General features: G+C 65.6%; 91 protein-coding genes, 1 tRNA gene and 1 pseudogene (2 of these 93 only partly in view). 62 read left to right on the top strand and 31 right to left on the bottom strand.

Features of this window, described 5'->3' with window-relative positions; genetic code table 11:
* The 4 genes from JOD97_RS22600 to JOD97_RS22585 form a co-directional block, all read left to right on the top strand.
* Positions 1 to 1625: the 3' portion of an FAD/NAD(P)-binding protein gene (locus JOD97_RS22600; protein WP_209723650.1), read on the top strand. Its footprint begins 346 nt before the window's first position; 1625 of the gene's 1971 nt are visible here — the last part of the coding sequence; the start codon falls outside the window, past its left edge; it ends in the stop codon at positions 1623 to 1625.
* Between the two features lie 169 nt (positions 1626 to 1794).
* Positions 1795 to 2688, top strand: coding sequence for a hypothetical protein (locus tag JOD97_RS22595; protein WP_209723647.1), 894 nt, complete (start codon positions 1795 to 1797; stop codon positions 2686 to 2688).
* A gap of 257 nt (positions 2689 to 2945) precedes the next feature.
* Positions 2946 to 3848 carry an ABC transporter ATP-binding protein gene (locus JOD97_RS22590; protein ID WP_209723644.1) on the top strand — a complete coding sequence of 301 codons (903 nt, stop codon included), beginning with the start codon at positions 2946 to 2948 and terminating at the stop codon, positions 3846 to 3848.
* Between the two features lie 9 nt (positions 3849 to 3857).
* A complete protein-coding gene (locus JOD97_RS22585; RefSeq protein ID WP_209723641.1) occupies positions 3858 to 7439 on the top strand; it encodes a M1 family aminopeptidase in 3582 nt (1193 codons plus the stop codon).
* A 41-nt stretch (positions 7440 to 7480) separates the two neighbouring features.
* Here the strand turns inward: JOD97_RS22585 and JOD97_RS22580 are convergent, their stop codons facing one another.
* Positions 7481 to 8413, bottom strand: coding sequence for a LysR family transcriptional regulator (locus tag JOD97_RS22580; protein WP_209723638.1), 933 nt, complete (start codon positions 8411 to 8413; stop codon positions 7481 to 7483).
* Between the two features lie 135 nt (positions 8414 to 8548).
* Here JOD97_RS22580 and JOD97_RS22575 point away from each other — a divergent pair, with 135 nt between their 5' ends.
* A complete protein-coding gene (locus JOD97_RS22575; RefSeq protein WP_209723636.1) occupies positions 8549 to 8950 on the top strand; it encodes a RidA family protein in 402 nt (133 codons plus the stop codon).
* 100 nt (positions 8951 to 9050) lie between these two features.
* Here the strand turns inward: JOD97_RS22575 and JOD97_RS22570 are convergent, their stop codons facing one another.
* Positions 9051 to 9734: a sigma-70 family RNA polymerase sigma factor gene (locus tag JOD97_RS22570; protein WP_209723633.1), complete on the bottom strand. Its 684-nt coding sequence runs from the start codon at positions 9732 to 9734 to the stop codon at positions 9051 to 9053.
* A 161-nt stretch (positions 9735 to 9895) separates the two neighbouring features.
* Between JOD97_RS22570 and clpP the strand changes: the two genes are divergently transcribed.
* The 6 genes from clpP to JOD97_RS22540 all read left to right on the top strand — a co-directional run bounded on the left by clpP (position 9896) and on the right by JOD97_RS22540 (position 16594).
* Positions 9896 to 10510, top strand: coding sequence for an ATP-dependent Clp endopeptidase proteolytic subunit ClpP (gene clpP, locus JOD97_RS22565; protein WP_209723630.1), 615 nt, complete (start codon positions 9896 to 9898; stop codon positions 10508 to 10510).
* Between the two features lie 88 nt (positions 10511 to 10598).
* Positions 10599 to 11306: an ABC transporter ATP-binding protein gene (locus tag JOD97_RS22560; protein ID WP_229264639.1), complete on the top strand. Its 708-nt coding sequence runs from the start codon at positions 10599 to 10601 to the stop codon at positions 11304 to 11306.
* Positions 11303 to 13300, top strand: a complete 1998-nt coding sequence (locus JOD97_RS22555; protein ID WP_209723627.1) for an HlyD family efflux transporter periplasmic adaptor subunit — start codon at positions 11303 to 11305, stop codon at positions 13298 to 13300. The genes JOD97_RS22560 and JOD97_RS22555 overlap by 4 nt, the downstream gene beginning before the upstream one ends.
* On the top strand, positions 13297 to 14547 hold the full coding sequence (locus tag JOD97_RS22550) for an efflux RND transporter periplasmic adaptor subunit (protein ID WP_229264638.1): 1251 nt from the start codon (positions 13297 to 13299) through the stop codon (positions 14545 to 14547). The genes JOD97_RS22555 and JOD97_RS22550 overlap by 4 nt, the downstream gene beginning before the upstream one ends.
* Positions 14544 to 15779 (top strand): ABC transporter permease, encoded by a 1236-nt coding sequence (locus JOD97_RS22545; protein ID WP_209723624.1) that lies wholly within the window; start codon positions 14544 to 14546, stop codon positions 15777 to 15779. Before JOD97_RS22550 ends, JOD97_RS22545 begins: the two co-directional genes overlap by 4 nt.
* Positions 15780 to 15820: 41 nt before the next feature.
* The gene (locus JOD97_RS22540; protein ID WP_209723621.1) at positions 15821 to 16594 is read left to right on the top strand and encodes a hypothetical protein; all 774 of its coding nucleotides are present in this window, start codon (positions 15821 to 15823) and stop codon (positions 16592 to 16594) included.
* A gap of 53 nt (positions 16595 to 16647) precedes the next feature.
* On the opposite strand, the gene JOD97_RS22535 is transcribed toward JOD97_RS22540, so the two are convergent.
* Positions 16648 to 17922, bottom strand: a complete 1275-nt coding sequence (locus JOD97_RS22535; RefSeq protein ID WP_209723618.1) for a cytochrome-c peroxidase — start codon at positions 17920 to 17922, stop codon at positions 16648 to 16650.
* 145 nt (positions 17923 to 18067) lie between these two features.
* On the opposite strand from JOD97_RS22535, the gene acpA reads away from it, so the two are divergent.
* Positions 18068 to 20206: an acid phosphatase gene (gene acpA, locus JOD97_RS22530; protein ID WP_209723615.1), complete on the top strand. Its 2139-nt coding sequence runs from the start codon at positions 18068 to 18070 to the stop codon at positions 20204 to 20206.
* Between the two features lie 71 nt (positions 20207 to 20277).
* Here acpA and JOD97_RS22525 read toward each other — a convergent pair whose 3' ends face one another.
* Both JOD97_RS22525 and JOD97_RS22520 read right to left on the bottom strand, forming a co-directional pair.
* A complete protein-coding gene (locus JOD97_RS22525) occupies positions 20278 to 20778 on the bottom strand; it encodes a hypothetical protein (protein WP_209723612.1) in 501 nt (166 codons plus the stop codon).
* Positions 20779 to 20793: 15 nt separating this feature from the next.
* Positions 20794 to 21105 carry an NIPSNAP family protein gene (locus tag JOD97_RS22520; RefSeq protein ID WP_209723610.1) on the bottom strand — a complete coding sequence of 104 codons (312 nt, stop codon included), beginning with the start codon at positions 21103 to 21105 and terminating at the stop codon, positions 20794 to 20796.
* A 116-nt stretch (positions 21106 to 21221) separates the two neighbouring features.
* Here JOD97_RS22520 and JOD97_RS22515 point away from each other — a divergent pair, with 116 nt between their 5' ends.
* Positions 21222 to 21722, top strand: a complete 501-nt coding sequence (locus JOD97_RS22515) for an Lrp/AsnC family transcriptional regulator (RefSeq protein WP_209723607.1) — start codon at positions 21222 to 21224, stop codon at positions 21720 to 21722.
* A gap of 44 nt (positions 21723 to 21766) precedes the next feature.
* Here the strand turns inward: JOD97_RS22515 and JOD97_RS22510 are convergent, their stop codons facing one another.
* The 4 genes from JOD97_RS22510 to yihA form a co-directional block, all read right to left on the bottom strand.
* Entirely contained in the window at positions 21767 to 22357 is a 591-nt protein-coding gene (locus JOD97_RS22510; RefSeq protein ID WP_209723604.1) for a DUF308 domain-containing protein, read from the bottom strand.
* 90 nt (positions 22358 to 22447) lie between these two features.
* A complete protein-coding gene (locus JOD97_RS22505; RefSeq protein WP_209723601.1) occupies positions 22448 to 23032 on the bottom strand; it encodes a TetR/AcrR family transcriptional regulator in 585 nt (194 codons plus the stop codon).
* Positions 23033 to 23141: 109 nt separating this feature from the next.
* Complete coding sequence (gene hemB, locus JOD97_RS22500; protein ID WP_209723598.1) at positions 23142 to 24158, bottom strand: porphobilinogen synthase; 1017 nt, start codon at positions 24156 to 24158, stop codon at positions 23142 to 23144.
* 30 nt (positions 24159 to 24188) lie between these two features.
* Positions 24189 to 24956 (bottom strand): ribosome biogenesis GTP-binding protein YihA/YsxC, encoded by a 768-nt coding sequence (yihA, locus tag JOD97_RS22495; RefSeq protein ID WP_209723595.1) that lies wholly within the window; start codon positions 24954 to 24956, stop codon positions 24189 to 24191.
* A 147-nt stretch (positions 24957 to 25103) separates the two neighbouring features.
* On the opposite strand from yihA, the gene JOD97_RS22490 reads away from it, so the two are divergent.
* From JOD97_RS22490 to JOD97_RS22465, 6 genes are all read left to right on the top strand, one after another.
* Complete coding sequence (locus JOD97_RS22490) at positions 25104 to 25769, top strand: cytochrome c (protein WP_209723592.1); 666 nt, start codon at positions 25104 to 25106, stop codon at positions 25767 to 25769.
* A gap of 126 nt (positions 25770 to 25895) precedes the next feature.
* Positions 25896 to 27983, top strand: a complete 2088-nt coding sequence (locus JOD97_RS22485; RefSeq protein ID WP_209723590.1) for a cytochrome c biogenesis protein ResB — start codon at positions 25896 to 25898, stop codon at positions 27981 to 27983.
* Between the two features lie 114 nt (positions 27984 to 28097).
* Positions 28098 to 29252, top strand: coding sequence for a c-type cytochrome biogenesis protein CcsB (gene ccsB, locus JOD97_RS22480; RefSeq protein WP_209723587.1), 1155 nt, complete (start codon positions 28098 to 28100; stop codon positions 29250 to 29252).
* A 178-nt stretch (positions 29253 to 29430) separates the two neighbouring features.
* Positions 29431 to 30408, top strand: a complete 978-nt coding sequence (gene msrP, locus JOD97_RS22475) for a protein-methionine-sulfoxide reductase catalytic subunit MsrP (RefSeq protein ID WP_209723584.1) — start codon at positions 29431 to 29433, stop codon at positions 30406 to 30408.
* 2 nt (positions 30409 to 30410) lie between these two features.
* Positions 30411 to 31028 (top strand): sulfite oxidase heme-binding subunit YedZ, encoded by a 618-nt coding sequence (locus JOD97_RS22470; RefSeq protein ID WP_209723581.1) that lies wholly within the window; start codon positions 30411 to 30413, stop codon positions 31026 to 31028.
* 242 nt (positions 31029 to 31270) lie between these two features.
* Positions 31271 to 31801 (top strand): hypothetical protein, encoded by a 531-nt coding sequence (locus tag JOD97_RS22465; protein ID WP_209723578.1) that lies wholly within the window; start codon positions 31271 to 31273, stop codon positions 31799 to 31801.
* A gap of 37 nt (positions 31802 to 31838) precedes the next feature.
* Here the strand turns inward: JOD97_RS22465 and JOD97_RS22460 are convergent, their stop codons facing one another.
* The 5 genes from JOD97_RS22460 to JOD97_RS22440 form a co-directional block, all read right to left on the bottom strand.
* Positions 31839 to 33461, bottom strand: coding sequence for a family 43 glycosylhydrolase (locus tag JOD97_RS22460; RefSeq protein WP_209723575.1), 1623 nt, complete (start codon positions 33459 to 33461; stop codon positions 31839 to 31841).
* Between the two features lie 95 nt (positions 33462 to 33556).
* Positions 33557 to 35125, bottom strand: a complete 1569-nt coding sequence (locus JOD97_RS22455; RefSeq protein ID WP_209723572.1) for a glycoside hydrolase — start codon at positions 35123 to 35125, stop codon at positions 33557 to 33559.
* Between the two features lie 175 nt (positions 35126 to 35300).
* Entirely contained in the window at positions 35301 to 36455 is a 1155-nt protein-coding gene (locus JOD97_RS22450; protein ID WP_229264637.1) for an AraC family transcriptional regulator, read from the bottom strand.
* Between the two features lie 66 nt (positions 36456 to 36521).
* Entirely contained in the window at positions 36522 to 37799 is a 1278-nt protein-coding gene (lysA, locus tag JOD97_RS22445) for a diaminopimelate decarboxylase (protein WP_209723569.1), read from the bottom strand.
* Between the two features lie 5 nt (positions 37800 to 37804).
* Positions 37805 to 38065 (bottom strand): lipoprotein, encoded by a 261-nt coding sequence (locus JOD97_RS22440; RefSeq protein ID WP_209723566.1) that lies wholly within the window; start codon positions 38063 to 38065, stop codon positions 37805 to 37807.
* A gap of 39 nt (positions 38066 to 38104) precedes the next feature.
* Here JOD97_RS22440 and cyaY point away from each other — a divergent pair, with 39 nt between their 5' ends.
* Entirely contained in the window at positions 38105 to 38443 is a 339-nt protein-coding gene (gene cyaY, locus JOD97_RS22435; RefSeq protein WP_209723563.1) for an iron donor protein CyaY, read from the top strand.
* Between the two features lie 91 nt (positions 38444 to 38534).
* Here the strand turns inward: cyaY and JOD97_RS22430 are convergent, their stop codons facing one another.
* Positions 38535 to 40910, bottom strand: coding sequence for a penicillin-binding protein 1A (locus JOD97_RS22430; protein ID WP_209723559.1), 2376 nt, complete (start codon positions 40908 to 40910; stop codon positions 38535 to 38537).
* Between the two features lie 308 nt (positions 40911 to 41218).
* Here JOD97_RS22430 and JOD97_RS22425 point away from each other — a divergent pair, with 308 nt between their 5' ends.
* The 10 genes from JOD97_RS22425 (at position 41219) to JOD97_RS22380 (ending at position 52231) form a co-directional block, all read left to right on the top strand.
* A complete protein-coding gene (locus tag JOD97_RS22425) occupies positions 41219 to 42295 on the top strand; it encodes a pilus assembly protein PilM (protein ID WP_209723556.1) in 1077 nt (358 codons plus the stop codon).
* Positions 42295 to 43011: a PilN domain-containing protein gene (locus tag JOD97_RS22420; protein ID WP_209723553.1), complete on the top strand. Its 717-nt coding sequence runs from the start codon at positions 42295 to 42297 to the stop codon at positions 43009 to 43011. Before JOD97_RS22425 ends, JOD97_RS22420 begins: the two co-directional genes overlap by 1 nt.
* 11 nt (positions 43012 to 43022) lie before the next feature.
* Positions 43023 to 43694 (top strand): type 4a pilus biogenesis protein PilO, encoded by a 672-nt coding sequence (locus JOD97_RS22415; protein ID WP_209723550.1) that lies wholly within the window; start codon positions 43023 to 43025, stop codon positions 43692 to 43694.
* On the top strand, positions 43691 to 44236 hold the full coding sequence (locus JOD97_RS22410) for a pilus assembly protein PilP (RefSeq protein WP_209723545.1): 546 nt from the start codon (positions 43691 to 43693) through the stop codon (positions 44234 to 44236). Before JOD97_RS22415 ends, JOD97_RS22410 begins: the two co-directional genes overlap by 4 nt.
* On the top strand, positions 44233 to 46428 hold the full coding sequence (gene pilQ, locus JOD97_RS22405; RefSeq protein ID WP_209723542.1) for a type IV pilus secretin PilQ: 2196 nt from the start codon (positions 44233 to 44235) through the stop codon (positions 46426 to 46428). The genes JOD97_RS22410 and pilQ overlap by 4 nt, the downstream gene beginning before the upstream one ends.
* Before the next feature lie 50 nt (positions 46429 to 46478).
* A complete protein-coding gene (locus JOD97_RS22400) occupies positions 46479 to 48659 on the top strand; it encodes an Ig-like domain-containing protein (protein WP_209723538.1) in 2181 nt (726 codons plus the stop codon).
* A gap of 70 nt (positions 48660 to 48729) precedes the next feature.
* Entirely contained in the window at positions 48730 to 50373 is a 1644-nt protein-coding gene (gene aroKB, locus JOD97_RS22395) for a bifunctional shikimate kinase/3-dehydroquinate synthase AroKB (RefSeq protein WP_209723536.1), read from the top strand.
* 12 nt (positions 50374 to 50385) lie between these two features.
* On the top strand, positions 50386 to 51522 hold the full coding sequence (locus JOD97_RS22390; RefSeq protein ID WP_209723533.1) for a deoxyguanosinetriphosphate triphosphohydrolase: 1137 nt from the start codon (positions 50386 to 50388) through the stop codon (positions 51520 to 51522).
* A gap of 54 nt (positions 51523 to 51576) precedes the next feature.
* Positions 51577 to 51921: a hypothetical protein gene (locus tag JOD97_RS22385; protein WP_209723530.1), complete on the top strand. Its 345-nt coding sequence runs from the start codon at positions 51577 to 51579 to the stop codon at positions 51919 to 51921.
* Between the two features lie 7 nt (positions 51922 to 51928).
* Positions 51929 to 52231, top strand: a complete 303-nt coding sequence (locus tag JOD97_RS22380; protein ID WP_209723527.1) for a hypothetical protein — start codon at positions 51929 to 51931, stop codon at positions 52229 to 52231.
* Here JOD97_RS22380 and mutY read toward each other — a convergent pair.
* The 3 genes from mutY to mutM all read right to left on the bottom strand — a co-directional run bounded on the left by mutY (position 52228) and on the right by mutM (position 56274).
* Positions 52228 to 53358 carry an A/G-specific adenine glycosylase gene (gene mutY / locus JOD97_RS22375; protein ID WP_209723524.1) on the bottom strand — a complete coding sequence of 377 codons (1131 nt, stop codon included), beginning with the start codon at positions 53356 to 53358 and terminating at the stop codon, positions 52228 to 52230. The genes JOD97_RS22380 and mutY overlap by 4 nt on opposite strands.
* A 115-nt stretch (positions 53359 to 53473) precedes the next feature.
* A complete protein-coding gene (locus tag JOD97_RS22370; RefSeq protein WP_209723811.1) occupies positions 53474 to 55402 on the bottom strand; it encodes a dynamin family protein in 1929 nt (642 codons plus the stop codon).
* 38 nt (positions 55403 to 55440) lie between these two features.
* Positions 55441 to 56274 (bottom strand): bifunctional DNA-formamidopyrimidine glycosylase/DNA-(apurinic or apyrimidinic site) lyase, encoded by an 834-nt coding sequence (mutM, locus tag JOD97_RS22365; RefSeq protein ID WP_209723521.1) that lies wholly within the window; start codon positions 56272 to 56274, stop codon positions 55441 to 55443.
* Positions 56275 to 56581: 307 nt separating this feature from the next.
* On the opposite strand from mutM, the gene JOD97_RS22360 reads away from it, so the two are divergent.
* The 8 genes from JOD97_RS22360 to JOD97_RS22325 all read left to right on the top strand — a co-directional run bounded on the left by JOD97_RS22360 (position 56582) and on the right by JOD97_RS22325 (position 64089).
* Positions 56582 to 58363, top strand: a complete 1782-nt coding sequence (locus JOD97_RS22360) for a tetratricopeptide repeat protein (protein WP_209723518.1) — start codon at positions 56582 to 56584, stop codon at positions 58361 to 58363.
* Positions 58364 to 58379: 16 nt separating this feature from the next.
* Positions 58380 to 59000, top strand: a complete 621-nt coding sequence (locus JOD97_RS22355) for an outer membrane lipoprotein LolB (RefSeq protein ID WP_209723515.1) — start codon at positions 58380 to 58382, stop codon at positions 58998 to 59000.
* A 97-nt stretch (positions 59001 to 59097) separates the two neighbouring features.
* Complete coding sequence (gene ispE, locus JOD97_RS22350; RefSeq protein ID WP_209723808.1) at positions 59098 to 59976, top strand: 4-(cytidine 5'-diphospho)-2-C-methyl-D-erythritol kinase; 879 nt, start codon at positions 59098 to 59100, stop codon at positions 59974 to 59976.
* Between the two features lie 79 nt (positions 59977 to 60055).
* Positions 60056 to 60132: transfer RNA gene (locus JOD97_RS22345), tRNA-Gln, on the top strand.
* 149 nt (positions 60133 to 60281) lie between these two features.
* Positions 60282 to 61232 (top strand): ribose-phosphate pyrophosphokinase, encoded by a 951-nt coding sequence (locus JOD97_RS22340; protein WP_209723512.1) that lies wholly within the window; start codon positions 60282 to 60284, stop codon positions 61230 to 61232.
* Between the two features lie 175 nt (positions 61233 to 61407).
* A complete protein-coding gene (locus JOD97_RS22335; protein WP_209723510.1) occupies positions 61408 to 62040 on the top strand; it encodes a 50S ribosomal protein L25/general stress protein Ctc in 633 nt (210 codons plus the stop codon).
* Positions 62041 to 62150: 110 nt separating this feature from the next.
* Entirely contained in the window at positions 62151 to 62732 is a 582-nt protein-coding gene (gene pth, locus JOD97_RS22330; protein WP_209723507.1) for an aminoacyl-tRNA hydrolase, read from the top strand.
* Positions 62733 to 62787: 55 nt separating this feature from the next.
* Positions 62788 to 64089: an amidohydrolase gene (locus JOD97_RS22325; protein ID WP_209723504.1), complete on the top strand. Its 1302-nt coding sequence runs from the start codon at positions 62788 to 62790 to the stop codon at positions 64087 to 64089.
* A 33-nt stretch (positions 64090 to 64122) separates the two neighbouring features.
* Here the strand turns inward: JOD97_RS22325 and JOD97_RS22320 are convergent, their stop codons facing one another.
* Together JOD97_RS22320 and JOD97_RS22315 are read right to left on the bottom strand one after the other, a co-directional pair.
* A complete protein-coding gene (locus JOD97_RS22320; RefSeq protein ID WP_209723501.1) occupies positions 64123 to 65952 on the bottom strand; it encodes a DUF885 family protein in 1830 nt (609 codons plus the stop codon).
* 127 nt (positions 65953 to 66079) lie between these two features.
* A complete protein-coding gene (locus JOD97_RS22315) occupies positions 66080 to 66694 on the bottom strand; it encodes a glycine zipper 2TM domain-containing protein (protein ID WP_209723497.1) in 615 nt (204 codons plus the stop codon).
* Positions 66695 to 66970: 276 nt separating this feature from the next.
* On the opposite strand from JOD97_RS22315, the gene ychF reads away from it, so the two are divergent.
* Positions 66971 to 68062 carry a redox-regulated ATPase YchF gene (gene ychF / locus JOD97_RS22310; RefSeq protein WP_209723493.1) on the top strand — a complete coding sequence of 364 codons (1092 nt, stop codon included), beginning with the start codon at positions 66971 to 66973 and terminating at the stop codon, positions 68060 to 68062.
* 210 nt (positions 68063 to 68272) lie between these two features.
* On the opposite strand, the gene JOD97_RS22305 is transcribed toward ychF, so the two are convergent.
* Both JOD97_RS22305 and JOD97_RS32785 read right to left on the bottom strand, forming a co-directional pair.
* Entirely contained in the window at positions 68273 to 68773 is a 501-nt protein-coding gene (locus JOD97_RS22305) for a Fic/DOC family N-terminal domain-containing protein (protein WP_209723477.1), read from the bottom strand.
* A gap of 116 nt (positions 68774 to 68889) precedes the next feature.
* Positions 68890 to 69171, bottom strand: a complete 282-nt coding sequence (locus JOD97_RS32785; protein ID WP_373999915.1) for a LysR substrate-binding domain-containing protein — start codon at positions 69169 to 69171, stop codon at positions 68890 to 68892.
* Positions 69172 to 69188: 17 nt separating this feature from the next.
* Here JOD97_RS32785 and JOD97_RS32780 point away from each other — a divergent pair.
* Both JOD97_RS32780 and JOD97_RS32775 read left to right on the top strand, forming a co-directional pair.
* Positions 69189 to 69449: pseudogene (locus JOD97_RS32780) on the top strand (aldo/keto reductase); the annotation flags it as partial.
* 151 nt (positions 69450 to 69600) lie between these two features.
* On the top strand, positions 69601 to 80349 hold the full coding sequence (locus JOD97_RS32775; RefSeq protein ID WP_373999914.1) for a DUF4347 domain-containing protein: 10749 nt from the start codon (positions 69601 to 69603) through the stop codon (positions 80347 to 80349).
* On the opposite strand, the gene JOD97_RS22180 is transcribed toward JOD97_RS32775, so the two are convergent.
* Positions 80339 to 81580 (bottom strand): glycosyltransferase, encoded by a 1242-nt coding sequence (locus JOD97_RS22180; protein WP_229264636.1) that lies wholly within the window; start codon positions 81578 to 81580, stop codon positions 80339 to 80341. The two genes, JOD97_RS32775 and JOD97_RS22180, sit on opposite strands and share 11 nt — an antisense overlap.
* A gap of 164 nt (positions 81581 to 81744) precedes the next feature.
* On the opposite strand from JOD97_RS22180, the gene JOD97_RS22175 reads away from it, so the two are divergent.
* The 4 genes from JOD97_RS22175 (at position 81745) to JOD97_RS22160 (ending at position 87686) form a co-directional block, all read left to right on the top strand.
* Entirely contained in the window at positions 81745 to 83355 is a 1611-nt protein-coding gene (locus JOD97_RS22175) for an NYN domain-containing protein (RefSeq protein WP_209723474.1), read from the top strand.
* A 98-nt stretch (positions 83356 to 83453) separates the two neighbouring features.
* Positions 83454 to 84305 carry an MOSC domain-containing protein gene (locus tag JOD97_RS22170; protein ID WP_209723471.1) on the top strand — a complete coding sequence of 284 codons (852 nt, stop codon included), beginning with the start codon at positions 83454 to 83456 and terminating at the stop codon, positions 84303 to 84305.
* A gap of 90 nt (positions 84306 to 84395) precedes the next feature.
* Positions 84396 to 85574 (top strand): diguanylate cyclase, encoded by a 1179-nt coding sequence (locus JOD97_RS22165; RefSeq protein WP_209723468.1) that lies wholly within the window; start codon positions 84396 to 84398, stop codon positions 85572 to 85574.
* A gap of 231 nt (positions 85575 to 85805) precedes the next feature.
* Positions 85806 to 87686 (top strand): DUF6055 domain-containing protein, encoded by a 1881-nt coding sequence (locus JOD97_RS22160; RefSeq protein WP_209723465.1) that lies wholly within the window; start codon positions 85806 to 85808, stop codon positions 87684 to 87686.
* A gap of 34 nt (positions 87687 to 87720) precedes the next feature.
* Here the strand turns inward: JOD97_RS22160 and JOD97_RS22155 are convergent, their stop codons facing one another.
* Positions 87721 to 89703, bottom strand: coding sequence for a monovalent cation:proton antiporter family protein (locus tag JOD97_RS22155; RefSeq protein WP_209723461.1), 1983 nt, complete (start codon positions 89701 to 89703; stop codon positions 87721 to 87723).
* Positions 89704 to 89831: 128 nt separating this feature from the next.
* On the opposite strand from JOD97_RS22155, the gene JOD97_RS22150 reads away from it, so the two are divergent.
* The 8 genes from JOD97_RS22150 (at position 89832) to JOD97_RS22115 (ending at position 96624) form a co-directional block, all read left to right on the top strand.
* Positions 89832 to 90830: an SIS domain-containing protein gene (locus tag JOD97_RS22150; protein ID WP_209723459.1), complete on the top strand. Its 999-nt coding sequence runs from the start codon at positions 89832 to 89834 to the stop codon at positions 90828 to 90830.
* On the top strand, positions 90830 to 91360 hold the full coding sequence (locus tag JOD97_RS22145; protein WP_209723456.1) for an HAD family hydrolase: 531 nt from the start codon (positions 90830 to 90832) through the stop codon (positions 91358 to 91360). Before JOD97_RS22150 ends, JOD97_RS22145 begins: the two co-directional genes overlap by 1 nt.
* An 11-nt stretch (positions 91361 to 91371) precedes the next feature.
* Positions 91372 to 91965 carry an LPS export ABC transporter periplasmic protein LptC gene (gene lptC / locus JOD97_RS22140; protein ID WP_209723452.1) on the top strand — a complete coding sequence of 198 codons (594 nt, stop codon included), beginning with the start codon at positions 91372 to 91374 and terminating at the stop codon, positions 91963 to 91965.
* Between the two features lie 26 nt (positions 91966 to 91991).
* The gene (gene lptA, locus JOD97_RS22135; RefSeq protein WP_209723449.1) at positions 91992 to 92570 is read left to right on the top strand and encodes a lipopolysaccharide transport periplasmic protein LptA; all 579 of its coding nucleotides are present in this window, start codon (positions 91992 to 91994) and stop codon (positions 92568 to 92570) included.
* Between the two features lie 2 nt (positions 92571 to 92572).
* A complete protein-coding gene (gene lptB, locus JOD97_RS22130) occupies positions 92573 to 93325 on the top strand; it encodes an LPS export ABC transporter ATP-binding protein (RefSeq protein WP_209723446.1) in 753 nt (250 codons plus the stop codon).
* An 8-nt stretch (positions 93326 to 93333) separates the two neighbouring features.
* A complete protein-coding gene (locus tag JOD97_RS22125; RefSeq protein WP_209723443.1) occupies positions 93334 to 94815 on the top strand; it encodes an RNA polymerase factor sigma-54 in 1482 nt (493 codons plus the stop codon).
* 75 nt (positions 94816 to 94890) lie between these two features.
* Positions 94891 to 95250, top strand: coding sequence for a ribosome hibernation-promoting factor, HPF/YfiA family (hpf, locus tag JOD97_RS22120; protein ID WP_209723440.1), 360 nt, complete (start codon positions 94891 to 94893; stop codon positions 95248 to 95250).
* A 246-nt stretch (positions 95251 to 95496) separates the two neighbouring features.
* Positions 95497 to 96624: an enoyl-CoA hydratase/isomerase family protein gene (locus tag JOD97_RS22115; protein ID WP_209723438.1), complete on the top strand. Its 1128-nt coding sequence runs from the start codon at positions 95497 to 95499 to the stop codon at positions 96622 to 96624.
* 114 nt (positions 96625 to 96738) lie between these two features.
* Here the strand turns inward: JOD97_RS22115 and rapZ are convergent, their stop codons facing one another.
* The 5 genes from rapZ to ilvA all read right to left on the bottom strand — a co-directional run bounded on the left by rapZ (position 96739) and on the right by ilvA (position 101998).
* Positions 96739 to 97599, bottom strand: a complete 861-nt coding sequence (rapZ, locus tag JOD97_RS22110; protein WP_209723435.1) for an RNase adapter RapZ — start codon at positions 97597 to 97599, stop codon at positions 96739 to 96741.
* Between the two features lies 1 nt (position 97600).
* Positions 97601 to 98536, bottom strand: coding sequence for an HPr(Ser) kinase/phosphatase (gene hprK, locus JOD97_RS22105; RefSeq protein WP_090326229.1), 936 nt, complete (start codon positions 98534 to 98536; stop codon positions 97601 to 97603).
* 100 nt (positions 98537 to 98636) lie between these two features.
* Positions 98637 to 99119 (bottom strand): PTS sugar transporter subunit IIA, encoded by a 483-nt coding sequence (locus JOD97_RS22100; protein WP_090326235.1) that lies wholly within the window; start codon positions 99117 to 99119, stop codon positions 98637 to 98639.
* 307 nt (positions 99120 to 99426) lie between these two features.
* Positions 99427 to 100260, bottom strand: coding sequence for an NADPH-dependent 7-cyano-7-deazaguanine reductase QueF (queF, locus tag JOD97_RS22095; protein WP_209723432.1), 834 nt, complete (start codon positions 100258 to 100260; stop codon positions 99427 to 99429).
* A 202-nt stretch (positions 100261 to 100462) separates the two neighbouring features.
* Positions 100463 to 101998: a threonine ammonia-lyase, biosynthetic gene (gene ilvA, locus JOD97_RS22090; protein ID WP_209723801.1), complete on the bottom strand. Its 1536-nt coding sequence runs from the start codon at positions 101996 to 101998 to the stop codon at positions 100463 to 100465.
* Positions 101999 to 102273: 275 nt separating this feature from the next.
* On the opposite strand from ilvA, the gene JOD97_RS22085 reads away from it, so the two are divergent.
* The 6 genes from JOD97_RS22085 to JOD97_RS22060 all read left to right on the top strand — a co-directional run bounded on the left by JOD97_RS22085 (position 102274) and on the right by JOD97_RS22060 (position 108558).
* Positions 102274 to 102765, top strand: coding sequence for a YqaA family protein (locus tag JOD97_RS22085; RefSeq protein ID WP_209723413.1), 492 nt, complete (start codon positions 102274 to 102276; stop codon positions 102763 to 102765).
* A 224-nt stretch (positions 102766 to 102989) separates the two neighbouring features.
* Positions 102990 to 107003 (top strand): FAD/FMN-binding oxidoreductase, encoded by a 4014-nt coding sequence (locus JOD97_RS22080; RefSeq protein WP_209723409.1) that lies wholly within the window; start codon positions 102990 to 102992, stop codon positions 107001 to 107003.
* Positions 107000 to 107437 carry an HIT family protein gene (locus JOD97_RS22075; protein WP_209723404.1) on the top strand — a complete coding sequence of 146 codons (438 nt, stop codon included), beginning with the start codon at positions 107000 to 107002 and terminating at the stop codon, positions 107435 to 107437. The genes JOD97_RS22080 and JOD97_RS22075 overlap by 4 nt, the downstream gene beginning before the upstream one ends.
* Position 107438: 1 nt before the next feature.
* Complete coding sequence (locus JOD97_RS22070) at positions 107439 to 107867, top strand: gamma-butyrobetaine hydroxylase-like domain-containing protein (protein WP_209723399.1); 429 nt, start codon at positions 107439 to 107441, stop codon at positions 107865 to 107867.
* Between the two features lie 64 nt (positions 107868 to 107931).
* On the top strand, positions 107932 to 108147 hold the full coding sequence (locus tag JOD97_RS22065) for an AbrB/MazE/SpoVT family DNA-binding domain-containing protein (protein WP_209723394.1): 216 nt from the start codon (positions 107932 to 107934) through the stop codon (positions 108145 to 108147).
* Positions 108148 to 108150: 3 nt separating this feature from the next.
* A complete protein-coding gene (locus JOD97_RS22060) occupies positions 108151 to 108558 on the top strand; it encodes a PIN domain-containing protein (protein WP_209723388.1) in 408 nt (135 codons plus the stop codon).
* Here the strand turns inward: JOD97_RS22060 and JOD97_RS22055 are convergent.
* Positions 108551 to 109480 (bottom strand): sulfonate ABC transporter substrate-binding protein, encoded by a 930-nt coding sequence (locus JOD97_RS22055; protein WP_209723385.1) that lies wholly within the window; start codon positions 109478 to 109480, stop codon positions 108551 to 108553. The two genes, JOD97_RS22060 and JOD97_RS22055, sit on opposite strands and share 8 nt — an antisense overlap.
* Before the next feature lie 9 nt (positions 109481 to 109489).
* Complete coding sequence (locus tag JOD97_RS22050; protein WP_209723382.1) at positions 109490 to 110545, bottom strand: LacI family DNA-binding transcriptional regulator; 1056 nt, start codon at positions 110543 to 110545, stop codon at positions 109490 to 109492.
* A gap of 285 nt (positions 110546 to 110830) precedes the next feature.
* Here JOD97_RS22050 and JOD97_RS22045 point away from each other — a divergent pair, with 285 nt between their 5' ends.
* From JOD97_RS22045 to JOD97_RS22035, 3 genes are all read left to right on the top strand, one after another.
* Positions 110831 to 112999, top strand: coding sequence for a TonB-dependent receptor (locus JOD97_RS22045; RefSeq protein ID WP_373999913.1), 2169 nt, complete (start codon positions 110831 to 110833; stop codon positions 112997 to 112999).
* Positions 112999 to 114288: an LLM class flavin-dependent oxidoreductase gene (locus JOD97_RS22040; protein WP_209723375.1), complete on the top strand. Its 1290-nt coding sequence runs from the start codon at positions 112999 to 113001 to the stop codon at positions 114286 to 114288. The genes JOD97_RS22045 and JOD97_RS22040 overlap by 1 nt, the downstream gene beginning before the upstream one ends.
* Positions 114289 to 114420: 132 nt before the next feature.
* Positions 114421 to 115343: the 5' portion of an alpha/beta fold hydrolase gene (locus JOD97_RS22035; RefSeq protein WP_209723372.1), read on the top strand. 361 nt of this gene lie beyond the right edge of the window; 923 of the gene's 1284 nt are visible here — the first part of the coding sequence; the start codon lies at positions 114421 to 114423; its stop codon lies beyond the right edge, outside the window.

Raw genomic sequence — 115343 nt, 5'->3', positions numbered from 1 at the left:
TGCCGCGCAGCATGCTCGGCGAATACCTGGCCTGGGCCTACCAGCAGGTGGCCGCCGCGTTGCCGGCCGGCGTCACGCTCACGCACCACCGCCTGCGCGCCACCGACCTGTGGCCGCAGCAGGGCGGGCGCACCGCGATCGAACTTGAAAGCGGTTTCATCTTCCATACCGATTTCGTCTTCCTGACCACCGGCCACGGCCGCAACCTGCCCAGCGACCTGGACGCCTCGCTGGCCCGGTTCGCGCGCGACCACGCGCGCTACAACAGCCGCCTGGCGTTCGTGCGCCACGTCTACCCGCTCGACCAGCTGGACCGCCTCGGCCCCGAGGCGCGCGTGGCGATCCAGGGCCTGGGCCTGAGCGCGCACGACGTCATCGCCGAACTCACGGTGGGGCGCGGCGGCAGCTTCGTGCGGCTGCCGGGCGGGCAGGGCCTGCCGGGTTTACGTTATCAACGCTCCGGGCGCGAGCCTAAGCTGACCTTGTGCTCGCGCAACTGCCTGCCCTACGCCGCGCGCGGCATCAACCAGAAGGGCCTGGACGGCCGCCACCACCCGCATTACTTCACGCCCGACGCGGTCGAGGCGCTGCGGCGCATGGCGCTGGCCACGCGCGGCAGCCGCCAGCTCGATTTCGACCGCGACCTGCTGCCGCTGCTCAAACGCGAAATGGCCTGGGTCTACCGCAACACGCTGGCGCGCACCGGCGCGCTGCCGGCCAACGCCCGTCCGGCCGAGCACGCCGCGTCGGCGGCCGCCCTGGTGCCGGACCCGCTCACCTTCGTGCCGGACGCCGACGACGAGGCGCTGATCGACAGCCTGCTGTTTCCGCTGCAAGAGCGCCAGTTCGCCAACCTCGACGCGTTCCGCGGCTTTTTCGTCGACTGGCTGCGCGCCGACCTGCAAGAGGCCCGGCTGGGCAATGTCGACAGCGCGACCAAGGCCGCCACCGACGTGCTGCGCGACGTGCGCGCCACCTTGCAGGCGGCCATCGAGCACGGCGGCCTGACGCCGGCCTCGCACCGCAAATTCCTCAACGTCTACCACCCGGCCATCAACCGCGTCGCCTTCGGCCCGCCGCTGCGCCGCAACGAGGAGTTGCTGGCGCTGCTGGACGCCGGCGTCATCGAACTCGTCTCCGGCCCCAATTGCGTGGTCGAGACCGACGAGAACGACGCCACCTATGTGCTCAGCACGAAATTCGCCGACGGCACCGAGCGCCGGCCGGTCGACGTGCTGGTCGTGGCCCGGCTGGACGGCTTTTTCCCCGAAACGGACGAATCCTTACTGATTCGTAATGTGTTAAAACGCGGCCTGGTGCGACCGTATTACAACGGCGTGTTCCACCCCGGCGGCATCGAGATCGACGACGCCAGCCAGCCGCTCAACCTGCAGGGCGAACCGGCGCGCAACATCTGGGCGCTCGGCTATCCGGTCGAGGGCTGCCACTACTACACCCACGCGTTGCCGCGTCCGCTGCTGCGCTCGCGCCAGGTGCTGGACGCCGACCGTTGCGTGACCGCCATGTTCGCGCAGATGGCCGATTATCCCCGCCGCAACCCCGGGCGGGCGGCCGCGACCGCGCTGGCGCCGGCGGTGAACGATGCCACGCATGTTATTTTGTAAAGCCTTGGATACATACGGTAACACCCGTGAAGACGTGAAAATTGTAAAGTGGCTACTTGGGATACGCGCACCGATTTGACGGGCGCGGTATGATGGTCCTGAACAGATGTTTCCAAACCACCGGGACTCTGGCACTATGGCCGCATTTTCACGCACAAGGTTTGGTATCTTGCACCACGACTCCCATATACTTTCCGCAACCGGATATTGCGAAACCTGCGGCCAGCCCCTGCCGCAGGCCGGGGAAGGGTATGCCACGTGGGACCGCAAGCCCAAGTCCAACCGGATAGGCATCGGCATCTCGATCGGCCTGCACCTGCTGGCGGTGTTGTATTATTTCATCGCCCCGGCGCCGGAAAAGACCCGGACCTCGTCGCCGCCCAAGCGCGGCGAGATGGTCTACATCCAGCCGCTGCCGATCACGCCGACCAAGCCCCAGCCCAAGCCGCAGCCCAAGACCGAGGTGGCCAAGGCCAGCAAGCCGCCGCCGCCGCGCAAGCAGAGCGCCTCGCGCGACACGCCGTCGGCCGTCAAGCCGAAGCTGGAAACCTATGTGCCGCCGGTGCAGGCGACGATGACGCCGCCGCCGGAAGCGGACATGTCGGAAATGATCGCCAAGCGGCGCGCCGCGCGCGAAGCCAACAATCCGCAGCCGGCGCCGCCGGCGCCGGAGGAGAGCGCCAACGACCGCGCGCTGCGCATCGCCAAGGCCAACATCGCCGGCGCCCAGGGCCGCTCCAGCGGCGTCGACCGCGACGACACGGGCGGCGTGTTCTCGGTCGACAAGCGTTCCAACAGCGCCGACGTCAAGTTCCGTGGCTGGAACACCAACTTCAAGCGCAACTGGTTGCAGCAGATCCACGTCGACCAGGGCGGCGAGAAGGACATCGAAACGGCCGTGGTCAAGGAAATGATCAAGATCATCCGCAAGGAAAAGCCGGGCGACTTCGAGTGGGAATCGCGCCGCCTGGGCAAGACCGTGCACATGAGCGCGCGCAAGGAGGACGAGAAGGAATTGATGGCGTTCCTGTTGAAAGAGATGTTCCCCGAATACCGGCCGTAGATCGGCCTGGCGTCACGACAACCCCGGTCCCCTTTCGCCACGCCACCCGCCGCGCCGCTTAAGGGGACGTACCCCCGAGGGTACGTCCCCGCCTGGCCGTGCGGGTTGGGCGGGGGGGCCCGACACCGCCCAGCGCCGAAATCCCGCCGTCCATCCCCGAAACTTGCCGCCAATCGCAAACCCCTGCTAAGTTTGCAACTTTACCTTATAGTAAGGTTGCCGCGGACCTGGTCCGCCTTATCAGGAGAACTCGTTTCATGCTATCGATCAAACAGCTGAGCAAGACCTACGCCAACGGGGTCAAAGCGATCAACGACGTCAGCCTGGACATCCCCAACGGCATGTTCGGCCTGCTCGGCCCGAACGGCGCCGGCAAATCCTCGTTGATGCGCACCATCGCCACGCTGCAAGATCCCGATAGCGGCAGCATCGACTTCGACGGCCTCGACGTGCTGGCCCGGCCGGAGGCGCTGCGCCGCCAGCTCGGCTACCTGCCGCAGGACTTCGGCGTCTACCCGAAAGTCAGCGCCGAAACCCTGCTCAACCACTTCGCCGTGCTCAAGGGCCTGACCGCGCGCGGCGAGCGCAAGGAGGCGGTCGAGGCGCTGCTGCAGCAAACCAACCTGTGGGAGGCGCGCAAGCGCAACCTGGGCACCTACTCGGGCGGCATGCGCCAGCGCTTCGGCATCGCCCAGGCGCTGCTCGGCTCGCCCCGGCTGGTGATCGTCGACGAGCCGACCGCCGGCCTCGACCCGGACGAGCGCAACCGCTTCCTCAACCTGCTGGCCAAGATCGGCGAGCAGGTGGTGGTGATCCTGTCGACCCACATCGTGGCCGACGTCACCGACCTGTGCCCGCGCATGGCCATCATCGTCAAGGGCGAGGTGCTGAGCCAGGGCGAGCCGCTGGCCGCGATCGACACGCTGCGCAGCAAGGTCTGGCGCCGCAGCGTCAGCGCCGAGGCGCTGGCCGACTACCAGCAGCGCTTCAACGTGCTGCACACGCGCCTGGTGGGCGGCAAGCCGCAGATCAACGTCTACGCCGACAGCCAGCCCGACGACGGCTTCATCGCCGTCGAGCCGGACCTGGAGGACGTCTACTTCCTGCACGTGCGCAACGCCGCGCGCGCCGCGCCGGCCGCCGCGCCGGTCGCAGCCTGAGGAGGCGCCATGTTGCTTGAATTTTTCAAATTCGACCTGCGCTACCAGCTGCGCCAGCCGCTGCTGTGGGTCAGCGGCCTGATCCTCGGCTTGATGGCGTTCGGCGCCACCACCAGCGACGCCATCCAGGTCGGCGGCGCGATCGGCAACGTGCACCGCAACGCGCCGACCGTCGTGGCGCAGATCCTGGGCACGTTCACCGTCATCTCGATGTTCATCGTCACCATCTTCATCGCCGGCACCGTGCTGCGCGACAGCGAGGTCGGCATCTCCGACATGCTGTTCGCCACGCCGATGCGCAAGTACCAATACCTGCTCGGCCGCTTCAGCGCCGGCCTGGTGGCCTGCCTGGCGATCTTCGTGCTGGTCGCCGTCGGCATGCTGCTCGGCCCGCTGATGCCGTGGGTGGACACGGCCCGCGTCGGCCCGCTGCCGGGCGCGGCCTACCTGTGGAGCTTCGCCTTCTTCGTCATCCCCAACCTGCTGTTCGTCGGCGCGCTGTTGATGCTGCTGGCGGCCACCACCCGCTCGATGATGCTGGTCTACGTCGGCGTGCTGGGCTTTTTCGTGTTGTGGGCCGTCGCCGGCGCCTTCACGCGCGACATCAACAACGAATGGATCGCCGTGCTGGTCGATCCGTTCGGCGTGCGCGCCTTCAGCCGCGCCACCCGCTACTTCTCGGCGGCCGAGGCCAACGCCGGCCTGCCGCCGTTCACCGGCTACCTGCTGGCCAACCGCGTGCTGTGGCTGGGCGTGGCGGCGCTGTTCTTCATCGCCACCTTGATCCTGTTCAAGCCGCAGCGCGTCGGCACCGGCCGCCGCCTGTTCGGCAAGGCCAAGGCCGCCGCCGCCGTCGCGCCGGTGCCGCCGGCTGCCGCGCTGCCGCGCATTTTGCCGCGCTTCGGCGGCGCCACCGGCTGGATCCAGTGCTGGCACATCCTTGCCTTCGACGCCAGGGCGGTGTTCAAGAGCGTGCCCTTCCTGGTGATGCTGCTGTTCGGCGTGCTCAACTTCCTGGGCGCGGCCAGCCAGGCCAACAGCATCTTCGGCACCGCCGTCTACCCGGTCACGCACCTGATGCTGCAAACGCTGAACGGCACCTTCAACTTCATGCTGATCATCGTGCTGACCTTCTACGCGGGCGAACTGATCTTCAAGGAACGCCAGGTCAAGATCGCCGACGTCGGCGACGCCATGCCGGTGCCGGACTGGGCGCCGCTGCTGGCCAAGTGCGTCGCGCTGGTCGGCGTCATCTTCGGCTTCCTGCTGACCGGCGCGGTGGCGGCGGCCGGCTTCCAGCTGGTCAGGGGCGGCGCGCCGATCGAGGTCGGCCTGTACGTCAAGGGCCTGCTGCTGGACTCGGCCTTCTTCGTTTTGATGGGCTTGTTCGCCGTGGCGCTGCAGGTGCTCACCAATAACAAGTTCATCGGCTATTTGCTGGTGATCCTGCTGATGGTGTCGCAGATCGTGCTGGGCGTGATGCACTTCGACCACAACCTGTACAACTTCGGCGCGATGCCCGGCCTGCGCTATTCGGACATGAACGGCTACGGCCACTTCCTCAAGGGCTGGTCGTGGTACGCGCTGTACTGGAGCTTGTTCACGGTGTCGGCGCTGATGCTGGCGCAGGCGTTCTGGGTGCGCGGGCTGGCGCGGCCATGGCGCGCCCGCGCGGGCCTGGCCGGCGCGCGCCTGAAGGGCGGCGCCGGCGTGGCGCTGGCGCTGAGCGTGGCCGGCTGCATCGCCACCGGCGCCTGGATCTTCTACAACACCAACGTGCTCAACGAGTACGTGCCGTCGGACGTCGCCATGGACCGGCAGGCCGACTACGAGAAGCGCTACCGCAAGTACAAGGACTTGCCGCAGCCGCGCATCACCGGCGTGCGCGCCGATGTCGACATCTATCCGGCCGAGCGCCGGGTGGCGATCCGCGGCCACTACCTGCTGGAAAACAAGACCGGCGCGCCGCTGTCCGAACTGCGGCTGCAGTTCAATCCGGACGTCGACATGCGCTTCGACAACCTGCCGCCGCACCAGGTCGTGCTCGACGACAAGATCGCCGGCTTCCGCGTCATAAAGTTGGCGCAGCCGATGGCGCCGGGCGCGCGGGTCGACCTGGCGTTCACCGTCGACGTCCACCACCAGGGCTTCACCAACAGCGGCGCGGCCGACAGCGTCAACCTGAACGGCACCTTCTTCAACAACGGCGAGTTCTTCCCGCACTTCGGCTACCAGAGCGCGCGCGAGCTGACCGACCGCAACGAACGCCGCAAGCGCGGCCTGGGCGAGCCGCAGCGCATGGCCAAGCTGGAGGACGAGAAGGCGCGCGCCAATGGCGTCTTCGGCGGCGAAGCGGACTGGATCGATTTCGACACCACCGTCTCGACCAGCGCCGACCAGATCGCCATCGCCCCCGGCTACCTGCAAAAGAGCTGGGAGCAGGGCGGGCGCCGCTATTTCCACTACAAGATGGACCGGCCGATGGTCGGCTTCTTCGCCTACCTGTCGGCGCGCTGGAACGTCAGGAAGGGCGAATGGCGCGGCGTGCCGATCGAGGTCTACTACGACAGCAAGCACGCCTACAACGTCGACCGCATGATCGCCTCGACGCAAAAGTCGCTCGACTATTTCGACGCCCACTACACGCCGTACCAGCACAAGCAGGCGCGTATTTTGGAGTTCCCGAACTACCAGGGCTTCGCGCAATCGTTCGCCAACACGATCCCGTATTCGGAATCGCTGGGCTTCATCGCCGACCTGCGCGACAAGGAGGACATCGACTATGTGTTCTACGTCACCGCGCACGAGATGGCGCACCAGTGGTGGGGGCACCAGGTGTTCGGCGCCAACGTGCAGGGCTCGACGATGCTGATCGAATCGCTGGCGCAATACTCGGCGCTGATGGTGATGGAAAAGGAATACGGGCGTAGCAAGCTGCGCCGCTTCCTGCGCTTCGAGCTCGACAGCTACCTGCGCGACCGTGGTGGCGAGCTGATCGAGGAACAGCCGTTGTTCCGGGTCGAGAACCAGCAATACATCCACTACCGCAAGGGCAGCCTGGTGTTCTACCGCCTGCGCGACGAGATCGGCGAGGACGCGCTCAACCGCGCGCTCAAGCGCTTCCTGCAAGACAACGCGTATCACGGCGCGCCGTACCCCACCAGCCGCGACTTGCTGGCCTACATCCGGGCCGAAGCGCCGAAAGACAAGCAGGCGCTGATCACCGACCTGTTCGAGAAGATCGTGTTCTACGACAACCGCGTGACTGAAGCGAAGGCGAAGCAGCGCGCCGACGGACGATGGGACGTGACGATGACGCTGCACCTTGCCAAGATGGAAGCGGACGGCAAGGGCAAGGAAACGCCGCGCGCCTACGACGAGCCGGTCGAGATCGCCGTGTTCGCGCGCGCGGCGGGGGCCAAGGAAAGCGAGGAGCGGGTGTTGTTCACCGACAAGCGGCTGCTGGTGGGCGGCGACCCGGTGGTCACGGTCACGGTCAAGGAGCGGCCGTTCGACGTCGGCGTCGACCCGTACAACAAGATGATCGACCGCGTCTCGCGCGACAACCGCAAGGAAGTGACGATCGACTGAACTCCGAACTCCGGGGTCAGGTCCACCATTTCTACACGAGCTCATGCATCGTGGTGGACCTGACCCCGGATTGGCGCGTGCTCGGCCATCAGTTCCACGATCCAATCGATAAACACGCGCAGCTTCTTGCTCACATGCCGGTTCGGCGGATACGCGATATACATTGGCATGACATCGCTATGCCAGCCGTCGAACAGCGGCACCAGCGCGCCGCTGCCGACATGCGGTCCGGCCATGTAGTCGGGCAGCCACAACACGCCCAAGCCGGCCAGGCCGGCGGCCAGATACGCGTTGCCGTCGTCGATCGCCAGGATGTGGCGGCCGCGCAGTGCCACCGTTTCGGCGCCGCTGCGCATGACGTAAGGCAGGCCATCACCGCCGCGCGCGCCTTGATACCGGATCAGGCGGTGATGGGTATCTTCCAGCTCCGCAGGGTGCGCGGGCGTGCCCGAGCGCGCCAGATAACCGGGCGCCGCGTACACGCGCATTTGCAATTCGCCCACGCGCCGGGCCACCAGCGACTGGTCGGTGATCTCGCCGCCCCGCACGACACAATCGACGTTTTCGCCGATCAGATCGACCTTGCGGTCGCTGGCGCCCAGGTCGAACTCGATATCCGGAAACCTGGCGTGGAATCGCGGCAGCGCCGGCACCAGAATCATCGTGGCGAACGGACTCGGCACGTCGACGCGCAGCTGTCCCCGGGGCGCCGTCAGCGCGCCGGGAAGGCTGGTTTCCAGGTCCTCCAGCTCGCCGAGCAGGCGCACCACGCGCTCGTAATAGACGGCGCCGTCCTCGGTGACGTTGACCTTGCGCGTGGTGCGGTTGAGCAACTTCACGCGCAGGCCGGCCTCGAGTTGCTGCATCAATAACGTGATGCTGGCCCGGTTCATGCCCAGCGTTTGCGCCGCCTTCGTGAAGCTGCCCGCCTCGACAATCCGGACGAACGCGCGCATGGCATCGAATTTGTCCACATCCACCTCCCAGTAATTGTTTGGATTATACAAACAGTCCTGATCGGGCTTGCCCGTTTATCGATCCAATGCGCGGCGTTACAGTGCATCGATGCCAAGCCCGAGCCGGGCGCGGAACTTTAAGGAGATAAGTCGATGACAGTTCGTGACGTGGTGTTTCCCCCGGGGCGGCAAGCCCTGTATGAAAAAAACCGCTACTCGCCGGCGGTGCGCGCCGACGGCTTGCTGTTCGTGTCGGGGCAGGTGGGCAGCCGCGAGGACGGCTCGCCGGAGCCGGAGCTGACCGCGCAGGTGCGGCTGGCGTTCGACAACCTCAACGCCGTATTGCGCGCCGCAGGCTGCACGTTTGACGACGTGGTGGACGTGACGATATTCATGGTCGATCCGGAATCGCGGTTTGAACTGATCTGGAGCGCGGCGCAGGAATACTGGGGCGAGGCGCCCTATCCGAACGTCACCGCGGTGGGTGTCACGTGGCTGTATGGCTTTCAGTTCGAGATCAAGGCCATCGCCAAAATTCCCGCTAAGTTAGGCTGACATCGGAATCACGTAGGGCGGATTAGCGCAGCGTAATCGGCCATGCATGCGCCGCCGGCGGCGCATGCATGGCCGATTACGGCGTTCCGCCTAATCCGCCCTACGCCGCCAAGGCGGGGCTGTATGAGGCGTCGTTGGCGGCACCCAGCCGGGCCGGTGGCGCGATGCTGACGGACACCGGCTGGTCGGCGCCGAGCAGTGTCACCATCCCCGCCACGTCCACGCCGTTGATCGCGGCCTGGAAGCGGCGTACCAGCTCGCGGCACAGCTTCTCGCTGGCCGGCGCCTCGCCCGCGACATCACGCAGCCGGCGCCGCGCGCGCGCCAGGTGCTGGCGCGCGTTCACCGCTTTCGTGCCCAGCGCGGCGGCAATGTCGGCATGTTCGCATTCAAACACCTCGTGCAGCACCAGCGCCACCCGCTCCGACGGCGACAGGCGCGCCAGCAGCCGGGCCAGCGCCTCGCCCAGTTCGGCGCGCCGCAGCAGGCCGTCCTCCGCCGGCGCCGGCGCCACCTCCGGCGTCAGCTCCATGGCGTTGCGCGCCGCCGCCATGTCCCGGGCGCGCCGGCGCAGACGGTCGATCGACTGGTGCCGTACCACGGTGGTCAGCCAGGCCGCCGGTGTCGCCAGCGCCGCCTGTTCGGCCCCTTGCCATTTGAGAAAACAATCCTGGACGACGTCCTCGGCGTCCGCCTCGCTGCCGACGATGCGGCGGCTGATCGCTTGCAGGCGCGGCCGCAGTTGTTCGAACAGCGCGCCGTCGGTATCGGTGGTGGGTGGCATCGGCAATCTCCTGTGATGGGGCGGGTGCCACATGACGCCCGGCAGGGCCCGGATGTGACAAGCCAACTATATATTTTTTTGCCGTCACACGGCGCGGGCCGGCATACGTCAAGCGCGAAATCATCAACCTGGTGATTCAACGCTACCGCGAAAGGACGATCATGACCGCCAATTTCCCCCGAGGCCTCGGCCTGGTTCCCACCGTCGTCGAACAGACGGGACGCGGCGAACGCGCCTTCGACATCTACTCGCGCCTGCTGAAAGAGCGCGTCGTCTTCCTGGTCGGCGAGGTGACCGAGCAGTCGGCCAACCTGATCCTCGCGCAGCTGCTGTTCCTGGAGTCGGAAGACCCGCACAAGGATATCTCGCTGTACATCAATTCGCCGGGCGGTTCGGTGTACGCGGGCCTGGCGGTCTACGACACGATGCAGTTCATCCAGCCGGACGTGTCGACCCTGTGCACCGGCTTCGCCGCCAGCATGGGCTCCTTCCTGCTGGCGGCGGGCGCCATCGGTAAGCGCTACGCCTTGCCCAACGCCCGCATCATGATCCACCAGCCGCACGGCGGCTCCCAGGGCGTGGCGTCCGACATCGAGATCCAGGCGCGCGAAGTGTTGTACCTGCGCCAGCGCCTCAACGCCATCTATGCCGAACGCACCGGGCAAACGCCGGCGCGGATCGACAAGGACTCGGACCGCGACCATTACATGTCGGCCGCGGAGTCGGCCGAATACGGCCTGATCGACCGTGTGCTGGCCACGCGCGAGGCCGGCTGAAACCCGCGCCGCCGGCGCCATACGGCCGGGCCCGTGTAGAAATGGTGGACCTGACCCCGGAGCTTACAAATTATGACAAGTTAAGGAATTGACAAAAGATGGCGGCGCCGGGATACTTCCCGGCATGATCGAGCTCAGCAATATACGCAAGACCTACCGCCAGGGCGGTAACGAGATCCACGCGTTGGATGGCATCGACTTGCGCGTGGCGCCGGGCGAGTTCGTCGCCATCATGGGGCCGTCCGGTTCCGGCAAGTCGACCTTGCTCAACGTGCTCGGCGCGCTCGATCGTCCGGACACCGGCCGCTATCGCCTGGCCCAGGACGAGATCAGCGCCCTCGACGACGACGCCGCCTCCGATGTGCGCAACCGCCGCATCGGCTTCGTGTTCCAGTCGTTCCATTTGCTGCCGCGCCTGACCGTGCTCGAGAACGTGCTGCTGCCGCAGCGCTACGCCCGCCACGCCGACGCCGGCGCCGCCGAACGCGCCGTCGCCTTGCTCGAGCGCATCGGCCTGGGCCAGCGCATCGGCCACCTGCCGGGCCAGCTGTCCGGCGGCCAGCTGCAGCGCGCCGCCATCGCCCGCGCCCTGCTCAACCAGCCGGCGTTGTTGCTGGCCGACGAGCCCACCGGCAACCTCGACTCGCGCAGCGCGGCCGACGTGCTCGAACTGCTGCGCGAATTGCACGCCGGCGGCCAGACCTTGGTGCTGGTCACCCACGATCCGGCCATCGCCGCCGGGGCGCAGCGCACCATCCATTTGCGCGACGGCCGCATCGCCGAAGGCGGGGCGTGAGGCGCGCCACGCTGGCGCTGTCGGGCGTGGCACTGCTGGCGCTGGCCGGCGCCGCCGCGCTGGGCCTGGGGGCGATGGGCGCCGGCAAGGCGTCCGCTTCCGCCCCGGGCGACGCCGGCGCGGCCCAACACGCCGCCGACGCCACCGTGGCGCCGACGCCCCGTCCGGTGCTGCTGACCGGCGAGGTCGAGGCGCTGGACTCGCAAACCATCGTGGTGCCGCCGTCGAACTCGTCGCCGCTGACCTTGCGCAATTTCGTCGCCGAGGGCAGCCACGTCAAAGCCGGCGACGTGGTGCTGCGCATCGAGACCGGCGGCGCCGCCAACATCGACCGCCTCAAAACCGACCTGGAGCAGGCACGCGCGCGCGCCGAAAAGGAAACCGCCACGCTCGAAGTGGCCGCCGTCGAGACCGAGAAGGCGCTGGTCAGCGCCCAGGCCGCGCTGGACAAGGCCAAGGTCGACGCGGCGCTGCCCAAGCGGCAGATCTCGGCGCTGGACTACGACCGCCATCAGGGCGAACTCGAGCGCGCCACGCGCGACCTGGCCATCAAGCGCGACGCCGATGCCAGCGCACGCGCGGCGATCGGCCGCCGCCGCGAGGACGGCGCGCTCGAGGCCAGGAAGCTGCAGATCAACCTGGCCTTCCAGATGGCCCAGCTGGCGCAGTCCGAAGTGCGCGCCCAGCGCGACGGCGTGGTCGTGCACGGCTACAGCCCGTGGCAGGGCCAGCGTTTCGAGGAGGGTTCCTCGGCCTGGCCGGGCAACGCCGCCGGCGTGGTGCTGGGCAACGGCGAGATGGCCGTCACCGCCTGGGCGCTGGAGGCGGACCGGCCCTACCTGTCCGAAGGGGCGCCGGTCAGCCTGCGCTTCGACGCCCTGCCGGGCGCCGCCGCCGTCACCGGCAAGATCAAGTCCATCACCAGCGCGCCGGAAGCGCGCGCCAGTTGGGGCCTGGGCCGCTACTTCCGCGTCAAGGTCGCGCTGCCGGCCGGGCATGGCCTGCCGCTGGTGGCGGGCATGAGCGTGCTGGTCGAACCGGGCGCGGCGCCGGCGCCCGCAGCGGCGCAGGCGCGCGCGGACGACGCCCTCGCCATCGAGGGTGAGATCGCCTCGCGCGGCGCCTTGCCGGTGGCGCCGCCGACCATCGCCTACGTGTGGCAATACAAGCTGGCGCAGCTGGCGCCGGAAGGCATGATGATCGAGGCCGGACAAGCGATCGCGCAGTTCGAATCGTCCGAGGTCACCACCCAGTTGATGGCGCAGCAGGGCGCGCTGAACGAGAAACAGCGCGCGCTCGACAAGCTGCGCATCGACCAGACCGAGGCCGACCGCGCCGGCGAACTGGCCGTGGCCGAGGCGCGCAGCAACGCCGACAAGGCCGACCGCAAGGCCACCATGCCGAAGGAACTGATACGCCGCGTCGACTACGACAAGCTGGTGATCGACCGCATCGAGAAAAACCAGCTGGCCAAGCTGGCCGCGACGCAACACCAGGCGCAGATACGCGCCCGCCACGCCGAGCGCGCCGGCCTGGAGGCCGAGATCGCCCAGCTGCAAACGCAGATCGCCGCGCTGGCCAAGGGCCAGGCGGCGCTGAAGGTGGTGGCGCCGCGCAAGGGGCTGGTGGTCTACCGCACCAGCTTCAACGGCGAAAAATTCAGCGCCGGCAGCCAGGTGTGGATGGGCTTGTCGGTGGCGACGCTGGCCGATCCCGACCAGCTGTACATCGCCGCCAGCGTGCCCGAGGCGCAGTCGTCGCGGGTGCGCGTGGGGCAGCTGGCGCGCGTGACGGTACCGGGCAGCAACCAGACGCTCGGCGCGCGCGTGGTCGCGCTGGGCCGCGCCTTCCATGGCAAATCGAGCGCGCAGCCGGCGATCGTGCGCGATGTCGAATTGCAGTTCGACGGCGGCACCAGCGGACTCAAACCGGGCGCCGCGGTGCAGGCCGAGCTGGTCGCCGACGCCGCCCGTCCAGCGGAGAAAAAACGATGACGAACGCGCCCCGGAAAACGGCCGCGCGGATGCCGGCGTGGGGCCCGGCGTTGTTGCTCGGCCTTGGCGTGGCGCTGGCCTTGAGCGCCTGCGACGGCGATGCGCCGTCCGCCGGCGCCGCCGCCGAGACGCTGGCGCCGCGTCCGTGGCTGGAGACCTTGGCCGTCGACGGTGAAATCAAGGCCGCCGCCAGCACGCCGCTCAATGTGCCGGGCAGCGGCTGGAGCCAGCGCGTGCTGGTCGACATGGTGGCCGACGGCAGCGCCGTGCAAAAGGGCCAGGTGGTGGCGCGCTTCGACGCCCCGCAATCGCGCATGGAGCTGTCGCAGGCCGATCTGGAATTGCTGCGCAAGACGCTGGCCGAGCAGGCCAACGCCAGCACCGCCGCCGTCGAGCACGACACGCTGGTCGGCGATCGCGCCAAGGTCGAGGACGACCTGAACCTGAGCCGGCGCTACGCCGACGTCGACCTGAGCATCTTCGCCCGCAACACCATCCTCGACGCGCTGGCCGATGTCGGCTTCCTGACCACCAAGCGCACCTATCTGGACTGGAAGGGCGGCCAGGCGCAGGCGCGCACGGCCGCGCAGGACGCCGTGCTGCATTCGCAGCGCGACAGCGTGGTGCGCACCGCCGCGCAAAAACGCGATAGCCTGTCCGCGCTGGAACTGGTGGCGCCGCACGACGGCGTGTTCCTGCTGGCGGCCAAGTGGGACGGCACCAAGCCGGAGATCGGCTCGAACCAGGCGGCCGGGCAGGAGTTCGGCGCGCTGCCGGACCTGGAGCAACTGGTGGCCCACTTCAGCGTGGCGGAAGGCCAGGCCTTCGGGCTGAAGGCCGGGCTGCCGGTGCGGGTGCGCCTGGCCGGCACCGGCACCGAGCTCGAGCTCAAGGTGACGCGCGTCGGCAGCAATGCCAGCACCATCTCGCAGGAGTCGCCCGTCAAGTACAGCGATTTCGACGCCGCCATCGACAGCGCCACCGCGCGCAAGCTCGGCCTCAAGCCGGGCCAGGCGCTGCGCGGCGTGGTGCAACTGGTGTCCAGGCCGGCCGCGCTGACGGTGCCCAACATCGCGCTGGTGCGGGACGGCGCCGGCTACGTCGTCTACACCGAGGAGCACGGCAAGCAGACCCGCCACAAGGTCGAACTGGGCCAGCGCGGCCCAGTGCGCAGCGAACTGAAAAGCGGCGTGGCGGCCGGCGCGCGCGTCGTGCTGCTGCCGCCGGCGCCGACGGAGAAATCATGAACCTGGCCTTGATCCGTGAGGCGGTGACCGAACTGCGGCGCCGCAAGCTGCGCACCGGGCTGACGTTGCTGGGCATGGTGTTCGGCGTGGCCGCCATCGTCGCCATGCTGGCGGTGGGCGAGGGCAGCAAGCGCGAGGCGCTGCGGCTGGTTGCCGAGCTGGGGCTCGACAACGTGCTGGTCGAGAGCAAGGCCATCGACCCGGAAAAGCTCAAGGACATCCGCACCCGTTCGCTGGGCCTGTCGGCGGCCGATGGCGCGGCGGCGTTGTCGGTGGTGCCGGGCGCGGTCTCGGTGTCGATGAAAAAGGAAATCAAGGTCGACCAGCTGGTGCTGGGCCAGCGCGTGGTGCCGGCGCGCGCCTACGCGGTCTCGCCGGCGTACGCCGAGCATGGCGGCCTGCGCCTGGCGGCCGGCCGCTGGCTGGCGCCGGCCGACAGCGCCACGCTGGCGCCGGTGTGCGTGCTGGGCGCGCGGCTGGCGCGCACCCTGTTCGGCGACGCGCCCGCGCTCGGCCGCCAACTCAAGCTCAACCACGTGTGGCTGGAGGTGGTCGGCGTGCTGCAGGACCGCGCGCAAAGCAAGTCCGACTTCGAGGGCGTGAAATTGGGGCTGGACGACGAGCGCCTGTTCGTGGCCTGGGAGACGGGCAGGGCGCGCTTCAACTTCAAGCGCATCGAGGACGAGGTCGACGGCATCAGCGTGCGGCTGGACGGCCAGGTCGCGCCGGACCAGGCCGCGCGCGTGCTGCAGGCGCTGATCGTCCAGCGCCACGGCGGTGCCGACGACACCAACCTGATCGTGCCGATGGGGCTGTACCGCCAGAACCAGCAGACGCAGCGGATCTTCGCCATCGTCATGAGTTCGATCGCGGCGGTGTCGCTGCTGGTGGGCGGCATCGGCATCATGAACATCATGCTGGCCAACGTGCTGGAGCGGCGCCGCGAGGTCGGCCTGAAGCGGGCGCTGGGCGCGCGCCGGCGCGACGTGGTCGAGCAATTCCTGGCCGAGGCGCTGGTGATCGCCGTCAGCGGCGCGCTGCTGGGCGTGGTGCTGGGCGCGGTGGCGGCCTACAGCATCGCCGCGCTGGCCGGGTGGTCGGTGGCGTGGTCGCCGTTCAGCCTGATCGCGGCGGTGCTGCTGTGCGTCGCGGTGGGGCTGGCGTTCGGCGTGTTCCCGGCGCGCCAGGCGGCCGCGCTGGACCCGATCGCCGCGCTGCGTAGCGACGGCTAAAAAATACCACATTAACTTTGAATGGAAGGTATAACTGATCCATGCGTGTTGCTCTCCCGATTGTCCTGCTGTTGTTCGTATCGGGCGCTGTTGCGGCAAGCCCTGGCACTGAACAAACCCCGGCCGAAGTCACCCAGCAAGTGACGGTGGCGGGCACCAAGGACCCCGACTGGAAACCGTACCGGAAAATGTTGGACGGCATGGACGCGTTCGAGCGCTACCATTCGCTGGCGCCCAACGCGGAACTGAAATTCATCCTGCGCCCGCAACAGCCCAATTTGACCTTGGCCGATCTCACGCTGCGCATCGTCGGCGACAGCGTCAACATCGGCATCCCGATCGCGGGCGACTATACCTTCTCGCTGCCGCGCGACCCGGCGGCTGCGCAGGACGACGCCGACTTGCGGCTCAGCAGCAAGAAGGGGTTGTTCCGTTGGCGCCCGGATATCCATACCGCGGGCCTTCCCGCTGGAACGCGCCGGCTCGGCGATCTGCGTCTGGAATGCGAAGTGCGCTGGGCGGTCGATAGGTTTGACGCGTCGTTTCTGCAACTGGCTTACCTGGTTCCGTTGGGCGGGGCTTGTCACACCTCGAGGGGCCGGGTGTTCTACACGACCGCCGCCCCGATCACGGCCGTGACGCTGGTGTCGAGTTCCCTCCGCGAAAAGTTGCCGGCAGACCGCCTTTCCGCGAAAGACCCCACGCGTTATGCGCCGCCGCTGCATGACAAGAGCTGGCCGGATGATACGCTGGTCGAATTTGAATTCGCCGCGCCTGCCGTTAGCGCCGTCGTTGGTAAGGAAAACCCGGCTTGACCGCGCACATCCCGATGCTCACCTTCGACGGCTTCAACGAGCTTGATTCATATTTATAGGCCGGCGGCGGCCGGTTTTGAAACGGCGGCCCCCGGTGGCCGATAGCCGTCGGTCAAAGTCTTGAGGAAGGCCACCACATCGGCGATTTCGCGTTCGCTCAGCGCCGGCTTGCCGCCGGGACGGCCGCCGAACGGCGCGTCCATGTTGACGTTGGCCTCCAGCCCGGCCGGCTGGTCGTCGAACTTGCGCTCCCGGTACCACTGCATCGGCGCCGTGTCGCGCGTGGCGTAGAAACGCACGACGTCCTCCAGCCGGTCGAAGCCGCCGTTGTGGAAGTAGACCTTGCGCAGCGCGACGTTGCGCAGCGACGGCGTCTTGAAGCGGCCGCAATATTCCTTATGGTCCTTGAGGTCGGTGCGGTCCGGGCCGCACAGGCCCAGGTCGTAGTGGCGCGGGTCGGCGTTGACCTGCAGCTTGCGGTTGCGCGGCACGCCGATGTTGATCAGGCCGTAGTCGGTGAACTGCGGGAACACGCCGCCCGGCGAGATCCGGCTGATGTGGCAGGACGCGCAGTTGCCCTTGGTTTCGTCGTTGAACAGCCGCAGCCCGCGCAGTTCCGGCGCCGACAGCGTGGCCTGCTTGCGCAGGAACGCGTCGTACTTGCTGGTGTACGGATAAAAATCGGCCGGGCTTTCCTGGAACACTTCCAGCGCCATCAGCGCCCCCCGCAGGGCCGCGTCCGGCCGCGCGAAGATGTCGTCGCCGTACACCTGGCGGAATTGCGCCGCCAGCGGACCGGCGCGCAGCCTGGCCAGCACCGCCGCCTCGTCCTGGTTGCCCATCTCGCGCGCCGACAGCAGCGGCCCCAGCGCCTGCTCGTGCGCCGAGCGCGCGCGGCCATCCCAGTCGTGGCCGCCGGTGGGGCCGGCGTCGGTGCTGTCGTCGCCGTCGTCATCATGGTAGTGCTCGCTGAAGGCGGGCGCGTTCTGCAGGTAGCGCAGCGACGGCGCCGCGCGCGTGCCCTCGGTGCTGCCGTCGGCGCCGCCCAGCTGCGCCGCCAGCTTGTTGGCGGGGCTGTAGGCGTTGTCGGGACTGTGGCAGCTGGCGCAGGCCAGCTTGCCCGACGCCGACAGGCTGGTGTCGTTGAACATGGCGCGCCCGAGCGCGGTCAATTCGGGCACCGTCGGCCGCCGTCCGGCCGGCGGCGCGTAGGCGGCATCGGTCGCCGTCGCGGCAGGGGCGGCTGGAGCGGCTGGAGCGGCAGCAGGCGTGGCGCGCTGGCAGGCGGCCAGCAGCGTGGCCAGCAGGATCGCATAAATAATTTTCATGCGTCCATCCTAGCAATATGACATGACGACTACATGACTGTTAGAAAACGATACAAAACGATACGTTTCCAGCCCTGCCATTTCATCGTCCTGACATATTCGCCGCCTAGCATGAGCCGCTTTCATCCACCCACAAGGCAAGAACATGACATCCAAACTGAAAACGGTGCTGCGCCCACTGCCGTTGCTGCTGCTGGCGGCCGGCCTCGGCGCCGGACTGATCGCCTGCGGCAGCTCGTCCGGCGACGTACCGACCCTGTCCGGCCAGGTGGTTGGCAGTTATTACGAAAATGCCTCGGTCTGCCTGGAAAGCAGCAGCGTCAAGCTGACCTGCGACAGCAACTCGGGCAGCGCGCGCACCGGCGCCGACGGCGGCTTCAAAGTGACCGGCGCCGGCAGCGGCGCGCTGCTGGTCACCGTCGACACCGACGCCATCCGCCACGACGCGCCCGGCGACGCCGGCACCAAGGTTACGCAAAAGCTGGTGTTCCGCGCGCCCAACGGCCACACCGGCATCATCGACGCCATCAGCACCGAGCTGAGCGCCATCATGGACGCCAACGGCGGCGACTTCGCCAAGGCCAGTGCGCAACTGGCGGCGCGCATCGGCGTGGCCGAAAGCAATCTGCTGGCCGACGTCAACAAGGTTAGCGGCGACGACCAGGCCAGGCTGAAAGCGGAAAACGACAACTTCACCGCTGTCATCGCCGCCGCCGCCACGCAGGCCGCCAGCGCCGACGTGGCCGCCGCCATCAGCGCCGGCGCCGCGCTGGGCAACATCAAGAACATCGTCGTCATCTACGCCGAGAACCGCGGCTTCGACAATCTGTACGGCCTGTTCCCCGGCGCCAACGGCGTACCCGGCGTCAATCCGACCTCGACCGGCGGCTACGTGCCGCAGAAGGACGTCGACAACAGCACGCTGCCGGTGCTGCCGCCGACCTGGGGCGGCATGACCGCCGCCGGCCAGAGCGTGGTGGTGACGCAGGCGCAGTCGGCCGGCCTGCCCAACAAGCCGTTCCAGATCGACGACGCCAACAGCCCGATCGGGCTGCCGCAGTCGGTCATCACGCGCGACCTGGTGCACCGCTTCTACAACAACCAGATGCAGATCAACGGCGGCGCCAACGACAAGTTCGCGCTGTATTCGGATGCCGGCGGCCTGAGCATGGGCTACTACGACGGCAGCAAGATGAAGATGTGGGACATCGCCAGGCAGTACGCGCTGGCCGACAACCTGTTCATCGGCGCCTTCGGCGGCTCCTTCCTGACCCACCAGTACCTGATCTGCGCCTGCGCGCCGCAATACCCGAACGCCGACAAGTCGGTGGCGGCCGGCGCGATCTCGAAGATCGATGTCGACGCCAAGGGCAACTTCGTGCGCCTGACGCCGTCGGCCACGTCGCCCGGCAGCGTGCTGAACGGCGCGCAGACCTACGCCAACGACGGCGCGCTGACGCCGGCCGACGCCAGCGGCATGTTCTACGCGGTCAACACCATGCAGCCGCCGTACCAGCCGAGCAGCAACGCCCCGGCCGGCGCCGACGCCAGCCACCTGTTCGCCGACACGGCCAAGGCCAACACGCTGCCGCCGCAGACGCAGAAAAACATCGGTGACATGCTGACCAGCAAAAACGTCGACTGGGCCTGGTACGCCGGCGCCTGGAACAGCACCACCGCCAACGCCACCTCGGCCACGCGCGGCGCCTTCGCCAATCCGCCCAACTTCCAGTTCCACCACCAGCCGTTCAACTACTACGCCAACATGGATCCGGTGAAGAACGCGGCCTACCGCGCGGCGCACCTGAAGGACTACGACACCCAATTCGTGGCCGACGTCGCCGCCGGCACGCTGCCGCCGGTGGCCTTCTACAAGCCGCAGGGCAACCTGAACCAGCACGCCGGCTACGCCTCGGTGGCCGACGGCGACGCCCACATCGCCGACGTCATCGCCAGGCTCAAGCAGAGCCCGCAGTGGAAGAACATGCTGGTCATCGTCACCTACGACGAGAACGGCGGCTTCTACGACCACGCCGCGCCGCCGAAGGGCGACAGCTGGGGGCCGGGCACGCGCGTGCCGGCCATCATCGTGTCGCCGTTCGTTAAGAAGGGTTCGGTCGACCACACGCAGTACGACTCGGCGTCCATCCTGCGCGCCATCACCCACCGCTTCAACCTGCCGGTGCTCGACGGCCTGACGGTGCGCGACAAGGCGCTGGCGGCCAACGGCGCCAAGCCGATGGGCGACTTCAGCGCGGCGCTGGCGTTGACGCCGCAGGAGTAGGCTGCTTTGGAAATGGCCGGGATCGCGCCCGGTCATTTTTCCCGTCGGCGGCGGCTTGCTTCGCGGCCTTGCTATTGCCGCCGGCTTCGTTTCTCGAAGACCATGGACCAGTTCATCTCCCAGGTTCTGCCGTGGTCTTCCGACATGGACTGTTCCCATCGAGGCCGGTCACCCTCGACATCGGACCACGTGTAGCGTACCCGTACAGCTCGTCCATTGAATGTGTCTTCGCCCTCGAAAAGACCGATCCCGTTGTCGAATTTGCCGACCACCGGCGGCAGCAACGTGCCCGATCGTTCGAGTCCGCCGTTCTTATTGTCCAGCCAGTAAATGCTCCATAGCCCGGTTTCTGGATTAAACAGGCGCAGCGATAGTCCGACGTATCCGGGGCGCCACGCGTCCGCCACAAAATCGTCGTAATTGCCTATGCCGCCCGGCAGCGCGCGATTGGTCTGCCAGGCGTCGAATTCTTCCCACTCGTCGCAGCCACTTAATCTTTCGACGAGGCGGCGATTGCGCACCTTCCAGTCGCCCAGCAGGAAGTCGAAGCTGCTGCCGTTACTGTTATTCATCGATCGCTCTTTCCGTTATTTGAGTAGGTGGGCGGGAACGACCACCGTGTTGTAGGTCTCGATGCAATCCATGATCGCGTCCCGAGGGCCGCGAAGCCATGCCTGACTGCGGTAAAATTCATCCTGGCTTTCGGCGCGATGGTGTAAATCCTTATAGCCGCGCATGAGCAGGTATGCATTTTCACAGTGCAGTGACGGAACCGCGGCCAAGACCGCCATTCCGGCGCGATCCAATAACGGCAAGGACTGCTCCCGCATCAGATGGTCGAAGCGCGCCGCCGATCCGGCTTTAAGTTGGTAGCTCCTGATTTCTATGATCGTATTCATGTTTTTCCTTTGCCAGAGCCGCCCATGGTACGCGGGCGCGCAGGGATGAACCATGAGCGACCCAAGGAATTTCAAGCGCGATTCTGGAGAATTGAAGGTTTTTTAAGGAGTTTGCTTTGTCTTTCGATTTGGATGGTTACGACCGCAAGATCCTGGCCCTGTTACAGGAGGATGCGCGATTGTCGTATTCCGAAATAGGGCGCCGAATCCACTTGACCCCACCGGCGGTGACAGAGCGCATACGCAGACTTGAGGAGGCCAACGTCATTCAAGGCTATTGCGCGCGCGTCAACCTTAGGGAACTCGGATATAGCTTCGAGACATTCGTCAGAATCACCGTCGACTCGCACGAGCTGCTCGACGCGTGGGCGCTTGCCCATCCCGAAGTGCTTGCGCTGCACTCGACCACCGGCTCCGACTGCGCGTTGCTGCGGATCGCCGTCGGCGCGCCGGAACACCTTGAGGCACTGCTCATGTCGCTATCGAAGATCGGCAAGACGGCCACTTCAATCGTGCTGTCGACCAAACTGGAAACGCGACCACGCGTGCCGGCGGATCAAATCATCAGCACCGACGCGGCGAGTATCAATGGGGTCAAGTCTAACATTCGTACATGAGTTCGCTAATAACGACGTTCTAGGGCCGAGCTCGTGTTGGATTGTTAGACTTGACCCCGAGGGTTTTGGCCTCGGCGGCGCCATGCGGCAAAACTCAAGGACAGCGCCGACACCAGGAAGTAGAACGCGCCAAAACCCGCATAGCCGGCGACCGTTGCGATTGATGGCATCGCGGGCATCTGCGCCTGGGAGATGAAGAACGCGCCAGCCAGCGCCGATTGCCCGCCGCTTAGTATCATCGCCCACTGCGCGCCGTTGGCCTTCCAGCGGCGCAGCGCCGTGCCAAGCTGGAGCAGACCGGACACAATCGCCCAGCCGCCGAAGACGCCCAGCACCCGGTGCATGTCGGGCAGGCTGATAATCAGTGCTAGCGCGACGGCCAGGCTGGCAAGGAAATTGAACAATTGCGTGCCGTTCTTCGCCAGGCCGCCGCTACGCTTGCTGTCTATGAAGTTCGATAAGGCATCCCATGCCGGATAGCCGACCAACAGTATCGCACTGGCCAGCGCCGACCCTTTGCCGACGGTCAGGGCCGCCACCACCCATATGGCCGAGAATCCGGCGCGGACGAAATAATAGCGCTGCAGCCAGCTTTCCTGCGCGGCGCGCCCGCTGGCATCGATTGATGTGGTCATATACTTCTCCATTTTATGTGGCATCCTACTAGTTGGTAGGCTTTCGGTTGAAAAATTCACCGCTATCGCAAAGCAGCTGGTCTATTTGAACTATGGTCGCGCCAGGTAGCGGCTCAACTGGCTGTTCGCTATCGTGCCGAACATTGTTGCATCGCCATATGCGCGGGCCGAGAGCATGGCGCCATGTATCGTGGCCATGAATATCTCGGCCTCCGTGTGTGGCGCATACATCCGCTGGATCGTTCCGTGTTGCATTCCCCGCTCCAGCACCGACGCCATCCACGCCGACAGAAAACGGAAGTAGGAACGCACTTCGACCGCCACTTCCTCCGGCAATATCGGCAGCTCCCCCGCCAGCAGCGCGCAGACACAAAACGGCGCGCTCATGTCCTCGATGCATTTCGCCCAGTACTGCACATAAGCGCGTAACTGCTCCACCGGATCGGCAATGGCTTGCTGCAGCTTCGCTATCCCTTCCTCCGTCGCCTGGCGATGTAGCACCACCAGCGCCCTGACCAAGTCGACCTTGTTCGGGAAGTGGTGATGAATGCTCGCCTTGCGGATGCCGACCACGTCGGCGATATCGGCATAGCTGAAGCCGTTGTAGCCGCCGGCGACGATGAGGGTGCGCGCGCAGGACAGAATCTGCTCGGCGGTGTTGGACAGTTTGTTCATGCACGCATCCTACCTTCTGGTAGGATGGCCGTCAAGCAAGGCGCCGGCCCGGCCCGCAAATAAAAATGGCCGGGATCGCGCCCGGCCATGTTCGTCCCGCTCGTCGCGCCTACTTGGCGGCCTTGAGCAGCCGCGCCACGTCCAGCGCGAAGTAGGTCAGCACGGCGTCGGCGCCGGCGCGCTTGAACGCCAGCATCGATTCCATCATCACCTTGTCGTGGTCGAGCCAGCCGTTTTGCGCGGCCGCCTTGATCATCGCGTACTCGCCGCTAACCTGGTAGGCGAAGGTCGGCACCTTGAACTCGTCCTTGACGCGGCGCACGATGTCCAGGTACGGCATGCCCGGCTTGACCATCACCATGTCGGCGCCCTCGGCCAGGTCCAGGCCCACTTCGCGCAGCGCCTCGTCGGAATTGGCCGGGTCCATCTGGTAGGTGTTCTTGTCGCCCTTGCCCAGGTTGGCGGCCGAGCCGACCGCGTCGCGGAACGGACCGTAGAACGCCGACGCGTACTTGGCCGAATACGCCATGATGCGCGTGTGGATGTGGCCCTTTTCCTCGAGCGCGGCGCGGATCGCGCCGATGCGCCCGTCCATCATGTCCGACGGCGCCACCACGTCGACGCCGGCGTCCGCGTGGCACAGCGCCTGGCGGATCAGCATGTCGGTGGTGACGTCGTTGATCACGTAGCCGTGCTCGTCGATCAGGCCGTCCTGGCCGTGGCTGGTGTACGGGTCGAGCGCGATGTCGGTCAGGATGCCCAGCTCCGGGAACGCCTGCTTCAGGGTGCGCACCGCGCGCGGCACCAGCCCGTCCGGGTTGGCGGCCTCGGCGCCGTCCGGCGTCTTTTTGGCCACGTCGATGACCGGGAACAGCGCCAGCACCGGCACGCCCAGCGCCACGCATTCCTCGGCCACCTTCAGCAGCAGGTCGACCGAGACCCGCTCCACGCCCGGCATCGACAGCACCGGCTCGCGCTGGTGCGTGCCTTCGAGGATGAACACCGGGTAGATCAGGTCCGACGCGCTGACCGCGTTCTCGCGCATCAGCGCGCGGGAGAACGGGTCGCGGCGCATGCGGCGCATGCGGATACCGGGGAATTGGGCGGGAACGTGGGGCGTGTGCATCGTGAAAACTTTCCTAATGTGGTGACGGGATTACTGCGCGTCCGGCTTTTCGTCCTGCTTGGCGTGCGGCTGCTCCGCGTCCGCGTCGACGTCGTCTTCCATCTCGATCAGCGCGACCTGCGCTGCCGCCTCGTCGTCGGTGACGCCGGCCAGCTCCAGGATCTTGTCGTTGGCCTCGTCGATGCCGATGCGCTTGAGCGCGGAGAACAGTTGCACCGTGAACGGGAAGCCTTCGCCGTCCTCGTCGACATAGCTGTCGAGCTTGGCCTTGGCCTGGCGCAGCACGTTGACCGATTCGTTGCGGTTCAACTTGTCAACCTTGGTCAGGATGCAATGGATCGGCTTGCCGGTCGGCGCGAACCATTCGAGCATCTGAATGTCGAGCTCGGTGAACGGGCGGCGCGAATCCATGATCAGGATCAGCGCGGCCAGCTGTTCGCGCCGCTGCACGTAGTCGCCCAGCAGGCGCTGCCAGTGCAGCTTGGCCGAACCGGACACCTCCGCGTAGCCGTAGCCGGGCAGGTCGACCAACAGGCATTCGATTTCCTCGACGATGGTCGGGTCCTTGCGGTGCTGGGCGACGTGCGCGCCGCCGATCGAGAAGTAGTTGATGTGCTGGGTGCGGCCCGGGGTCTTGGAGGCGAACGCCAGCCCTTTCTGGTTGCACAGGATGTTGATGGCGGTCGATTTGCCGGCGTTGGAGCGACCCGCAAAGGCGATCTCAGGCACCGTGGTATCGGGCAGATCACGCAATTGGTTGACGGTCGTAAAGAAGCGGGCTTGCCAGAGTTTGGACATGGGATGGGGAAAAATGCAACAAAAGGGAGCAAATATGCTGGAAAGCTATTGTACAATGAGTGGTTACGAAGTGTTGCCATGCATATTTCGTGCTAGCGTGGGCGACAGTTTCGAATAATCTTTTTAGACTCGTCTCAGGGTGCTTGAATGAATCGTGTGTTTTCACCATTTGTAAAATCCTTGCTCATCGCTCTGCTGGCAGTGTCTGCCTCCGCCTCCGCCGAAGAGAAAAAAACCGCCGCCGCGCCGAAGATCGACGCGGCCAAGGGTGGTGCCCTGTACACCGACGGCGACAACGCGCGCGGCCTGCCGGCCTGCGTTTCCTGTCATGGCGCCAACGGCAATTCGACCATCGCGGTCAATCCCAAGCTGTCGGCCCAGCACCAAAGCTATATTTACAAGCAGTTGGTGAACTTTACCACCGCCGAGCGGAATCAACCGGTGATGACGACCTACGCCAAGATGCTGACGGACGAGGAAAAGCACAACGTCGCGGCCTGGCTGTCGGCCCAGGCCGTCAAGCCGGGCGCCGCCAAGAACAAGGACACCATCGATCTGGGCAAGAAGATCTATCGCGGCGGCATCGCCGAGAAGAACGTGCCGGCCTGCGCCAGCTGTCACGGCGCCAGCGGCAACGGCATTCCGGTCCAGTATCCGCGCCTGGCCGGCCAGCACCAGGATTACACGGTCGCCCAGCTGGGCCTGTTCAAGAGCGGGGCCCGCAAGAACAGCGCGCAGATGACCACGATCGCCCAGCGCATGTCGGACGACGAGATGAAGGCGGTCGCCGATTACGTCGCCGGCTTGAAATAAACCCGCGGTCACCGCGCGGCCGGTGACGCGGGTTGGAAACAGGGGCGGCCGCGCGAGCGGGCCGCCCTTTTTGTTGATGCCGGGTGATACACTCGGTAGCCGCATTTTTTTTGAGACGTCCCACGCATGAGCAGCCCCAGCACCACCGGTATCGAACTGAAGACACGCCGCCCCCTCGTCGGCGAGATCGTTGAACTGATTTCCTCCATGCGCTTCGCCATCGCGCTGCTGGCGATGATCGCCATCGCCGCCGTCATCGGCACGGTGATGAAGCAGAACGAGGCGACGTCGAACTACATCAACCAGTTCGGGCCGTTCTGGTTCGAGGTGTTCGGCAAGATTGGCCTGTACGCGGTGTACTCGGCGTGGTGGTTCCTGCTGCTGATGGGCATGCTGGTGACGTCGACCTCGCTGTGCATCGCGCGCAACGCGCCCAAGATGATCAAGGACATGCGCAGCTGGCGCGAGAACGTGCGCGAGCAGTCGCTGCTGAACTTCCACCACAAGATGCAGTGGCGTGCGCCGCTGGCGCGCGCGGCGCTGGCGCAACAAACCGCCGCCCGCCTGGCCGACGCCGGCTACCGGGTCAAGCTGGTCGACAAGGGCCACGGCACCTTGCTGGCGGCCAAGCGGGGCGCGGCCAACAAGTTCGGCTACATCTTCGCGCACTCGGCCATCGTGATCATTTGCGTCGGCGCCTTGTTCGATTCGGACATGCCGATCCGCTTCCAGGAATGGTTCCTCGGCAAGACGCCGTTCAGCGGCAGCGGCCTGATCTCGGCGGTGCCGCCGCAGCACCGCCTGAGCACGGCCAACCCCACCTTCCGCGGCAACACGCTGATCCCCGAGGGCGCCTCGAGCGACAGCGCGCTGCTGCAGCGCGCCGACGGCGTGCTGATCCAGGAACTGCCGGTGACCATCCACCTGAAGAAATTCACCATCGATTTCTACAGCACCGGCATGCCCAAGCTGTTCGCCAGCGAGGTCGAGGTCAAGGACCACGCCAGCGGCGAGGTGGTCAAGGCCGTCATCGAGGTCAACAAGCCGTTGCTGTACAAGGGCCTGGCGATCTACCAGTCCAGCTTTGAGGACGGCGGCAGCAAGCTCAAGCTGACCGGCTTCCCGATGACCGGCGCCGACACCACGCCGTTCGCCATCGCCGGCGAGGTCGGCGGCAACACGGCGCTGGGCAAGGAATACACGGTCGAGTGGTCGGGCTTCCGTCCGTTCAACGTCGAGAACCTGGCCGGCCAGGACGCGCGCGCCGTCACCCAGGGCAAGAGCCTGCAGGAACAGTTCGCGCAGGGCTTCGACAAGCACACCGGCTCGGCCGGGCGCAACGCCAACAACAAGGATTTGAAGAACGTCGGCCCCAGCGTGCAGTACAAGCTGCGCGACAAGACCGGCCAGGCGCGCGAATTCCAGAACTACATGCAGCCGGTCACGATCGACGGCGCCACCGTGTTCCTGGCCGGCGTGCGCGCCAATCCGGCCGACGCCTTCAGCTTCCTGCGCATCCCGGCCGACGACGCCCACACCGTCAACGAGTGGATGCGCCTGCGCGCCGCGCTGACCGACCCGGCGCTGCGCGACGCCGCCGCCAAGCGCTACGCCGAACGCGCCGCGCCCAACGGGCCGAACGCGGCCACCTTGCGCGCGCAGATCGAGGCGTCGGCGCAGAAAAGCCTGACCCTGTTCGCCGGCGACAGCAAGGCGGCCGGCTTCCTGGCCATTTCGCAATTCCTGGAAAAAGTGCCGGAGGAGGGCCGCCGGAAGACCGCCGAGGTGTTCATGAAGATCCTCAACGGCAGCATGTGGGAGCTGTGGCAGGCCGCGCGCGCCAAGGCCGGCCTGGCGGACGTGAGCGCCGACGAGAACCACGGCCGCTGGCTGATGCTGGCCACCAACGCGCTGTCGGACGCGTTCTTCTACGGCGCGCCGGTGTATTTGCAGCTCGACGAGTTCGTCGAGGTCAAGGCGTCGGTGTTCCAGGTGACGCGCTCGCCGGGCAAGAACGTGGTCTACCTCGGCTGCGCGCTGCTGGTGCTGGGCGTGTTTTCGATGTTCTACATCCGCGAGCGCCGCCTGTGGGTGTGGATCAAGGACGAGGCCGATGGCGCCGAGGCGCTGATGGCCATGAGCACGCAGCGCAAGACGCTCGACTTCGAACGCGAATTCGAGACTTTGAAGGAAAAGCTGCCGCAGTCGGCTTAAGGATCGCCACGCCCGCCGGCGTGGCGATCGGAGTAGACTATGGCAACGAAGTAGCAACGAAGTAGCAACGAAGCGGCAAACCAAGCGGCAAACCAAGCGGCACCGGAGAACACAATGGAACTCACTAAAACTCAGCAAACCTATATTCAGGCGCCCGGCTACTTCCAGCGATTGACGGCGGTCGACTGGATTTTCGCGCTGGCGCTGCTGGCCGGGTCGGTGTTCGGCCTGAACCGCTACGGCCACTACATGGACATCTACGAAAAGGCCATCTTGCTGCTGGCCGCGCCCACCTTCGCCGCGCTCGGCTGGCATTGGAAGCCGGTGCGCTGGCTGATGCCGCTGGTGGCGCTGCTGTCGTTGTGGGCGATCTCGATGTACGCCGGCCAGCTCGACATGGCCGGCACCAAATTCTGGCTGCGCTACATGCTGTCGAGCCAGTCGGCGATCCTGTGGATGAGCGTGATGTTCTGCCTGTCGACCTTGTTCTACTGGATAGGCTTCGCCGGCCGCTCCGACGCCATCTCCAGCCTCGGCTCCAAGCTGAGCTGGGCCGCCGTGGTGCTGGGCCTGACCGGCATGATGGTGCGCTGGTACGAGTCCTACCTGATCGGCGCCGACGTCGGCCACATTCCGGTGTCGAACCTGTACGAGGTGTTCATCCTGTTCTCGCTGATCACCGCGATGTTCTACCTGTATTTCGAGCAGCGCTACGCCACCCGCCAGATGGGTCCGTTCGTGCTGCTGGTCATCAGCGCCGCGATCGGCTTCCTGTTCTGGTACACCACCTCGCGCGACGCCGCCGACATCCAGCCGCTGTTGCCGGCGCTGCAAAGCTGGTGGATGAAGATCCACGTGCCGGCCAACTTCATCGGCTACGGCAACTTCGCGCTGGCGGCGATGGTCGCGGCGGCCTACCTGCTGAAGACTTCGGGCTACCTGCAGGACCGGCTGCCGTCGGCCGAGGTGCTCGACGACGTCATGTACAAGGCCATCTCGGCCGGCTTCGCCTTCTTCACCATCGCCACCATCCTCGGCGCGCTGTGGGCGGCCGAGGCGTGGGGCGGCTACTGGTCGTGGGACCCGAAGGAGACCTGGGCGCTGATCGTTTGGCTCAACTACGCGGCCTGGCTGCACATGCGGCTGATGACGGGGCTGCGCGGCCGTCCGGCGGCGTGGTGGGCGCTGGTGGGCTTGCTGGTGACGACGTTCGCCTTCCTGGGCGTGAACATGTTCCTGTCGGGTCTGCATTCCTACGGCAAGCTGTAAACCCGCAACCCCGCAACGATGGGGTCGTACCCCTGGGGGTACGACCCCTGGTGGCCGTGCGGGTTGTGTGGTTGACAATAAAATGTAATCGCAATGTAATCGGCGGCTTGCTTCGATTGGTGTAATGTTCTGGCTATGCCAAGACCAAGTCTCAACCTTGCACCTTTCTGGAGTCAACATGCTGATCAAGCGTAGCCCCAACGGTATCGAGCTGCCGTTTTCGTCGGAAATCACGCCGCGCGAACTGTACGAATCGCGCCGCGGTTTCATGAAGCAGATCGCCCTCGGCGCCGTCGGCGGCGCCGCGTTGCTGGAGATGGCCAACCGCGAAGCCTTCGCGCAGGGCACCAATCCCAAGTTGGCCGCCAAGCTCAATCCGGCCTACTCGGCGCTCGACAAGCAGACGCCGTACAAGGACGCCACCACCTACAACAACTTCTACGAGTTCGGCACCGACAAAAGCGACCCGGCGCAAAACGCCGGCACCTTGAAAACCCGTCCGTGGACCGTCGCCATCGAGGGCGAGGTCAAGAAGCCGATGACGCTCGACATCGACGCGCTGCTGAAGCTGGCGCCGCTCGAGGAGCGCGTCTACCGGCTGCGTTGCGTGGAGGGGTGGTCGATGGTGATCCCGTGGATCGGCTATTCGTTCTCCGAGATCATCAAGAAGGTCGAGCCGACCGGCAACGCCAAGTACGTCGAATTCATCTCGCTGGCCGACAAGAAGCAGATGCCGGGCGTCGGCAGCCGGGTGCTGGACTGGCCGTACACCGAGGGGCTGCGCATCGACGAGGCCAATCATCCGCTGGCGCTGCTGACCCTGGGCATGTACGGCGAAACCCTGACCAACCAGAACGGCGCGCCGGTGCGCATGGTGCTGCCGTGGAAGTACGGCTTCAAATCGGCCAAGTCGATCGTCAAGATCCGCTTCGTCAAGGAGCAGCCGCGCACCTCGTGGAACATCTCGGCGCCGCGCGAGTACGGCTTCTACTCCAACGTCAATCCGGAAGTCGATCACCCGCGCTGGTCGCAGGCGTCCGAGCGCCGCATCGGCGAGGACGGCTTCCTGGCCCGCAAGCGCAAGACCTTGATGTTCAATGGTTATAACGACGTCGCGCCGCTGTATGCCGGCATGGATCTGAAGAAGTTCTTCTAAACATGGTTTTCAATCCAACCGCGCGGCAGGCGAGCCTGATCAAGGCCGCCGTCTTCGTGCTGGCGCTGATGCCCTTGCTGCGCATGGTGTACCTGACGCTGACCGGGCAACTGGTCGAGCCGCTGGAGTTCATCACGCGCGGCACCGGCGACTGGACCTTGTACTTCCTGTGCTTCACGCTGGCGGTGACGCCGCTGCGGCGGCTGACCAAGTGGAACTGGCTGATCAAGCTGCGCCGCATGCTGGGCTTGTATATGTTTTTCTACGGCTGCCTGCACTTCATGACGTTCCTGTGGTTCGACCACTTCTTCGACTTCGCGGAGATGTGGAAGGACGTGCTCAAGCGGCCGTTCATCACGGTCGGCTTCATCGCCTTCGTGCTGCTGATACCGTTGGCGGTGACCAGCACCAACGCCATGGTGCGACGGCTGGGCGGCAAGCGCTGGCAGTGGCTGCACCGGCTGATCTACGTGATCGCGCCGCTGGCGATCCTGCACTTCTGGTGGATGAAGGCTGGCAAGCACAACTTCACCCAGCCCATCATCTACGGCACGATCCTCGGCGTGCTGTTGCTGATGAGGGTCTACTGGGCGCGCATGAAGGCGAGGGCCGCCACCTGATCACATGGCCGGATGATCACGTAGGGCGGATTAGCGCAGCGTAATCCGCCAACCCGTCGAGCCGCCGACAGCTTGCGCGTCCCCAAAGGCCGCGCGTCCGGCCATCGCTACAATCGCCCGATGGCGAACGAAGACGACACCGCATACAAGCAACTGTTCGCGCATCCGGAAATGGTGCGCGACTTGCTGCTCGGCTTCGTTCCCGGCACCTGGGTACCAGCCTGGCCGATCTGATCGCGCCATTGCCACAGGATCTGCAACCGCTGCAAGCGGCACAGCGCTACATACTTGTCGATCAGCGGAGATTGAAACGTGACGCGTTAGCGCGGTTCGACAATTATGCAGCGACCGCATTCAGGGTGGACAGACTGGAGACTACGCGGGAAATTTCCGATGAACTTGAAGAATGGCGGCGGTCGACACCGTTGGTATCGACATCGACCGTACATCAAGCGATCACGCGCTGGGCTGCGCATCGTTTGCGCCGCAGGGGGCAGCGGCGTATCATTGGTTTGACTGGTGCCAGCAAGGAGGTCGAAGCGATGAGCGTTCCAATTTTCTCTAGTCTCGATGATGCGCTGCGGTACGAGGCCCTGCTCGATGGTCATCGCGAGCGGCTGAAAAAAATGCTGATCAAACGTTTCGGTCCGTTGTCGGCCCGGCTCAACAGACGCATCACTTATGCCGAAATGGATGATCTGGACCGATGGTTCGATCGCCTGCTCGACGCCAAATCGGTGCGGCAAGTCTTCGCCGATAAGCAACCAGCGTGAGCCGCGGCCGTAGCCGCGTCTGCATCGCTGGCCCGCGCTAAGCCAGCGCCCGATACCTGAAATCACGCAGCACCACACTGCCGCCGCCCGCGCTGTAGATCCCCACCTTCAAGCTCAGGAAGCCGCCGAACACATTGTGGTGGATGCCGGACACCTCCATGCGCAGCCCGTGCAGCACCCACGTCTTGCCATTGTCGTGCGAATAGCGGAACGTGACGATGTGCTCGTCATTGGTCATGCGCACCCGCACCGACGACGTCGCCCGCTTGGCGCGCATCCACGACTGCTCCTCGGCGTACTCGAAGGTCTTGACCAGCTCCGGCGTGAAGCCCAGCCCGACGAAGGCCTTGTGGTTGTAGAACAGCAGCAGGCCGGCCTCGGCCGGGCCTTCCAGGTCCATGCTCAGCTCGACTTCGTAGTTGCGGTCGCCCACGCCGCAGGTCAGCGGATGGCTGTCCGCCGGCGACGTGCCGCGGCCGGCGATCCGCAAGCCCTGCGCGGTGTAGCGCGCCCGCCGCATCTCGTCCGGCGCCGGATCGTGGAACGCCCATTGCACGCCGAAGCGGTCGCGCTTGAAATCGTCCGACAGCGCCCGCCCGGACGGCCCGGCCTTGCCGCCCTTCGGTTTGGCCAGCGGCTTGGACAGATCGCCGCCGAGCGCGCGGAACCAGCCGTCGTCGGTCCATTCCATCGGTTCGAGCAGGGTCTGGCGGCCCAAGGTGCGGTAACCGTTCTCGTAGCCGTGGTACACCATCCACCAGTCGCCGGCCGGACCCTCGACCAGCGTGGCGTGGCCGCGCGACCACCACGGCTCGGCCGTGCCCAGCGTGCGCACCAGCGGGTTGTGCGGGCAATGCTCCCACGGCCCGTGGATCGACGTCGAGCGCGCGGCGATGACCATGTGCCCGGTCACCGGTCCGGCCGTGCCGCCGACCGCCGTCACCAGGTAGAACCACTTGCCGCGCCGAAGCAGCTTGGGGCCCTCGGGCGCGAAATTCTCCACCACCCAGTCGTCGGGATAGCGCCACGGCTGATAGGCTTGCTCCAGCTGGCCGTCGGTGGCCAGGCCGTCGTCGCGCAGGCGGATCTTGCGGATGCCGTTGACGAACAGGTAGCGCTTGCCGTCCTCGCCGACGATGTGGCCGGGGTCGATGCAGCCGCCGATCTTCAGGTCGACCGGATCGCTCCATGGCCCCTCGATGCGGTCGGCCCAGATGGCGTAGATCGACCAGGTGTTGCCGTCGGGCGCCGCCGGGATGTAGATGAAATATTTGCCGCCGTGCTTGCACAGGCCGACGGCCCAGATCGTGCCCAGCGGCTTCGACAGTGCCGGGCCGATCGGCCGCCAGTTCACCAGGTCGGTCGAATGCCAGATGACCAGGCCGGGGTAGGAGTAGAACGACGAGTAGGTCAGATAGTAGTCGCCGCCGTCCTTGAGAATGGTCGGGTCGGGATGGTCGCCGGCGATGATCGGGTTGAGATAGGTGCCGTCGCCCTGGTCGGCCTGGCGCTGTCCCTCGACGCCGCGGCGCCACTGGCGCGCGGCGTTGGTGGCGGGGCCGGTGGTGCATTCCGCTGCCGGCGCGAGGCCCGGCGCGATGCCGAGCCCGGCGCCGGCCACCAGCGTTTTGAACGCGTCTCTGCGCGATTGATTGGTCACCCGATGTCTCCATTCAAAATAAACAGGTGGGCGAAGGCCTTACGGCCCCGCCCGTGTAGAAATGGTGGACCTGACCCCGGAGTTGGAGGCCGGACTTATTTGCCGGTGGTCAGCTTGAGCAAGTAGACGTCGTTTTCACGCAGCGGCAGCGACACGCTGGCGCGGCCGTCGGCGCCCACGCGCACCGTGCGGCGCTGGGACGGCTTGCCGGTGGCTTCCGACTTCAATGCGTCCACTTGCGGCCGGGTCAGCTGCTTCGGCGAGCCCATGTCGATGAACGCGGTGTAGGCGTCGTTCTTCCGGTAGCCGACCTGCGCGATGCTCAGGTTGTAGACGCCCGGCTTCAAGCCCTGCAGTTTGACGTCGACCTTGCCCTTGTCCTTGGGCGGCAGGTCCTTGATGAAGTATTGCTGGTTGTTGATGCCGTCCGGCAGCGTGTGGGTGTAGTCCCACAGCAGCACCTGCACCTCGCCCTTGGCGTTGACCGTCGCCAGCGAGTGGGCGTCTTTGTTCTTCAGCTCGGTGTCGGCCAGCTGGTTGAGGAACTGGTAGGCGAAATAGGCCGGCTTCTTGATGCCCTGCGTGTTCATCAGGCCGAACCCGCCGTGGAAGGCCTCGAAGCGCGGGCCCGGCTCTTCAAAGATGTCGGTGAAGACCCAGTACGACATCGATTGCGCGGCGTTGCCGACCTGCTTGAGCTTTTGCAGGATGTAGGCGGCCTGGTGGTAGCTGTCGTGCGTCGGATCGGACGGCGTGTACGAGGAGCTCCATTCGGTGTAGTGCAGCTCGAGCTTGGGCATCGCCGACGCTTCGATTTCCTTGCGGTTGCGCTGTACGTCGCCGCTGATCGCGCCCTCGTCCTTGCTGAGCACGGTGCCCTTGGTGCCGAATTCGTCCAGATAGCCTTCGCCGACGCCGTAGGTGTGCGTGCTGACGAAGTCGAGCGGAACATTGTTCTTGGCGCAGTAGGCGATCATCTCAGGAATCCAGGCCGCGCCGGCGGTGGCCGGGCCGCCCACCTTGTAGGCCGCGTCGACGCTCTTGACGCCGCGCGCGGCGTGCGCGTACAGCTTGAAATAGTCGGCCTGGGTGCCGGCCCAGAAGCCGTCCAGGTTGGGTTCGTTCCACACTTCGAAGTACCACGACGCCACCTCGGCGCGCCCGTAGCGCTCGGTCCAGTGCCGGGTCAGGGTCTGTACCAGTTTTTCCCAGCGCTCGTAGCTGTTCGGGGGCGTGACGTTGCCGCGCCACCAGAAGATGGTCTTGTTGCCGCTGGCCAGCGCCGATGGCATGAAGCCCAGTTCGACAAACGGTTTGACGCCGATGCCCACCAGATAATCGAACAGCGAGTCGATATATTGGAAGTTATATTCGTCGTTGCCTTTGCTGTCGATCTTATACACCGCCATGTCGTCGGTGAGCAAACCGTGCATGCGGATATATTTAAATCCGGCGTCGCGTTTTATTTCCGCCAGTTGCTGTTGCCAATCTGCGCGCAGCCCCTCGTTCGCGCGCCCGGCGCCGATGGTGAAATTAAAGGTTTTATTCAGTTTCCCCTGGACCTGGCTGACATTCAAATCGACTACGCGTTCCTGGGCCTGGACTGCGGCGGGGGCCAACAGGGCGGCGCTGAGAAAAATCGCTGCGACGGAATTAAGATTCATTCGTTCGGCTTTCGTAAGGTGGACAAACACGGCCGCGTGGGCGGCCCGTCAGGACACGCAAGCGTAGTCGCTCGTTGCCGGATTGGCTAGCGTCCCCCCGTGAAATTACCATTGGAATGCGGATTTTGGTAGAAATTTGACGCGAAATGTTAGCCCGGCGGCGACGCCTTGCCGCTCAGTCGCCGGCCGGCTGGCCGCACACGCTGCGGAACGCCTTGGGCGTGCAGCCGTATTCCTCTTTGAACAGCTTGTTGAAGTACGAGACGTTGCTATAGCCGACCGAATAGGCGATTTCGGCGACCGCCGCCGTCTCCTTTTCCGCCAGCAGCCGCGCCGCCTCGGTGAGCCGCAATTTATTTAAATAGCTGCTGAAGGTATAGCCGAATTCGGATTTTAATATCTCGTTGATTTTATTTCGATTGACGCCGGTTTGCGTGACGATCCGCTCCAGGTCCAATTCGGCGTTGGCATAACCGTTGGCGATGAAACGCAGGATGACGGCCTTTTCCTTGTCGCGGTGCGGCTCGATCGACAGCTGCTGGTAGGCCACCAGCGGCAGGTCCTTGCGCAGTTTTTCCTTCAGGTCCGCGATCAGCGCGCGCGTGTGGCGCCGCAACGTCCACAGGCCGAATCCCGTCCAGGACACGCCCAGCAACACCGCCAACAGCGTCAGGTAGCGGTAGTCCCTGCCGGTCAGCACCAGGCTGTCGATGTCGATGCGGGAATCGATGTTCTTCGGGCTTTGAAAGGTGGTGCCGATGGAGATTTTCGGCACCTGGTCCAGCTTGTAATGCTGGTGCGACAGGTCGAGCTTGAACATGTCGAACCACCATTGCGGCGTCTCCATCCGGGTCAGGTCCAGTTCCACCGGCGTGCCGGCCGGGCCGCAGGCGAAAAACGCCGACGGCGAACGGTAGGTCAGCCAGTTGCCGCGCTTGGACACCTTGCTTTCCAAGGTGGAGGCGCTCAGGGTCAGCGTGTTGGCCGGCGCGCACCTCGCCTGCAGCGTGATCGAGGTGTAGCGCGATAAATCCACGTGCGCCGGCGTGCCGTCGCGGTTGGCGAAGAACAGGCCGACGGCGGCGAACGCGTACGGCGTGTGCGCCGAGAGGTTGAAATCAAAGCTCAGGCGGCGCCGGTCCTCGCCGATGCGGATGCGCGGCTGCGGCATGTTGGAGTCGGCTTCGGGCCGCCACGGCAGCGCGCTGTCGCCGGCGGGCAGCAGCGGCGCGCTCAGATAGCTCAGGCTGACGCAAACGTAGCTGGCGAGCGCGCTGGCGGCCAGCAGCATCAGCAAGCCGTAGACGGTCTTTTTATAGAATTCCTGCATCGGCGCGTGGACGGGGTGTTGGACGGCAAGCCGCCGGCGCGGCGGCCGGCGGCTGTGCCGGGTGGCTTACTTGATCAGCGATTCGAGCGCGAACAGGTCGGCCGGCTGCTCGCGCTTGCGCACCTCGTGGCTGACGGTGCCGTCGACGATGATCTCGGCCGCGCGGCCGCGCGTGTTGTAGTTCGACGCCATCGTCATGCCATAGGCGCCGGCCGTGTGCATCACCAGCAGGTCGCCGGGCGCGACCGCCAGTTCGCGGTCGCGCGCCAGCCAGTCGCCCGATTCGCAGATCGGGCCGACCACGTCGTAGGTCAGCGCCTCGGCGTTGCCGCGCGCCACCGGCTGCATGTCCATCCAGGCCTGGTACAGCGCCGGGCGGGCCATGTCGTTCATGGCGGCGTCGACCACGCAGAAGTTCTTTTCCTCGCCATGCTTGAGGAACTCGACCCGCGTCAGCAGCACGCCGGTGTCGCCGACGATGGAGCGGCCCGGCTCGAAGATCACCTTGATCGGCCGGCCGTCGTGGCGCGCCGCGCGCCAGGCGTCGATCTTGGCGAACAGGCGGCCCAGGTAGTCGCCCACCGGCACCGGCGCGGCCTCGCCCGCCTCGCGGTAGTCGATGCCGATGCCGCCGCCGATGTCGACGTGATGCAGCACGATGCCCTCGTCGCCCAGTTTGTCGATCAGCTCGATCAAGCGGTCGAGCGCCTCCAGCAGCGGGGCGTCGTCCAGCAGCTGCGAGCCGATGTGGCAGTCGATGCCGGCCACTTCCAGGTGCGGCAGGGTGGCGGCGGTGCGGTAGGTGGCCAGCGCGTCGTCGAAGGCGACGCCGAACTTGCTCGCCTTGAGGCCGGTGGCGATGTACGGATGGGTCTTGGGGTCGACGTTGGGGTTGACCCGCAGCGACACGCGCGCGGTCTTGCCCATGGCGCCGGCCACCTCGTTGAGGCGGTGCAGCTCGGGGATCGATTCGACGTTGAAGCACAGGATGTCGTGCGACAGCGCCAGGCGCATCTCGTCGGCGCTCTTGCCGACGCCGGAGAAGATCACCTTGCGCGGGTCGCCGCCGGCCGCCAGCACGCGCTGCAGCTCGCCGCCGGAGACGATGTCGAAGCCGGCGCCCTGGCGCGCCAGCAGGTCGAGGATGGCCAGGTTGGAGTTGGCCTTCATGGCGTAGCACACCAGCGCGTCGCGCCCGGCGCAGGCGTCGGCGTACGCGGCGAAGTTGGCCAGCAGCGCCGCCTTCGAGTAGACATAGGTCGGCGTGCCGAACTGGTCGGCGATGGCGCTCAGCGAGACGCCTTCGGCGTGCAGCACGCCGTCTTGATACGAAAATTGCGACATAGTAATTATTGTTGGGATGCTGGAGGAGTGGACGGCACCGGGGACGGCGTCACGGGAACCGGCGTGGCCGGCGCGCCGGGCACGGTATCGATCGTCGCGGCGGGGGCCGTCGCGCCGGTGGAAGGCGTCGCCTTGGCCGCGCCGCTCTTGGCGGTCTTGGCGGGCGTTTTGGGCAGGTATAGCGGGCCGGTTTGGCCGCAACCGCTCAACAACACGGTCAGCCCCAGGGTACTGGCGCCGATAAACAAACGGAAAGAGGACTTCACGATAAAATCATGGATTGACTATAGATATTGGAGTGTAGCATGGGCGAATCAGAATTCCTGGCGCAGGCCGAAGCGACCCTCGACGCGATCGAGGCCGCCTTGGACCAATTGAACGACGACGACATGCTCGACGTCGAGTGCAGCCGCAGCGGCAACGTGCTGGAAATCGAGTTCATCGACAACGGTTCCAAGATCATCGTCAACAGCCAGGCGGCGATGCGCGAACTGTGGGTGGCGGCGCGCTCGGGCGGCTTCCACTACCGCCAGAACGACGGCAAGTGGCTCAACACCCGCGACGGCTCCGAGCTGTTCGCGGCGCTGTCGGAGATCGTCACCGCCCAGGGCGGCAGCCCGGTGGTGCTGGCGCCGGGGGGCTGAGAACCCTGACCCGGACCGGAGGGGTCGTACCCCGTACGGGGTACGACCCCGCGACGGTTCGCCGTGCGGGTCTGGGGCGGTTCATTTGCCGTCAGAACAGCTCGTTCTTGACGGCGTCCTTGGCCTTCTCCTCGGCCGGCGTGCCCTGCGTGGCGCCGTCGATGTTGTGCACGCCGGTGCCCGGCGGATTCTCCGTGTAGTAGTACTCGTCGCCGACCAGCATGACCCCCTCCGGCACGGCCCGCTCCTCGATCGGGATGTTCTTCAGCGCCTTTTGCATGAAATTGATCCAGATCGGCAGCGCCAGGCCGCCGCCGGTCTCGCGGTTGCCCAGGTTTTTCGGCTGGTCGTAGCCGATCCAGGCGATGCCCACCAGCTTCGGCTGGTAGCCGGCGAACCAGGCGTCGATCGAATCGTTGGTGGTGCCGGTCTTGCCGGAGATGTCGGGCCGCTTGAGCACCAGCGCCTTGGCCGCCGTGCCGTAGCGCACCACGTCCTTGAGCATGCTGTCCATCAGGAAGGCGTTGCGCTCGTCGATGACGCGGTTCTTCTCGTCGCCGGCCTTGTCCGGGTTGGCCTGGGACAGGATCTTGCCGTCGGCGTCGGTCACCTTGGAGATCAGATACGGGCTGACCTTGTAGCCGCCGTTGGCGAACACCGAATACGCGCCGGCCATCTGCAACGGCGTGACGTTGCCGGCGCCCAGCGCCAGGGTCAGGTAGGGCGGGTTCTTGTCGGCGTCGAAGCCGAAGCGGGTGGTGTATTCCTGGCCGTACTTGGCGCCGATCTTGTGCAGGATGCGGATCGAGATCATGTTCTTGGACTTGGTCAGGCCGCGGCGCATCGTCATCGGGCCCTCGTACTTGCCGTCGTAGTTCTTCGGCTCCCACGCTTGGCCGCCGGTCTGGCCGGCGTCGAACGAGATCGGCGCGTCGTTGATGATGGTCGACGGCGACAGGCCGCGCTCGAGCGAGGCCGAGTAGATAAACGGCTTGAACGACGAGCCGGGCTGGCGCCAGGCCTGGGTGACGTGGTTGAACTTGTTGCGGTTGTAGTCGAAGCCGCCGACCATGGCCTTGATCGCGCCGTCCTCGGTGTCGGCCGCGATGAAGGCCGACTCGATCTGCGGCATCTGCGTCAATTCCCAGTCCTTGGCTTCCTGCATGACGCGGATCACCGCGCCACGGCGGATGCGCTTGTTCGGCGGCGCCTTGTCGGACAGCCACGAGCGGCCCATCTCCAGCCCCGGGCCGGCGATCTTGATTTCCTCGCCGGACGCGGTGACGGCGACGATCTGCTGCGGCGTGGCCTTGAGCACCATGGCGGCGACGATGTCGTCGCTGTCCGGATGGTCGGCCAGCTCGGTCTCGATGGCGTCGTCGGCCTCCTCCTTGCTTTGCGGGATGTCGATGTAGGCTTCGGGGCCGCGGTAGGCGTGGCGCCGCTCGTAGTCCATGACGCCCTTGCGCAGCGCCAGGTAGGCGGCGTCCTGGTCGGCCTTGGTGATGGTGGTGAACACGTTCAGGCCGCGCGTGTAGGTGTCCTCCTTGAACTGCTCGTAGACCAGCTGGCGCGCCATCTCGGCCACGTACTCGGCGTGCACGCCGAACTCGCTGCTGTCGGTCTTGACCTTCAGCGGCTCGGCCTTGGCGGTCTCGAACTGGGCGTCGGTGATGTAGCCCAGGTCGTGCATGCGCTGCAGGATGTATTGTTGGCGGGTTTTGGCGCGCTTCGGGTTGACCACCGGGTTGTAGGCCGACGGCGCCTTCGGCAGGCCGGCCAGCATGGCCGCCTCGGCCACGGTGATGTCGCGCAGGTTCTTGCCGAAGTAGATCTGCGCGGCCGACGAGAAGCCGTAGGCGCGCTGGCCCAGGTAGATCTGGTTCATGTAGACCTCGAGGATCTGGTCCTTGGTGAGGTTTTTTTCGATCTTCCACGCCAGCAGCACCTCGTAGGCCTTGCGCTTGAGCGTCTGCTCGCTCGACAGGAAGAAGTTGCGGGCCACCTGCTGGGTGATGGTCGAGGCGCCCTGCTTGGCGCCGCCGGTGGCGTTGTGCACGGCCGCGCGCAGGATGCCGGTGTAGTCGATGCCGCCGTGCTGGTAGAAGCGGTCGTCCTCGATCGCCAGCACGGCTTTTTTCATCACGTCCGGGATGTCCTTGATGCGCACCAGGTTGCGGCGCTCCTCGCCGAACTCGCCGATCAGCACGTTATCGGCCGAGAAGATGCGCAGCGGCATTTTGGGGCGGTAATCGGTCAGCGTGTCGAGCTCGGGCAGGTTGGGGTAGGCCATCGCCAGGCCGAACACGACCAGCAGCACCGCGCCCACGCCCAGGCCGAGCACCGACAGCCCGGCCATCAGCAGCCAGCGCGACGGCGAGGCGCCCGGTTTTTTGCCCGAGCCCTTGGCCGGCCCCTTGGCCGGTTTGTCGGAGGACGGTGGTGGTGTCGTATTGGAGGATGCCATGCGGTGCGATCTTTCTGGTAATGAGTGCGAAGCATTATAAGCGAGCGACTAGCGCCGCGGCGCGCTGTGCCCTGCGACAGAAATATTTGCCCGTAATCAACAAAACAACTGAGTTGTGTTTGCTGCCACGCGCGCAAGAATAAGTGTGGCGAAACCCTCACACTGTAACAATCGTGCACAGTAGAAATATCTTTACACTTATATAGGCACGATTTAATGTGGGGGCTTGCTTAAGCCGGACTTAGGCACGAATCAGCTTGGCCCGGCCTTTTCCGCCTGGCCCAGATCCAGGCGCCGGAGACACTCGCATGATGGACTTCAAGATGTTGTTCGGGCAGGGCAGTCCGCCCTTGATGGGGCTCGACATCAGCACCTCCAGCGTGCGCGTGGTCGAGCTGGCGCAGGGCGCCAAGGGCGAGATCCGCCTCGAGCGCTACGCCGCCGAGCCGCTGCCGCGCGGCGCCGTGGTCGACGGCAACATCGAAAACATGGACCAGGTGGTCGAGGTGGTGCGGCGCGTGTGGAAAAAAAGCGGCAGCAAGGCCAAACTGGCCGCGCTGGGCATGCCGCCGGCGTCGGTCATCACCAAAAAAATCATTTTGCCGGCCGGCCTGTCGGAGGACCAGCTCGAGGTGCAGGTCGAGTCCGAGGCCAGCCAGTACATCCCGTTCGCGCTCGACGAGGTCAGCCTCGATTTCGACGTCATCGGCCCGGTCGCCAATTCGCCCGAGGACATCGAGGTCATGCTGGCCGCCTCGCGCCGCGAAAAGGTCGAGGACCGGGTCGCCATCGCCGAGGCCTCCGGCCTGAAGGCGACCGTGATGGACATCGAATCGTACGCCGCCCGCGCCGCGCTCGACCGCGTCACCGCGCAGTTGCCCGAGGCCGGCGCCGGCCAGGTGGTGGCGCTGTTCCAGATCGGCGCCCAGGTCACCCATATTTCCGTCATGCTCGACGGCGCCACCGTCTACGAGCGCGAGCAGCCGTTCGGCGGCAACGCGCTGACCCAGGACATCGTGCGCGCCTACGGCATGGCCTTCGACGAGGCCGAGGCGCGCAAGAAAAGCGGCGACCTGCCCGACAACTACGGCGCCGACCTGCTCGCGCCCTTCCTCGAGAGCGCGGCCATGGAGGTGACGCGCGCGATCCAGTTCTTCTACACCTCCACCCCCTACACCCGGGTCGACCAGCTGTTCCTGGCCGGCGGCTGCGCGGTCATCCCCGGCCTGCTCGAGCTGGTCGCCGGCCGCACCCGCATCGCCAGCGCCATCATCTCGCCGTTCAAGGGCATGCAGCTGGGGGCGGCGGTGCGCGAGGCGCAATTGCGCGCCGAGGCGCCGGCCTACCTGGTCGCCTGCGGACTGGCGCTGCGGAGGTTCGGCTGATGATACGGATTAACCTGCTGCCGCACCGCGAGGAAAAACGCAAGCAGAAGAAGTCGGCCTTCTTCGCGCTGCTGGCGCTGGGCGGCGTCGTCGGCGTCGGCGTGGTGCTGCTGGTGGGCGCCTACAACGCCCGCGCGCTCTCCATCCAGGGCGAGCGCAACCAGGTGCTGAAGACCGCCATCAGCGGACTCGACAAGAAGATCGCCGAGATCGCCACGTTGAAGCAGGAGATCGAGGCGCTCAAGGCGCGCCAGCAGGCGGTCGAGGACTTGCAGGGCGACCGCAACCAGCCGGTGTATCTGCTCGACGAGCTCGTCAAGCAGACCCCGCCCGGCGTGTATCTGAAGAGTTTCAAGCAGGAGGGGCAGAAGGTGTCCGTGCTCGGCTATGCGCAGTCGCAGGAGCGCGTCTCCGAGCTGCTGCGCAACCTGGCCGGCGTGTCGCCGTGGCTGGAGCGCCCGGATTTGATCGAGGTCAAGTCCACCGCGCTTGGCTTGGGCAAGACCAGCAAGAAAGTGGTGGAATTCAACTTGATGGTCAACATCAAGCGCCCGCGCGACAAGGACCAGTCGCCCGCCGGCAAGGGCGCGCCCAAGGGCGGCGCCGCGCCGGCGTCGGCCGCCGCGTCCCTCCGCCCGGCCGGCCCGGCGTTCGCGGCGATGCCGCCGTCGTCCGCCGCCGTCCCCACCACCGGCCTGCCGCCGGCCCAGCCCTAGGAGCGCCGGCGATGGCAACGAACCTCGACCTGAACCAGCTGGGCGCGCGCCTGGCCGGCCAGTTCCGCAACCTCAACGACCGCCATCCGGGCCAGTGGCCGCTGGCGCCGCGCGTGCTGTGCGCCGTCGGCGTGGCGGCGGCGGTGATGGTGGCCGGCTACTTCGGCTACTGGAGCTCGCAGTTCGAGGAGCAGCAGGCCGGCGCCCAGGCCGAGCTCAAGCTGCGCGACGAATACCGCTTCAAGACCGGCCAGGCGGTCAACCTGGAGGCGCTGCGGGCGCAAAAGGTGCAGGTCGACCAGTATGTCGAGCGGCTGCAGAAACAGCTGCCCAGCAAGGCCGAGATGGCCGCGCTGCTGACCGACATCAACCAGGCCGGCTCCGGGCGCGGGCTGCAGTTCGAACTGTTCAAGCCGGCCCAGGTGGTGGTCAAGGATTACTACGCCGAGTTGCCGATCGATATCAAGGTGACCGGCAGCTACCACGACATCGGCGCCTTCGCCGGCGACATGGCCAACCTGCCGCGCATCGTCACGCTCAACAACATGGCGCTGAGCACCGGCAAGGACGGCGTGCTGACCCTGGAGGCGGTGGCCAAGACCTTCCGCTACCTGGACCCGGAAGAGGTGCAGGCGCAGCGCAAGGCGGCGGCCGACAAGAAAAAGGCGGCGAAGAAATCATGAGCCCGTTCAAAGCGACCACCTTCCTGCTCTCGACGTTGCTGCTGTCGGCCTGCGGCGACGACGACGCCCAGCAGGTGCGCGCGTGGATGCGCGAGGTCGACGCCCAGGCCAAGGTGGCGGTGCCGCCGCTGGCCGAGCCCAAGACCTTCATCCCGTTCGCCTACGCCCAAAAGGACCAGGTCGATCCATTCAATCCGAACAAGCTGATCGCCGAGCTGGCCAAGCTCAATGCGCGCAACGGCGGCGGCGGCCTGCGGCCGGACGTCGAGCGCCGCAAGGAGTTGCTCGAGAGTTATCCGCTCGACACCATCAAGATGGTCGGCACCATCGAGAAGAAGGGCGTGATGCACGCGGTGCTGCAGATCGACCGTTCGGTGCACCAGGTCGTCAAGGGCCAGCACCTGGGCCAGAACTACGGCGTGATCACCGGCATCACCGAGGACACGGTCAGCATCAGGGAAATCGTCCAGGACGCCACCGGCGACTGGGTCGAGCGCCTGTCGAAGTTGGAACTGCAGGAAAGCAAGGAGAATATCAAATGACCGCTCCCATCCCGGCCCGGCGCGCGCCGGCCGCCCCGTGGGCATCGCTGGCCTTGGCCCTGGCGCTGGCCTTGCAGCCGCACGGCGCGGCGCGCGCCCAGTCCGGCGCCGACGCCGCCAGCCCCGGCGCCAGCGCCAACGCCATCGAGTCGATCAGCGCCAACCAGCAGGGCGCCAACGTCATCGTCAAGATCGCCCTCAGCAACGCCCCCGACAAACTGCCGATCGGCTTCGCCATCACCAATCCGCCGCGCGTCGCGCTCGACCTCGGCGCCACCGTCAACCATACCGGCAAGACCACCCAGGAACTCAACATCGGCGACTTGCGCAGCGTCAACGTGGTGCAGGCGGGAGCGCGCTCGCGCCTGGTGTTCAACCTCAAGCGCAGCCTCAACTACGCCACCGCCATCGACGGCAAGGCCATCATCCTGACCATCGACGGTTCCGGCGGCCTGGCGACGGCGGTCGACGCCAGCGGCCTGCCGGTGGCGGCCGGCGCGCAGCCGGCCGCCGGTGGCCGCCAACTGCTGCGCGACCTCGATTTCCGCCGCGGCGCCAACGGCGAGGGCCGCGTCGTGGTCGACCTGCCCAACAACCAGGTGGCGGTCGACGTGCGCCAGACGCCGACCGGCGTGGTGGTCGACTTCCTCAAGACGGGCTTGCCCGAGACCTTGCGCCGCCGGCTCGACGTCGGCGACTTCGGCACCCCGGTGGCGCTGGTCACCAGCGTGCCGCACGGCGAGAACACGCGCCTGACGATCGAGGCGCGCGGGCTGTGGGAGCAGACCGTGTACCAGAGCGACACCCAGCTGGTGATCGACGTCAAGCCGATCAAGGAAGACCCCAACAAGCTGACCCAGGGTTCGCAGGGCTACCGCGGCGAGAAGCTGTCGTTCAACTTCCAGAACGTCGAGGTGCGCGCGGCGCTGCAGGCGATCGCCGACATCTCCGGCCTGAACATCATCACCAGCGACAGCGTCAGCGGCAACCTGACCTTGCGCCTGAAGGAGGTGCCGTGGGACCAGGCGCTCGACGTGGTGCTGCAGGCCAAGGGCCTGGACATGCGCAAGAACGGCAACGTGCTGTGGATCGCCCCCAAGGAGGAGTTGCTGACCAAGGAGAAGCTCGAGCTCGAGCAGCGCGCCCAGATCGCCGACCTCGAGCCGCTCAAGTCGGAGATCTTCCAGCTCAACTACCAGAAGGCCGAGGCCTTCAAGATGGTGTTCGGGCTCGAGGGCGACGCCAAGAACCGCATCCTGTCCAAGCGCGGCAGCGCCATCATCGAGCCGCGCACCAACCAGCTGTTCGTCACCGACATCGCCTCCAAGCTCGAGGACGTGCGCCGCCTGATCGCCAAGACCGACATCGCCACCAAGCAGGTGCTGATCGAGGCCCGCATCGTCGAGGCCAGCGACACCTTCACGCGCAACCTCGGCGCCAAGCTCGGCTTCGCCGACATGCGCACCATCCGCGGCGGCGACGCCGGCTACCAGATCGGCAACGGCAACACCCGCATCGGCATCGGCGGCAACATGACCGGCGTCGGCCAGACCACCGGCCAGGTCAAGGTCACCGACGGCAGCTTCGACAACACCCAGTTCGTCAACCTGCCGGCGGGCAACATCAACGGCGTGCAGGCGGGCAGCCTGGCCGTCAGCCTGTTCTCGTCGGCGGCCAACCGCTTCCTCAACCTGGAACTGTCGGCGCTGGAGGCCGACGGCACCGGCAAGATCATCTCCAGCCCGCGCGTAATCACCGCCGACAAGGCCATCGCGCTGATCGAGCAGGGCATCGAGCTGCCCTACCAGGTCGCCACCAGCAGCGGCGCGACATCGATCCAGTTCCGCAAGGCCAACCTGCGGCTGGAGGTGACGCCGCAGATCACGCCGGACGGCAACGTCGTCATCGACGTCGACGTCAACAAGGACAGCGTGGGCCAGGAGACGCGCGCCGGCTTCGCCATCGACACCAAGCACGTCAAGACCCAGGTGATGGTCGAGAACGGCGGCACCGTGGTGCTGGGCGGCATCTACCAGCAGACCGAGCGCAACACCACCAGCAAGGTGCCGCTGCTGGGCGACGTGCCGGTGCTGGGCTATCTGTTCCGCACCAACTCGCGCACCAACGACAAGACGGAGCTGCTGGTGTTCATCACGCCGAAGATCGTTGCCGAGCGCTTGTCGACGCGCTGACACGATTGTTTTTGAACGATTCACTTATTCTAGTTACGGGAAACACGGTCATGAAAAAATTCGCGGGATGGCTGGGGATGGTGGTGTGCGCGGGCCTGCTGGCGGCGTGCGGCGGCGGCGGCGGGTCGCCGGGGACCAACAGCAACGGCGTGGCGCCGTCGAAGGCGGCCACCGTGGTGCTGACGGCCGGCGCGGCGACCATCGCCTCGTCCGGCGCCGACGGCACCGAGGTGACGTTGACGGCCATCGTCAAGGATAGCGGCGGCAACGCGCTGGCCAACGAGACGGTCAGCTTCTCGGCCAGCTCGGGCACCGTCACCAGCACCAACCGCGTCAGCAACGCCTCCGGCCAGGTGGTCGAAAAGCTCAGCGTCAAGGGCGACGCCTCGCTGCGCAAGATCACCGTGACGGCCAGCGCCGGCGGCAAGACGTCCGAGCCGGTGACGATCGACGTCGTCAGTTCCGTGCCGAGCCTGTCGCTGACCACCGACGCCGGCACGCTGGCCTCGGCCGGCACCGCCGGCAACGAGGTCAACATCGTGGCGCTGGTGCGCGACGCCAACAACACCGTCATGCCCGGCGTGGCGGTCGACCTGAAGGCCGACTCCGGCAGCCTGACCTTGACCACCCGCACCACCAACGCCCAGGGCATCGTCACCGAGAAGCTGGGCACCGGCGGCGATCCGACCTCGCGCACCATCAAGGTCACCGCCACCGTGGCCGGGGCGGCGCCGGTCACCGCGCTGGTCGCCGTCACCGGCAACCGCCTGACCATCAACGCCGCGCCGACCATCAACGTCGGCGCCAGCGCCGACATCACCGTCAAGCTGGTCGACTCGGCCGGCAACGCGCTGGTCGGCAAGCCGGTGGCGTTCAGCTCCAACGCCAACGCGCTCACCGTCAAGGGCGGCGGCGCGGCCGTCACCAACGCCGCCGGCCAGCTGATCCTAACCTACGCGGCCAGCGGCGGCAGCGCCGACGTGGTCACGGTGCGCGCCTTGGGCGAGACGGCCTCGGCCGGTATCGCCATCAACTCGTCGTCGTTCGGCATCCGCGTGCTCGACGCCAACGGCAACGTCGCCACCACGGCCGCCATCGGCGGCTGCCAGAACGTGGCGGTGACCGGCGGTCCGGCCTCGGGCAGCGTGACCGTCAGCACCTCGCGCGGCACCGTCTACAGCAACGCCACTTGCACCAGCGTGCTGGCCGCGCCGCTGCCGCTGTCGTCGGGCGCGGCCAGCGCCTACGTCAACGCCACCGGCCCGGGCGTGGCGACCTTGACGGCCAGCGCCGCCGGCCTGACCACGCAGACCGACCTGGAATTCGTCGCGCCGCTGACCACGCTGGCCACCATCACCGTGCAGGCCGACCCGGCCGTCATCGGCGTCAACACCGCCGGCGGCACCACCCAGCAGTCGACCTTGCGCGCGGTGGTGCGCGACGGCACCGCGCAGAACAACCTGGTCAAGAACGCCACGGTGGCCTTCTCGATCCTGTCCGATCCGAGCGGCGGCGTGTTGACGCAGCCGTCTGTGGTCACCACCGGCGCCGACGGCGCCGCCACCGCCAGCTTCATCGCCGGCACCGCGGCCACGCCGCTGAACGGCGTGCAGATCCAGGCGCGCCTGATCGGCGGCTCGGGCGCGGCCGCCGTGGCCAGCCTGACCGTGGCGCAGAAGTCGCTGTTCATCAGCGCCGGCACCGGCAACGTGGTGGGCGTGCCGAACACCTCGACCTACCAGCAGGACTACGCGGTCATCGTCAGCGACGCCGCCGGCAACGCGGTGCCGGGCGTGCGGCTGACGGCCTCGGTGCTGCCGGCCAGCTATTACAAGGGCCGGCTGGGCTACACCCTGCCGCAGGGGCCGTGGGAGCCGGTGTCGTACACGCCGTGCGCCAACGAGGACCTCAACAACAACGGCATCCTCGACAGCGGCGAGGATTTCAACAACAACGGCCGGCTCGAGCCGGGCATTCCGCTCACCGTCACCCCCAGCGTGACCACCGACGCCAGGGGCCAGGCGACGGTGTCGCTGGTGTACCCGCGCGACCGCGTCTACTGGCTCGACGTCAACCTGACCATCCGCGGCCAGGCAAATGGCACCGAGGCGACCTACACCTCTCTGGTACACTTGATGGGCTTGAGCGCCGATTACGGCAATCAAACCATCTCGCCACCAGGCGTAGTCAGCCCTTACGGGGTGGCGACATCGTGCAGCAACCCGCAGTGATCGGCCGTCATCGGCCGCGATCCGCGCGCGGGGGAGCCGGTGGCGCCGCCCGCATTTAGTTGGATCGTGCATGCAAAACGTGTTTTTAGTCGGCCTGATGGGGGCAGGGAAAACCACCATCGGCCGCATTCTGGCCCGCAAACTGGGTCTGCGGTTCATGGATTCGGACCACGAGATCGAGGCCCGCACCGGCGCCTCGATCCCGTGGATCTTCGAAATCGAGGGTGAACCGAGCTTTCGCCGGCGCGAAGCGGACGTCATCCGCGACCTGACCGGCCAACAGGACCTGGTGCTGGCCACCGGCGGCGGCGCCGTGCTCGATCCGGAAAGCCGCGCCCACCTGAAGGCGCGCGGCACCGTCATCTACCTGCGCACGACCGTGCACAGCATCCTGCAGCGCACCGCCCACGACAAGAACCGGCCGCTGCTGCAGACGGCCGACCCGCGCAAAAAACTCGAGGAATTGATGGCCGCGCGCGATCCGCTGTACATGGAGATCGCCGATGTCGTCATCGATACCGGCCGACCTAACGTACAATCGATGGTCCAATCCATTTTGACCCAGCTGGAAAGACTGGCCTGCGAGGCCGCGCCCAACTGCGTCACCCAAGCGGAACCATCGATGAACGAAGAATCCACCATCCTGTTAAATGTCGACCTCGGCGAGCGCAGCTACCCGATCTCGATCGGCCCGGCGCTGCTGGCCGACGGCGCGCTGCTGGCGCGCCACGTCCACGGCGACAAGGTCGCCATCGTCACCAACACCACCGTCGCGCCGCTGTACCTGGCGCGCGTCGAGGCCGGATTGCGTAGTGCCGGCAAGCAAGTAATGACCGTCGTGCTGCCGGACGGCGAGGAGCACAAGAACTGGACCAGCCTGATGCAGATCTTCGACGCGCTGCTGGCCAACAAGGCCGACCGCAAGACCACCCTGGTCGCGCTCGGCGGCGGCGTCATCGGCGACCTGACCGGCTACGCGGCGGCCAGCTACATGCGCGGCGTCGACTTCATCCAGGTGCCGACCACGTTGTTGTCGCAGGTCGACTCCTCGGTCGGCGGCAAGACCGGCATCAACCACCCGCTGGGCAAGAACATGATCGGCGCGTTCTACCAGCCGCGCGCGGTGATCGCCGACACGTCGACCCTGGAAACGTTGCCGGCGCGCGAGCTGTCGGCCGGCCTGGCCGAGGTGATCAAGCACGGCGCCATCATCGACGCCGCCTTCTTCGACTGGATCGAGGCCAACATCGGCAAGCTGGTGGCGCGCGACAAGGGCGCGCTGGCGTACGCGATCGCCCGCTCGTGCGAGATCAAGGCCGACGTGGTGCGCCAGGACGAGCGCGAGGGCGGCCTGCGCGCCATCCTCAACTTCGGCCACACCTTCGGCCACGCCATCGAGAACGGCCTGGGCTACGGCGAGTGGCTGCACGGCGAGGCGGTCGGCTGCGGCATGGTGATGGCGGCCGACCTGTCGCATCGCATGGGGCTGGTCGACGAGGCGACCGTGGCGCGCGTGCGCGCGCTGGTGGCGGCGGCCGGGCTGCCGGTCAAGGCGCCGGACCTGGGCGCCGAGCGCTGGATCGAGCTGATGGAGGTCGACAAGAAGAACGAGGGCGGCGCCATCAAGTTCATCCTGCTCAAGCCGCTGGGCGCGCCGAGCATCACCAACGCGCCGCGCGAGCTGCTGCTGGCCACCCTGGCCGCCTGCGTGTAGGCGGGGGCGAGCATGCTGCCCGAAGAGTACCTGGCCCCGTACGCCGCCCATTCGACCGGCGGCGCCGGGCGCCGCTATCCGGAGGCGGCGCATTCGTCGCGCAGCCAGTTCCAGCGCGACCGCGACCGCATCATCCACTCGTCGGCGTTCCGCCGGCTCGAATACAAGACCCAGGTGTTCCTCAACCACGAGGGCGACCTGTTCCGTACCCGGCTGACGCACAGCCTGGAGGTGGCGCAGGTGGGCCGCTCGCTGGCGCGCAACCTGCGCCTGAACGAGGACCTGGTCGAGGCGATCTCCTTGGCGCACGACCTCGGCCACACGCCGTTCGGCCACGTCGGCCAGGACGTGCTCAACGAGTGCATGCAGGCGCACGGCGGCTTCGAGCACAACCTGCAGAGCCTGCGCGTGGTCGACGAGCTGGAGGAGCACTACGGCGCCTACAACGGCCTGAACCTGATGTTCGAGACGCGCGAGGGCATCCTCAAGCACTGCTCGCTGACCAACGCCCGCCTGCTGGGGCCGGTCGCGGTGCGCTTCATCGACCGCACCCAGCCGTCCTTGGAGGCGCAGCTGACCAACCTGGCCGACGAGATCGCCTACAACAGCCACGACATCGACGACGGCCTGCGCTCCGGCCTGATCACCATCGGGCAGCTCGAGCAGGTCGATTTCTTCGCGCGGCTGTGGCGCGACGTGCAGCACACCTTCCCGGGATTGTCGGGCCGGCGCGCGATCTACGAGACGTTGCGCCGCTTGATCACGGCGCTGGCCGACGACCTGATCGTCACCTCCGGCGCCTTGCTGGCCGACGCCGCGCCCAGGAGCATCGACGAGGTGCGGGCGGCGCCGCCGCTGATCCGTTTTTCCGATCCGATGCGCAAGGACGCGACCGAGCTCAAGCGCTTCCTGCGCGAGAACCTGTACCGCCACTACAAGGTCAACCGCATGCGCGTGAAGGCCAGCCGCATCGTGCGCGAGCTGTACGAGTCGTTCATGGCCGAGCCGGTGTTGCTGCCGCCGGATTACCAGGACAAATCGGGCGACGTCGGCAAGCAGGCGCGCAAGATCGCCGACTACATCGCCGGCATGACCGACCGCTACGCCATCCGCGAACACAGGCGTTTGTTCTCGCTCGACGAGCTTTGAGTCCAATCAAACGTGCACCCTTGATCATCAACGCAGTTGGGATGATCATGGGTGATGGACGACCAAATCACCCAACTCGATAGACGCCTGATCTCGGTGGAGAAGGACGTGGCGACTTTGACTGCGGAGTCGGAACATGCGCGCCTGCACTATGCCACCAAGGAGGACCTGGCACGGGTCGAGGGACGCGTGGCCGTTATCCAGTCTAACTACGCGACGAAAGAGGACGTGGCGGAGCTGCGCACGGAAATTGGTGCGGTCGAGCTGAGGCTGACTACGAAAATCGCCGATTTGGAAGGCAAAGTTCTCAGTATGGAAAACCGACATTTGCGCTGGACCGTCGGAGCCATAGTCGCCGTCGCAGGTATCGTGCTAGCCATCGTTCGAACATTCCCGTGAGGTGGCTATGGATGAGCAAATCGTCGAACTCGATAAGCGGCTGACCGCGGTGGAAAAAGACGTTGCCGCGTTAAAGGCCGAGGCGGCATTTGCGCGGGAGCATTATGTGACCAAACAGGACTTCGCCAGACTTGAAGAACGGGTTGCTGCTATCCAGTCCAACTATGCGACAAAAGCCGATCTGGCGGCTTTGGAGCACAAATTGGAGTGCAAACTCTCGCAGCTTGAAAGTCGCATGATGCGCTGGTGCGTCGGCACCATGATCACGCTGACCGGCGTGTTCATGGCCTTCGTCAAGTTCGCCGTCTAAAACATCCGCGCCTGGGCGTCGCGGGCGTCGCCCATCAACTCCAGCAGCAGCTTCTTGATCGGCGCCGGCAGCGCCGCGTCGGCCAGCCTGGCGGCGTCGTACCAGACGTGGCCGGCCTCGGCCGCCATCGTCACGCGCCGCGCCAGCGTCACGCGGTACGGCGCGATGTGCAGCTTGTAGTGCGTGAACACGTGCGTGACCGTCGACAGCCGCTCGTGCGATTCCATCTCGCCGAACTTGCCGACCGCCAGCATCAGCGCGTCGTCGTCGGCCGCCGGGATATCGTCGTCCTCGGCCGGCACGTGGCCGTCGAGCTCCGGCAGCGACAGCAGGCCGCCCCAGATGCCGGTCGGCGGCCGCTGCTCCAGCAACACCTGGCCATTGTCGACGATCGCCAGCATCACCGAATGCTTCTCCGGCGAGGTCTTCTTCGGCTTGCGCACCGGCAGGTCCTTGGTGCGGTTGGTGGCGTAGGCCACGCAGCGCGGCTGCATCGGGCAGCGTTCGCACGACGGGCTGCTGCGTGTGCACAGGGTCGCGCCCATGTCCATCAAGCCCTGCGTGTACGACTCGATGCCGTGCTCCGGCAGCAGCGCCTCGGCGCGGCGCCACAGCATCTCCTCGGTCTTGCGCTCGCCCGGATAGGCATCGATGCCGAACACGCGCGCGAACACGCGCTTGACGTTGCCGTCCATGATGGCCGCGCGCGTGCCGCTGGAAAACGCCGAGATCGCCGCCGCCGTCGACCGGCCGATGCCCGGCAACTCGGCCAGCATCGCCGGATCGGACGGGAACACGCCGTCGTATTCGGCCACCACGCGCTGCGCGCACTTGTGCAGGTTGCGCGCGCGGGTGTAGTAGCCCAGGCCGCTCCACTGCGCCATCACGTCCTCGACCGGCGCCGCCGCCAGGTCGCGCAACGTGGGGAAGCGCTCCAGGAAGCGCGCGTAATAGCCGAGCACGGCCGACACCTGCGTTTGCTGCAGCATGATTTCCGACAGCCAGATCCGATACGCGTCGGTGGTGTTTTGCCACGGCAGCGCATGGCGTCCGTGCTGTTTCTGCCAGCCGATCAGGTCCGATGAAAAACTCGGATCGGTAAAATTCTCTACAACGTCAACCTTCATTTGATTCCTAAATTAAACACGTAGGGCGGATTAGCGCAGCGTAATCCGCCATGAGTCGCCGACGGAGCTTGGCCGATTACGCGCTGCGCGCTAATCCGCCCTACGAAGTCCTTGGTCAGGCGGCGGCGTCGAGCGCCTCGAATTCCGCGTCGATGGCGCTGCCGATGGCGGCCGCCAGTTCGCCCAGGCGCAGCTTCTGCGCCTCCAGTTGTTGCTGGCCGCTCTCGAAGGCCTCGATCTTCTGCTCCAGGCTGTCGGTGGCGTCGTGGATGCGCTGGATCGACGCCAGCCGGTGCTTCAGTTGGTCCTTGTGCTGGCGGATCTGCGCCTCCAGCGGCGCCATGACCACCTTCAGCCAGGCGTCGGCGTCGTTGTTGGCCGACTTGAAGCAGCCGCGCACGCGCGAGGCGATGGTGTCGAAAAACTTCTCCATCAACACCACGCGGCTGGTCGTGATCAACGTCGCGGTGCCGAATTGTTTGTAGTAGATCGCCTCGATGGCGGCGATCTCGTCGCGGTACGGGCCCAGCGAAAACGGCAGCGGCAGCGCCAGCGTCAAGCCGTGCTCGCTGGCGAAGCGGCGGTACATCACGCCCATCATTTCGCTGATCTCGACGGTCTTGCGTTCGGACGCGTCGAGGTTGGCGCGGATGCGCTCGAAGTAGTTGCGCACCGCCTCGCGCACGCCGGTGAAGAAGCGGCTGCGCTGCATCTGGTCGCGCACCAGGTCGATGTCGTCGCGCACGATGTCCATGCCGATGCTGGTGTAGAGCTCGGTCGACAGCCGCGTGAACACGGCGCGCGTGGCCTGCAGCTTGAACAGGCTGGTGTCAAACTCCTTCTTCTCGACGTCGATGCGGCGCATCATGTGCGCGATCACGGTGCGGTTCTTGCCGCGCAAGCTTTTCAGTTCATGCAGCTGCTCGACGATGCCGCGCGCGCGCGCGTTGACCAGCGCCATTTGCGCCGCGCTCAGCGCCCGCAGCTCGGCGCTCAATTGCCTGCGCACGATGTCCTTCTTGGCCGGGATCAGCTCGTCGAACAGCGCCGCTTCGAGCGCCTGCAGGCGGCTGCGGGCGAGCAGGGCGTCGTCGCGCGTGATCTTGCCCACCAGCGCCTTCTGCGCCGACACCGGAAACACCTGGCGCGGCTCCAGCGCCAGCACGTGCGCGACGTTGGCTTGCTGGCGCTCGATCTCGACGTCGACCTCGGCCTCGCTGCGCAGCTCGTCCCACATGCTGTCGATCTTGTTGAGCACGACGAGGCGGCCGGCGCCGGCGCCGATGTGGTTGCGCCAAACCTCGATATCGCTCTTGGTCACGCCGGTGTCGGCGGCCAGGATGAACAGCACCGCGTGCGCGTTCGGGATCAGGTTCAACGTCAGCTCCGGCTCGGTGCCGATGGCGTTCAGGCCGGGCGTGTCGAGGATCACCAGCCCCTGTTTGAGCAGCGGATGCGGGAAGTTGATGATGGCGTGGCGCCACAGCGAGATCTCGACCTTGCCGTCGTCGCCCAGCGTGACCGGCATGTCGGGGTCGTCCTCGTCGTACAGGCCGTAGCGCTTGGCCTCCTCGACCGGTACGCGGCGCGTCATGCTGACCTGCTTGAAGACCTCGTGCATGTCGGCGCCGACCTCCAGGTTCAGCGGCAGCACGGTCCAGGCCGATGGCTGCTCGCGGTAATCGCTGGTCGACAGGTTGTCGGCCCGCGTCTCGATCGGCAGCAGGCGGATCGACGGCGCGAAGCTGGGGTCGTACATCAGCTCGGTCGGGCACATGGTGGTGCGGCCGGCGGCCGACGGCAGGATGCGCTGGCCGTAGTCGGCGAAGAAAATGGCGTTGATCAGCTCCGATTTGCCGCGCGAGAACTCGGCCACGAACGCCACCGACAACTTGTCGTCGGCCAGCCGCGCCAGGGTGCGGGCGATGCGCTGGTCGGTGGCGGCGTCGCCCAGCGCGGCGGCGGCCACCCAGGACTGGTAGTTTTTCAGCGCCGTCACCACGCCCTGCCGCCAGGCGCTGTACTGCTCGAAATCCCTGGCCATCATGCTTTCCGCCCTTGTTTGCTTAGTCACTCGAGAAATCACTTCTGACAATTGACACAGTAAAAAGTGGACCGCTGTCCCTGCTTGATCTGGCGCACCGGCGCCGCGCAAACGCGGCAGGGCACGCCAGCACGATCATAGACGAAATACGTCTGCTGGAAATAACCCGACTGGCCGTTGACGCTAATAAAATCGCGCAAGGTGCTGCCGCCCTGAATGATCGCCTCGGCCAGGATCTCGCGGATCGCCTGCGCCAGTTTTTCGTAGCGCGCCAGGCTGATGCGCTTGGCCGGCGTCTTGGGATTGATGCCGGCACGGAACAAACTTTCCGACGCATAAATATTACCAACGCCGACCACGATGTCGCCGGCCAGCAGCACCTGCTTGACGGGCGCGCTGCGCTGACGGGTCTGATCGTACAACAATTTGCCGGAGAAACCCGTTTCCAGCGGCTCCACGCCCAGCTCGCGCAGCAGCACGTGGTGCTCGAGCAGGCCGTCGGCGTCGTCGTGCCACAGCACGGCGCCGAAGCGGCGCGGGTCCTTCATGCGCAGCACCTGGCGCCCCTGCGGACCGTCGACCACCAGGTCGAAATGGTCGTGTTTTTCCGGCTCGATGCCGGGCGCCAGCACCCGCAGGTGGCCGGACATGCCCAGGTGGATGATCAAGGTGCCGTGCTCGAAGTGCACCAGCAGGTACTTTCCGCGCCGGCCGGTGCGCACGACCAGGCGTCCGGCCAGCCGTTGCCGCAGCTGGGCGGGGAAGGGCCAGCGCAGGCCGTCGCGGCGCAGCACCACGTCGTGCACGGTGCGGCCTTCGATATGGGGCGCGACGCCGCGCCGGGTCACTTCAACTTCGGGTAATTCTGGCATGTGGGTGGCAACCGGGTGTTAAATGTATGGAAATATGGGAAACACGTAGGGCGGATTAGCGCAGCGTAATCCGCCAGGCGCCGCCGACGGCTCATGCATGGCGGATTACGGCGTTCCGCCTAATCCGCCCTACGTGAGATAGATTGCCGCGGCATTCGCAGGCCGAACCGGGTATATCGGGGCGCTGGAAGCGGCCGCAACCTGGCCCTGGCAAAATATTTGGTTACACTAGTCAAAACACACGACCAATGCGTTGCGCGTAAAATCACCGCCAAACTTGCTGACCATTGCTGACCAGGATCTTCCCTTGAAAAACGCTTTCGCCATTGTAACCCTCTCCGCCTTGCTGTCGGCGTGCGCCATCGCGCCGCAAAAACAGGCCGAGTCCAGCGCCGCGCCGGAGCCTGCCGCCCCCGACAGCGCCAACGCCGTGGCGGAGGCGCCCGCGCCCGTCCCGGAAGCACTGCCCAACAACGCCCTGACCGGCGACATGTTGTACCGCATCACCAAGGCCGAGCTCGAATTCAAGCAGGGCCAGTGGCAAGGCCCGTACATCACGATGCTGGCGCTGGCCCAGCAGACCCGCGATCCGCGCCTGGCGCGCCGCGCCGCCGAGATGGCGCTGGCCGCCAAACAGGGCCAGGAGGCGCTGGCGGCGATCCGCCTGTGGCGCGAGCTGGCGCCCGATTCGGACGAGGCGGTCCAGTATTTCCTCGGTTTCGCCGTCGTCAACGACGACCTGGGCGAGGCCGAGGCGCTGTTCGCCCAGCGCCTGAAGGCGGCGCCGCCGGCCCAGCGCGGCATGGCGATGTTGCAGATGCAGCAATTCATGCTGCGGGCCAAGGACAAGGCCGCCGCGTTCGCGATGCAGGAGCGGGTGCTGGCGCCGTACGACGACACGCTCGAAAGCCATTTGATCCTGGCCCAGGGCGCCTTCGCCATCAACGACATCGCGCGCGCCCGCGCCGAGGCGGAAAAAGCGCAGGCCATCAAGCCCGATTCGGAGCTGGCGGTGATGACGATGGCGCAGGTGTCGCCCGACGTCGACGCCGCCGGCAAGGTGCTGGCCGGCTTCCTGGCGAAATATCCGAACGCGCGCGAGGTGCGCGCCGCCTACGCCCGCATCCTGGTCGATTCCAAGCAGCTGGAGCCGGCCCGCAAGGAATTCCTGACCCTGCTCAAGGACCAGCCGGACAACATCGCCACGCTGTACGCGCTGGGCGTGATGGCCATGCAGACCAACGATTTGCCCGAGGCGGAGAAATACTTCACCCGTTTCATCAACGTCCTGAACGACCATCCGGACGACGAGCGCGACCCGTCCAAGGTGCTGATGATCCTGTCGCAGATCGCCGAGCAGCGCGGCGACGTCGACGCCGCCTACGGCTGGCTGGAGAAGATCGAAGGCGACGATCCCAAGCTGTACCTGGCCGCGCGCATGAAAATGGCGACCCTGACCGCGCGCAAGGGCGACGTCGACGGCGCCCGCAAGCAACTGGCCGCGCTGACGCCGGCCGATCCCGCCGACCAGGCGCAAATCTTCCAGACCGACGCCCAGTTGCTGCGCGATGCCGGCGACACCCGCGCCGCCTACACGGTGCTGGAGAACGCCATCAAGCGCTATCCGGACAATCCGGACCTGCTTTACGACTTCGCGCTGGTGGCGGAAAAACTGGGCAACGTGGAATTGATGGAAAAACTGCTGCGCCAGGTGATGATCGCCGCGCCGGACAACCAGCACGCCTACAACGCGCTGGGCTATTCGCTGGCCGAGCGCAACGAGCGCCTGCCGGAAGCCTACGCGCTGATCGAGCAGGCGATGAAGATGGCGCCGGGCGACCCGTTCATCATGGACAGTATGGGCTGGGTGCAATTCCGCATGGGTAAGCTGGACGAGGCCGAGGCGTTGCTGCGCCGCGCCTACACGCTGCGCGCCGATCCGGAGATCGCCGTGCATCTGGGCGAGGTGCTGTTCGTCAAGGGCGACACCGCCGGCGCCCAAAAAATGTGGCAGGAAGCCCGCAGCAAGGACCCGAAAAACGACGCGCTCAGGAGTACACTGGCGCGCCTGAATCAACCCGCGAATTAACCGACAAGCCCACACGATGACGATTTCCATTTTCCGCCGCGCGGCCGGCGCGCTGGCGCTGGCCGGCGCGTTGGCCGCGCTCGGCGGCTGCGCCACCACCTCCGCGCCGCGCTCGACCACCGCCGTCGCGCCGTACCGCGACACGCTCGACCTGGCCGGCCGCATCGCCATCAACTACAGCCGGGATGGCAAGCAGGAGTCGCTGAGCGGCAAGTTCACTTGGCGGCAAACGGCGGCCAACACCGACGTCACCCTGATCTCGCCGACCGGGCAGACGGTCGCCGTGATCAACGTCGCGCCGGGCTCGGCCAGCTTGAAGCGCAGCGGCGAGCCGACCCGCACCGCGCCCGACCTCGACAGCCTGACCCGCCAGACCCTGGGCTGGACGCTGCCCGTTTCCGGCCTGCGCGACTGGCTGCAGGGCTACGCGATCGCCGCCGACGGCAGCCGCTTCAGCGCCTCGCCGGCCAGCGACACCGTCGTCACCCGCGACGGCTGGAAGCTCGACTACGTGTCGTGGCAGGATGACGCGGCCGCCGTGCCCCTGCCGAAGCGCATCGACGCCACCCGCATCGCGCTGGGACAGCAGGTCGACGATATGTCGATCCGCATCGTTATCGATTCGCCCGCGCCATAACCCCAAGCCACGGCTTGGGGTCGGACTCCCTGGGGACTCGGCGTCCCCGTCCGACCCCGAACTTCCGGGTTCCGCAATGTCCCACCAACGCATCCTCATGACCAGTCTAAAAAATTGCCCGGCCCCGGCCAAACTGAACCTGTTCCTGCACGTCAACGGCCGCCGCGCCGACGGCTACCACCTGCTGCAAACCGTTTTCCAGCTGGTCGACCACGGCGACACCTTGCACTTCACCCTGCGCGACGACCACCTGCTGCGCCGCGTGACGGCGATCGACGGGGTGCCGGAGGAGGGCGACCTGATCATCCGCGCCGCCCGGCTGCTGCAGGCCGAAGTGCTGCGCCGCAGCGGCGCGCTGCCGCCCGGCGTGGATATCGCCATCGACAAAATCCTGCCGATGGGCGGCGGCCTGGGCGGCGGATCGTCCGACGCCGCCACCACCTTGATGGCGTTGAACCATTTGTGGCGCGCCGGTCTAACGAGGGAAGAGTTGATGGCGCTCGGCCTGCCGCTGGGCGCGGACATCCCGTTCTTCATCTTTGGCGAAACCGCGTTCGCCGAGGGCGTGGGCGAGGCGCTGCAGCTGGTGACGGCGCCCGATTGTTGGTATGTCGTCATCGAACCCGGGGTCGCGGTGCCGACGGCGGCAATTTTTTGTTCAGAACATTTGACAAGGGACACACCGCCCGTCATAATAACGGACTTTTCCAGCTACCACGAAAATCAAACTGATTTGAAGGGGTACGGAAGGAACGATTTACAGCAAGTGGCAACGAGTTTGTTCCCGCCGGTGGCAGAGGCGATAGAATGGCTCAGTGCTCACGGTGATGCCAGGATGACTGGTTCCGGTGCTTGTGTATTTTGTGCAGTGGCAACCCAGGCCGACGCCGACGCGGTACTTCAACAAGTACCCGCCAAGTGGAAAGCCTGGAAAGCCCAGGCGCTGACACGGCATCCGCTCACTAAAATGTTGTAGTCGGGTAAAAAAAGATTTGGCTTAGCGTGAAATTGGCGATAAAATACTCGCCGTTGTAGCGACAAGCAGTCAGTTGCGTAGGGGAATCGCCAAGCTGGTTAAGGCACTGGATTTTGATTCCAGCATACCAAGGTTCGAATCCTTGTTCCCCTGCCATTCGTTTTCCTTGCGACACCGTCGAGGCATTAGTCTCCGGCCAAGGCAAGCACCAATGTCCGCGCCCCGGCGCGGATCATTCTAAGTTCAGCGCCACGCGGCTTCCGCTGGCGACATCAAAAATTTCATCGACTATCTCTGGGACTCCCATGGCTTACGAAAACCTGATGGTTTTTACCGGCAACGCTAATCCTGCGTTGGCAGAAGGAGTCGCAAAAAATCTCGGCATTCCACTCGGCAAGGCAAACGTTTCGAAATTCTCGGACGGCGAAGTGATGGTCGAGATTAACGAGAACGTCCGCGGTAAAGACGTCTTCGTTCTGCAATCGACTTGCGCACCAACCAACGACAGCCTGATGGAGTTGATCCTGATGGTCGACGCCTTGAAACGGGCATCGGCAGGCCGCATCACCGCCGCCATCCCTTACTTCGGTTACGCCCGTCAAGACCGCCGCCCGCGTTCGGCGCGCGTCGCGATCTCGGCCAAGGTGGTGGCCAACATGCTGGAAAGCGCCGGCGTCGAGCGCGTCCTGATCATGGACCTGCACGCGGACCAGATCCAGGGCTTCTTCGATATCCCGGTCGACAATATTTACGCTTCGCCGATCCTGCTGAGCGATCTGCAAAAGAAGAACTACCAGGACCTGCTGGTGGTGTCGCCGGACGTCGGCGGCGTGGTGCGCGCGCGCGCCCTGGCCAAGCGCCTCGGGTGCGACCTGGCCATCATCGACAAGCGCCGTCCGAAAGCCAACGTTTCCGAAGTGATGAACATCATCGGTGAAGTCGAAGGCCGCAACTGCGTCATCATGGATGACATGGTCGATACCGCCGGCACCTTGGTCAAGGCGGCCGAAGTGCTGAAAGAGCGCGGCGCCACCAAGGTGGTCGCGTATTGCACCCACGCGGTTCTGTCGGGCCCGGCCATCGAGCGCATCGCCAATTCGTCGCTGGACGAGCTGGTCGTGACCGACACGATCCCGTTGTCGGACGCGGCCAAGGCTTGCGGCAAGATCCGCCAGCTGACCTGCGCGCCGCTGCTGGCCGAGACGTTCAAACGCATTATCAAGGGCGATTCCGTGATCTCCCTGTTTATCGACTGATCGATAAGTAAGCGATAAACGACGCTACTGTTTTTTAGCGGCGCGCGTGGCAAATCTGCCCCGCGCGCCGTTGTACTTCCCGGTTTCATGGGCGCAGTCAGCTCATTTTCGAAGCACCCTGGTCGCGGGGGCTTCATAACACGAGGCGCGAGCCTTGTTATTTTTGGAGTTACACATGAAAGTTGTTGCATTCAAACGCGAATTGCAAGGTTCCGGAGCGAGCCGCCGCCTGCGCAATTCGGGCCAAACCCCAGGCATCATCTACGGCGGTACCGAAGCGCCAGTGACCATCTCGCTGGACCACAACGCGCTGTACCACGCGCTGAAAAAAGAAGCCTTCCACTCGTCGATCCTGGATCTGGAAATCGACGGCAAGACCCAGCAAGTGCTGCTGCGCGACTTCCAAGTCCACGCGTTCAAGCAACTGGTTCTGCACGCTGACTTCCAGCGCGTCGACGCATCGAAGAAAGTGCACATGAAAGTCGCGCTGCACTTCGCCAACGCCGACGTTTCGCCAGCGGTCAAGCTGCACGGCGCCACCATCAGCCACGTCGCCAACGAAATCGAAGTGTCGTGCCTGCCGAAAGATCTGCCTGAGTTCATCACCGTCGACCTGTCGAACATCGACGTCGGCCACTCGCTGCACATCGACGAACTGACCCTGCCAGCCGGTGTTACCGCTGTTGCCGCCGGCACCAACCTGACCATCGCCACCGCTTCGGTGCCAGCCGGTCACGTGTCGGCCGAAGCCACCGCCGCCGAAGCTCCAGCAGCCGACGCCAAGCCAGCCGCCAAAGCCAAGAAGTAATCCTGACCGCCGCGGCGACGCGGCGCCAGCAGAAGACCCCCGCTAGCCCAGTGCCGCCGGGGGTTTTTTTACGTTTGACCGATAATATTGTTTATTTGACTGAGCATCCCATGCCCATACGTCTCATCGTCGGCCTCGGCAATCCCGGCGCCGAATACGAACAAACCCGCCACAACGCCGGCTTCTGGCTGGTCGACAACCTCGCCAACGACGTCGGCGCGCGCCTGCAGCGCGAGACCAAGTACAACGCGCTGGCCGCCAAAAGCGTCATCGCCGGCCACGAGGTGTGGCTGCTGGAACCGCAGACGTATATGAACCGCTCCGGGCAATCGGTCGGCGGCCTGTGCCGCTTTTTCAAGATCAACCCGGACGAGGTGCTGGTGGTGCACGACGAGCTCGATCTGATGCCCGGCACGGCGCGCCTGAAAAAGGGCGGCTCGTCGGGCGGCCACAACGGCCTGAAGGACATCACCGCCGCGCTCGGCACGCAGGACTACTGGCGCCTGCGCCTGGGCATCGGCCATCCACGCACGCTCAGCCTGCAGCAGCAGGTGGCCGACTTCGTGCTGCACCGGCCGCGCCGCGAGGACCAGGACCTGATCGGGCAGGCCATCGACAAGGCGCTGCTGGTGATGCCGCAGATCGTCGACGGCAAGTTCGAGGCGGCGACGATGAAACTGCACACGGCCTGACGCGCGTCGATGGTATGCTGAAGGAACTATTTCCCTCAGACTAAGGATGCCATCAATGACACGCTTGCCGATCGCCGCACTCGTAACATCATTATTGTTGGCCGCCTCGGCACAAGCCGGGGACGCCGGCGCCGTCGCCAAGCAGATCGACGGCATGTATCCCAAGCTCGACGTCATCTACAAGGATTTGCACGCGCATCCGGAGGTGGCATTCCAGGAAACGCGCACCGCCGCCAAGCTGGCCGCCGAGATGCGCGCCATCGGCTTCGACGTAACCGAGAAGGTCGGCAAGACCGGCATCGTCGCCCTCTACAAGAACGGCGCCGGCCCGACGGTGCTGGTGCGCACCGAGATGGACGGCCTGCCGATGGAGGAGAAATCCGGCTTCGCCTACGCCAGCAAGGCCCACGCGACGCTGGACGGCAAGGACACGATGGTGGCCCACAGCTGCGGCCACGACGTCCACATGACCGCCTGGCTGGCCGCCGCGCGCACCCTGGTGGCGATGAAATCGCAGTGGCAGGGCACCTTGATGTTCATCGGCCAGCCGGCCGAGGAAATCGTCGCCGGCGCCAAGGCCATGCTCGACGACGGCCTGTTCAAGCGCTTCCCCAAGCCCGACTACGCGTTCGCGCTGCATTCGTGGCCGCTGGCCTACGGCACCATCGGCTACAACAGCGGCCCGGTGTCGTCCAACTCCGACGCCATCGAAATCACCTTCAAGGGACGCGGCGGGCACGGCTCGGCGCCGGACAAGGCGCTCGACCCGATCACCATCGCCGCCCGCTTCGTGGTCGACGTGCAAACGGTCATCAGCCGCGAAAAGGATCCGAAGGAATTCGGCGTGGTCACGATCGGCGCCATCAACGGCGGCAGCGTCGGCAACATCATCCCCGATTCGGTCAAGGTGCGCGGCACCATCCGCACCTACAACCCGCAGGTGCGCGCCAAGATCCTGGCCGGCGTGCGGCGCGTCGCCAACGCCTCGGCCGCGATGGCGGACGCGCCGGCGCCCGATGTCGAGCTCATCACCGGCGGCGCGGCCATCGTCAACAACGACGCGCTGGTCACGCGCACCGAGGGCGTGCTCAAGCAAGCCTTCGGCGACGCCAACGTGGCGCGCATGCCGGCCATGACGGCCAGCGAGGATTTCTCGGTGTACGCCAACGAGGGCATACCGTCGATGTTCTTCTTCACCGGCGTCTACGATCCGGCGGCGGTGGCCGAGGCGGACAAGCCGGGCGGCAAGCCGATCGCCTTCAACCACTCGCCGTACTACGCGCCGGTGCCGGAGCCGTCGATCAAGACGGCGGCGCAGGCGATGACCCTGGCGGTGCTCAACGTGTTATCGAAATGATGCCGGCGCCGCGCTGATCGCGGCGCCACCTGCTCATTTGCTCGCGGCGATCCATTTGTCGACGCGCGCCTCCAGGATCGGCAGCGGCAGCGTGCCGTCGCCGATCACCACCTGGTGGAATTTCTGGTAGCTGAACTTCTCGCCCAGGGCTTGCTGCGCCCGCGCGCGCAGCTCCAGGATCTTCAGCGAGCCGATCTTGTAGCTCAGCGCCTGCGCCGGCCACACCATGTAGCGCTCGATCTGGTTTTTCGCGCGCGCCTCGCTCCAGCCCAGCGTCTCGACCAGATAGGCGATCGCCTGCTCGCGGCTCCAGCCTTTCGCGTGCATGCCGGTGTCGACCACCAGCCGCGCGGCGCGCAGCATCTCCGCGTTCAGGTGGCCGAAGTAGGCGACCGGATCGTCATACAGGCCCAGCTCGCGGCCCAGCGTCTCTGAATACAGCGCCCAGCCCTCGGTGTAGGCCGCGCTGTTGGGATTCTCGGTGCTGAACTTGCGGAAGTCCGGCAGATCGAGCTCCTTGAGCAGCGCCGCGTGCAGGTGGTGGCCCGGCACGCCCTCGTGCAGGAACAGGCTGACCATGTCGACCCGGCTGTATTGCTTGGGATCGTTGACCACCGGCCAGAACACGCCCGGATGCGAGCCGTCCGCCGCCGGCGGCGTGTAGTGGTCGGAGGCGGTCGCGCGCGTCAACTCCGGCTCCAGGTGCAACTCCAGTTTGGCCTTCGGAACCAGGCTGAAGTAGGTCGGCAGCTTGGCCTGCACCGTCGCGTAGATCGCGCGGTAGGCGTCGAGCACCTGCTCGTCGGTGGTGAAGATCTTGAACTTGTCCTGCGCCGCCATCCATTGCGGCAACTGCTTTTCGGGGCCGTCGTAGCCCAGCTTGGGCCCCAGCGCCGTCAACTGCTGCTGGATGCGCGCCACTTCCTTCAGGCCCAGCGCGTGCACCGCGTCCGGCGTCAGCGGCAGGTTGGTGCTGTCCTTGATGCGCGCGGCATACCAGGCGGTGCCGTTCGGCAGCGCGCTCCAGCCGGCGCTGGCGCGGCTGGCCGGCAAGTATTCGTTTTCCAGGAAGCCCACCAGGCGGGTCAGCGCCGGCGCGATCTTCTTGTCCACCGTGGCCAGGTAGGCCGCCGTCAGCCGTTGTTTGTCGGCGGCGGAAAATTGCGCCGGCATGCGCGTGACCGGCGAATAGTAGACGCTCGTCTCCGGCGTGGCCGCGCGCAGGTTCTGGAACTGCGGCAGCATCGCCACCGTGATCGCGCGCGGCTGCACGATGCCGGCGCGGATGCCTTGCTTCATGTTCGCGATGGCCTGGTCTATCCACGCCGGCAACTGGTTCAGGCGGCTCAGGTAAGCCTGGTACTGCGCGACCGTGCCCAGCGGCTGGGAGCCGGTGCCGTCGGCGTAGTTGGCCAAGGTGCTGGGGACGTTGTCGAACTGGTTGAGCGGCAGCAGGTGTTCCGGGAAGGACTCCAGCTGCATGGCGTTATTGAGTTCGTAGGACAGCAGATCGTAGGTCAGCTGGTCCGGTTCGCCGAGGCGGTCGCGCCGCACGCCCATCAGCTGCTTTTGCATCTGCCGGTACAGCGCGAACTGGGCCGCGCGCACGGACGGCGAAATGCTCAGCCCGATCTGATCGTTGTAGCGGCTGTCGCCGTTGGCGGTGGCGAACAGCAGCGGATCGAACTTGCAGCGCGCCGTGTGGAACGCCGCCGCCAGTTTCGCCAGTTGCTTTTGCGCCTGGGCGGCCTGGACGGCGGCGGCGGGCGCGGCCTGCGCCGGCGGGGCGCCGACGCCGATGAAAAGGAGGCTGGTGATCAGCGCGGAAGTCCGCAGCGTGGCGCGGCAGCGAGTGTAGGGCATGGACGTTTCCTGGTGGTGGATAAGCCGCCAACGCGGGCGGCTCATCTTAACGGCTTGTTGGACGATAGTTCGCCAGCGAGTCTAGCACTAAACAATCCACCAGGAAATTGTCTGCTGGTTTGCCAGCTTAGTCGATCGGGCGCAGTCCGCCGTCGACGACACGCACGTCGTCGCCCTGGTGCCACGATGGCTGTTCGGTCTGATGGAATTTGCGGACCGAGCCGTCGTTCATGCGCACGGTGATGTCGTAGCTCTTGTTGGCCTTGACCCGGCCTTCGATCTGGTTGCCGGCGACCGCGCCGCCGATGGCGCCGGCCACGGTGGCCAGTTTGCGGCCGTTGCCGGCGCCCACCTGGTTGCCCAGCAGGCCGCCGACCAGCGCGCCGCCGACCGCGCCCACGCCGCTGCCTTCGGCGCGGGTTTCGATCTCGTTGACGGCTTCGACCACGCCGCAGCTATGGCAGACGGCCGGCGCGCTCTTGACCGGGGTGTGTTTGACGACGGGCTTGTCGCGCACCGCTTCGCGCACCGGCTCGCGCACCTGCTCGCGCGCCGGCGCCGGCGCCGATTGCGCCGCCAGCGGTTGGCCGTTGGGGGCCAGCGACGGGTCCTGGTTCTGCGAATTGGAGGAAGGCAGCCAGCCCATGATGGCGGCCACGCCCACGCCACTGACTAGCACAACTGCGGCCGCGGCGGCCATGATCATCGGATGCAGCTTGGAATTGGATGTGTTGTTATTCATTTTTCTACCTTTTATGTGTGGAATGGCTTATATGACTACAAGCAACTAACGCGGCGGTGACAAATCCAGGTGACGCAGATTTCGTATCAAATGTAAGCAATTGTTCCTAAATGGCATGCAGGTCACCGGGGTTGGGGCGGTTTTTTTGAAGAGTGGGGGCGAGGGAGGTACAATTGATCCCTGAACGCTTTAAACAGCACGAATATTTAAAAAACGCCCGAGTCGGCCGTTTTTCACCAGCCGCTTGCCGGCGAAATTGATTATTAAAGGTTTTCCATGAGTCTCCAATGCGGCATCGTCGGCCTGCCCAACGTCGGCAAGTCCACTCTCTTCAACGCCCTGACCAAGGCCGGCATTCCGGCCGAGAACTATCCGTTCTGCACCATCGAGCCCAACGTCGGCGTCGTCGAAGTGCCTGACCCGCGCATGGCCGCGCTGGCCGAGATCGTCAAGCCGGAGCGCATGGTCAACGCCATCGTCGAATTCGTCGACATCGCCGGCCTGGTCGCGGGCGCGTCGCAGGGCGAGGGCCTGGGCAACCAGTTCCTGTCGCACATCCGCGAAACCGACGCCATCGTCAACGTCGTGCGCTGCTTCGAGGACGACAACGTGATCCACGTGGCCGGCAAGGTCAGCCCGCTGGACGACATCGAAGTGATTCAAACCGAGCTGGCGCTGGCCGACCTCGGCACCGTCGAAAAAGCCATCCACCGCGAAAACAAGAAAGCGCGCTCGGGCGACAAGGACGCCGCCAAGCTGCTGGCCATCATGGAGCGCATCGTGCCGCACCTGAACGAAGCCAAGCCGGTGCGCGCGATGGGCCTGGACGCCGACGAGATGGCGCTGATCAAGCCGCTGTGCCTGATCACCGCCAAGCCGGCCATGTACGTCGCCAATGTCTCCGACAGCGGTTTCAAGGACAACCCGCTGCTCGACCAGCTGACCGCCTACGCCGCCACCCAGAACGCGCCGATCGTCGCCATCTGCGCCGCCATCGAAGCGGAGATCGCCGACCTCGACGACGCCGACAAGGGCGCCTTCCTGGCCGACATGGGCATGGAGGAGCCGGGCCTGGACCGTCTGATCCGCGCCGCCTACAACCTGCTGGGCCTGCAGACCTACTTCACCGCCGGCGTCAAGGAAGTGCGCGCCTGGACCATCCACATCGGCGACACCGCGCCGCAGGCGGCCGGCGTCATCCACACCGACTTCGAACGCGGCTTCATCCGCGCGCAGACCATCGCCTACGACGATTTCATCCAGTACAAGGGCGAGGGCGGCGCCAAGGAGGCGGGCAAGATGCGCGCCGAGGGCAAGGAATACGTGGTCAAGGATGGCGACGTGCTGAACTTCCTGTTCAACGTCTAAGCGCGGTTGCCGCGCCCACTTAAAAAGCCCCTCCCGGGGCTTTTTTACATCCGGGGTCAGGTCCACCATTTCTACACGAACTGAGCGCTGGTCTGCTGATTTGCTCGCAAAAGGGCGCATGCGGCCCGATAAGGCCCAGCCCGTGGCGAAATCGTGGACCTGACCCTAATGCCTGACCCTAATGCCCTCTTTCCCGCTTGCCGTTATATTTCAAGGGTTTTGGGAACAAATCCTTCGTCGGTCAGTGCTTTGATGATTCCGCGAAGACACCGGGACGGCAGCAGGCATCGCTATTTGTACCGGAGCCTCCCTGTACGCGCCGGGAGTTTTGTCCCCTTCGCGTTCCAAGCCGCTGACAGCCATGCTAGGTAGATCGCGGATAGATGCTTCCGTGAGCGGGGCGCCTGGCGCCATCGCATCTTCCACATATTTCATTGCTTCTTCGATGTTGGTGATTTCCTTCATCTGGTCACCAGTATCGGTTTCCCCTTGGACCGTTGTCTCAATCAGGTCGGCTAGCGTTGTGTGGTTGCCTTCAATGCGGGCAGATCCCAAACTTTCCAACAAATGAAAGATTTGCTTTAACTGGAAGAATACGCCTGACGGAGTCGTCCCTCCCAGTTGCAGGCGTCGAAGATGTTCAAGTTCAGTCACCACATCAACCAGGGGGAGTCGAATGATGGGTTGTGCAACTGAGATCAAAGTGTTCAAACCTGGGGGGGCTTCATATAAGCGGGCCGTTTATGAATTGGATCGTCAAAAGCTATCTTGAATCTGATCGAAAAAGCGTAGCGCAATCAATTGGTTGTACAACGTTTCGTTGTAAATTATCTTGAATCTCCCGGTCTGACATCTGGAAAGTCGATATTGATGGCTTGCTTGTCGCGCCGATGCTTGACGCACCAGTCGACAAAGCCGCGCAACGCGGCCGACATGTGCTTGCGGCTGGGGTAGTACAGGTGGAATCCGGGAATCGCCGGGCACCATTCCTCCAGCAGCCGCACCAGCGCGCGCTGGCGCAGGTGCTCGCGGGCGTGGAACTCGTGCCCGAAGGCGATGCCCACCCCGTCGCGCGCCGCGTCCACCATCATCTCGTCGTCGTCGCGCACCAGCGGACCGTCGACGCCGACGGCGACGCCCTTGCCCGGTGGCAGCCGGCCACGGCGTCACCGTGGCGCAACTGGCGCTGGGGTGGCTGCTGCACCAGGATGGGCGGATCGTGCCGATCCCCGGCGCCCGCCAAATCGGCCATCTCGAGGAGAACGTGGCCGCGGCGGCGGTGACCTTGGGCGCGGCGGACCTGGCCGCCATCGACGCCGTCTTCGGCGCCGGCAGCGTGCACGGCGCGCGCTACGCCCAGGGCGACCTCGACCTTCTGGAACGCTGAGCGCGGCGCTGAAGCTGACCATGCCCGGCCAATTTCGGGTTTCTTGTAAATCCAACGCAGTTATTTGTATCAAAATGTGACCAAGGGCATTATTTCTGATTTGCAATCGTGATAACATGTCGCGTTACCAAAATAATCAGAAAGAGTTCCTGTGAGTAAAGACGTTATCTTCATCGACAGCCGCGTCGGCGGCGCCTCCCTCGTCAGCGGCCAGATCGGGCCGGATAGCGAAATTATCATCCTCGATGGCACACAGGACGGCCTGCAGCAGATGGCGCGGGAGCTGGCCGGGCGCACCGGTCTGGACTCGGTCCAATTGATTTCGCACGGCGCCGCTGGCGCCTTGCTGCTGGGTAACACGCTGCTGACCAGTGATAACTTGGCCAGCTATCAGGTGCAACTGCGGCAGATCGGCGCCAGCCTGGCCGGCGGCGGCGATTTGCTGCTGTATGGTTGCGATGTCGCGCACGGGGTGGGTGGCCAGCATTTCATCGATGCGCTGGCGCTGGCAACCGGCGCCGACGTGGCCGCGTCGACCGACCTGAGCGGTCCCGCCGGGCTCGGCGGAAACTGGACGCTGGAAGCGGCAACCGGGACGGTCGAGACGGCGGCGCTGAGCGTGGCGACCGACGGCGCGCTCGGCCTGTACACGGGAACCTCGGGCAATGACACGCTTTATGGCGTGGATGCCGGCGATACCATTTTGGGCGGGGATGGCGATGACTATATCGCCGGCAAATATTATCCCAGCACGGACATCGGCGATTGGCTCGATGGTGGGAACGGCAATGACAGCATATATGGCACTTACGAGAGCGACATGGTCATCGGCGGCGCTGGCAACGACACCTTGGAGAGCGGTAAGGGCGATGATACGATACAGGGGGGGGACGGCGATGACCTTATTAACATGCACTCCTGGTACAGTGACCAATTGACTGACGGTGGCGCCGGCAACGATACCATCTGCGCTGACCGCAATGACACCGTGATCGGAGGCGACGGCAACGACCTGATTTATTGTAATCCGTCGGATGACCCTTCAGGCCTGCTGCGGGTCGATGGCGGTGCTGGCGACGATACCATCCACATGTTTTCCGCTTCTTGGCTCGACGCGGAAATGCTGGCAACAGGCGGTTCTGGTAGCGATACTTTTGTTGTTGGTGAGAATGATGCTGGCGGTCACAGTGCCGTTACGGACTTCAGCGTGGGGCCCGGTGGCGACCATATCGATGTGTCCAAGCTGCTGGTCAACAGCACCTATTTGGGCATGACCACGGCAATCAACCCGTTTAATGCGTCATATGGCTATCTGCGCTTGGTTCAGGACGGGGCCAACACTTTGTTGCAGTACGACGCTGACGGCATCAACGCCAGTGCTCATGGGTACCAGACTGTGCTGGTACTTAAAAACGTCAATGCGAGCAGCTTGACCAAGGAGAACTTCACCGATCTCGTGCCGCTGGATGGCGGCAAGGTCGGCGGCCAGGTGGTCACCGTGCCGAACGGCCTGGGCGTGCTACAAGGCGGTTTTTACAACGACACCATCACCGGGGGCACGGGCACGAATACCCTAAAGGGCGGTTACGGCAATGATCTTTTGCAAGGTGGGAACCAGCCGGACGGCCAGACCGGCGACGACATGGCCGGCGGCGAAGGCAAGGACACGCTCATTGGCGGCGCGGGCAATGACACCCTGCGCGGGGATAAAGGGAGCGATTACGTCGACGGCGGCGCCGGCGACGACTATCTGATCAGCGGCGGGGTTGACGGCGACGGTGGCAACGGCGTGGATACTCTGATCGGCGGCGACGGCAACGATACCTTGGCGTTCAGTGGACTCTACTACAACGGCGCACCGGTAATTCTCAACGGCGGCGCCGGCGACGACGTGATCGATGCATGGAGCGGGGCTGGTTTCGGCGCCGTCAGCGGCATCCTTACCGGCGGCAGCGGCAGCGACACCTTTGGCACGAGGAGCTCGTACATGTCGAGCGATAGCTTGTTCCAGGTCACCGATTTCAAGGCCGGTGCCGGTGGCGACCGCATCGATGCAGAAGGACTGCTCAGCTATGAGACCCTCAAGTTCAAGACGAATCCATGGGCGGCCAGCAGCGGTTTTGTGCGACTGGTGCAGTCCGGCGCGGACACCCTGGTACAGCACGATATTGATGGCATCGGCGGCACCCAAAAGTTTGTCACGGTGCTCGTCCTGCAAAACGTCAATGTCAACCAACTCACGCAGGCCAACTGGCTGGCGCACTTGCTGCAGGGCGGGACCGCCGACAATACCTTGTACGGCGGCTTCGGCGCCGACACACTGAGCGGCGCCGGTGGCAATGATGTGCTCGACGGCGGCGTGGGCGACAACCTGCTGCTGGGTGGTACCGGCGACGACACGCTGCTGGGCGGCGCCGGTGCGGACCGGCTCGACGCCGGCGTCGGCGTCGATGTCGCCGACGGCGGCGCGGACAACGATACGCTGACCGTGCTGGGCAACTTTAACGACTACCAGTTTAAGCGGCCAAGCGCGACCGACACCCGGCTGATCAACCAAGCCACCGGCGAGTACATCTTGATGCGCAATATCGAAACCGTGATCTTCGCCGATGGCGCCAAGACGCTGGCCCAGGTCGTGGCGGGCTTGGCCAGCACCGGCGCGGACCTGTTGACCGGCACCGGCGGCGCCGACACGCTCGACGGCCTGGCCGGCAACGACACCATGAGCGGCGGCGCGGGCGATGATGTCTACGTCGTCGATGCCGCGGGCGATGTGGTCAACGAAGGCGTCAATGCCGGCGTCGACCGCGTGGACACCGGATTGGCCGCCTACACGCTCGGCGCCAACGTCGAGAACCTGCGCTACACCGGCGGCGCCGCGTTTTCCGGCGGCGGCAACGAACTGGACAACGTCATCGAGGGCGGCGGCGGCAACGACGTCTTGCTGGGCGCTGCGGGCAAGGATACCCTGCTGGGCAACGCCGGCGCGGACAAGCTTGACGGCGGCGCCGGCGATGACGTGCTGGCCGGCGGCGCCGGCAACGACACGCTGCTCGGCGGCGCCGACAACGATGCCCTGAACGTCGGCACCGGCATCGACCTGGCCGATGGCGGCGCCGGCATCGATACGCTGACCGTATTGGGCAACTTTGCCGACTATGCGCGCACGCGTGTCAGCGCCACCGACACCCTGCTGACCAATGCCGCGACCGGCGAAACGATCACCCTGCGCAATGTCGAGAGCGTTATGTTCGCCGACGGCGTCAAGACGATGGCGCAAGTCCTCACCAACCTGGTCACTGGTTTCGACGACGTGCTGGCCGGTGACGGCGGCGCCAACGTCCTCGACGGCGCCAAAGGCAATGACACCATGGCCGGTGGTAACGGAGACGATGTCTACGCCGTGGACGCGGTGGGCGACGTCATCGTTGAAAACGCGGACGGCGGCACCGACAGCCTGAATGTCGCGCTGGCGACGGCCGGCACCTATATGCTGGGCGCCAACGTGGAGAATGCCACGGTCACCGCCGGACCCTCGATCGCCGTCGGCCTGACCGGCAATGAGCTCGACAACATCCTGACCGGCAACGCGGCGGCCAATACGCTGACCGGCGGCGCAGGCAACGATGCGCTGATCGGCGGCGCCGGCAGCGATGTCCTCAAGGGCGGCACCGGCGACGACACCTACATGGTGGCAGACGCGGGCGACACCGTCACCGAGTTGGCGGGCGAGGGCACCGACATCGTGAGCACCGCGCTGGCGAGCTACACGCTGACGGCCAATGTCGAGAACCTGGCCTACACCGGCACGGTCGGCTTCACCGGCACCGGCAACGCGCTCGACAACGTCATCACCGGCGGCAACGCCGGCAACAAGCTCGACGGCGGCGCCGGCAACGATCAACTCACCGGCGGCAATGGCGCGGACAGTCTGATCGGCGGCCTGGGCGACGACACCTTCATTGGCGCGACCGGCAAGGACACCATCGACGGCGGGGCCGGCACCGACCGGCTGCAAGGCCTGGGCAACTTCGCCAGCTATGTCGTCACGCGGCCGACCCTGGCCGACACGGTATTGACCGATAGCGCGGGCAACGTGATCACCGTGCGCGGCGTGGAAAACTTCGCCTTCGCCGATGGCGACAAAACGCTGGCGCAGGTGCAGGATAACATCGCCAGTATCGGCAACGACAGCCTGCATGGCACCGCTGGCAACGACGTGCTCAATGGCGGCCTCGGCGTCGATACGCTGAGCGGCGGCACGGGCGACGACACCTACGTGATCCTCAACGCGGCCGACGTCGTGGTGGAAAACGCCGGCGAAGGCGTCGACCTGGTCCAGGTGGCGTTGACGGCGGCCGGCACCTACGCGCTGGCGGCCAACGTGGAAAACGCCACCGTGACGGCGGCCGCCTCGCTGGCGGTCAACCTCAACGGCAATGACCTCGACAACATCCTGACCGGCAACGCGGCGGCCAACACGCTGACCGGCGGCGCCGGCAACGACACGCTCGATGGCGCCGCCGGCAGCGATGTCCTCAAGGGCGGCACCGGCGACGACACCTACGTGGTGGCCGATGCCGGCGACACCGTCACCGAACTGGCGGGCGAGGGCACGGACACCGTGCGCACATCGCTGGCGACCTACACGCTGACGGCCAACGTCGAGAACCTGGGCTACACCGGCACGGCCGCCCTCACCGGCACCGGCAACGCGCTCGACAACGTCATCACCGGCGGCAATGCCGGCAACAAGCTCGACGGCGGCGCCGGTAACGACCAACTCACCGGCGGCAATGGCGCGGACAGCCTGATCGGCGGCCTGGGCGACGACACCTTCATTGGCGCGACCGGCAAGGACACCATCGACGGCAGCGCCGGCACCGACTTGCTGCGAGGCCTGGGCAAGTTTGGTGATTATGTTGTCACGCGGCCGACCCTGGCCGACACGGTGCTGACCGACGGCGCGGGCAACGTGATCACCGTGCGCGGCGTGGAAAACTTCGCCTTCGCCGATGGCGACAAAACGCTGGCGCAGGTGCAGGATAACATCGCCAGTATCGGCAATGACAGCCTGCATGGCACCGCTGGCAACGACGTGCTTAATGGCGGCCTCGGCATCGACACGCTGAGCGGCGGCACGGGCGACGACACCTATCTGCTCCTCAACGCGGCCGACGTGGTGCTGGAAAACGCCGGCGAAGGCGTCGACCTGGTCCAGGTGGCGTTGACGGCCGCCGGCACCTACGTGCTGGCGGGGAACGTGGAAAACGCCACCGTGACGGCGGCCGCCTCGCTGGCGGTCAACCTCACCGGCAATGACCTCGACAACGTCCTGACCGGCAACGCGGCGGCCAACACGCTGACCGGCGGCGCTGGTAACGACACGCTCGATGGCGCTGCCGGCGCCGACAAGCTGGCCGGCGGCAGCGGCGACGATACCTATGTCGTTGATGTGGCTGGTGATGTTGTCACCGAGTTGGCGGGCGAGGGCACGGACACCGTGCGCGCATCGCTGGCGACCTACACGCTGACGGCCAACGTCGAGAACCTGGCCTATACCGGCGCGGCCGCCTTCACCGGCGCCGGCAACGCGCTCGACAACGTCATCACCGGCGGCAACGCCGGCAACAAGCTTGACGGCGGTGCTGGCAACGATCAACTCATCGGCGGTACGGCCGCGGACAGCCTGATCGGTGGTCTGGGCGACGACACCTTCATCGGCACCGCCGGCAAGGACACCGTCGACGGCGGCGCCGGCACCGATCTGCTGCGGGGCCTGGGCAAGTTCGGTGATTATGTCGTCACGCGGCCGACCCTGGCCGACACTGTGCTGACCGATGGGGCGGGCAACGTGATCACCGTGCGCGGCGTGGAAAACTTCGCCTTCGCCGACGGCGACAAGACGCTGGCGCAGGTGCAGGACAACATCGCCAGCGGCGGCAACGACAATCTGCGCGGCACCGCCGGCAACGACGTGCTCAACGGCGGGCTCGGGGTCGACACGCTCAGCGGCGGCACGGGCGACGACACCTACGTGATCCTCAACGCGGCCGACGTGGTGGTGGAAAACCCCGGCGAAGGCGTCGACCTGGTCCAGGTGGCTCTGACGGCGGCCGGCACGTACGTGCTGGCGGCGAATGTGGAAAACGCCACCGTGACGGCGGCCGCCTCGCTGGTGGTCAACCTCACCGGCAATGACCTCGACAACGTCCTGACCGGCAACGCGGCGGCCAACACGCTGGCGGGTGGCGCCGGCAACGACACGCTCGATGGCGCTGCCGGCGCCGACAAGCTGGCCGGCGGCAGCGGCGACGACACCTACGTGGTGGCCGACGCGGGCGACACCGTCACCGAGTTGGCGGGCGAGGGCACGGATATCGTGCGCACGTCGCTGGCGAGCTACACGCTGACGGCCAACGTCGAGAACCTGGCCTACACCGGCGCGGCCACCTTCACCGGCACCGGCAACGCGCTCGACAACGTCATCAACGGCGGCAACGCCGGCAACAAGCTCGACGGCGGGGCCGGCAACGACCAGCTCACCGGCGGCAATGGCGCGGACAATCTGATCGGCGGCCTGGGCAACGACACCTTCATCGGCACCGCCGGCAAGGACACCATCGACGGCGGCGCCGGCGACGATCAGGTGCGGATCACCGGAAAATTCGCCGACTACGCCATCACCCGTCCGAACGCGGCCGACGTCGTGCTCACCGACAAGGCGGGCAACGTCCTCACCGTGCGCGGCGTGGAAGAGTTCGAATTTTCCGACGGTCCGCAGCAGCTCGACAGCGTGCTGTACAACGTGCCCAGCATTGGCAACGATCAATTGTTCGGTACCGCCGGCGCCGACACGCTGGATGGCGGCGCCGGTGCCGACACCATGCATGGCGGTGACGGCAACGATACCTACTTCGTCGACAACGTCGGCGATGTCATCGACGAAGGCCAGAACTCGGGCACCGATGTGGCGCTGGTGGCGCTGGCCATCGCCGGCACCTACACGCTGGGCGACGACGTCGAGAACGCGACGGTCACCGCGGCGGTGGCGGTCAACCTGGTTGGCAACGGCCTGGATAACTTCCTGACCGGTAACGCGGCGGCCAATACGCTGACGGGCGGCGATGGCAACGATACGCTCGACGGTGGCGCCGGCGCCGACAAACTGACCGGCGGCAATGGCGACGACCTCTACATCGTCGACAGCGCGAGGGACGTGGTGACCGAAGCGCAGAACGAGGGCAGCGACACGGTGCGCACCTCGTTGGCCACCTACACGCTGGCGGCCAACGTCGAAACGCTGGTGTACACCGGCGCGGCCGCGTTCACCGCCACCGGCAATGCGCTGGACAATGTCATCACCGGCGGCAACGCCGGCAACAAGATCGATGGCGGCGCAGGCAATGACAGCATCACCGGCGGCAACGGCGCGGACAGCCTGGCGGGCGGTCTTGGCGACGACACCATCGCTGCTGGCGCGGGCAAGGACACGATTGACGGTGGCGACGGCAATGATGTGGTGCAAATAGCGGGCAATTTCGCCAGCTACAAGGTCACCCGGCCGACCGCGACCGACACGGTGCTGACCGGCCAGAATGGCGTTGTGCTGACTGTGCGCAATGTCGAAAGTTTCGTCTTTACCGATGGCACGAAGTCGCTCGACGACGTGCAATATAACTTCGCCAGCGTGGGCAACGACAAGCTGTACGGTACCGTCGGCAACGACACGCTGGACGGCGGCGCCGGCGCCGATACCATGCATGGCGGTGACGGCAACGATACCTACTTCATCGACAACGTCGGCGATGTCATCGACGAGGGCCAGAACTCCGGCACCGATGTGGCGCTGGTGGCGCTGGCCACCGCCGGCACCTACACGCTGGGCGACAACGTCGAGAACGCGACGGTCACCGCGGCGGCGGCGGTGGTCGTCAACCTGATCGGCAACGGTCTGGATAACTTCCTGACCGGTAACGCGGCGGCCAATTCGCTGACGGGCGGTGACGGCAACGATACGCTCGATGGTGGCGCCGGCGCCGACAAACTGATCGGCGGCAATGGCGACGACCTCTACATCGTCGACAGCGCGGGCGACGTCGTGACCGAAGCGCAGAACGAAGGCAGCGACACGGTGCGCACCTCGTTGGCCACCCACACGCTGGCGGCCAACGTTGAAACGCTGGTGTACACCGGCGCGGGCGCGTTCACCGCCACCGGCAATGCGCTGGACAATGTCATTATCGGCGGCAGCGCTGGCAACAAGATCGATGGCGGTGCGGGCAATGACAGCATCACCGGCGGCAACGGCGCGGACAGCCTGGTGGGCGGTCTTGGCGACGACACCCTGGCCGCCGGCGCGGGCAAGGACACCATAGACGGCGGCGACGGCATCGATGTGGTGCACGTGGCGGGCGATTTCGCCAGCTACACGGTCACCCGCCCGAACGCGACCGACACGGTGCTGACCGGCCAGAATGGCGTCGTGCTGACTGTGCGCAATGTCGAAAGTTTCGTCTTTGCCGATGGCACGAAGTCGATCGATGACGTGCAGTACAACCTCGTCAGTGTGGGTAATGACAAGCTGTACGCTGGTAACGGCAACGACACGCTGGACGGCGGCATCGGCGCCGACACCATGCATGGCGGTGGCGGCAACGATACCTACCGCATCGATAACGTCGGCGATGTCATCGACGAGGGCCAGAACTCCGGCACCGATGTGGCGCTGGTGGCGCTGGCCACCGCCGGCACCTACACGCTGGGCGACAACGTCGAGAACGCGACGGTCATCGCGGCGGCGGCGGTGGCGGTCAACCTGATCGGCAACGGCCTGGACAATTTCCTGACCGGTAACGCGGCGGCCAATTCGCTGGCCGGCGGCGACGGCAACGATACGCTCGACGGTGGCGCCGGCGCCGACAAACTGACCGGCGGCGCCGGCAACGACCTCTACATCGTCGACAACGCGGGCGACGTGGTGACCGAAGCCCAGAACGAGGGCAGCGACACGGTGCGCACCTCGTTGGCCTCCTACACGCTGGCGGCCAACGTCGAAACGCTGGTGTACACCGGCGCGGGCGCGTTCACCGCCACCGGCAATGTGCTGGATAATGTCATCGCCGGCGGCAGCGCCGGCAACAAGATCGATGGCGGCGCCGGAAATGACAGCATCACCGGCGGCGGCGGCGCGGACAGCCTGGCGGGAGGTCTCGGCAACGACACCATCGCCGCGGGCTATGGCAATGACACCATAGACGGTGGCGACGGCATCGATGTGGTGCAAGTGGCTGGCGACTATGGTAGCTACGCGGTCACGCGCCCGAACGCGACCGACACGGTGCTCGCTGACAAGTACGGCTTCAAGCTGACCCTACGCAACGCCGAGTATGTAGTCTTTGCCGACGGAACCCGGACGATCGAGGAGGTTCAGGAGAACACCGTCAGTGCCGGCAACGACCACCTGCGCGGCTCGGCCAATGCCGATGTGCTCGACGGCGGCGCCGGCGCCGACACGATGGAAGGCGGGCTGGGAAATGACGTCTACGTGCTGTCCGGTGTCGACGACGTGGTGATCGAAGCGGCCAAAGCAGGCACGGACTCGGTCAGCCTGGCCTTTACCAAGGCCGCCACCTATACCCTGACACCCAATGTCGAAAACGCCACGGTGGTGGCCGCCGACAGCGTCGCCGTGAACGTCACCGGCAACGAACTGGCCAACTGGATCACGGGCAATGGCGCCGCCAATATCCTCATCGGTGGTGACGGCAACGATACCTTGCAAGGCTTGGGTGGCGCCGATACGTTGGTCGGCGGCGTCGGCGACGATCTCTATATCATTGACGGTGCCGCCAGCCAGACCGTCGTGGTGGAAAACGCTGGCGACGGCATCGACCGGGTCGCGACCAATCTGTCATCCTACAAGCTGCCGGACAATGTCGAAAACCTGTCCGCGCGCAACTCGAGCGGCACCCTCAACTTCACCGGGACGGGCAATGCGCTCGACAATGTGCTGAACGCGACCAACACCAGCAGCGCCAAGCTGGACGGCGGCGCCGGCAACGACACGCTGATCGGTGGGAGCGGCAACAACACCTTGCTTGGCGGGGAGGGCGACGACCGCTTCGAGACGGGTGCTGGCCACTCTATCGTGGATGGGGGCAGCGGCTCCGACACCCTGGTTCTCGGCTACCCGCTGGGTGCCGCCTCATCCTTCAAGGTGAAACAAATCAGCGCCAGCGATATCCAGCTGACCGATGCCAATGGCTACTCTGCCACGGTGCGCGGTGTGGAACATTTTGTCTTCAGCGATATCACGCTCACGCTGGAAAACCTCACGCAGAACCTGCATGGCGTCGGCACTTCCGCTGATGTGATTGCATATAGCCACAACATCCTCGGCACAGGCGGGGCCGACAATCTGGTCGGGACCGCCGGCAATGACTGGATCAACGGCGCCGGCGGCAACGATACGCTGACCGGCGGCGGCGGGGCGGATGCCTTCGTCATCCCGGCGCAGGGCATGACGACCATCACCGATATGGTCTCCGGTAGCGACCGCATCATGCTCCACCAGCGGGACATCAAAGACGCGATGTTCATGCAGGCGCAGGTGGTTTCCGCGCCTGGCTCCGACATCTATGGGAATCTGGTCATTTTCAACCAGAAGCTGGACGGCCTGTCTGCGTTCAACGCGGCAAAGCTCATCAACAGCAACAAGGGCTTGTACGATGACGGCGAGCAGATGTTCTGTGTGTTCTCCACCACCGCCGATACGGCGGTGTATCGGTTCACTTCGAGGGCTGGCGACGAGGTCGTCTCCACCTCGGAGCTCACCCAGATCGCCATATTGACGGGAACGCCGAGCGTCACCAAGGCGGATTTCCAGTTCATTGGTTGATGGGCGCGCCAACAAAACGCAGCAGCGCCGGCATGCAATGCCGGCGCATGTCGTAGCCTTCGACGATGGTCTGGCGGGCGGCGTCGCGCAGGGGCTGTAGTTGCGCGCGCCGCTCCAGCGCGTCGGCCACGGTGGCCGCCAGCGCCTGGTGGTCGAAGAAGTCGACCAGCAGGCCGTTGCGGCCGTGCTCGATCACCTCCTGCACCGGGGCGGTGCGCGAGGCAACGATCAGGCAACCGCAGCTCATCGCCTCCATCAGCGACCAAGACAGCACGAACGGATAGGTCAGGTAGGTGTAGACGGCCGCCACCTGCATCAGCTGCGTCAACACCGTGTGCGGCACCTTGCCGACGAAGTGGATGCGCCCCATGTCGAGCTGGTCCTTCACCTCGTCGAGGAAGATTTGTTTCCAGCTCTTGCCCTCGGGCGGGCTGGCGCCGTAGCTGACGCCGTCGCCACCGACGATCACCACGCGCGCGTGGGGCCGGGCTTGCATCAATGCCGGCAGCGCCCGCATGAAGATGTGGTAGCCGCGGTACGGCTCCAGCTGGCGGGCCACGAACACCACCACCTCGTCGCCGGGCCGCAGCGTGACGCCGGCCGCCCGCAGTTGGACATAGGCCGACGGTTCCGGGCGGAAGCGCGCGGTGTCGATGCCGTCGTGGATGACGGTGATGCGGTCGCGGAACCAGGCCGGGTGGCGGTCGCGCTGGAAGGTGGTCGGCGACAGCGCGCCGTCGGCCACCGACATCGCGTGCAGCAGATGGGTGTTGCGCAGCCGCAGCCGCTGCAGCGCGGCCGGGCTGGGGGTCGAAAATTCCGGATCGAAGAAGGAGTCGCCCCCTTCGGCGCCGTAGTAGTACTCCGCATACACCAGCAACTTCGCCTCGGGAAACACGTCCTTGACGAACAGCGCCTCGCCCCAGCCCGGATGCACGAATATGACGTCCGGGGTGTAGCCCTGCTCCTTGAGCCATGCCAGCCGCGCCGCCGCCGATTCGCCGCGCAGCACCTTGCCGTGCAGGTCGCGCAGTTGCGGCGAAGGCCGTTGGCCGTGCGGCTGCGCCGCCACCGCGTGGCGGAAGTAGCGCACGCCGGGCAGCGGCTCGGCGGGCTGGTTCATGCCGAGGCCGACCACCTCGTGGCCCTGGGCCGCCAGCAGCGGCGCCAGATGCTTGAACTGGCCGGGAAAGTTCTGGTGGATGAAGAGATATTTATGTTGTGCGCGCAATTCTGGGCCTGTGGCGGGTGGTAATCCGCCACAAGTATATCTTGCAAGCTGTGCCGATAGGGTGCGGCGGCCGTTGTTGGGTATAATCGTCGGATTGCCGGACCGCCGGACCTCCGCGTTTGCCTCTCGCACCGCCTCACTCCTCACTAGAAAAATTACTCTTCATGGCTTCTTCCAACGATAACGTCAGCATGGCGCTGTTCTGCGATTTTGAAAACGTGGCGCTCGGTGTGCGCGACGCCAACTACGACAAGTTCGACATCAAGCCGGTGCTGGAGCGCCTGCTGCTCAAGGGCAGCATCGTGGTCAAGAAGGCGTATTGCGACTGGGACCGCTACAAGGCGTTCAAGGCGCCCATGCACGAGGCCAACTTCGAGCTGATCGAGATCCCGCACGTGCGCCAGTCGGGCAAGAACTCGGCCGACATCCGCATGGTCGTCGACGCGCTCGACTTGTGCTACACCAAGTCGCATGTCGATACCTTCGTCATCATCTCGGGCGATTCCGATTTCTCGCCGCTGGTGTCGAAGCTGCGCGAGAACGCCAAGAAGGTGATCGGCGTCGGCGTCAAGCAATCGACCTCCGACCTGCTGGTGGCCAACTGCGACGAATTCATCTTCTACGACGACCTGGTGCGCGAGAGCCGCCGCGCCAAGCGCGACGCCGGCGAGGCCAACAAGCCGGCCGTCAAGCGCTCGCCGGAAGAGGAGCGCGGCCGCCGCGAAGAGATGGACAAGCGCCGCAACCAGGCGGTCGAGATCGCCGTCAACACGTTCGAGGCGCTGGTGCTCGAACGCGGCGACAGCGGCAAGATCTGGGCCTCCGTGCTGAAGGAGGCGATCAAGCGCCGCAAGCCGGACTTCAGCGAGTCCTATTATGGCTTCCGCACCTTCGGCAACCTGATCGAGGAATGCAAGGCGCGCGGCCTGCTCGAATTCGGCCGCGATGAAAAATCCGGCGCCTATGTTTACCGCAGCAGCGGCGCGTCCAGCCAGGGGGCGGGCGAGGCGCAGGTCGCCGAAAACGCCGGCGCCGAGGCGCAGGAAGGCGGCAAGCAGGAATCGCGCCGCAGCCGTGGCCGTGGCCGCACCGCCGCCGAACGCTTCGCCGAGCGCCAGGCCGAACGCCTGGCGCAGCAGGCGCGCGCGGAACCGGACGCCGACGAGCAGCACGCCGACGACCAGCGCGACGACGCCGACGAGGCCGCGCCGGTGGTCGAGGCCTACGCGGCTTGGCAGGCCGAGCCTGAACCGGCGCAGGAACAGTCCGAAGCGCAGCCCGAAGCGCCGCCGGAATCGGACCGCAACCGTGGCCGCGGACGCGGCAACCGTGGCGGCCGCAAGCAGGGCGAGCGCCAGGGCGGCCATGGCGCCGTGGCCGCCGCCGAGGCGCCGGTGGTGACGGAGCTGGCGGTCGACCTGCCGCTCCAGCCGCCGGTCGCCGAAGCGTTTGGCGAAGTGGTCCAGGCGGTGGCGGACGAGGCGCCGGCGCCGGCCAAAAAGAAAAGCGGTCCGAAGCCGCCCGCGCGCAAGCTGAAGGCCGCGGCCAAGCCGGCGGCCGAAGAGGGCAAGCCGGCCAAGGGCGGCAAGGGCCGCAACGCCGCCGCCGCGCCGGTGGCGGTGGAACCGGCCGCGCCGGTGGTGGTCGAGGCCGTCGTGGCGGAGTCCGTTCCAGCCGAGTCCGCTCCGGCCAAGCCGGCCAAGGCCAGGGCGCCGCGCAAGCCGTCCACCCGCGCGCCGCGCGCGGCCAAGGCGGCGGCCGAGTCGGACGAGTGAACAAGTAAGCCGGGCAAGGGGCGGCGCCGGATCGTATAATGACAACATTACGATCTTATTAACCAGCGCGGCGATGCCGCCAACGGAGGTGCCGCCCCATGCCCATCCTTTCCGCCCTCACGCTCTATCCGATCAAATCCTGCGCCGGCCTGTCGCTGCAGGAGGCCACGCTGACCACGGCGGGGCTGATGACCGAGCAGATTTACGACCGCGAATGGATGGTCGTCGACGGCGACGGCGTGTGCATGACGCAACGCGAACACCCGCGCATGGCGCTCATCACTCCCACGCTGAAAGCCAACACGCTGGAGCTGCGCGCGCCCGGCATGCTGCGCCTGGAAATCCCGCTCGGCCTGCCCGACCCCGACCTGGCGCCGACCCTGTCGACGCAAATCTGGGACCACACCATCCTGGCCTACGACTGCGACGACCTGACCGCCGACTGGTTCACCAAGGCGATCGGCGTGCCGTGCCGGCTGGCGCGCTTCCACGCCAACGCCACCCGCGCCGTCAGCGAGACCTGGACCAAGGGCGTGCCGGCCACCACGCTGTTCTCGGACGGCTACCCGATCCTGGTGGTGGGCGAGTCGTCGCTGGACGACCTCAACGACAAGCTGCGCGGCGCCGGCCGCGAGGCCATTCCGATGAACCGCTTCCGGCCCAACCTGGTCATCGGCGGCATCGAGGCCTTCGAGGAAGACTACGCCGAGTCGTTCCAGATGGGCGACGCGTTGCTCAAACCGGTCAAGCCGTGCCCGCGCTGCCCGATGCCGTCGATCGACCAGGCCACCGGCGTGTTCGGCCCCAACCCGCTCGACCTGATGCAAGGCTACCGCGCCAAGCCGGAACTGGACGGCGCCATTTGCTTCGGCATGAACAGCATCCTGATCACCGGCGACGGCCAACGCGTGCGGGTCGGCCAGGAAATCGTCGTCACGCTGGCGTTTTAATGCACTTGAGCCGGCCTGGGGCATTCCCAAGCGGCACAACTTGGCGTAATGTTGCAATGACATGAAACCGGGTGAAGAGTAAGGGCAATTATGACGCAAACCGCAACTGGCAAAGTTCCGACGCAGACCGACCACGCCGCGCGCGCGAGCGATCTGGCGGCCGAAAACCAGGCGCTGCGCGCGCGCATGGCGTATTTGCTGGAGCAGGCCGAGCGCAACCACTCGATCATGACGCGCCACCAGGCGTTCGACCTGAACATCGTGGGCGCCGCCAACTTCCCCGAGCTGGTCGGCACCATCTTCCGCGTGCTGCCGGTGATCTCCGAGCTCGACAGCGTGACCCTGTCGCTGGTCGACGAGGGCGCCGACATCCGCGAGGTCATGCTCAAGCTCGACGTGGTGTTCGCCGACTTCCCCGACCTGATCTTTGTCGAGGACCTCGACGGTCTCGGCCTCGAGCTGGGCCAGCGCGGCCCGGCGGCGGCGCCGCCCAAGCCGCTGTTGGGCATGTACCACGCGGCGCGCCACGCGCCATCGTTTCCGAACGCGCCGGCCGGGCTGCAAAGTGTGGCCCTGGTGCCGCTGCTGCGTAACAAACGCATCATCGGCAGCCTGAACCTGGGCAGCCGCGACCCGACCCGCTTCACGCCCAGCCTCGGCACCGACTTCGTCGAGCACATGGCGTCGATCATCGCCATCTGCCTGGAAAACGTCATAAGCAACGAGATGCTCAAGTACATCGGCCTGACCGACTCGCTGACCGGCGTCTACAACCGCCGCTACATCGACCGCCGGCTGCTCGAGGAGATCGCGCGCGCGCGGCGCCAGTCGTACCCGATCTCGTTCATGTACATCGACATCGACCACTTCAAGCGCGTCAACGACACGGTCGGCCACGGCGGCGGCGACGAGGTGCTGCGCGAGGTGGCCGCGCGCATCAAGAACGAGCTGCGCGCCTCGGACGCGGTGGCCCGCTTCGGCGGCGAGGAGTTCGTCGTGCTGCTGATCGACGCCAACCTCGAGAGCGCCGCCTTCGTGGCCGAGCGCATCCGCTCGAGCGTGGCCGGCACGATGATCGCGCTGTCGCCGGAACTGCAATTGTCGGTGACGGTGTCGATCGGCGTGGCCTGCCTCAACCCCGGCGACGCCGAGGGCGATCCGCTGGCCGTGGCGCGCGCCTGGGTGGCCCAGGCCGACACCTTGCTGTACGCGGCCAAGGAGGCCGGCCGCAACCGCGTGGTCAGCCTGGCGCCGGCCCAGCCCGCCTAGCAATCACACCGTTCCGGACCCGGGCGGCGCCCGGCGTCCGCCTCCATCCCCGCTCCCTCCCCACCGATCGGCGCCGCGGCGCCGTCGACTGCCTACCTAAATGATAGTTGTGGCAAGATTGCGATTTACTTAAAGTTTACTTGCGGAAACCTCGTGCTCCTAGTTAGTATCGTGTTGCCAATGATTGTTGGTAGCTTGAGATGCATACACCCCATAACAGGAGATGAGCTCATGACGATCCGCCCGAGCGCCGCCGGCGCCAAGCATGCCCCGCTGTCCACCTTGCCGCACTTTTTAACCCTGGCCGCCGCGCTGATCGGTGTTTTGCCGCCGACGACCGCATGGGCGCAGGCGCCGACGGTCGACCGCGGCACCACCGCCACCACCTGGGCCCCGGCCCCGACCGTGCGGGCGTCGGCCGTCACGCCCGGCACCTGGCGCGCCGCCGGGCCCAATCCCGAGCAATCCGGCTTCCGGCTGGTCAAGGAATCGGCCCACTTCGCCTTCTATTCCGATGAAACGTTGTCGGCCGCCGACCTGACCCTGGCCGCCGACACGCTGGAAAACACCGTCTGGCAAAACCTGTTCAACGCCAACCTGCTGATGCCCGAGCCGTTCTTCAACCGCACCGACAAGATCAAGCCGGCGATCCACATCCACTCCGGCTGGGGGCTGACCGGCGGCGCGTGGGTGGACAACCAGGGATTGCTGCACATGGGCATGTGGATCGCGCCGGACGCGCTGCGGGACCGCTGGGGCCTGACCCACGAGTTCACGCACGGCTGGCAATCGTGGAGCAACTACAACGGCGGCATGGCCTGCAACCGGTCGAACACTTGCGGCTGGATCTTCGAGAGCCACGCCAATTTCACGCCGCACCAGCTGCCCGAGTACCAAACCAATGTGCATTGCTCCGAGATGCTGCCCAACGCGCCGCACTTGTACCTCGGTTCGACGCGCGACCGCTACTGCAACTGGCAGTTCATGGAGTACCTGAAGGACAAGCACGGTGCCGACGCCGTCACGCAGATCTGGACCACGGCGGGGGCGGACCCGTTCACCAATATCCAGACCGCGCGCGGCTGGAGCGTGTCCCAGCTCAACGACTTCATCGGCGACTGGGCCACGCACAACGTGGTGTGGGATTACAAGGCCACGCCAGGCGCCTTCCGCAGCAGCTACGGCAACATCACGCTGACCGACAAGGCCGAGCGCATGCGCCGGCTGATGCCGCTCGAGGCGCTGGACGGCAACTGGGCCACCAACCGCCGCTTCGCCTCGCCGTTCTACGGCGCGCCGCAGCGCTTCGGCTACAACGTCGTGCGGCTGTATCCGGTCAGCGGGGCGACCACGGTGACGGTCAAGTTCCGGGGCGTCAACCAGGCCGGCTCGGACGCCGACTTCCGCTGGGCGCTGGTGGCGGCCAACCCGCAGTTCACGTCGGCGCGCCGCAGCGAATTGCAGAAGGGCCTGAGCGCCGACCTGACGTTCGCCGTCAATCCGGGCGAGCCCTTGTTCCTGGTGGTGGCGGCCACGCCGTCGGTGTTCAAGACCATCGTCTGGGACCAGGACTACAACTCGATCTGGCGCTATCCGTACATGATCGAGCTGTCCAACGCCTGGCCGCAGGGCTTCCAGAACGGCCAGCGCGACGCCTGCCCGTCCGGCACCGTGCGCCACCCCAACGGCGCCGGCTGCGCGCCGTCCGGCACGCCGTCGACCGTGTACGTCGGGCCCTACGCCACCATCCTGCCCGGCGGCCGGGCCAGCGGCACGGCGCGCATCGAGGACCAGGCCATCATCGCCAACGGCGCGGTCACCGGCGGCACGGTGGGCGGCTTGAGCGTGGTCGGCGCGACCGGCAGCGACTGGGGCAATAACAGCTTCAACGTGTCGGGCTCGGCCCAGGTGCGCACCAGCTTCTACCCGCTGGGCTTCTTCGAGCCGAACCAGGGCGCCTCCGGCAGCTTGAACCTGTACGGCGACGTCGAGTACCGCGGCGCCGGCCTGAACCTGGGCGGCGGCAACCGCTCCGGCTTCGTCGATGCCGCCTCGACCGTCGGTTCGGCCACCGACATCAACCCCAGGAGCACGCTGATCTGGCGTCCCTGAGCCGGGTAGCGCGGGTGGTTAAACCTTCTGTTGTCTAGCGCAGCAGCCGGTTTTCCGCCCGCGCGACGGCGTCGGCCACGCCGCGCACCACCACCACGTCGCCCTCTTCGAGCACGGTGCCGGGGCCGACTTCCAGCCGCGCCTTGCCGCGCCGGATGGTGGTCACCTCGGCGCCGGCGCCGGCCAGGTCGACCTCGCCGAGCTGGCGGCCGACGGCGGTGGCGCCGCCGTTCAACGTGACCGAGTGCAGGCGCTCCAGATCGGAATCCTCGCCGGCGTCGCTGGCGCCGTGGAAATAGCCGCGCAGCGACGCGTAACGCTCCTCGCGCGCCGCCTGCACCCGGTGCACCACGCGCCGCAGCGGCACGCCCAGCATCACCAGCGCGTGCGAGGCGAGCATCAGGCTGCCTTCCATCAGTTCCGGCACCACCTCGGCGGCGCCGGCCGCCTTCAGCCGGTCGAGGTCGGTGTCGTCGTGCGAGCGCACGATCACCGGCAGGGTCGGCGCCAGTTCGTGCACCAGGTGCAGCACCTTGAGCGCCGACGGCGTGCTGGCGTAGGTGATCACCACCGCGCTGGCGCGGTAGATGCCGGCCGCGATCAGGCTCTCGCGGCGCGCGGCGTCGCCGTACGACACTTGCCGGCCGGCCGCCTGCGCCTCCTGCACCCGCTCCGGGTCGAGGTCGAGCGCGTGGTATTCGATGTTTTCCTCGCCCAGCAGGGTCGCCAGGCTCTGGCCGCTGCGCCCGAAGCCGGCCACGATCACGTGCTTGCTGGTGGCCATGGTGCGGCTGGCGATCTTGGTTAGCGCCAGGGATTGCATCATCCACTCGTTGCTCGACAGCTTCATGACGATCCGGTCCGACTTGGCGATGATGAACGGCGCCACCAGCATCGACAGCACCATCGACGCCAGCACCACCTGGATGATGAACGGGTCCATCAGCTTGCTGCCGCCGGCCAGGTTGAGCAGCACGAAGCCGAACTCGCCCGCCTGCGCCAACGCCAGGCCGGTGCGGATCGAGACGCCGTCGGACGAGCCGAACAGCTTGGCCAGGCCGGCGATCAGCGCGAACTTGAGCAGCACCGGGCCGCCCAGCAACACCAGCACCAGCCACCAGTTCTCCAGCACCAGGCGGACGTTGAGCAGCATGCCGACGGTGATGAAGAACAGCCCCAGCAGCACGTCGCGGAACGGCTTGATGTCCTCTTCCACCTGGTGCTTGTATTCGGTCTCGGAAATGAGCATGCCGGCCACGAAGGCGCCCAGCGCGAGCGACAGGCCGGCTTTCTCGGTGATCCACGCCGCGCCCAAGGTCACCAAGAGCAGGTTGAGCATGAACAGCTCCTGCGAGCGGCGCTTGACGACGATGGTGAACCAGCCGCGCATCAGCCGGTGGCCGACGAACAGCAGCAGCGCCAGCACGATGACCGCCTTGCCGCCGGCCCAGGCCAGCGTCTCGACCAGCGCGTCGGGGCGCTGGCCCAGCGACGGGATCAGGATCAGCAGCGGCACCACGGCCAAATCCTGGAACAGCAGGATGCCGATGATCTTGCGGCCGTGTTCGCTTTCCAGTTCGAGCCGCTCGGTCAGCAGCTTGACCACGATGGCGGTCGACGACATCGCCAGCGCGCCGCCCAGCGCGAACGAGGCCTGCCAGCCGATCTGGATCGACGGCGGCAGCTGGGTGGCGATGGTCCAGCCGAACAGCATGGTGGCGACGATGGTGAGCACCACCTGCGCCAGGCCGAGCCCGAAGACGATGCCGCGCATGGCCATCAGCTTGGGCAGCGAGAATTCGAGGCCGATCGAGAACATCAGGAACACCACGCCGAACTCGGCCAGGCCGTGGGTGGCTTCGCTCTGCTCGGCCCAGCCCAGCGCGTGGGGGCCGATCAGGATGCCGACGGCCAGGTAGCCGAGCATCGGCGGCAGGTGCATCATGCGGAAGGCGACCACGCCCAGCACGGCGCTGCCCAGCAGTATCAGGGTTAATTCCAGCGGTGAAAACGTCATTTCAACATAGCCAGTAAAATAATATTTAGTTGTTTGCCGCCGGCGTCGGGCGTTATGTTTTGACTGGCAGGTTTTTTGCTTTCTCAATTCGGCTATACTTGGGTATGAGTGTAACCCATGAAAAAACAATGCTGATAGCTTTCGACGCAAAAATGGCCGGGCACGCCTTGCGGCTGGCCCGTGAAACGTTGCAAAACGAGGCCGACGCCATCGCCGCGCTCAACGCCCGCCTGGGCGACGACGACAGCGTGACGAAGGCGATTGAACTGTTGCTAAATTGCAAGGGTAGGGTGGTGGTGTCCGGCATCGGCAAGTCCGGCCACATCGCCCGCAAGATCGCCGCCACCCTGGCCTCGACCGGCACGCCGGCGCTGTTCGTGCATCCGGCCGAGGCCGCGCACGGCGACCTCGGCATGGTCACCGCCGACGACGCCTTCATCGCCATCTCGTACTCCGGCGAGAGCGCCGAGCTGATGACGATCCTGCCGGTGGTCAAGCGCATGGGCAGCAAGGTCATCGCGATGACCGGCAAGCCCGGCTCGAGCTTGGCGGGCATCGCCGACGTCCACCTGAACGTGGCCGTGGCCAAGGAGGCCTGCCCGATGAACCTGGCGCCGACCACCTCGACCACCGTCACGCTGGCGCTGGGCGACGCGCTGGCCGTGGCGCTGCTGGACCTGCGCGGCTTCCGCGAGGAGGATTTCGCGCGCTCCCATCCGGGCGGCGCGCTGGGCCGGCGGCTGCTGACGCACGTGCGCGACGTCATGCGCAGCGGCGCGGACGTACCGAAAGTCGGCGCCGACGTGAAACTGACGGACGCGTTGCTGGAGATTACGCAAAAAGGCATGGGCATGACCGCCATCGTCGACGCCGGCGACAAGCCGATCGGCGTGTTCACCGACGGCGACCTGCGCCGCATGATCGAGAAGGTGCAGGACTTCACGCAGGTGGTGATCCGCGACGTCATGCACCCGAACCCGCGCAGCATCTCGCCGGACAAACTGGCGGTCGACGCCGTGGCCGTGATGGAACAGCACCGCATCAACCAGATGCTGGTGACCGACGCCGACGGCAAGCTGGTCGGCGCGCTGCACATCCACGACCTGACCCGCGCAAAGGTGATTTGATGGCCGATCCGACCTACGTGGAACGCGCCGCGCGCGTCAAACTGATGATCTTCGACGTCGACGGCGTGCTCACCGACGGCAGCCTGCATTACGGCGCCGACGGCGAGGCCCTGAAGACGTTCAACGTCTACGACGGCCTGGGCATCAAGCTGTTGCAGGAGTCCGGCGTGCAAACGGCCATCATCAGCGCGCGCACGTCGCCGCAGGTGGTCAAGCGCGCGGCCGACCTCGGCATCGGCTTCCTGCACCAGGGCGGCCACGACAAGCTAACGCCGTTCCACGCGCTGCTGGAAAAGACCGGGCTGACGGCCGGGCAGGTCGGCTTCATCGGCGACGACATCGTCGACCTGCCGATCCTGACGCGGGTCGGCTTCGCGGTGGCGGTGCCGGGCGGGCGCAAGGAAGTGCTCGAACGGGCGCACCACGTGACGGTGGCGCACGGCGGGCGCGGCGCGGTGCGCGAGGTGTGCGAGCTGTTGCTGCACGCGCAGGGCACGTACGAGCGCGTGCTGGCGCAATTCATGGTGTGACGGAGTGAACCATGCGTAAACGAACCGCCCATCGCTGGCAACTGACGCTGACCATGCTGATCGGCGTGTTTGTCGCCGTCGGCAGCTTTTGGCTGGTGCAGGTGGTCAACCAGTCCGGCCAGGAGCAGCAGGCCGACCAGTTCGCCAACGAGCCGGACTACATCATCGACCGCTTCAGCCTGGTGCGCATGACCAAGGAGGGCAAGCCCGCCTACATCATCTCCGGCGACAAGCTGACCCACCGGCCGGTCGACGACGCCTCCGACATCGACAAGCCGTTCCTCAACAGCCTGTCGGGCCAGCAGCCGCCGATGACGATCCACGCGCAGACCGCGCGGGTCGACCAGGGCAACACGCGCGTCAAGCTCAACGGCAACGTCGACGTGGTGCGGCCGGCCACGCCGCAGGCCGAGGCGATGCGCCTGCAGACCAGCACCTTGACCGTGTTCCCCGACGAGGAGCGCATGGAAACCGACGCGCCGGTGCAGATGAAGCTGGGCAACGCGACCTCCAGCGGCACCGGCATGAAAACCAACAACGCCACGCGCCAGCTGCAGCTGGGCGGGCGCGGCACCATCACGATACCGCCGCGGGCGCCGCGTTGAACCAACAAAACATGAAGGACACGATGATGAAAAGACTGATACTGTCGGCGGCGCTGCTGCTGGCCGCGCTGGGCGCGGCCCACGCCGAGAAGGCCGACTCCAACAAGCCGACCGAGATTTCCTTCGATAACCTGGACGCCGACGACGTCAAGCAGATCAAGACCTTCACCGGCAACGTCGTGCTGACCCGCGGCACCCTGCTGATGAAGTCGCCCAAGGCGGTCGTCACCGAGGACCCGGAAGGCTATTCGTTCGTGGTGCTGACGGCCGGCGGCGGCACCCAGGCGAGCTTCCGCCAAAAGCTCGACGGCGCCGGCGACCAGTGGGTCGAGGGCCGCGCCGACCGCATCGAGTACGACGGCCGGACCGAGCTGGTCAAGCTGTTCTCGAAGGCGCAGATCAAAAAGCTCGAAGGCAGCAAGACCGCCAGCCAGGTCGACGGCGAGTTCATCTCGTATGACAGCCGGCGCGAATTCTTCGCCGTCAAGAACACCCCGACCGGCGAGAGCAAGCCTGGCGCGGGCCGCAGCACCATGGTGATCCAGCCGACCATCAAACCGGCGCCCGCGCCGGCGCCGGCCACCAATCCGGCGGCGGGGAAATAAGCATGGAGCCAACATGCGGTAGCACCCTGATCGTGCGCGGCCTGCAAAAGACCTACGGCAAGCGCCAGGTCGTGCACGACGTCTCGTTGCAGGTCGAATGCGGCGAAGTGGTCGGCCTGCTCGGCCCCAACGGCGCCGGCAAGACCACCTCGTTCTACATGATCGTCGGCCTGGTGCCGTCGGACGCCGGCACCATCGACATCAGCGGCGTCGACATCTCCTCGCTGCCGATCCACCGCCGCGCCTCGCTCGGCCTGTCGTACCTGCCACAGGAGGCTTCGGTGTTCCGCAAGCTGACCGTGGAGGAGAATATCCGCGCCGTCCTCGAAATCCAGAAGGTGGACGGCAAGTCTTTATCCAAGGCTGCCATTGATGAACGGCTCGATACCCTGCTGGCCGATCTGCAAATCGAAAAGCTGCGCGAGAACCAGGCGCTGTCGCTGTCCGGCGGCGAGCGCCGCCGCGTGGAGATCGCCCGCGCGCTGGCCACCAACCCGCGCTTCGTGCTGCTCGACGAACCTTTCGCCGGGGTCGACCCGATTGCCGTGATTGAGATCCAGCGCATCGTGCGCTTCCTCAAGGAACGCAATATCGGCGTCCTCATTACCGACCACAATGTGCGCGAGACGCTGGGCATTTGCGACCGCGCATACATCATCAACCAGGGCTCGGTGCTCGCCTCGGGCCGGCCGGACGACATCATCGCCGACGAGTCGGTGCGCCGCGTGTACCTGGGTGAACACTTCCGGATGTAAATAGGCCCATGAAACAGTCATTGCAACTGCGCACGTCGCAGCACCTCGCGCTGACACCCCAGCTGCAGCAGTCGATCCGCCTGCTGCAGCTGTCCACGCTGGAACTGCACCAGGAACTGGAGCAGCTGCTCACCGATAACCCCTTGCTCGAGCGCCTCGACGACCCGCTCGACCGTTCGCTGCGCCTGCTGTCGGACGGCGCCATCAGCCAGCAGGCGCCGGCCGGCGAGGCGCCGCCCGAGGGCCCGCCGACCCAGCAGGACGGCGCCGCCCCGGCCGAGGCCGACACCTACGACGGCCCGGCCGCCGATACCGAAAGCAGCAGCGGCGAGACCGATGTCGACTGGAGCGACGCCGGCCGCAGCAAGGCCCCCGACGACGAGGACGCCCGTCCGCAGCTGGAGGCCAACCACTGCACCCTGCGCGAACACCTGATGGAGCAGATGCGGGTGACGGTGCTGGAGATGCGCGACCGCGCGCTCGTCGAGCTGATCATCGACGCGCTCGACGAGAACGGCTACCTGGAGGAGCCGCTGGAGGAGATCCACGCGCGCCTGCCGGAGGAACTGGAAGTCGAGCTCGACGAACTGCGCACGGCCCTGTCGATGCTGCAGAGCTTTGATCCGATGGGCGTGGGCGCGCGCAACGCCGCCGAGTGCCTGGCGCTGCAGATCAAGCGCCTGCCCGGCATCGCCCTGGTGACGCGGCGCATGGCGCTGACCATCGTCGAAAACCATCTGACCTGGTTCGCCCAGCGCGATTTCAACAAGCTGAAGAAAGCGCTGGTGTGCGACGACGAGGACCTGCGCGAGGCGCAGGCGGTGATCCGGCTGTGCAATCCGCATCCGGGCTCGGCGTTCGCGTCGGACGTGTCCGACTACGTGGTGCCGGACGTGATCGTCAAGAAGGCGCGCAACGGCTGGCAGGTCAGCCTCAACAACGACGTCATGCCGCGCCTGCGCGTCAACGCCATGTACGCCAACCTGCTCAAGCAGGGCAAGGGCGAGGGCGCGATGGGCGCCCAGCTGCAGGAGGCCAAGTGGCTGATCAAGAACATGCGCCAGCGCTTCGACACCATCCTGCGCGTGGCGCAAGCGATAGTAGAAAGACAAAAGAACTTTTTCTCGCACGGCGCCGTCGCGATGCGGCCCCTTGTGCTTCGCGAAATTGCTGATACACTGGGTTTACACGAGAGCACTATTTCTCGGGTGACGACTCAAAAGTACATGCTGACGCCGCACGGCATGTTTGAGTTGAAATATTTCTTTGGTAGCCATGTCGCCACCGAAGCGGGCGGTGAAGCAAGTTCGACGGCGATACGGGCCTTGATAGTGCAATTGACAGGAGCTGAAGACCCTAAAAATCCTTTATCCGACAGTAAGATTGCGGACATGCTGGGAGAACAAGGCATGGTGATTGCGCGACGGACTGTTGCCAAATATCGCGAAGCGTTGAAAATCCCTCCCGTCAGTCTCCGCAAGTCTTTGTAGTGACTTGGTCACTGTGCGCCCGGCAGCAATGGGCGCGGCACTGACCGTAAGCGACATTTATCTTTAGGAGCGTGTATGAATCTGACCATCAGTGGACATCATCTCGAAGTGACCGCGGCCATCCGCGAATACGTACAGAGCAAACTGGAACGTGTCACTCGTCACTTCGATCAAGTTATTGATATTGCTGTCATCCTGACTGTAGATAACCTTAAAGAGAAATCCAAGCGCCAAAAGGCTGAAATCAATCTGCGCATGTCGGGTAAAACCGTGTACGTGGAAAGCCTCTCGCAAGACCTGTACGCCGCCATCGACACCCTGGTCGACAAGCTTGACCGCCAGGTCATGAAATACAAATCCAAAGTTCAGCAGCACGGCCACGATGCGATCAAGCATCTCCCGGATAGCTACGAACCCGCTGCCGCCGCCCTATAACAACGGCCACCGGCACCACCCAACAAAGGGCGCAAGGGCGCCCTTTTTTGTGTCCGCCGCCGATACGATGAAAACAATTTATGCCGTTTCGCCGGCGCGCCGGGGCGCGCCCAAGTGGCGGTAGAATAGGCGTTGACCCGCACGGCCAGGCGGGGTCGGACCCAGGAGGGTCCGACCCCAATGAGGTGCGGCGAGCGTCTCGCTGCAAGCACGCGGGGTTGATTGGTTTTCACGTAAGGCGGCATCATGAGCGAATTGGTCCACACCGGCATCATCAACGGCACCGGCTTCATCACACTGGACCGGCCCGAGGCGTTGAACTCGCTGTCGTTGCCGATGCTGCGCGCCATCACGGCCGCGCTGCTGGCGTGGCGCGACGATGCCGACGTCGCCGCCGTGGTCATCCGCAGCAGCGGCGAGAAGGCGTTCTGCGCCGGCGGCGACATCCGTTTTTTTTATGAGGCCGGCCGCGCCACGCCACAGGGCGGCAGCGCGCTGATCGAGGATTTCTTCACCGAGGAATACGCGCTCAACCACCTGGTGCACCGCTATCCCAAGCCCTACATCGCGCTGATGGACGGGGTGGTGATGGGCGGCGGCATGGGCATCGCGCAGAGCGGCCCGGACAGCCGGGTGCGCATCGTCACCGGGCGCACGAAGATGGCGATGCCGGAGGTGAACATCGGCCTGTTCCCGGATGTCGGCGGCAGCTATTTCCTGTCGCGCGCGCCGGGCGGGCTGGGGCTGTATCTGGGCGTGACCGGGGCGACGATGGGCGCGGCCGACGCGCTGTACGCCGGCCTGGCCGACCACTACGTGCCCACCGACGAGCTCGAGTTGCTGGACGCGATACTGGAGTCGACAGCGGGCGCGGAGCTGGTCGAGGCGCTGGCGGCCTTCGCGCAGCCGTTCAGGGACGCCGCCGGGGCGGGCAAGCTGAAGGCGCGGCGCGCCGACATCGACCGCCACTTCGGCGCCGGATCGGTGCCGGCCATCGTCGCCTCGCTGGAGGCGGACGGCGGCGAGTTCGCGCGCGCCACGGTGGCGATGATGGCGACCCGTTCGCCGTTGATGATGTGCGTCACGCACGAGTTGATCCAGCGCGGCGCGGGGCTGGACATGGCCGGCTGCCTGCGCATGGAGCGCGCGCTGGTGCGCCGTGTCTTCGAGCACGGCGAGGTGATCGAAGGTGTGCGCGCGCTGGTCATCGACAAGGATGGCGCGCCGAAATGGCAGCCGCCGTCGTTGGAGCAGGTGAGCGGGGAGATGGTGCGGAGTTTGTTCGAGCCGGTGTGGCCGGATTACGCGCATCCGCTGCGGCATCTTGGAAACACAGAAACCAGGGAAACCACGGAAACACGTAGGGCGGATTAGCGAAGCGTAATCCGCCATGCATGCGCCGTCGACGGCTCAACCATGGCGGATTACGGCGTTCCGCCTAATCCGCCCTACGTGTTTCCACGTGTTTCCACGTGCCCTATGTTACGGTCATTGTTCGCGGTGCCGCAGCACCACGCGTTCGTTGGGATGGAAATACGCCGCCAGCTTCTCCGCCATATACACCGAGCGGTGTTGCCCGCCCGTACAACCCAGCGCCACGGTCAGATAACTGCGATTATCGGTCTTAAAGAACGGCAGCCACTTCTCGACGAACGCGCGGATATCGCCCAGCATCTCGATGGCGCTCGGCTGGGCGTCGAGGAAATCGATCACCGGCGCGTCGCGGCCCGTGAGCGGGCGCAACGTCAAATCGTAGTACGGATTCGGCAGCGCCCGCACGTCGAACACGAAATCGGCGTCCATCGGCACGCCCAGCTTGAAGGCGAACGATTCGAAGAACAAGGTCAGCGGCGCGCCCTCGCTGGCCACCAGATCCTTGACCCAGGCGCGCAGCTTGTTGGCGCTCAGCTCCGACGTGTCGACCACGTGGCCCAGCTGTTCGATCGCCGACAGCCGCTCGCGCTCCTCCATGATGCATTCGATCAAGGTGCGGCGCGCGGCCGGGTTCTGCCCCGGACGCAGCTCGTGCGACAGCGGATGGCTGCGGCGCGTTTCCGAGAAGCGCGCCACCAGCGAGTGCGTGTTCGCGGTCAGGAACATGACCTTGACGTCGTGCCCCTCTTCGCGCAGCCGCTTGACGTCGGCCGGCAGCGAGGCCAGCGATTCGGCGCTGCGGGCGTCGACCGCCACCGCCAGCGCCTGCAAGCCTTCCTCGGCCAGGGTTGCGACCAGGTTCGACAGCAGCGCCGGCGGCAGGTTGTCGACGCAATAGTGGCCGGTGTCTTCGAGCACGTTCAAGGCCACCGATTTGCCGGAGCCCGAGATGCCGGTGATGAGGACGATACGCATATTAGTCTCCGCTCATGGCTTGCCGTTGCCGCTCCATGAACTCCTGGAGTGTGTCGATGCCGCGCAATTGCAGGATCGTGTTGCGCACGGCGGCCTCCAGCAGCACGGCGATGTTGCGGCCGGCCGCCACCGGGATCACCACCTTGCGGATCGGCAGGCCCAGCACGTCCTCGGTCGGGAACTGGAACGGCAGCCGCTCCACTTCCTCCTCCAGCGCGCCACGGCGCACCAGATGCACGATCAGTTTCAGGCGCATCTTGCGGCGCACCGCCGTCTCGCCGAAGATCGCCTTGATGTCCAGCAGGCCCAGCCCGCGCACCTCCAGCAGGTTCTGCAGCAGGGCCGGGCAGCGGCCCTCGATCATGTTCGGCGCGATGCGCGAGAACTCGACCGCGTCGTCGGCCACCAGCCCGTGCGAGCGGGAAATCAGCTCCAGGCCCAGCTCGCTCTTGCCGAGGCCGGAGTCGCCGGTGATCAGCACGCCCACGCCCAGCACGTCCATGAACACGCCGTGCATGATGATGCGTTGCGCCAGCTTCTTGGAAAGATACACGCGCAGGAAGTCGATCACCTGTGCGGCGGGTAACGGCGTGGAGAACAGCGGGATGTTTTTCTCGTCGCAGATGGCGAGGATGTCGGGCGGCGTTTCCAGTCCCTGGGCGATGATCAGCGCCGGCGGCCCGCCAGCGATCAGCTCGCCGATGACGTGGGCGCGCGTGAGCGCCTTGAGCCGCTGGTAGTAATTGATTTCCTGGTGTCCGAAGACCTGGATGCGGCCCGGGTGGATGGTGTTGAGGTGGCCGACCTGGTCGGCGGCCGACGCCACGTCGCCGGAAATGAGGCGCTCGCCGCCGGGGAAACCGGCGAACCAGCCGAGCTGCAAACTCTCGCGATTGTCGTCGTAAAGCCTTTGTATCGTCAGCGGCGTTTGCAGCATGGGTCGTCTTATCTAGAGGTTGGACTAAGGTGGGGCTACGCCCTTAGTTTAACCTATTGTCCGGCAACCCATGCTCGCCAGCCACTTCGCGTCGGAACGGTCAGCCGGCGGCCTGCAGGCTCGGCATCCAATTGATGATGCGCGAGTGCACCGATTTCGGGTCCGGGTCGGTGCTCAGCGCGGTGCGGAAGGCGTCGTCGGAGAACATCTCGGCGATCTCCGAGAGGATCTCGAGGTGCTGCTGGGTGACGTGGTCCGGGATCAGCAGGAAGAACAGCAGATTGACCGGCTTGCCGTCGGGCGACTCGAACGGGATCGGCTCGGCCAGGCGGACGAACGCGGCCAGCGGCGACTTCAGGCTCTTCATGCCCTTGATGCGGCCGTGCGGCACGGCCACGCCATGACCGAGCCCGGTGGAACCGAGGCGCTCGCGCGCGAACAGGTTGTCCGAGACGGTGGAGCGGGCGATGCCGCAATTGTTTTCGAAGATCAGGCCGGCCTGCTCGAATGCCCGCTTCTTGCTGGACACTTCCAGGTCAAGGAGGACGTTTTCGAGGGAGAGTATTTTGCTCAGGTTATTCATAAGACGACATAAGGTGTTGCGAGAAACGCGGGACGCCGCCGAATTATAGGCTTGTTTGTGCGCTATGTAACATGAAATCGCTCGTCCCGGCGTTGCATTCTGGCCCGGCGCCGGGCGCGCCGCGGCGTCCCGGGTGTTATTAGAAATGCACCGCAGAAAGCATTTGCTATTTATGCGCAAAAAAGCCGGGAAACGCCGGTTTTTTGCCGCAAACCGATGCGTTTTTCCGATTTTTCGCGTTTTTCAACAGATGAGCTAGTTTCTTGTGAAAGTCGCACCATTGGTCACATCATACGCCTGATTCGCGCTACTGACGCGCGCCGCGCAGGTTGGGCGGTCTCTGTGCCGTGCTGAAATTGCTGCGCCAGGGATTGATGTCGAGCCCGCCGCGCCGCGTGTAGCGCGCGTACACCGCCAGCTGTTGCGGCGCGCACTGGCGCAGGATGTCGACGAAGATGCGTTCGACGCATTGCTCGTGGAACTCGTTGTGCTCGCGGAAACCGATCAGGTATTTCAGCAAGCTTTCCTGGTCGATTTGCGGGCCGGCGTAGTGGATCTGCACGCTGGCCCAGTCGGGCTGGCCGGTGACCAGGCAGTTCGACTTGAGCAGGTGCGACACCAGCTTTTCCTCGACCGGCTCCTCGTCGTGGGCGGCCTTGAGCAGTTGCGGCGACGGGCTGTAGTTGTCGACCTCGATGTCGAGGCGGTCCAGCAGCAGGCCGTCGAGTTCGCCCATCGCGATCATGCCAAATTCCTCCGGCTGGGTGATGGCGATGTGGACGCTGGCGCCGGCCGCCTCGGTCAAATCCTGCTGCAGCAGCGCCTTGAGCGCCGCCACGTTGTCGAGGCGGGTCTGGTTGAACGAGTTCAGGTAGAGCTTGAAGGATTTCGATTCGATGATGTTGGGCGAATCGGCCGGGAAGGTCACGCGCGCGATCGCCACCTGCGGCTTGCCGCGCTGGTTGAGCCAGGAGATCTCGTAGGCGTTCCAAATGTCGACGCCGAAGAAGGGCAGGGTGCCGCTCAGGCCCAGCTCGTCGCGCTTGCCCTGGCGCGGGATGGGAAACAGCAGCTCCGGCGCGTAATCGGTGCGGTAGGCGGAGGTTTTTCCCAGCGGGGACAGGTCGGCGGAGTTGGTCATGGCGGGCTTTGAATCGGCAAAGGTGAAATGGTAGCCTAATTCACTGCGGAGTGCCCGGGGCATGGCCACGGAGGCACGTAGGGCGGATTAGGCGGAACGCCGTAATCCACCATTGCATGAGCCGTCGGTGACGCATGCAATGGCGGATTACGCTACGCTAATCCGCCCTACGTGTCTCCGTGGTCGGGTGATTGCGGGGTGCCTAGCCCAGGAACAGCTTGTACACCGGATTGGCGCTCTCATCCCAATAGCGGTAGCCGAGCGTGGTGAGGAACTGCGCGAACGCGTCCATCTCCCCGGCCGGCACCTGCAGGCCGATCAGGATGCGGCCGACGTCGCCGCCCTGGCTGCGGTAATGGCACAGCGAGATGTTCCAGTTCGGCGCCATGCTGTCGAGGAAGCGCATCAGCGCGCCCGGGCGCTCCGGGAACTCGAAGCGGTACAGCAGCTCGTCCTTGGCCAGCCCGCTCTTGCCGCCGACCAGGTGGCGGATGTGGGCCTTGGCCAGCTCGTCGTGGGTCAGGTCCAAGGTCCTGAAGCCGTGCTCCTCGAACTTGCGCGCCAGGCCGCCGGACTCGCCGCGATCGGCGATCTGCACGCCGACGAACACGTGGGCCTCGTCCTTGTCGCTGATGCGGTAGTTGAACTCGGTCACATTGCGCGGCCCCACCAGCGAGCAGAAGCGCTTGAAGCTGCCGCGCTGCTCGGGCAAGGTGACGGCGAACACCGCCTCGCGCGCCTCGCCCAGTTCAGCGCGCTCGGCAACAAAGCGCAGGCGGTCGAAATTCATGTTGGCGCCGCAGGCGATGGTGACCAGCGTCTCGTTCTTGATCGGCTCCTTGGTCATGGCCGCGCGTTCGATGTAGGCCTTGGCGCCGGCGATGGCCAGCGCGCCGGCCGGCTCCAGGATGCTGCGCGTGTCGGTGAACACGTCCTTGATGGCGGCGCTGATGGCGTCGGTGTCGACGATGATGATGTCGTCGACCAGCTCGCGGGCGATGCGGAAGGTCTCCTCGCCCACCAGGCGCACGGCGGTGCCGTCGGAGAACAGGCCGACATCGGCCAGGGTCACGCGTTCGCCGGCCTTGATGCTGCGGGCCATGGCGTCCGAATCGATGGTCTGCACGCCGATGATCTTGATATCGGGGCGGATCGCCTTGACGTACGACGCCACGCCCGCGATCAGTCCGCCGCCGCCGATGGCCACGAAGATCGCGTGGATGGGGCCGGAATGCTGGCGCAGGATCTCCATGCCGATGGTGCCCTGGCCGGCGATGACGTCCGGATCGTCGAACGGATGGACGAAGGTCAGCTTCTGTTCCTGCTCCAGCGTCAGCGCGTGGTTGTAGGCATCGGTATAGGACTCGCCGTGCAGCACCACCTCGACGTCGGCGCCGCCGCGCGCCTTGACGGCGTCGATCTTGACCTGCGGGGTGGTGGTCGGCATGACGATCAGCGCGCGGCAGCCCAGCTTGGCTGCCGACAGCGCCACGCCCTGGGCGTGGTTGCCGGCCGAGGCGCAGATGACGCCGCGTTTGCGCTGGGCGTCGCTCAGGTGGGCCATCTTGTTGTAGGCGCCGCGAATCTTGAAGCTGAACACGCTCTGCATGTCCTCGCGCTTGAAATAAATTCGGTTCTCGTAGCGCTGCGACAAGGTCGGCGCGAGTTCCAGCGGGGTTTCATCAGCGACGTCATAGACGCGCGCGGTCAGGATTTTCTTCAGATAGTCGATAGTCATAGTCTGCAAACAGTGATTCCAGAGGGCCGGAACCGTTGGGGTCAAGTCTAACATTCCAACACGGGCTGTGCCGTCGCTGCGGCTAGGGCACAGCCCGTGTATGAATGTTAGACTTGACCCCGGAGGGTTCCGCGGTTGTTCGATGCTAACTATCCGGCGGGTGACCGGGTCGGGCAGGGGCGCGGGTCCGATGCCGGTGGGCAAGGACCGGGCTGTTCAATCGTGCGGTGTGCGGATCATTATAATGGACACCTTTCGTCCCGCTAAAGAAACCGATGATCGAATCTGCAATCGCCTGGCTGCTCAACGTGCTCGCCGCGCCGGAAGTGGGCCTGACATCGGTCTTCCTCATCAGTTTTGTGTCCGCCACCCTGGTGCCGCTGGGCTCGGAACCGGCGGTGTTTGCGGTGATCAAGGCCAACCCGGAGCTGTTCTGGAGCGCCATCGCCGTGGCCACCGTCGGCAATACCCTCGGCGGCGCCGTCGATTACTGGATCGGCTACCAGGCCAAGACCACCTTCGCCAAGGAACGCAAGAGCCGCTGGTTCCACTGGCTCGAGCGCTACGGCGCCAAGACCATGCTGCTGGCCTGGTTGCCCGGCATCGGCGATCCGCTGTGCACCTTGGGCGGCTGGCTCAAGCTGCCTTTCTGGCCCAGCGTGGCCTACATGGCCGTCGGCAAACTGTTGCGCTACATGACCATGACCGCCTTGCTGTTGTATGTGCCGGACGGCGTTTGGCACCGGATCGGGCAAATGCTGGGCTGAATTGGTGCGAGCGATCGTATTGTCGACCGCACCAGACCCGGAATTTCATTCAGTTTTTCCGGGGGAAGTTGAATTTTATTGCCAGTAATCGGGCTCATCCGCAAATTAATAGCGCGCTACGGCGAACCGGAGTATCCCCCGGCCATCTAAGGCTGTTCCGACATGGTGCGTCGCAATACGCTAGAATGATCCTCCCGGGTTCAGTTTACAAGTCCAATCGCATAATGAATGCCCCTGCACAAATCCAAGCTCTGCTGGCGGAAACGCCCCACGGACCGGAGACCCAGCGTCTCCGCGAAATTCCTTATAACTACACGTCGTTTTCCGATCGCGAGATCGTCATCCGGCTGCTGGGCGAGGAATCGTGGAGCTTGCTCGATGCCCTCCGCTGCGCCCGCCAGACCGGCCGCTCGGCCCGCATGCTGTACGAGGTGCTCGGCGACATCTGGGCCGTGCGCCGCAATCCGTACCTGCAGGACGACATGCTGGACAACCCGAAGCGGCGCCAGGAGCTGATCAACGCGCTGCACCACCGCCTGGCCGAGGTCGACAAGCGCCGCCTGACCATCGACGACGACGGCAGCGACTCCGACGCCGCCAAGCAGCGCAGCGCCAACGTGGTCAAGCTGCTGCGCGCGGCCGGCAAGGCCGTGGCCGACTTCGGCGAGGAATTCAAGCAGGTCTACGACTTGCGCAAGCGCACCTACAAGGTGCTGGGCCGTTACACCGACAAGCACAACATCTGCTTCGACGGCATGAAGCGCATCTCGCACGTGACCGACGCCACCGACTGGCGCGTCGAGTATCCGTTCGTCGTGCTCACGCCCGACAACGAGGAGGAGATGGCCGGCCTGGTCAAGGGCTGCATCGAGCTGGGGCTGACCATCATCCCGCGCGGCGGCGGCACCGGCTACACCGGCGGCGCCATCCCGCTGACGCCGATGTCGGCCGTCATCAACACCGAGAAGCTGCTCAACATGGGCCCGGTCGAGATGAAGGTGCTGCCCGGCCTCGACAAGGAATACGCGACCATCTACACCGGCGCCGGCGTGATCACCAACAAGGTGTCCGAGGCGGCCGAGAAGGCCGGCTTCGTGTTCGCCGTCGACCCGACGTCGGCGCACGCGTCCTGCATCGGCGGCAACATCGCCATGAACGCGGGCGGCAAGAAGGCCGTGTTGTGGGGCACCGCGCTCGACAACCTGGCCTCGTGGCGCATGGTCGACCCCAACGGCGACTGGCTCGAGGTCACGCGCCTGGACCACAACCTGTCGAAGATCCACGACACGCCGCTGGCCCGCTTCCAGCTGGAGTGGACCCATCCGAGCGCGCGCGGCGAAGCGAAAGGCGCGCCGTTCAAGACCGAGATCCTGGAGATCGCCGGCCGCACCTTCCGCAAGGAGGGCCTGGGCAAGGACGTGACCGACAAGTTCCTGTCCGGCCTGCCGGGCATCCAGAAGGAGGGTACCGACGGCCTGATCACCTCGGGCCGCTGGATCCTGCACAAGATGCCGAAGTTCGCGCGCACCGTCTGCCTGGAGTTCTTCGGCCAGGCGCGCGACGCCATTCCGTCGATCGTCGAGATCAAGGATTACCTCGACGGCCTGCCGGCCAAGGGCGAGCAGTTCGCCACCTTGCGCCTGGCCGGCCTGGAGCATCTGGACGAGCGCTACCTGCGCGCGGTCGGCTACGCCACCAAATCGAAGCGCGGCGTGCTGCCGAAGATGGCGCTGTTCGGCGACATCGTCGGCGACGACGAGAACGCGGTCGCCATGGCCGCCTCGGAAGTGGTGCGCATCGCCAACACCCGGGTCGGCGAAGGCTTTGTCGCCGTCAGCGCCGAGGCGCGCAAGAAGTTCTGGCTCGACCGCGCCCGCACCGCCGCCATCGCCAAGCACACCAACGCCTTCAAGATCAACGAGGACGTGGTCATTCCGCTCAACCGCATGGGCGAGTACACCGACGGCATCGAGCGCATCAACATCGAGCTGTCGATCAAGAACAAGCTGCAACTGGTCGACGAGCTGCGCGAGTTCTTCGCCGCCGGCAATCTGCCGATCGGCAAGAGCGACGACGCCGACGACGCCGTGGGCGACGAGGAAATGCTGGGCGACCGCGTGCAGCAGGCCGAGGCCTTGCTGGCGCAGGTGCGCGACCGCTGGACCTTCCTGCTGGCCGAGCTCGACAAGCCGCTGAACGCCGTCACCGGCGAGCTGGCCGCGCTGGGCCTGGATCGCCTGCTGGCCGTGTTCGACGAGCGCCTGAAGACGCAGCCGGACGCGACCCTGTTCGACGTCGTCCAGGACCGCACCATCCGCGTGACGTGGAAGCAGGAAATCCGCGCCCAGCTGCGCCAGATCTTCAGCGGCGCGGCCTACAAGCTGATCCTCGACGAGGCCACCGCCATCCACAAGCGCGTGCTGCGCGGGCGCGTGTTCGTGGCGCTGCACATGCACGCCGGCGACGGCAACGTCCACACCAACCTGCCGGTCAACTCGGACCACTACGAGATGCTGCAACTGGCGCACGCCGCCGTGGCGCGCATCATGGTGCTGGCCCGTTCGCTCAACGGCGTCATCTCGGGCGAGCACGGCATCGGCATCACCAAGCTCGAGTTCCTCACCGAGGAAGAGATCGGCCCGTTCCGCGACTACAAGCTGCGCGTCGATCCGGAAGGCCGCTTCAACAAGGGCAAGCTGCTGAACCTGCCCGGCATGGAAGCGGACCTGTCCAACGCCTATACGCCGTCGTTCGGCCTGATGGGCCACGAATCGCTGATCATGCAGCAAAGCGACATCGGCGAGATCGCCAACAGCGTCAAGGACTGCCTGCGTTGCGGCAAGTGCAAGCCGGTGTGCTCGACCCACGTGCCGCGCGCCAACTTGCTGTACTCGCCGCGCGACAAGATCCTGGCGACGTCGTCGCTGATCGAGGCCTTCCTGTACGAGGAGCAAACCCGGCGCGGCATCTCGATCAAGCACTGGGAAGAGTTCGAGGACGTGGCCGACCACTGCACGGTCTGCCATAAATGCGTGACGCCATGCCCGGTCAACATCGACTTCGGCGACGTGTCGATGAACATGCGCAATCTGCTGCGCAAGATGGACAAGAAGTCCTTCAATCCGGGCAAGTCGGCGGCGATGTTCTTCCTCAACGCCACCGATCCGGCCACCATCAACGCCACCCGCGCGGCGATGGTCGGCATCGGCTACAAGGCCCAGCGCCTGGGTAATGATTTGCTGAAGAAATTCGCCAAGAAGCAGACCAAGGCGCCGCCGCCGACGGTCGGCAAGCCGCCGGTGCGCGAGCAGGTGATCCACTTCATCAACAAGAAAATGCCGGGCGGCCTGCCGAAGAAGACCGCGCGCGCGCTGCTCGACATCGAGGACGACAAGGTCATCCCGATCATCCGCAATCCGAAGAAGACCACGGCCGATACCGAGGCGGTGTTCTACTTCCCGGGCTGCGGCTCGGAGCGGCTGTTCTCGCAGGTCGGCCTGGCGACCCAGGCGATGTTGTGGGAAGTGGGCGTGCAGACCGTGCTGCCGCCGGGCTACCTGTGCTGCGGCTATCCGCAGCGCGGCTCGGGCGAGTACGACAAGGCCGAGAAGATGATGACCGATAACCGCGTGCTGTTCCACCGCATGGCCAACACGCTCAACTATCTGGACATCAAGACGGTGCTGGTGTCGTGCGGCACCTGCTACGACCAGCTGGCCACGTACGAGTTCGAGAAGATCTTCCCGGGCTGCCGCATCATGGACATCCACGAGTATCTGCTGGAGAAGCAGGTGCGCCTCGAAGGCGTGACCGGCACACGCTATATGTACCACGAGCCGTGCCACACGCCGATGAAGCTGCAGGAGGCCACCAAGACCGTCAACGGCCTGATCGCCACCCACGACAACGTCAAGATCGAGAAGAACGACCGCTGCTGCGGCGACTCGGGCACGTTGATGATCGCGCGTCCGGACATCTCGACGCAGGTGCGCTTCCGCAAGGAAGAGGAAGTCATCAAAGGCGCCGACAAGCTGCGCGCCGACGGCTTCGATGGCGAGGTCAAGATCCTGACCAGCTGCCCGGCCTGCCTGGGCGGCGTGTCGCGCTACGGCGAGGACGCCGGCACCACGGCCGACTACATCGTCGTCGAGATCGCCAAGCACCTGCTGGGCGAGAACTGGATGGCCGACTACGTCAAGCGCGCCAACGACGGCGGCATCGAGCGGGTGCTGGTGTGACGGCGGCCTGCGACCTGTGCAAGCTGCTGGCGGCGCCGCCCGAGGGCGTCGTCATCTGGAGCGACGAGCGCTTGTCGGTGGTCGCCGTCGACGATGCCGAGTACCCGGGCTTCACGCGCGTGGTGTGGAACGCGCACGTCAAGGAGATGACGGACCTGGATGCCGCCGACCGCCACCGCGTGATGGACGTGGTCTTCGCGGTGGAGGCGGCGCAGCGTGCCGTGATGGCGCCGGAGAAGATCAACCTGGCCAGCTTCGGCAACATGACGCCACATGTGCACTGGCATGTGATTCCGCGTTATCTGGACGACGCGCATTTCCCCAACTCGAGTTTCGCCACGGCCGTCCGTAGCGGCGCGCCGGAGGCGCTGGCCGCACGCCGCGCGCTGGTGCCGGCGCTGCATGCGGCGATCGTTGAACGTTTGAAAGCCTGATATGAGCACCAAGAATCCGACCGCGTTGACCGTCCATAACAAATCCAAGGTGTTGGACATCGAGTTTGACGACGGCGCCTCGTTCTCGATTCCGTTCGAGCTGCTGCGCGTGTACTCGCCGTCGGCCGAGGTGATGGGCCACGGCCCGGGGCAGGAAGTGCTGCAGATCGGCAAGCGCGACGTCGGCATCGCCGCGATGGACCCGGTCGGCAACTACGCGGTGCAGCCGACCTTCACGGACGGCCACAACACGGGTTTGTTCACGTGGGATTACCTGTACAAGCTGGGCAACGAGAAGGACAAGCTGTGGCAGGACTATATGGACCGCCTGCACGCCGCGGGCCTGGAAGGCGACAGCGGACGCGATCCCGCCAAGGCCCCGGCGCCGGCGCCGCACGTGCACGGCCCGTCCTGCGGGCACAAGCACTGAGGCTGATCCAACGCACTTGCGCTTTCGGTTTTCTTCGCTAAGCTAGAAAAAAGCGGAGGCGATCATGAGTGATGTCATAGCGGATGAGAACGGCAACGTCGCGTTGCCCAAAGATGTACTGGAACAGCTCAACATCAAGCCTGGCGATTTGGTGCGATTCACGATATCGACGACCGGTGCCGCGATCATCTATCCCAAAAATCGCAGCATTTGCGATTTGGGCGGTATGTTATATCGGGAAGGCCAGAAGCCTCTTCCCATCGAGAAGCTTTCCCGCTGAGCGATGATCTCGCTCGATACCAATGTCATGATTCGATTTATCGTTCGCGATGAGCCCTCTCAATATCGACTAGCATGTGAACTCATCCAGCGCGCTAAGGAATCGCAACAGCGGGCGATTGTGATGTTGTTGGTCGTGCTTGAGTGCGAGTGGGTGCTACGCAGCGCGTATCGATATTCAAAGAGCGAAATCATCACCACTTTTTCTGCGTTGCGAGCCGCTGGCGAAGTACAGATCGAGCGGGAAGCCGTCCTGGTGGAGGCGCTGGAAATCTGGGCTCAAGGTAAGGCGCATTTTGCAAATTGTCTTATTTTGGCGTCCAGCCGCGCGCTGGGCTGTACGGCGATGATGACCTTTGACCGGCAGGCTGGAAAACTTCCTGGTGCGACATTACTACGCCGATCTATTTGACGGTTGCTGGTTGCCAAGCCCATACCTTGCTAGCTACGCTGATCGGTTTCGGTATCAGTTTCTGCTGATAGAACACATCCGCCACGCGCTGCTGGCTGGCGGCGATCGCGGGACTGACCGGCACCGCGCCATAGCGTGTGCGGCTCTGCCAAGTTTCAACGATATTCACCGGCAGACCCATTTGCGGCGCCAGCATGGCGCTCACTTCTTTTGGATGCGTATTGGCCCACTGGCCGGTCTTCGCAACCTGCTCGAGCAGCGCCGATAACATCTTCGGCGACCTTCCGACAAAATTGCGCGACGCCAGATAAAAGCCATTCGCCTGCGGCAGCCCGGTGTAGTCGCTCAGCACCCGCACCTGGTACGACTTCTGCGCCGAGGCGAAATACGGATCCCACACCACCCACGCGTCGATGCCGCCGCTGACGAACGCCGCCCGCGCATCCGATGGCGACAAGTACACCGGCTTGATATCGCCCAGCGTCAGTCCCGCCTTTTGCAGCGCGGACGCCAGCAAGAAGTGCGAGCCGGAGCCCTTCTGGAACGCCACCTTCTTACCCTTCAAATCGGCCACCGTGCGCGCCGGCGAATCCTTGGGCACGAAGATCGCCTCGCTGTTGACCGGTGCCGGTTCGGCCGCCACGTACAGCAGGTCGATGCCGGCCGCCTGCCCGAACACCGGCGGCGGCGCGCCGGTGCTGCCGAAATCGATGCTGCCGGCGTTGAGCGCCTCCAGCATCTGCGGGCCGGCCGGAAACTCGATCCACTTGATCTGCTGGCCGGCGAAGGCCTTCTCCAGCGTTCCCTGATTTTTCAGTATGCCCAGCAATCCACTGCTTTTCTGGAAGCCGATGGTGATCGCCGGCGCGCTGTGCGCCAGCAGGGGGAGGGCCAGCAGCAAGCCGGCGGCGATGTTCTTCATGATTTTCCTTTACGCGCTTTCGCGCTCGATAAGTTCGCAGGCCAGCAGATTGAGGCGTGTGTCCCGGTCGGATGCCGGCAACGCCCCCAACTGCTCCAGAATGCGCAGCGCGGCGATTTCGCCGATCTCGCGTCCCGGTGGGCGGATGGTGGTCAAGCTGGGTAGCAGCAACGGCGAGAACGGGTAGTCGCCAAAGCCGACGATGGCGCACTGCCCGGGTATCTCCAACCCCGCGCGCTGCCCCGCCAGCAGGGCGCCCGCCGCCAGATTGTCGTTGGCGAAAATGATCGCCTCGGCACGCTGGTCGCCGCGCCGCGCCGGTTTCAGCGCCAGCGCTTCGATGGCCTCTTTGCCGGCGTCGAAAGGCGCCTCCGCCGTCGGCACATGGATGTTTGGTTGCAGGCCGTGCTCGCGCATCACCGCCGCGTAGCCGTCGCTGCGGTCCACCGCGCTCAAGTCGCCCGCCAGGCTGTTTTGCACGAAGGCGATGCGTCGATATCCCTTCGCGTACAGATAGCGCGCCGCTTGCTCGCCGACGGCGGTGTTGGAGTAGCCCACTTGTATCGGCTTGCGGCGCGGATCGTAGTCCCACGTCTCGACCACCGGAATCCCGGCCCCCGACAGCAGCTTTTCCGTGGCGCGGTTGTGGAACCGTCCCGTCACCACCAGCGCCGCCGGCTTCCAGCCGAGGAAGGCGCGCACCGCGCTTTCCTCCTGCTTCGCCGAGAAGTAGCTCGACGCCAGCAGCAGCTGGTAGCCATGGCGGCTGAGCGTATCGCTGAAGCTCTGTATGGTGCTGGCGAAAATCGGCCCGGAGATGTTCGGGATCACCATGCCGATGATGCGGCTGTGCGACGACGCCAGGCTGCCAGCCATCAGGTTCGGCACATAGCCCAGCTGCTTGACGGCGGCGGCGATGCGCGCGCTGCGCGTGGCCGCGACCCGTCCCGGCTCGGTGAAGTAGCGCGACACGGTGATCGAGCCGACTTCCGCCAGCCGCGCCACGTCGTGGATGGTCGCGCGGCCGGAGCCACGGCGTTTGCGCGTGCTTCCCGGTTCGTTCATTTGCTTTGTCCGCGCATATTTAGAAAAGACATATCGATGGGTTTTTAAATTCTTTGACTTCAAATCGGCCGGCATCGACACTAAAAAAAGGGTATCGGTACCATTCAAAGTCTAGCAAACGTCAGGCGGGGAACTAAGTTGGTTCTTCGATGATGAAAGTGGATTTTCCGCATATGGCGCAAGGGGCGCTTTCAAATCAAGGGATCGGCAATGAGGAACAACAGTAGAAAAATCGGTGCGCTGACGTTGGGCGCTTTGCTTGTCGGCTCGGCTTGGGCGGGTGGGGTGGACGCGGCTGCCGACGCGGCCAGTGCGCCGATTCTGGACCGCGCCGACGGCACCGCCGTTCCCAGCGTGACGGTCAGCGCGACGCGCCGCAACGCGTCGCTGCAATCGGTGCCGGTGGCCGTGTCGGTGCTGAACGGCGACGATCTGGCCCAGGCCAACCGCACCAGCATCGACACCATCGTGCAGGAAGTGCCGAGCGTGACGTTCCGCCAGCAGGGCGGCAACAAGGACTCGACGATCTTCGTGCGCGGTATCGGTACCATCTCGACGTCGCCCGGCGTGGAACCGACCGTGTCGACGGTGATCGACGGCGTGGTGTACGCGCGTCCCGGCCAGGCCACGCTGGATTTGCTGGACATCGAACATATCGAGATCCTGCGTGGTCCGCAAGGCACGCTGTTCGGCAAGAACGCGTCGTCCGGCGTGCTCAATGTGATCGGCCGCAAGCCGTCGGAGCAGACTAGCGGCTTTGTCGACGCCTCCTGGTACAAGGGCAATGAGAAGCGCGTGCGGGCCGGCTTGTCCGGCACGATCCAGCCAGGCGTGGTCACCGCCGCCGTCACCGCGCTGTATGCGGACTATGACGGCAACGTCGATAACGTGCACGCCGGTGGCGGCAAGGTCAATGGCTACGACCGCAAAGGCGTGCGCGCCCGCGTCGACATCACGCCGAACAAGGATTTGGACGTGAGCCTGATCGCCGACTACCTGCGCTCGAACGCGTCGCCGTCCTTCACCGCTTACAAGTCCACCAGCGCGCCGTTCTCGCAGGCGATCGCGCCGGTGGCGGCTACGCGGGATAACCGCCAGATCAACACGGATATTCCAAGCGATATCCGCGACACCAATAAGGGCTTGTCGGCGCAGGTCGACTGGCGCAACGGCGGCTACACGCTGACGTCGATCACGGCGGTGCGCGACTGGGACAATGCGCAGTACACCAGCACCTCGGCCATCGGCAACGCGGCGGAAGCGGCGCGCATCACGGCCGCTTATCCGGCCACGCGCGATATCGGCACCGTCGATTTCCGCCAGGTGTCGCAGGAGTTGCGGGTGGCGTCGCCGAAGGACCAGTTCCTCGAATATGTCGTCGGCGCGTTCTACCTGCACGGCAAGGACCGCGAAACCTATCAACGCATCGTCACCACGACGGCGCTCAACTCGGGCCGCGCCGACTATGGCGTCAAGAACGACAGCTACTCGCTGTTCGGCGAGAGCACGCTCAATCTGTCGCCGGATTGGCGCGCCATCGCCGGTGCTCGCTGGACCAGGGATGAACTGTCCTACGACCATGTCCGCACCTCGACCTCGACGACCGCTTTTCCCGGCGTGCAGCCCGGCGTAAGCAACAGCGGCTCGACCAGAGAGGATGGCTATTCCGGGCGTCTCGGCCTGCAGTACCAGCTGTCGCGCGACGTCAACGCCTACGCGACCTATTCGCGTGGCTACAAGGGGCCGGCCTACAACGTCTTCTTCAACATGCTTGGCCGCGACACCCTGGCGCTCAAGCCGGAAACCTCCGACTCGTTCGAGCTGGGATTGAAGGCCAGCGCCTTCGATCGCCGGCTCACGGCCAACGTCGCCGTTTTCAACACCAAATACGCCAACTACCAGGCCAACTTCTTCGACACGGTCGCCGGCACAGTCATCACCCGTCTGATCAACGCCGGTGATGTATCGACCAAGGGCGTTGAGCTGGACATCAACGCGCGGCCAACACGCCAGCTGACGTTGACCGCATCGCTGGCCTACACCGACACCAGCATCGACAACTTCAACTGCCCGCCGGCGGCCACGGCGTCGTGCAACCTGAATGGCCGGCCGTTGCCGTTCTCGCCGAAGTGGAAATCCTACACCCGCGCCAACTACGCGCTGCCGCTGCAGAACGGTTTGATCGTCGACTTCTCGGCCGACTATACCTATCAGGCGAAGACGCAATTCGACCTGTTCCAGTCGCCGGACGCGATCCAGGGCGCGTATGGCGTCGTCAACGCCGGTATTGCCTTGTCGTCGACGCCGGGCGGCTGGCGCGTCGCGCTGGTTGGCAAGAACCTGGCCAACAAGTCCTATGCCACCAACCTGGTCACCTCGACCGGCTACGTCACGCGCGCGGTGCCGCGTGATGATGAACGCTACTTCGGCATCACCGCGCGCAAGGAGTTTTAATGACACGTCAATTAAGCATCGCCGCCTTCATGATGCGGCACGGGCACCACGTGGCCGCATGGCGGCATCCGCAAACGGATCTGGAGTCGAATCCGTTCAAGGTGTTCCGGCGGCAGGTGCAAAGCGCGGAACGGGCCTGCCTGGACGCGGTGTTCTTCGCCGACAGCCTGGCGCTGACCGGCGGGGTGCCGGCGCTCGAGCCGTTGACGTTGTTGTCGGCGCTGGCGGCTTGCACCGGGAAGATAGGCTTGATCGGCACCGCCACCACCACCTACAACGAGCCGTACACGGTGGCGCGCCAGTTCGCGTCGCTCGATCAGATATCGGACGGCAGGGCGGGCTGGAACCTGGTCACGTCCGATAACGCGGCCGAGGCGGCCAATTTCGGCCGCGATCGGCATGTGGCGCACGCGGCGCGCTATGAACGGGCGCGGGAATTTCATCAGGTTGTCACGGGACTGTGGGATAGTTGGGAAGATGGGGCGCTTATTAACGACAAGGCCGGCGGACAGCTGATCGATCCGGCCAGGCTGCGCAAGCTCAATCATCGCGGCCCGCATTTCGCCGTCGCCGGGCCGCTGAATGTGTCGCGCAGCCCGCAGGGGCGGCCGGTAGTGGTGCAGGCCGGCGGCTCGGAGGCGGGACGCGAGCTGGCTGCCGCCACGGCCGAAGTGGTGTTCACGGCGCAGCCGTCGCTGGCGAAGGCGCGGGATTTTTACCGTGACATGAAGCGCCGCGTAGTGGCATATGGCCGCGCGCCGGCGTCGCTGAAGGTGATGCCCGGCTTGTTCGCGGTGGTGGGGGAGTCGCAGGGCGAGGCGGACGACAAGTTCGGCCAATTGCAGCAGTTGATCGAGCCGAAGGCGGGGCTGGCGCTGCTCGGGCGTATGATCGGCAACTTCGACCTGTCGGGTTATCCGTTGGATGGGCCGCTGCCGGAGCTGCCGCCGACGCAGGACGGTCAGCGCAGCCGCCAGCAATTGCTGACCGATCTGGCGCAGGGCGAGAATTTGACGATACGCCAGCTGTACGAGCGCATCGCCGGAGGGCGAGGTCACTTCACGGTGGTCGGCACGGCGGCGGCGGTGGCCGATCAGATGCAGGCGTGGTTCGAGCAGGAGGCGGCGGACGGGTTCAATTTCATGGCGCCGGCGCTGCCGGGCGGGTTGGATGATTTTCTGTCGCTGGTGGTGCCGGAATTGCAGCGGCGCGGTTTGTTCCGCACCGCGTACCAGGGCACCACGTTGAGGGAGCATCTGGGGCTTAATGCCTCTGATAAATCGTGCTAACACGTAGGGCGGATTAGGCGGAACGCCGTAATCCGCCAATGTGTGAGCCGCCGACGGAGCATGGCGGATTACGCTGCGCTAATCCGCCCTACGTGTCTCCGTGGTTGGTTTTGTTCTGAATAGGATGAGAGTATGAAGGCAGTTGGCAGGATAGTGATCGCGGCGCTGGCCGTATCGGCGTTCATCGCACCATTGCACGCGCAGGAATACTTCGGCGACGCCCGTCCCGACGCGCCAGAGCTGGCGGCGCGCGGCGCTTTGCAGGTCGGCGTGCGCACCCTGGTCGCCGAGCACGCGGACCAGGTGGACGTGCTGCGTTACAGTGAAGCGAATCAAAACCCGCGCTACACCCGCAAGCTCACGCTCGAAGTCTGGTATCCCGCCACGCTCGCAGCCGGACAAAAGGAACATACGGTTTATACCGATGTGCTGGGATCGGGCGCCAACGATCCCGCCCGCCCCAACACGCCGTTCCAGTTCATCGGCCGCGCGGCGCGCGACGCGGCGCCGGCCGCCGGACGCTATCCGCTGGTGATCGTCTCGCACGGCTATCCGGGCTCGCGCCTGCAAATGAGCTACCTGACCGAGAACCTGGCGTCGAAGGGCTACGTCGTGGTGGCGATCGACCATCCCGAGTCCACCCGCGCGGACAAGGCCGGCTTTGCCAGCACCCTGCTGAACCGCCGCCTGGACGATCTGTTTGTGCTCGACAGCGTGGCGGCGTGGGCCAAGCCGGGCAGCGGCCATTTCCTGGCCGGCTTGGTCGACGCCGGCAACACGGCGTTGATCGGCTATTCGATGGGCGCGTACGGCGCCTTGAACACCGTCGGCGCTGGCGTGAGCGCGGCGGCCGCCGCGTACGTTCCCGGTGGCAAGCTGGCCGTGAACCAGCAGGGCAACGCGGACTATGAATCGCGCCGCGATGCGCGCATCAAGGCCGTGGTGGCGTTCGCGCCATGGGGCGGGGCGCACAAGGTGTGGGATGCGGAGGGCCTGGCCAACGTGCGCACGCCGACGCTGTTCGTCAGCGGCGACCAGGACGACGTGGCCGGCTA

It is taken from the genome of Duganella sp. 1411, assembly GCF_017833525.1.
In the GTDB taxonomy this organism is placed as follows: Bacteria; Pseudomonadota; Gammaproteobacteria; order Burkholderiales; family Burkholderiaceae_D; genus Rugamonas.
The sequence above is the reverse complement of the archived record's forward strand: the minus strand, read 5'-3'. Positions and strand labels throughout refer to the sequence as shown.

Excerpts from the sequence above, each read along its gene's own strand:
- JOD97_RS22525 (WP_209723612.1), bottom strand. The coding sequence starts at position 20,778 with ATGAATAACAGTAACGGCAGCAGCTTCGACTTCCTGCTGGGCGACTGG.
- JOD97_RS22315 (WP_209723497.1), bottom strand. The coding sequence starts at position 66,694 with ATGAATAACAACACATCCAATTCCAAGCTGCATCCGATGATCATGGCC.
- JOD97_RS22055 (WP_209723385.1), bottom strand. The coding sequence starts at position 109,480 with ATGAAGAACATCGCCGCCGGCTTGCTGCTGGCCCTCCCCCTGCTGGCG.
- JOD97_RS22175 (WP_209723474.1), top strand. The coding sequence starts at position 81,745 with ATGGCTTCTTCCAACGATAACGTCAGCATGGCGCTGTTCTGCGATTTT.
- ilvA (WP_209723801.1), bottom strand. The coding sequence starts at position 101,998 with ATGACTATCGACTATCTGAAGAAAATCCTGACCGCGCGCGTCTATGAC.
- JOD97_RS22490 (WP_209723592.1), top strand. The coding sequence starts at position 25,104 with ATGAATCGTGTGTTTTCACCATTTGTAAAATCCTTGCTCATCGCTCTG.
- ychF (WP_209723493.1), top strand. The coding sequence starts at position 66,971 with ATGAGTCTCCAATGCGGCATCGTCGGCCTGCCCAACGTCGGCAAGTCC.
- pth (WP_209723507.1), top strand. The coding sequence starts at position 62,151 with ATGCCCATACGTCTCATCGTCGGCCTCGGCAATCCCGGCGCCGAATAC.
- JOD97_RS22415 (WP_209723550.1), top strand. The coding sequence starts at position 43,023 with ATGGCAACGAACCTCGACCTGAACCAGCTGGGCGCGCGCCTGGCCGGC.
- JOD97_RS22570 (WP_209723633.1), bottom strand. The coding sequence starts at position 9,734 with ATGCCACCCACCACCGATACCGACGGCGCGCTGTTCGAACAACTGCGG.
- JOD97_RS22155 (WP_209723461.1), bottom strand. The coding sequence starts at position 89,703 with ATGACGTTTTCACCGCTGGAATTAACCCTGATACTGCTGGGCAGCGCC.
- lysA (WP_209723569.1), bottom strand. The coding sequence starts at position 37,799 with ATGTCGCAATTTTCGTATCAAGACGGCGTGCTGCACGCCGAAGGCGTC.
- JOD97_RS22065 (WP_209723394.1), top strand. The coding sequence starts at position 107,932 with ATGAGTGATGTCATAGCGGATGAGAACGGCAACGTCGCGTTGCCCAAA.
- acpA (WP_209723615.1), top strand. The coding sequence starts at position 18,068 with ATGACATCCAAACTGAAAACGGTGCTGCGCCCACTGCCGTTGCTGCTG.
- JOD97_RS22070 (WP_209723399.1), top strand. The coding sequence starts at position 107,439 with ATGAGCACCAAGAATCCGACCGCGTTGACCGTCCATAACAAATCCAAG.
- ccsB (WP_209723587.1), top strand. The coding sequence starts at position 28,098 with ATGGAACTCACTAAAACTCAGCAAACCTATATTCAGGCGCCCGGCTAC.
- JOD97_RS22545 (WP_209723624.1), top strand. The coding sequence starts at position 14,544 with ATGAACCTGGCCTTGATCCGTGAGGCGGTGACCGAACTGCGGCGCCGC.
- JOD97_RS22060 (WP_209723388.1), top strand. The coding sequence starts at position 108,151 with ATGATCTCGCTCGATACCAATGTCATGATTCGATTTATCGTTCGCGAT.
- mutM (WP_209723521.1), bottom strand. The coding sequence starts at position 56,274 with ATGCCAGAATTACCCGAAGTTGAAGTGACCCGGCGCGGCGTCGCGCCC.
- JOD97_RS22160 (WP_209723465.1), top strand. The coding sequence starts at position 85,806 with ATGACGATCCGCCCGAGCGCCGCCGGCGCCAAGCATGCCCCGCTGTCC.
- JOD97_RS22575 (WP_209723636.1), top strand. The coding sequence starts at position 8,549 with ATGACAGTTCGTGACGTGGTGTTTCCCCCGGGGCGGCAAGCCCTGTAT.
- lptC (WP_209723452.1), top strand. The coding sequence starts at position 91,372 with ATGCGTAAACGAACCGCCCATCGCTGGCAACTGACGCTGACCATGCTG.
- JOD97_RS22470 (WP_209723581.1), top strand. The coding sequence starts at position 30,411 with ATGGTTTTCAATCCAACCGCGCGGCAGGCGAGCCTGATCAAGGCCGCC.
- JOD97_RS22165 (WP_209723468.1), top strand. The coding sequence starts at position 84,396 with ATGACGCAAACCGCAACTGGCAAAGTTCCGACGCAGACCGACCACGCC.
- JOD97_RS22340 (WP_209723512.1), top strand. The coding sequence starts at position 60,282 with ATGGCTTACGAAAACCTGATGGTTTTTACCGGCAACGCTAATCCTGCG.
- hprK (WP_090326229.1), bottom strand. The coding sequence starts at position 98,536 with ATGCTGCAAACGCCGCTGACGATACAAAGGCTTTACGACGACAATCGC.
- JOD97_RS22410 (WP_209723545.1), top strand. The coding sequence starts at position 43,691 with ATGAGCCCGTTCAAAGCGACCACCTTCCTGCTCTCGACGTTGCTGCTG.
- lptB (WP_209723446.1), top strand. The coding sequence starts at position 92,573 with ATGGAGCCAACATGCGGTAGCACCCTGATCGTGCGCGGCCTGCAAAAG.
- pilQ (WP_209723542.1), top strand. The coding sequence starts at position 44,233 with ATGACCGCTCCCATCCCGGCCCGGCGCGCGCCGGCCGCCCCGTGGGCA.
- hemB (WP_209723598.1), bottom strand. The coding sequence starts at position 24,158 with ATGCACACGCCCCACGTTCCCGCCCAATTCCCCGGTATCCGCATGCGC.
- yihA (WP_209723595.1), bottom strand. The coding sequence starts at position 24,956 with ATGTCCAAACTCTGGCAAGCCCGCTTCTTTACGACCGTCAACCAATTG.
- JOD97_RS22550 (WP_229264638.1), top strand. The coding sequence starts at position 13,297 with ATGACGAACGCGCCCCGGAAAACGGCCGCGCGGATGCCGGCGTGGGGC.
- JOD97_RS22150 (WP_209723459.1), top strand. The coding sequence starts at position 89,832 with ATGCTGATAGCTTTCGACGCAAAAATGGCCGGGCACGCCTTGCGGCTG.
- JOD97_RS22320 (WP_209723501.1), bottom strand. The coding sequence starts at position 65,952 with ATGCCCTACACTCGCTGCCGCGCCACGCTGCGGACTTCCGCGCTGATC.
- JOD97_RS22170 (WP_209723471.1), top strand. The coding sequence starts at position 83,454 with ATGCCCATCCTTTCCGCCCTCACGCTCTATCCGATCAAATCCTGCGCC.
- JOD97_RS22145 (WP_209723456.1), top strand. The coding sequence starts at position 90,830 with ATGGCCGATCCGACCTACGTGGAACGCGCCGCGCGCGTCAAACTGATG.
- JOD97_RS22590 (WP_209723644.1), top strand. The coding sequence starts at position 2,946 with ATGCTATCGATCAAACAGCTGAGCAAGACCTACGCCAACGGGGTCAAA.
- JOD97_RS22455 (WP_209723572.1), bottom strand. The coding sequence starts at position 35,125 with ATGAATCTTAATTCCGTCGCAGCGATTTTTCTCAGCGCCGCCCTGTTG.
- aroKB (WP_209723536.1), top strand. The coding sequence starts at position 48,730 with ATGCAAAACGTGTTTTTAGTCGGCCTGATGGGGGCAGGGAAAACCACC.
- JOD97_RS22115 (WP_209723438.1), top strand. The coding sequence starts at position 95,497 with ATGAGCGAATTGGTCCACACCGGCATCATCAACGGCACCGGCTTCATC.
- msrP (WP_209723584.1), top strand. The coding sequence starts at position 29,431 with ATGCTGATCAAGCGTAGCCCCAACGGTATCGAGCTGCCGTTTTCGTCG.
- JOD97_RS22125 (WP_209723443.1), top strand. The coding sequence starts at position 93,334 with ATGAAACAGTCATTGCAACTGCGCACGTCGCAGCACCTCGCGCTGACA.
- JOD97_RS22380 (WP_209723527.1), top strand. The coding sequence starts at position 51,929 with ATGGATGAGCAAATCGTCGAACTCGATAAGCGGCTGACCGCGGTGGAA.
- JOD97_RS22050 (WP_209723382.1), bottom strand. The coding sequence starts at position 110,545 with ATGAACGAACCGGGAAGCACGCGCAAACGCCGTGGCTCCGGCCGCGCG.
- cyaY (WP_209723563.1), top strand. The coding sequence starts at position 38,105 with ATGGGCGAATCAGAATTCCTGGCGCAGGCCGAAGCGACCCTCGACGCG.
- JOD97_RS22080 (WP_209723409.1), top strand. The coding sequence starts at position 102,990 with ATGAATGCCCCTGCACAAATCCAAGCTCTGCTGGCGGAAACGCCCCAC.
- JOD97_RS22085 (WP_209723413.1), top strand. The coding sequence starts at position 102,274 with ATGATCGAATCTGCAATCGCCTGGCTGCTCAACGTGCTCGCCGCGCCG.
- lptA (WP_209723449.1), top strand. The coding sequence starts at position 91,992 with ATGAAAAGACTGATACTGTCGGCGGCGCTGCTGCTGGCCGCGCTGGGC.
- JOD97_RS22400 (WP_209723538.1), top strand. The coding sequence starts at position 46,479 with ATGAAAAAATTCGCGGGATGGCTGGGGATGGTGGTGTGCGCGGGCCTG.
- clpP (WP_209723630.1), top strand. The coding sequence starts at position 9,896 with ATGACCGCCAATTTCCCCCGAGGCCTCGGCCTGGTTCCCACCGTCGTC.
- JOD97_RS22520 (WP_209723610.1), bottom strand. The coding sequence starts at position 21,105 with ATGAATACGATCATAGAAATCAGGAGCTACCAACTTAAAGCCGGATCG.
- ispE (WP_209723808.1), top strand. The coding sequence starts at position 59,098 with ATGACCAGTCTAAAAAATTGCCCGGCCCCGGCCAAACTGAACCTGTTC.
- JOD97_RS22100 (WP_090326235.1), bottom strand. The coding sequence starts at position 99,119 with ATGAATAACCTGAGCAAAATACTCTCCCTCGAAAACGTCCTCCTTGAC.
- JOD97_RS22390 (WP_209723533.1), top strand. The coding sequence starts at position 50,386 with ATGCTGCCCGAAGAGTACCTGGCCCCGTACGCCGCCCATTCGACCGGC.
- JOD97_RS22430 (WP_209723559.1), bottom strand. The coding sequence starts at position 40,910 with ATGGCATCCTCCAATACGACACCACCACCGTCCTCCGACAAACCGGCC.
- JOD97_RS22370 (WP_209723811.1), bottom strand. The coding sequence starts at position 55,402 with ATGGCCAGGGATTTCGAGCAGTACAGCGCCTGGCGGCAGGGCGTGGTG.
- JOD97_RS22040 (WP_209723375.1), top strand. The coding sequence starts at position 112,999 with ATGACACGTCAATTAAGCATCGCCGCCTTCATGATGCGGCACGGGCAC.
- JOD97_RS22425 (WP_209723556.1), top strand. The coding sequence starts at position 41,219 with ATGATGGACTTCAAGATGTTGTTCGGGCAGGGCAGTCCGCCCTTGATG.
- JOD97_RS22585 (WP_209723641.1), top strand. The coding sequence starts at position 3,858 with ATGTTGCTTGAATTTTTCAAATTCGACCTGCGCTACCAGCTGCGCCAG.
- JOD97_RS22385 (WP_209723530.1), top strand. The coding sequence starts at position 51,577 with ATGGACGACCAAATCACCCAACTCGATAGACGCCTGATCTCGGTGGAG.
- JOD97_RS22450 (WP_229264637.1), bottom strand. The coding sequence starts at position 36,455 with ATGCAGGAATTCTATAAAAAGACCGTCTACGGCTTGCTGATGCTGCTG.
- JOD97_RS22325 (WP_209723504.1), top strand. The coding sequence starts at position 62,788 with ATGACACGCTTGCCGATCGCCGCACTCGTAACATCATTATTGTTGGCC.
- JOD97_RS22335 (WP_209723510.1), top strand. The coding sequence starts at position 61,408 with ATGAAAGTTGTTGCATTCAAACGCGAATTGCAAGGTTCCGGAGCGAGC.
- JOD97_RS22510 (WP_209723604.1), bottom strand. The coding sequence starts at position 22,357 with ATGACCACATCAATCGATGCCAGCGGGCGCGCCGCGCAGGAAAGCTGG.
- rapZ (WP_209723435.1), bottom strand. The coding sequence starts at position 97,599 with ATGCGTATCGTCCTCATCACCGGCATCTCGGGCTCCGGCAAATCGGTG.
- JOD97_RS22355 (WP_209723515.1), top strand. The coding sequence starts at position 58,380 with ATGACGATTTCCATTTTCCGCCGCGCGGCCGGCGCGCTGGCGCTGGCC.
- JOD97_RS22540 (WP_209723621.1), top strand. The coding sequence starts at position 15,821 with ATGCGTGTTGCTCTCCCGATTGTCCTGCTGTTGTTCGTATCGGGCGCT.
- JOD97_RS22420 (WP_209723553.1), top strand. The coding sequence starts at position 42,295 with ATGATACGGATTAACCTGCTGCCGCACCGCGAGGAAAAACGCAAGCAG.
- mutY (WP_209723524.1), bottom strand. The coding sequence starts at position 53,358 with ATGAAGGTTGACGTTGTAGAGAATTTTACCGATCCGAGTTTTTCATCG.
- JOD97_RS22485 (WP_209723590.1), top strand. The coding sequence starts at position 25,896 with ATGAGCAGCCCCAGCACCACCGGTATCGAACTGAAGACACGCCGCCCC.
- queF (WP_209723432.1), bottom strand. The coding sequence starts at position 100,260 with ATGACCAACTCCGCCGACCTGTCCCCGCTGGGAAAAACCTCCGCCTAC.
- JOD97_RS22535 (WP_209723618.1), bottom strand. The coding sequence starts at position 17,922 with ATGAAAATTATTTATGCGATCCTGCTGGCCACGCTGCTGGCCGCCTGC.
- hpf (WP_209723440.1), top strand. The coding sequence starts at position 94,891 with ATGAATCTGACCATCAGTGGACATCATCTCGAAGTGACCGCGGCCATC.
- JOD97_RS22505 (WP_209723601.1), bottom strand. The coding sequence starts at position 23,032 with ATGAACAAACTGTCCAACACCGCCGAGCAGATTCTGTCCTGCGCGCGC.